Raw genomic sequence first — 113,302 nt, 5'->3', positions numbered from 1 at the left:
CATGATTGACGTGGATGTTCTGATCCTTTTGCGCGTGGACATAGATTTCTTCCTGGTCCTTTTCGTCCTCGAAACGCAGCTCGTTGAAGCCTTCGCCTTTGTGGGTCTTGCTCTTGATCGTCATCCGCGTCTTGTGACGCGGCAGTTCGTAAGGAGGAGGGTTGGTCGCCCGATAAGTCCGTCCTGTAATGATCGGTTGGTCGCAGTCGCCATCAAGGTAATCGACAATGACTTCCTGCCCGATCCGAGGAATGGCGATATGACCCCAGTCAACCCCGGCCCAGTTATGGGCCACGCGTATCCAGCAGGAACTGAATTCGTTGTGTTCGCCTTCCCGGTCCCATGGAAACTGGACCTTTACCCGACCCCATTCGTCGCAGTAGATCTCCTCACTCTCGGGGCCTACCACTGTGGCTATCTGCGGTCCTTCGATGCTGGGTTTAGGCATCGGCTCGGGACGCCACTCTGTATCTTCCGAGATGATCTCGGCGACGTAGTCGTAGCTCACCCCAACCTCCGCGGCCTCATCTTCCTGGCTAGCGTTCTGCACGCCCTTGTGGGTGATGCGAACAGGCCTCCACCAATGGTTGAAGTCGGGTCTGGGGTGCCCTGTGAGTTGGAAACCGATACCGGGTATCAGACGCGGATCGTCACCTTCGACAAGAGCAACCCGAGCATCCCGGCGATGACCGCGTAACCGGTTCTGAGTGAATGGCTTGCCAGCGCTGCTGGCTTTATAGCGGCCCGGATAGTCATAGCGCTCGTAGGTCTGTGCCTGATGCTCCAGTTCTTCGCCTGCAACGTTGTGGTGCTGGGAATAGGAAGGGCGCTTGAATGTGTAATCGCGTTGGGTTTGCTGGGCGGTACGGACATTTTCGGTGTAGCTGAACGCATAAATCACAGGCTGGGGGGCATCGCCGGCAGGTGCGTCGTTGTAGAGAACAGGATCGCCTTCGATACGAGGGTGGATATAGAGTCGGTCGCCGTGGTGCAGCGTGTGACTGTCGGCGGTAAAGGAAAAGGAGTAGTAAAACCCTTCTTCTGCAGCCAGCCGGTCCAGCAGGTAAAGATCGGAGTCTCCTGCCTGTACACAGTACTCGCGAACTAGGTTTTCATTCGTCAGGTGCTGTTCATAGTGCAGGATGCCATGTTCTCGAAGTACGTTTTTCAGAATCGCGGGAACACTTTTCTGCTGGAAAATACGCCAGTTGGAACACAAAGCAAGTCGGCAAAGTTGTGGTTCGACTACCGCGCGATAGCGTGTCCGGTGAAATCCTGTCGTACCTTGTGTGAAGGCTGATACAAGACCGTGTACGTAGCGCACGGCCTGGCTGCCATGCCAGATTGTCAGTAATGCAGGACAATCGAGTACCTGTGCAAAATCTATCGCTGTGCTGTAGCTGGAAAGCTCCAGTTCCAATCGAAAAGGCTCGGAAAGAGCTTCCTCCAATGTGAACCCTACAACGTCGAATTCTATGTGGCTGGAGAGCACTGCAAACGTGAATCTCAGATCCCTTTGTCGCATACGCCATTCCTTTGGCAACAGAGCGAACCGCTAAAGCAAGAAAAACGGTCAGGCTCAAACTATTAAAGCGGTTATCGAAAAATACGGCTTCTAACTACAGATAACAGCAAATGGAACAGCTGACTGTAATGGTGAAAGCGCTATTTCCGGTACAAGTTTTTTGAAGGCGGATGATAAAACCATGAAAGTCGAAAAAACGTGAGGGCATCGCAACAAGATGTTTCTGGCTAGTCGTGGAACGGCTTCATGTTCGCAGCACATTCCTTGTGTGGACCCGGTATGGTTTTTCAGCGTCCGCCCAACACCAGGCGTTCGCTGAGAAAGTCGACGAACACTCGCAGTTTCGGCAGCAGATGTCGACTGCCGGGCCAGAGCACCGAGAACTTGCCGCTGTCGATCTGATAGTCGTCCAGCACCGATACCAGGGAACCGTCGGCCAGGGCGTCACGCACCACGAAGTCCGGAACGAAGGCGATGCCCAGGCCCTGGGTGGCGGCGTGGATCAGCGACTCCAGGTTGTTGCTGGTCAGGGCGCTGCGCAGCAGCAGCGGTGGGGCGTCGGCGGGCAGACGCAGTTTCCATTCCTGCAGTTGCACAGTGCCGGGAAACTTGTAGCGCAGGCAGGCATGCCCCTCCAGGTCCCGCGGGCATTCGGGCACACCATGGCGGGCGAAGTAGTACGGGGCGCTGACCAGCACAAAACGGAACGGCCCCAGGGTGCGCGATTTGAGCTGTGAGTCCGCCAGCTCGCCGCTGCGGATCACCGCGTCGACGCCTTCGGCGATCACGTCGATCAGCCGGTCGTTGAAGTCCAGGTCCAGTTCGATCTCCGGGTAGCGTTCGGCGAACTCCGGCAGGATCGGCAGCAGCATGCGATAGCCGATGGCGGGCAGGCTGACCCGCAGCTTGCCGCGGGGCTTGTCGCTGATACGCGCCAGTTCGGCTTCGGCGTCTTCCACCTCGCCGACGATGCGCTGGCAGCGCTCGAAGAACAGCGTGCCTTCGTCGGTCAGGCTGATGCGCCGGGTGCTGCGATTGAGCAGGCGCACGCCGAGCCGTTCTTCCAGGCGCGCCAGGCTTTTGCCCACCGCCGAAGCGGAGATGCCCAGGCGTTGCGCCGCACCGACAAAACTGCCGGCCTGCACCGTGCGCACAAAGGCCAGCATGCCACTGAGGTTGTCCATGGGGATCTCGATTAGAGCGTTAATGTCCATAAAGAACGGACTTTAGCCCTGTTTGTGGATGATTGCGGCGAATCTACCATTGATCGCACCCTAACGTTCCCCCTGAGGTGCCGATGAATTCGCCAACCGATGTGCCTGCTGCCTTAGATCACACTGTCGCCGGCGGTTCTTCCTACGCGGTGCTGGCCGCGGTGTGCCTGGCGGCGCTGATCCTGCCGCTGACCTTCGTCGGCGTGGCCGTGGCGACCCCGGCCATCGGCCGCGAGCTGGGCGGTGGCCCCCTGGCCCTGAGCTGGATCACCAATGCCTTCATGCTGAGTTTCGGCAGCGCGCTGATGGCTGCCGGCACCCTGGCCGACGAGTACGGACGCAAGCGCGTGTTCAGCCTCGGTGTCGGCTTGTTCGCCCTGACGTCGCTGGCCCTGGCCTTCGCGCCTTCGGTGCTCTGGCTCGACCTGTTGCGGGCGCTGCAGGGGCTGGCCGGCGCAGCGGCGCTGGCGGGCGGCTCGGCTGCTTTGGCCCAGACGTTCGAGGGCCCGGCGCGGACCCGCGCCTTCAGCCTGCTGGGCACCACCTTCGGCGTCGGCCTGGCATTCGGGCCGATCCTCGCCGGGGTGTTGATCGAAGCCTACGGCTGGCGTTCGATCTTCGTCTCCGGGACCTTGATTGGCGGTCTGTCGCTGCTGTTCGGCGTGCCGCGCATGCCTGAGTCCCGCGACCCGGACGCGGCGGGTGTCGACTGGCCCGGCACCTTGAGTTTCACCGCGGCACTGGTGGCGCTGACCTGGGGCATTTTGCAGGCGCCGCAAAGTGGCTGGGGCAGCCCGCTGGTCTGGGGTCTGCTGCTGGTGGCGCTGCTGGCGTTGCTGCTGTTTATCGTGGTGGAGCTGCGGGTCAAGCGGCCGATGCTCGACCTGTCGCTGTTTCGTTACCCGCGCTTTGTCGGCGTGCAGCTGCTGCCGATCGCCACCTGCTATTGCTTCGTGGTGTTGCTGATCCTGCTGCCGATCCGCTTTATCGGCGTGGAAGGCTACAGCGAGATCGATGCCGGCTTGATGATGATCGCCCTGTCCGCGCCGATGGTGGTGGTGCCGTTGCTGGCCGCGTGGCTGACCCGTTGGTTCGGCGCCGGGACCCTGTCCAGCGTCGGCCTGGTGATTGCTGCGGGCGGGCTCTATCTGCTCAGCCGGATCGCCCCGGGGCAGGCGCCGGCGGCCAATGTCTTGCCCATGCTGTTGATCGGCTTCGGTGCCGGTTTGCCCTGGGGCTTGATGGACGGGCTGTCGGTCAGTGTGGTGCCCAAGGAACGGGCGGGGATGGCCACCGGCATCTTCAGCACCACCCGGGTGGCGGGCGAGGGCATTGCCCTGGCCCTGGTGGTGGCCCTGCTGGCCGGCTTGCTGCAACTGTCCATGGCCGCGGCGCTGCCGGAACATCCGCAACTGCCGCTGGCCGCGCAGCAACTGGCCAGCGGCAACCTGCAGGCCAGCGTGGCCTTGTTGCCCGAGCTGGGCCGGGAGCTGCTGCTCGGGCTCTATGCCAAGGCTTTCACTTGGCTGCTCTATGCGCTGATCGCCATCACCCTGGTCGCGGCGCTGGTGGTACGGCTGATGCTGCATGAGCCGCGCCGGGCTTGAGGGCGTTCAGCGAAACTCGAAGAACTCGTAGTGCAGGTTGCGCTCGGGAATCGCGTATTCGCGCATCAACGTCTTGACCCGCGCCAGCAAACCCTTGGGCCCGCAGAAACTGATCTGGATCTGTTGCGGATCGGTTTCGCTGGCCAGCCGTTGCAGGGTTTCGCCCAGGCGGTCGGCGCCGTCGGTGTGGCCGATGAAAGCCACCCCGCGCTGCTCGGCCAGGCCCTGCAAGGTTTCGAGGCTGGGGAAGGCCCGTGACGGGTTGCAGCAGTACACCAGGGTCGCCTGGTCGAAACGTCCGGCGGCGGCATCCTGCAGCCACGAGATAAAGGGTGAGATACCCACACCACCGCCGATCCAGATTTCCCGGCCGGCATCGAGCCGACGCTTGAAGCGGCCATAGGGCGCGTAGAGGTCGGCGAGCATGCCGACCTTGACCTGCTGGCGCAGCTTCTGGGTGTAGTCGCCCAGGGCGCGGATCACGAACTCGATGCGCCCGTCGCTGGCGTGGGCGCTGGCGATGGTGAAGGGGTGCGGTTCGCGCAGGCCTTTTTCACGCATGGCGAGAAAGGCGAACTGCCCGGCCTTGAAGGCGAAACCGCGGTGCAGCGGGGTCAGCTCCAGGTGCAGGGAGTTTTTCTCCAGGGTCACCGCGCTGACCCGGTATTCGCCGGCCTTGGCCAGCAACGGATAGAGCAGCAGCTTGTACAGGGCACCGAGCAGGCCCAGGCCGCAGAGCGCGGTGAGCCAGATACCCGAGGGGTTATCCAGGGCAATCGGCGACTTGAAGCTCAGCCAGTGCAGGATGACGATCGCGAACAGCGGCCCGGACAGCTTGTGCCACCAGCGCCACTGGCCGTAGGGAATGTTGCGGTTCAGCGCCAGCAGCACGATCAGGCCGAGGGCGACGTAGCTCAGTTGGCGCACCATGCGCGTCCAGTACTTGGACAGTTCGATGATCGGTACGCTTTGCCAGAGATCCAGGTTGGCCTTGAACACCAGGTGATAGCTGGCGAAGAGCAGCGCCCAGATGCCCAGCCACTTGTGGCTTTCATAGACCCGGTCGAGGCCGCCGAACAGCCGCTCGACCCAGCGCCAGCGGCTGGCCAGCAGGCAGGACAGGGCCATGTAGGCCAGCGCCGTGGCGCCGAGGACCAGGCTCAGGGTGGCGGAGGTCAGCCAGGTATCGCTGGGGATTTCCAGCAGCACGGTGAGGGTGGTGATCAGCAGGACGCCGACCACCGAGTACCAGGTTTTCAAGGGGGACACCTCCAGAAAGATGGCGCCAGTGTCGGCGCATAGGATGGGTCGCGGGCTGCGCGCGGGTCAGGGCGCAGCCGGGTGAGGGCGTATTTTACTGGCGAAGCGGCAGTCTTGAGCTGATCTGCATCAGCGCCTGCTCAGTGCGGGTGTGGCAAGGGGTTTTCCACCAGCCAGGCCTGGGCGAAATCCAGGTAGGCGCGGACGATGTTCGAGGGTGGGCGCTGGTTCGGATATAGCAGGTGCAGCTGTTGTTCCGGCATCGGCAGGCGCGGCAGCAGGGCTTGCAGGCGACCGTCGCGCACGGCTTCGGCGGCGAGAAAGGCCGGCAGCTCGGTGACCACCTTGGCGGTCAGCGCCAGCTGGCGCAGGTGCAGGTAATCGTTGGCGGCGAACAGCGGATCGGGGCTGTAGTACTGGTCGCCCAGCTGCCACTGTTCCCGGGCATCGGCCTGGCGCGACCAGACGGCACAGGGAAATCCGCGAAGGTCGGCGGGGGTTTGCGGGGTGCCGAGGCGCTCCAGCAGCAGCGGGCTGGCGACCAGCATATGCCGGTAGCTGCCGAGCAGGCGCGCCGGGCGCTCCTCGTCGAACAACGGCCCGGCGCGCAAGGCGACGTCGACCCCGTCCTGCGCCAGGTCGCTTTCCCGCTCGCTGGTATAGACCGCGACCTGGACCTCGGGATGGCGCCGCTGGAACTCGGCCAGCAGCTTCCACCAGCTCTCGAATGCCGCCGGCACCGACACACTCAGGCGGCCCTGCAAGTGCATTCGATCATTTCTGACAGCCTGTTCGCCCTCGGCCAGGGCTTCGATACCGCGGCTGGCGTGTTCATAGAGCTGGCTGCCGGCGGCGGTCAGCCGGGTGCCGCGGGTGGAGCGTTCCAGCAGTTGCACGTTGAGGCTGCGTTCCAGTTCACGAATGCCTCGGCGGATGGTGGCCAGCGGTAGTTGCAGCAGGTTGGCGGCGGACGAAATGCTGCCGCATTGGACCACGCTGACAAACATCCTGGCGGCGTTGAGATCCATGAGCGCTCCCTGTCGAATGTAGTGGAAAGCCTATCAGCTGCGGCTCTGCCCGATCAAAAATGCGCGGTCCGCGGGCGATTTTCATCGACGGTTTTTTCTCCCGCGCGGGGCGGTGCGAGGGGCCGCGCCAGGGATGGCCACGACAACTGTGTTCTCGACGCGGCGGGATGCGTCTAGCAGCGATAGCTTCGCGGCGGTGCGAGGCGGAACGTGCGAGTCTGAACATGCAAGCGTTGTTGAACGAGATCCTCGACGAGGTCCGTCCCCTGATTGGCCAGGGCAAAGTGGCCAGCTACATTCCGGCGCTGGCCGACGTGCCGGCCAACCAGCTGGGGATCGCCGTGTATGGCAACGATGGCCAGGTGTTCAGCGCCGGCGACGCCGATACGCCGTTCTCGGTGCAAAGCATCTCCAAGGTGTTCAGCCTGGTACAGGCCATCGGGCATTCCGGCGAGGCGATCTGGCAGCGCCTGGGGCATGAGCCTTCCGGGCAGCCTTTCAATTCCCTGGTGCAGCTGGAGTTCGAGCGTGGCCGTCCGCGCAACCCGTTCATCAACGCCGGGGCGCTGGTGATCTGCGATATCAACCAGTCGCGCTTCGCCGCGCCGGCGCTGTCCATGCGCGATTTCGTGCGGCGCCTGTCCGGCAATATGCAGGTGCTGGTGGACGGCCGCGTCGCCGATTCGGAATACCAGCACCGCGCGCGCAATGCGGCGATGGCCTACCTGATGCAGTCCTTCGGCAACTTCCACAACGACGTCGAGGCGGTGCTGCGCAGCTACTTCAGCCACTGCGCGCTGCGCATGAGCTGCGTCGACCTGGCGCGGGCCTTCTGCTTCCTGGCCAACGACGGCTTCTGCAAGCACAGCGGCGAGCAGATCCTCACGGCGCGCCAGACCCAGCAGGTCAACTCGATCATGGCCACCAGCGGCCTGTACGACGAAGCCGGCAATTTCGCTTACCGCGTCGGCCTGCCGGGCAAGAGCGGCGTGGGCGGCGGCATCGTCGCGGTGGTGCCGGGGCAGTTCACGGTGTGCGTGTGGTCGCCGGAATTGAACGCGGCGGGCAATTCCCTGGTGGGCATGGCGGCGCTGGAGTTGCTGAGCCAGCGCATCGGCTGGTCGGTGTTCTAGGGGCGGCGGGACAAGGGCGGCCGGTTGCGGGTGCTGCGCACCCGGTCGCAGGCTGCGCCAGCGGCTACAGGAACGCGGTGCTTGTGTAGCCGCTGCCGAGCCTGCGAGGCTGCGCTCGGTTTGGGCGGCATTGCGACGTAGCAACTGCAAAGCCTGAGTCTGCGGTCTGTCTGGATAAGCGTATTTGCGAGCGCAGCGCGTCCGCTTACCAGGTGAAGTTGGCGGTCTTGGGCAGGCTCAGCTGGCCTTTGTCGACGAAACGCATCGTGCCGAACGGGCCGCCGGCGAGCTTGCCGCGCAGCACGTAGGGCAGGTCGTCGAGGCTTTGCGTCTGGCTCAGGCCCAAGGTCTGGCGCAGCACGGCGAAGGCCGAGACGCTGACCGGCACCACCAGCACCCCCTCGGAGAAACGCCCGATGCTGCCGCTCTGGTCGCTCACCCCGGAGGCCAGCGGCTGGCCATTGACTTCCAGGTCCAGGGCCACGCCGTTGTAGTTGATCGCGGTTTCGTTGGGGTTCTGCAGGCGCAGCTTGACCGCGAAGCGCACTTCCAGGTCCTGGCTGGGCAAGGGTTCGATACCGACCACATTGATGTGCAACTGATCGCGCTGGGGAAACAGGGCGCAGGCGCTCAGGCTGAGCAACAGCAAGGAAAGGGTGAGGCCGAGGAATCTGCGCATCAGGGGTCGTCTCTGCGGGAAGGGAGGCACTGATGAATCTAGCGCGGCCAGGTCTGCACCACAAACCACGATGTCAAGAACGCCCGGTTTCTGTAGGAGCCAGGCTTGCCGGCGATTGGGCCGGCAGGGCTGGTAGTGAGCTTGAGGCCTGCCGTCTGGTGGTGTCGCCACCGACGCCATCGCGAGCAAGCTTCGCTCCTACAGATGCCAGTTTGGCGGTGCGGCCAATAACGCCATCGCGAGCAATCGAGCGTCGACCGGCTGCTCCTACAGATGCTCGGGGTCAGGCGTTGGCCTTGGCGCTCACATCCGGGTCCTGCATGACTTTGAGGGTCGCCGCTTCCGGGTCGAACTCGTCTTCTTCCAGCTCGATGAATTCTTCCGGCAGGAAGATGTTCAGCAGGATCGCGCACATCGCGCCCACGGTGATCGGCGATTCGAAGATGTTGTGCAGCGCCTTGGGCAGTTCGCGCAGGACTTCCGGCACCGCCGCCACGCCCAGGCCCATGCCCAGGGAGATCGCCACGATCAGCACGTTGCGTCGATGCAGCCCGGCTTCGGCGAGGATCTTGATCCCGGCCACGGCCACGGTGCCGAACATGATCAGGGTCGCGCCGCCCAGCACCGGCTTGGGCATCAGTTGCAGCACCGCACCGATCACCGGGAACAGCCCGAGCAGCACCAGCAGGCCGGCGATGAAGTACGCCACGTAGCGACTGGCCACGCCGGTCAGCTGAATCACCCCGTTGTTCTGGGCGAAGGTGACCATCGGCAGGCTGTTGAACACCGCCGCCACCATCGAGTTGAAACCGTCGGCCAGCAGGCCGGACTTGATGCGCTTGATGTACAGCGGGCCCTTGACCGGCTGCTGGGAAATCATCGAGTTGGCGGTCAGGTCGCCGGCCGCTTCCAGGGGCGAGATCAGGAAGATCACCGCCAGCGGAATGAAGGCGATCAGGTCGAAGGAGAAACCGTACTTGAACGGCACCGGCACGCTGACCATCGGCACGTCCGGCATCGCCGCCATATCGACCCGGCCCAGCAGCCAGGCGACCACGAAGCCCAGGGTCAGGCCGATGACGATCGAGCCCAGGCGCAGCATTGGGTGACTGAAGCGGTTGAGCACGACAATGGTCAGCAGCACCAGGGCGGCCAGGCCCAGGTTGCTGGCGGCGCCCAGGTCCGGCGCGCCGAAGCCGCCGGCCATGTCGGTGACCGCCACCTTGATCAGCGACAAGCCCATCAGGGTGATGATGGTGCCGGTCACCACCGGGGTGATCAGCTTGCGCAGCTTACCGATGAACTGGCTGAGGAACATCTCGATAAAGGCCGCGCAGAAGCAGATGCCGAAGATGGTCGAGAGAATTTCCTCGTTGCTGCCGCCACGGCCCTTGACCATCAGGCCGGCGCTGAGCAGCACGCTGATAAAGGAAAAGCTGGTGCCCTGCACGCACAGCAGCCCGGAGCCGATCGGCCCCAGGCGCCGGGCCTGGACGAAGGTGCCCAGGCCCGAGACGAACAGCGCCATGCTGATCAGGTAGGGTGTTTCGTTCTGCAGGCCCAGCACGCCGCCGAAGATCAGAGTCGGGGAGATGATGCCGACAAAACTCGCCAGCACATGTTGCAGCGCGGCGAAGATCGCCGCGCTGAAATGCGGGCGGTCCTCCAGGCCATAGATCAGGTCGGACTTGTAGCGCGGCGTGGAGCGATCAGGTGCGGTCATGGGAAAAAGCCTGCCAATGACGTGTCGATAGGGCATGAAACACGTGGAGAAAAGGGGCGCGACGCGGGCTGTCGAAGGACGTAAGGCAAAATCTGCGGACCCGGTCAGAAAAATGGAGGCGCAGGATGCCAGAAAGGTGACCGGGCCAGAAGGGCTAGCCTCACAATCATCCAGACATCGCCGGTCCCTGTAGCCGCTGCCGCAGGCTGCGATCGGCTGCGAAGCGGCCGCAATCCGGACAACGCACTCTGGCTGATGTACCGCAGGCTCAGGTTTTGCGGCCACTGCGTTGCCGATCGCAGCCTGCGGCAGCGGCTACGGGGTTCGCTACTGACAGATCCTGACAGGGTGCTCTGTTAAGCTGCGCCGATCTTTCCCTGTCGAGCCTGATGCCGTGTCGCGTACCACGCGTTTGTTGACCCTGTTGCAAGTGCTGCGCGGCAAGCGCTGCCCGGTGACCGCCGCGGTGCTGGCGGCGGAGCTTGCGGTGTCCGAGCGCACCCTGTACCGCGACATCGCCGAGCTGACGGCCCTGGGTGCGCCGATCCATGGCGAGGCCGGGATCGGCTATGTGCTGCGCAGCGGCCTGTTCCTGCCGCCGCTGATGCTCAACGCCGACGAGACCGAAGCCATCGTCCTTGGCCTGCGCTATGTCGACCAGCGTGGCGACGAAGTCCTCGGCAAGGCCGCCGCCGATGCCCTGGCAAAGATCGCCGCGGTGCTGGCGCCGGCAGCCCAGGAAGCCTTGCACAACCCAACCGTGCTGCCCGGCCCGCCGGCGTATCGCTACCCGGAAAACGTGGTGCCGCTGAATGTGTTTCGCCAGGCGATCCGCGAGCAGGCCAAGCTGCACATCGATTACGCCGACGTGAACAAGACGCCGAGCCAGCGCCTGATCTGGCCGCTGGCCCTGGGCTTCATGAACGAGGCGCGGGTGATCGTCGCCTGGTGTGAGCTGCGCGACGACTTCCGCACCTTTCGCACCGACCGCATCGCCGCCGCGAGCGAGCAGGGCCAGCGTTATCCGGGACGGCGCAGCGACCTGTTGCGCACCTGGCGCCAGCGCATGCAACTGGACGATGCCGGACGTTTCACTCCTGACAAGAACTGACGCGACGGCGTTTTAGCATGGCTCCAGCAATGACAAACAAGGAGCCGCAGCACCATGTCCAGCACAGCCATTTCTCTCGCACCGGCCATCGCCGCCTACCTCGCGGCCACCAATGGTCGTGACAGTTCGGCGGTCGCCAGTTTCTTCGCCGAAGACGCCCAGGTGTTCGATGAGGGCCAGCACCAGGCCGGCACCCGGGCCATCGCCCAATGGATGGAAGACCGCGCCCGCCGTTACCAGCCACGGCTCGAGGTGCTCAAGGTCCAGCAACGCACTGGCAAGGTGCTGGTGGACAACCTGATCTCCGGCAGCTTTCCCGGCAGCCCGCTGGAATTGCGCTACGTGTTCCGGCTCGACGAGCAGGGCAAGATCGCCCGGCTGGATATCTCGCTATAGCCATCGCGCCCGCACTCGCTGTAGCCGCTGGCGAAGCCTGCGATCGGCAACGCAGTTGCCGCAAAACCTGGGCACGCGGTGTATCAGATAGAACGCGCGGCCCGGATTACGGCAACTGCGTTGCCGATCGCAGCCTCGCGCTGCTCGGCAGCGGCTACACCGGCACCGTGTTCCTCGTAGCCGCTGTGGAGCGACAGCGAGGCTGCGATCGACCTGGGCGGCATTCCGACGCGGCGGTCGCAAGATGAGGCATGGCATACTGCGGGCCCATTTGCGGATGCGTGGACCCCATGCCTTTCGACTCCCCCCTCAGCGCCTATCAGTACGCCCTCCAGGAGCGCGGTTTCGTCGCCGACGAGGCCCAGGAGCGGGCGATGCTGGCCCTGCAGCAGTGTCATGTCGCGCTGCATGAAGGGCGACGCTCGATCACCGGGGTCTATCTGTGGGGCCCCGTGGGGCGGGGCAAGACCTGGCTGATGGACCAGTTCTATCAAAGCCTCGAGGTGCCGGCGCGGCGTCAGCACTTCCACCATTTCATGGGCTGGGTCCATCAGCGCTCGTTCCAGCTGACCGGCACCGCCGACCCGTTGCAGGCCCTGGCCCGCGAGCTGAGCGAAGAGGTGCGGGTGCTGTGTTTCGACGAACTGTTCGTCAACGACATCGGCGACGCGATCATTCTCGGACGCCTGTTCCAGGTGATGTTCGAGCAGGGCGTGGTGATGGTCTGCACCTCCAACCAGCCGCCGCAACAGCTGTATGCCGACGGTTTCAACCGCGAACGCTTCCTGCCGGCGATTGCCGCGATCGAGGCGCATATGCAGGTGGTGGCGGTGGACGGCGCCCAGGACCATCGCCTGCACCCGGGGGTGGCCACCCAGCGTTATTGGCTGACCCCGGCCAGCCAACCGAGCGCCCTGGGCCCGGCGTTCGAACAACTGGCGGCGGGGCAGGCGGTGTCCAGCGCGGTATTGTCGGTGGGCTACCGCGAGGTCCGGGTGATCAAGGCCAGCGAGCGGGTGCTCTGGTGCCGTTTCGCCGACCTGTGCGAGCAGCCGTTTGCCGCCATGGACTTCATGGCCCTGTGCGACCGCTTCAGCGCGATCCTGCTCAGCGAAGTGCCCGAGCTCAGCGCGCAACAGCGCCCGGGGCGGATTGCCCGGGGCACCGAGGATGGCGCCGAGCGAGTGGTGGCGGGCGATCGCGAGCTGCCGCAGCTATCGGTGCACGATGACAGCGTGCGGCGTTTCATCGCCCTGGTGGACGAGTGTTATGACCGCAAGGTGCCGCTCTACCTCGAAGCGCGGGTGCCGATGGAGGCGTTGTACACCGAGGGCTACCTGGAGTTTCCATTCCGCCGTACCCTCAGTCGTCTGAAGGAGATGCAGTTGCAGCGTTTCGGCTGAGCACGCCTGATCATTACAAGGGAGACCTGACTGTGAACCAGCCCCTGTCCCATCATCTGCTGACCATGGCTTACCAGAACGCCTGGGCCAATCACCGCCTGGGCAAGGCCTGGGAAATACTGGACCCGAGCGAGCTGGCGGCGCCGCGGGTGAGTTTCTTTCCCAGCCTGAAAGCCACCCTCAACCACATCCTTACCTGCGACTGGTTCTACGTCGACGCGCTGGAGCGAGAGCTGCGCGGCGAGGCGCCACGGGCCGACTGCTATGTGTTTTTCGATGACGAAGAACCTTTCGACCAGGCCGCCGACCTGCGCCGCGAGCAGGCGCTGGTGGACCGCCGGCTGATCGCCTATTGCGCGCAGCAACGGGATGTGGACCTTGCGCGTATCGTCACCATCGCCCGGGAAAAACCCCAGCGCGATACCCGGTTGCGCCTGCTCTCGCACCTGTTCGAGCACCAGCTGCATCACCGTGGCCAGGTGCACGCGATGCTCAGCGGCACCCGGGTGGCGCCGCCGCAGCTGGACGAGTTTTTCTGCGCGGGCGAGGCGGCCCTGCGCGCCGAGGACTTTGCCGAGCTGGGCTGGAGCGAAGCGCAGATCTGGGGCGCGGAGGCGGTCGAGGAAAAAGAACGGTAGCGCTTGACGCGCTAGCCGCTCGTTTGGTCATGTGCCGGTGTTTACAATCGCTCTCCCGGGGACCCGCCCGGATCAATAACTGTTGAGGACAAACATGGACGTTGCAGACGTATTGGTACTCCAGGCCAGCTACACCAACCCGGTACACGCCGAGGCGATCGCCCTGGTGCTCAACCACTATGCCCAGGACCCGATGGGCGGCGGCCAGCCGCTGGACGCCGATCTGTTGCGGCAATTGCCCGGCGAACTGGCCAAGCGGCCCCACGCGTTCAGCGTGCTGGCCTTTGTCGGTGGCGAACCCGCAGGCCTGGTGAATTGCTTCGAGGGTTTTTCCACCTTTGCCGGCCGGCCGCTGGTCAATGTGCACGATGTGTCGGTGATCGATAAATTCCGCGGCCTGGGCCTGAGCCAGAAGATGCTGCACAAGGTCGAGGAGATCGCCCGCCAGCGCGGCTGCTGCAAGATCACCCTGGAAGTGCTGGAGGGCAACGCGGTGGCCCAGGCGTCCTACCGCAAGTTCGGCTTCGACGACGCCAGGCTCGACTCGAGCCATGGCCGGATGCTGTTCTGGAACAAAACCCTGTAAGGCCCTGGAGCCCGCCGGCCGATGAACTCATCTCCCCTGGATGCCCCCGTGACCCGCCGTGACAGTGCCTGGACGGTGTTCCTGGTGTTCCTGCGGCTGGGCTTGAGTTCCTTCGGCGGGCCGGTGGCGCACCTGGGGTATTTCCGTAGCGAATTCGTCCAGCGCCGCGCCTGGCTGAGCGAGGCGGCCTATGCCGAGCTGATCGCCCTGTGCCAGTTCCTCCCGGGGCCGGCCAGCAGCCAGGTGGGCTTTGCCCTGGGCTGGTCGCGGGCGGGGCTGGCCGGCGCGCTGGGCGCCTGGCTGGGTTTCACCTTGCCTTCGGCGCTGATCCTGATTGCCCTGGCCATGGGCCTGAGCGGTAGCGGCACAGGGTTGCCCGGCGGGCTGGTGCATGGCCTGAAGATCGTCGCGGTGGCGGTGGTAGCCCAGGCCCTGTGGGGCATGGCCCGTGTCTTGTGCCGCGGGCCGTTGCGCATGCTGATCACGCTTGTCTCGGCGATCAGTGTACTGCTCTGGCCGACCACCCTCGGTCAGGTCTGCGTGATGTTGCTGGCGGGGATGATCGGCGCAGGCCTGCTCCAGCCGACCTTCGACCAGCGCGAGGACGGGCTGGCGATTGCGGTCGGCAAGCGCACGGGCTACCTGGCCCTTGTGCTCTTTGCCCTGTTGCTGGCGGGCTTGCCGCTGCTGGCCGGGCTCTGGCCCAGCCTGTCGCTGCTGCTGGCCGACAGTTTTTATCGCGCCGGCGCCCTGGTGTTCGGCGGCGGCCATGTGGTGCTGCCGCTGCTGCAGAGCGAGGTGGTCGCACCGGGCCTGCTGAGCAACGATCTGTTTCTCGCCGGTTATGCCGCTGCCCAGGCGGTGCCGGGCCCTTTGTTCTCTTTTTCGGCCTTTCTCGGCGCCGCCATCGACGGCTGGCGCGGCGCGCTGGTGTGCCTGGCGATGATTTTCCTGCCGGCCATGCTGCTGATCGTCGGCGTCCTGCCGTTCTGGCAGCACCTGCGCCACCTGGGCTGGGTCCAGGCCGCGCTGGCCGGCGTCAACGCGGCGGTGGTCGGCCTGTTGGCGGCGGCGCTGTACGACCCGCTGTGGACCAGCAGCATCCTCAAGCCGCTGGACCTGGGGTTGGCGCTGCTGGCCCTGGCCGCGCTGATGCGCTGGAAGCTGCCGCCCTGGCTGGTGGTGCTCGCCGGTGGCGGCGTCGGCCTGCTGCTGGAGGCCTGAGGCCAGCGTCGTCAGGTGCGCGGTGGGTGATTGAGCCGGGCAAACACCAGGCGGAACAGGGTGAAGCTGCCCGGCACGCTGCTGACCTCGGTCCGGCCCTGATGCAGGTTCATGATCGAGCGCACGATCGCCAAGCCCAGTCCCGTACCGCCTTCGGCGCGCGAGCGGCTGCTGTCGACCCGATAGAAGCGCTCGAACAGGTGCGTCAGGTGCTGCTCCGGGATACCGGCGCCGGGGTTGCCCACCGACAGCGACACGCTCGATTCATGCTCCTCCACCAGGATCGAAATACTCGACGCCCGCGGGCTGTGGCGGATGGCGTTGGACAGCAGGTTGGAGATCGCCCGCTGGATCATCAGGCGGTCGCCATACACCAGGCCATCGCCGGACAGGCTGATGCCCAGGTGCTTTTCCTCGGCGCTCAGGGCGAACAGTTCCATGACCCGCCGCGCTTCCTCGCCCAGGGATATTGCTTCGAACGCCACCTGGGAGGCCGGATGGCTGACCTGGGCGAGGAACAGCATGTCGCTGACGATCCGGGTCAGGCGCTCCAGCTCTTCGGTGCTCGACTCCAGCACCGCCTTGTACTCGTGGGGCGGGCGCTCCCGGGACAGGGTGACCTGGGCCTTGCCCATCAGGTTGGTGATGGGCGAGCGCAGCTCGTGGGCCAGGTCGTCGGAGAATTGCGAGAGCTGCTGCACGCCGCCGTCGAGCCGGTGCAGCATGAAATTGATGCTGTGGGCCAGCTCGGCCAGCTCCCGCGGCAGGTTGTCCGGCGACAGCCGATGGGTCAGGTCCTGGGTGGTGACCTTGGCGGCTACCCGGCTGAATTGCTGCAACGGCGCCAGGCCACGCTGCACCACCCACCAGGCGCCGATGCCGATCAGCATCAGCAGCAGAGGCAGGGCGATCACCGTGGAACGCAGGTAGGCACTGAGCAACGCCTGGTCATTGGCCCGGTCCAGGGACAGCACCACCCGTACCTGTTCGCCATTGCGCAGGGTTATCAGGCTGGAGGCGCTGAGCAACCGGTTGCCGGCGCTGTCGAGCCAGCCGAGGAACGCCGGGCTTTCCGGCTGGGTCAGGGCTTCGGGCAGCGGGCCCAGGTTGCGGTTGCCGATGTTCAGCAGCGGTTCGGCCTGGGGATCGGCGGCGAAAATGCTCAGGTGCAGGTTGTCGTGGCCCATCACCAGGTCCAGCAGCGAATGTGGGCGGGCGGCGATATCGCCGGTCTTCAGGTCGCTGGTCAGGGTGTGGCGGATCTGTTCGAGTTTGTTGTCCAGGCTTTCCCGCGCCAGGCTGCCCAGTTCGTGGCTGAGGGCCAGGTAGGCCAGGGTCGCGAGCAGCAGCACCAGGCCCGCACCCATCAGGCTGACGGTCAGGCCCAGGCGCATGGACAGGCTGCTGGCGGTGCGTTGCGCGGCTTTCATTGGCGCACTTCCAGGACATAACCGACACCGCGGATGGTGTGGATCAGCTTGATCTCGCTGGCATCGTCGATCTTCGCCCGCAGGCGGCTGATGGAGACCTCCACCACGTTGGTGTCGCAGTCGAAGTTCATGTCCCAGACCAGGGAGATGATCTGGGTCCGGGTCAGCACCTCGCCCGATTGGCGCATCAGCACCTGCAACAGGGTGAACTCCTTGGTGGTCAGGTCGATGCGCCGCGAGCCGCGATAGGCCCGGTGCCGGCGTGGGTCGAGCTCCAGGTCGGCGACCCGCAGGGTGTCGGTCGCCGGCAGGTTCTCGCTGCGCCGCAGCAGGGTGCGCACCCGCGCCAGCAGCTCGGGAAACTCGAACGGCTTGACCAGGTAGTCGTCGGCCCCCAGGTCCAGCCCCTTGACCTTGTCGGCCAGGCGCCCGCGCGCCGAGAGCATCATCACCCGGGCGTTGCTGTCCTTGCGCATGTCTTCCAGCACCTGCCAGCCGTCCTTTTCCGGCAGATTGACGTCCAGAATCACCAGTTCGTAGTTTTGCTGTTCGATCAGGTAAAGCCCGTCGACACCGGTGGCGGCGCGGTCGACTACATAACCGCTTTCGGTCAGGCCCTGATGCAGATAATCGGCAGTTTTACGCTCGTCTTCGACAACCAGAATGCGCATGGAAAAGTGACCTCTTGATCATTAATACGATTTCAATGGCGCTGGATATGAAGTTGTTGTTGGACCAGCCATAAAGCCCGCGAAGTTGCTGCTGATAAATAGCCTCAGCCGTTTGGGTCGGGGAATGCTCAAGCCTGAAGTGGCTTTAGGGTCAAGATTTAAAGTGCTTGATATCAATAGCTTGTGCCTGTTTTCGACAGCCGGTTAGCTGGCTGGTCCAATAGCAAGCCAAGTGAAGTGATTCAAACTGATCATCTGTCATTTACTGTTTCAATATATGTCGTAGTTTGGCGGAAACTTATATTAATACAGCCGGCAGTGACGCCTGCTTAGATGGCGTAATTGTCATTTTGACGTCAGAAAGTTGATAGCCCATGGTCATGTCGCTGATATCGACGGCGATAAAAAAAAGGCGCCCGTGAAAGAGCGCCGGAAGATCCTCTCTGGCAAGGGAGCATGATCGTCAGAGAGGGGTAGAGCTCGGGGCGTTTCAGGCGTCCGGTTGCGCGCTGGCGCGGGTCGGGTCCTCGGCGGGTGCCTGAGTTTTTTTCCCACTCTCGGAGGACGCCTGTTCGCTATCGGTGCGGGGTATCTGCTGGCTGATGGGGAAGTTGTCCCAGTAGTGCTTCATGCGTTCAGCGCCGCCTTCGGCGAACGCTGCACCCGAGCTGGCAATCATCAGACCGGCGAGCAGGAGTGTGGAGGCTTTCATGTGTGGTGTCCCATTGACGGTGATCGGAATTCCGTCGCGTCCCTGTAACGAAGCAGTAATAGAAGTATGGCGCGATCTTATTAACTGGGGGTTAACAGGGCGCTGAAGGCGGGATGACAATGCTGTCATCCCGGATGAGAGGCGCTGACGGCCCACTGATATGGGCCGTGTAGGAATAAGGGCGGGTTAAAGCTTCCAGTCCAGGCTCAGGGTCATAGTGCGCGGTTCGCCCCAGTAGACGCCGTTATAGAAGCCGACCCGTTCGTAGTACTTTTTGTCGAACAGGTTGGTGACGTTGAGCGAGGCCGACAGGTGCGGGTCGAACTCGTAGCGCGACATCAGCCCGGCCACGCTGTAGGCCTGCTGATGGATGCGGGTGTTTTCGGTGACGATACGCCCGTTGCCGTCGCGCCCCACCGGCCGCCGGCTGCTGCCGTAGATCTCGCTTTGCCAGTTCAGGCTGCCGCCGACGGTCAGCGCCCGCCACTGGCCCGGCAGGCGATAGGCCGTGGACAGGCGCAGCATGTTCATCGGCTCGCCGCCGTTGGCGCGCTGCTTTTCGCCGTCCAGGGCGTGGGTATAGGTGTAGCCGGCGGTGAGGTTCCAGTCCGCGAGGATTTCGCCCGAGACCTCGGCCTCGAACCCCCGCACCTTGCCGCCTTTGCCGCCCGACTTGTAGAACTCCTCGCCAGTGACCGGGTCCGGCGGCACCGAGCTGTCCAGTTCGGCGACGTTGTCCTGCTTGCTCCAGAACACCGCGGTGGCCAGGTTCAGGCGCTCCTCCAGCAGGCTGCCCTTGAGCCCCAGTTCGTAGTTGCTGCCGACCACCGGTTCCAGGTATTTGCGGCTGGCGTCGCGCTGGGTCTGGGGCTTGAAGATGTCGGTGTAGCTGACATACGCCGTGTATTCGGGAGTGAGGTCGTACAGCAGGCCGGCGTAGGGGGTCCACATGTCGTTGTGCTGCTGGCGGGTGTCTTCGAGGCTGGTCAGCTGGTTGTTGGCATCGTAGCGGCGAGAACGACTGTGGGCGCTCCAGCTACCGTAACGGCTGCCGAGCACCGCGTGCAGGTCGTCGCTCAGGCTCAGGCGGGTGGCGAGGTAGCCGGCCTTTTGCCGGGTGCTGTCGCCGGAACCGGGCAGGTTGGTCACGGTGTCGGGAAACTTGGCGATGCCGCCCATGTATTTCCAGTCGGCGATGCTGGCGTAACCCGGTGGTGTCGGGCCGCCGACGGTGTAGGGCGACGACTCGCGGCGCTCGGCCTCGCCGTAGCCCAGCATCAGCTCATGTTCGCGGCCCAGCAGGCTGTAGGGGCCGGCCAGGTTGAAGTCGTACACGCGCATTTTCTGCGTGCCGATCATATGGCTGGCCCAGGCGGTCATGCCCGAGCGGTCGGCTTCCGGGAAACCGGCACCGCCGTAATAGACCTTGCCGTCGCTGTCGCTGTCGCGGTGGGTGTAGGCGGCTTTCAGGTGCCAGTCGTGGCCCAGGCGCTGGTCGAGGGTGGCGAAGGCGGTCTTGTCCCTGAGCGGCCAGGAACTCCAGTGCGCCGCCATGTTGGTGGAGCGCGGCAGATTGGCCTTGCCGCCCGCGGCGTTCCAGTAGGGCACGGTGCCCCAGGAGGTGCCCTGGACCTGCTTGTCCTGGTAGTCGTAGCCCACGGCCAGGGTGGTGCTGTCGCTCAGGTCGGCCTCGAGAATGCCGTAGCCGACTTCCCGCTGCAGCTGGTAGTGGTCGCGAAACGACTGGCTGTCGCGATAGGCCAGCACCGTGCGCCCGCGCAGGCGACCGTCGAACCCCAGGGGACCGCCGACGTCGACGTAGCTGTAGTAGTTGTCATAGCTACCGCCGCTGACGCCGGCCTTGGCCGCCCACTCGTGGGTCGGCCGCTTGCGCACCATGTTGACCGTGGCCGAGGGGTCGCCGGCGCCGGTGGTCAGGCCGGTGGCGCCGCGGACCACCTCGATGCGGTCGTAGATGATGGTGTCTGAATCGGACTTCATGCGGTTGAAGGTGTTGAGCATGCCATCGATCTGGAAGTTGTTGATGGAGTAGCCGCGAGAGGAATAGCTCACCCGGTCGGAGTCCAGGTGCTGGACCACCACCCCGGTGGTTTGCCCCAGCACCTCGGACAAGGTATCGAGTTTGAAATCGTCCATCTGCTGGCGGGTCACCACTGACACCGATTGCGGGGTTTCCTTGATCGACAGGTTCAGGCGGGTGGCGGTGCTCATGCTGCCGGTGGTGTAGGAACCGGTGTTCTCCGTGGTCGCGCCCAGGCCCTGGGCGGTGACGCTGGTGGCATCGAGCTCCAGGGTCTTGGCGCCGCGGTCGGGGTTCCGGGCGGGTTCGCTTTCGGCCAGCAGCTCGGGGCTCAGAACCGCGCCGCACAGGCCGAATGTCAAAGTCATGGAACGGGTGAATGGCGCGAGCATCGCTGCCGTCTCCTTGTCGTCGAGGGAAAAATCCGTTTGCACTGAGACGAAAAGGAGGAAGGGTATTTAGGCTAAACGAGAATAATTATTATCTTTCAGATACAACAATGCCCCATGAAGGGGCATTGAAGGCCGGTAGTACGGGGCTGCGTGAGCCCCGTAGGAAAAGGCTTATTCTGGTATCGCTTATTTCTGTGCCACTTATTTCTGTACCACTGCGGTGGGTGGCGGCGCCTTGGGCTTCATCAGGCTGAAGTCGATCAGGGCTTTCTCGTTGCGCTCATAGGGATTGCCGATCAGCAGCGGGCGCGGCTTGAAGCTGTCGCTGACCAGGCTCTTGCTGCGGTCCAGTTCGTCGGAACTCAGCCCGGCCATGTCGGCCCAGGTATGGATCAGGTGCGAGCTGCTGTAGGGGCGGCCGAGGTCGCCGGCGAAGTTCCAGTCATGGCTCTGCTTCCATTTCGGCGAGGCCCAGGCGATGAACGGAATGGTGTACATCGGCGCGGTCGGCTTGCCTTCGTTGCGGCCCAGGGTGTTGTGGCCGGCGGAGTCGAACACGTCTTCGCCATGGTCCGACAGGTACAGCAGGAAGCCGTTGGGGTCGGCCTTGGCGTAGTCCTTGATCAGGCTCGAAACCACGAAGTCGTTGTACAGCACGGCGTTGTCGTAGCTGTTGTAGGTCGGCACCTGGTCGTCACGCACGCCGGCCGGCACGCCAGTGCGGTCGGTGAACTTGTCGTAGCTCGGCGGGTAGCGGTACTGGTAGCTCATGTGGGTGCCCAGCAGGTGGACCACGATGAACTTGCGCGGCGCGCCGTCGGCCAGGGCCTTGGAGAACGGCTCCAGCACGTCGCCGTCGTACTGGCGGGCGTTCTGGTTGCGGTTGTTGTTCAGGTAGACCTGCTCGTCCGCCTGCTCGGAGAAGGTGGTGAGCATGGTGTTGCGCTTGGTCATGGTCTGCTGGTTGGTGATCCAGTAGGTCTTGTAGCCGGCCTGCTTCATCACGCTGACCAGGGACGGGGTCTTGAGGTACAGGTCGGGGTTTTCTTCGTCGGCGAAGGTCAGCACCTGCTGCAAGGCTTCGATGGTGTAGGGGCGCGGGGTGATGACGTTGTCGAAGATCGCCAGCTGGTCCTTGAGCTTGTCCAGCTCCGGCGTGGTCTGGCGCGGGTAGCCGTAGAGGCTCATGCGCTGGCGGTTGGTCGACTCGCCGATCACCAGGACCAGGGTCGAAGGCTGGTTGGCCATGCTGTCCTTGAGGTTCTGCAGCGGTGGGATCTTGCTCACGTTGTCGAGCATGCCCTGCATGTTTTCCAGCTGCTCGCGGTAGCGCCGGTAGGCCACCACCATCTGCCACGGCACTGCGGGCTCGATGCGCGTCTCGAATTTCTCCAGGCCGCCGGCGAAGCTGCCGGTGCGCGCGGTCTGCTTGATCAGCGGGTAGCCGATGACGGCGATCAGGATGGCCATGGCCGCCACCAGCGCGCGACCGCGCGGCAGGTAGACCGGGCGCAGGCGGGTCCAGAGGAAGAGGGCGAAGGCGGTATGGGCGAGGAACGCCAGCACCATCCACCAGGCGAAGTACTGGGTCAGGTACTCACCGGCTTCGGAGGGGTTCGACTCGAACATGATGAAGATGACGCTCTGGGAGAACTCCTGCTGGTAAATGAAGAAGTAACCCAGGCTGGCCATGGAACAGGCCCAGAGCACGATGCCGATGACGGCGGCCATCGCGCGGGTGCGGGCCGGGAACAGCAGCATCGGCGCCAGCCAGATCGCGCTCATGATGAAGGCCTGGCGGAAACCGGCGAACCCGGAGGTGTCGGTCAGCTGGATCAGTAACTGGGTGATGCCGGAGAAGTACCAGAAGAACAGGAAGAGCCAGCCCAGGCCCGCCCAGTCAAACCCTTTCGCGGACGTCTTGTCGCGTTTAAACACTGCCATCGAGCGCTCCAGCTGCATTGAACATGACATTCGCCGGAAAGCTTCGACTACCTCGGCGAACGCGCGCCGCGCCCGTGGGGGCGGCAATATTGCGCCGGAGTATCCACAAGCAGGTGTGAAAACTTTGTGAGTTGGTACCTGCGTGTCAGATAATGCCGTCGCCAGGAGGCAGGCAGGGTAAAAAGCGACGGGCAAAAAGAAGCCGGCGATCCGTAAAGGACTCAGCCGGCTTCATTAACAACCTGTTGCAAGGACCGGCCACGGCGGGCGGGTTCCTCGGATTCTCAGGCGTGTAGCTGGGTGACGGCAGCCACCTGACCCTGGTTCTGCAATGCCAGGCGCAGTTGCGCCAGCTCTTGCTTCAACTGGTCGCGCTCGTTCTTCAGTTCGCGCAACTCGTCACGACGGATAGTGACGTAGAGGGTTTGTGCTGGTCGTGCCGGTAGTACTGTGCCCATTGCTCACCTCGCAAATGGCGTGCATCAACTGTGGTCCGGCCGCTCGAATTCCGGGGCCTGAAACACTATCGGCGGCAATTTTGATTTCTTTTGCCGGCAAAGGGAACTTTTTTATTTTCAGTGGTCGTTGTGCCTTCGAAGCGATTCGCGTCGTTATCCACTCACTGCTTGGGAAACTTAGTCCAGCCGCTCTGGACTAACCCTCACTGGCCTCGTTGGGCTATAACCTTTTGACACAATTTAGTAGTAAGGAGCATCAGCACATGCAACTGGGGATTATCGGACTGGGCCGCATGGGCGGAAACATTGCGCGGCGCCTGATGCTCAATGGGCATGAAACCGTGGTCTATGACCGTAACAGCGCTTTTGTCAGCACCCTGAGTGGCGAAGGCGCCAAGGGCGTCGCCGACCTGCCGGCCCTGGTCGCCGGCCTGGAGAAGCCGCGCGCGGTCTGGGTCATGCTGCCGGCTGGCGCGCCCACCGAAGACACCATCGAAACCCTCAGCCAGTTGCTCGAACCGGGCGACGTGATCATCGATGGCGGCAACACCTACTATAAGGACGACATCCGTCGTGCCCAGGCGCTGGCGGAAAAAGGCCTGAACTACATCGACGTCGGCACCTCCGGCGGCGTCTGGGGCCTGGAGCGCGGCTACTGCATGATGATCGGCGGCGACGCCGAGGTCGTCCGCCGCCTGGACCCGCTGTTCGATGCGCTGGCACCGGGCATGGGCGACATCCCGCGGACCAAGGACCGGGTGGCCGAAGACGATCGCGCCGAGCGCGGTTACATCCACGCCGGCCCCGCCGGTGCCGGGCACTTCGTCAAGATGATCCACAACGGCATCGAGTACGGCATGATGCAGGCCTTCGCCGAAGGCTTCGACATCCTCAAGACCAAAGCCTCGCCAAGCCTGCCGCAAGACCAGCGCTTCGACCTCAACGTCGCCGATATCGCCGAAGTCTGGCGCCGTGGCAGCGTGGTCTCGTCCTGGTTGCTGGACCTGACCGCCGACGCCCTGGCCACCGATCCGCAGCTCGACGGTTTCTCCGGCGAAGTGGCCGACAGCGGCGAAGGTCGCTGGACCATCGAAGCCGCCATCGAGCAGGCGGTGCCGGTTCCTGTGCTGTCGAGTTCGTTGTTCGCCCGTTTCCGTTCCCGCCAGCAGAGCACCTATGGTGACAAGATGCTGTCGGCCATGCGTTTCGGTTTCGGCGGCCACGTGGAGACTCCGAAAAAATGACCTCCTCGCGAAAGAAGTCCAAGGCTCAACCCGCTCCACCCACCACACTGTTTCTGTTCGGCGCCCATGGCGACCTGGTCAAGCGCCTGCTGATGCCGGCGCTGTACAACCTCAACCGTGACGGCTTGTTGGATGAGGGGTTGAAGATTGTCGGCGTCGATCACAACGCGATCAGCGATGTGGATTTCGCCAAGAAGCTCGAGGACTTCATTCGCACCGAGGCTGCCGGCAAGGTCGGCAGCGGCGCGCAAGCGCTGGACCCGGCGCTCTGGGCCAAGCTGGCCAATGGCATCAGCTATGTCCAGGGCGACTTCCTGGACGACAGCACCTATGATGCGCTGGCGGCGAAAATCGCCGCCAGCGGCACCGGCAATGCGGTGTTCTACCTGGCCACCGCACCGCGCTTCTTCAGTGAAGTGGTGCAGCGCCTGGGTGCGTCGGGGTTGCTGGTCGAAGGGGACAACGCGTTTCGCCGGGTGGTGGTGGAGAAGCCGTTCGGCTCCGACCTGCACACCGCGCAAGCGCTGAACGAATGCCTGCTCAAGGTGATGAGCGAGAAGCAGATCTATCGGATCGACCATTACCTGGGCAAGGAGACGGTGCAGAACATTCTGGTCAGCCGTTTCTCCAACAGCCTGTTCGAGGCTTTCTGGAACAACCATTACATCGACCACGTGCAGATCACCGCGGCGGAAACCGTCGGGGTGGAAACCCGTGGCAGCTTTTACGAAAACACCGGCGCCCTGCGCGACATGGTGCCCAATCACCTGTTCCAGCTGCTGGCGATGGTCGCCATGGAACCGCCGGCGGCCTTCGGCGCCGATGCGGTGCGCGGAGAAAAGGCCAAGGTGGTGGGGGCGATTCGTCCCTGGAGCACCGAAGAGGCCCTGGCCAATTCGGTGCGCGGCCAGTACGTGGCGGGCAAGGCGGGCGACAAGCCGGTGGCCGGCTACCGCGAAGAGGCCAACGTGGCCCCGGACAGCAACACCGAAACCTACGTCGCCCTCAAGGTAATGATCGACAACTGGCGCTGGGTCGGCGTGCCGTTCTACCTGCGTACCGGCAAGCGCATGAGCGTGCGCGACACCGAGATCGCCATCTGCTTCAAGCCTGCGCCGTACGCGCAGTTCCGCGATACCGAGGTCGACCACTTGCAGCCGACCTACCTGCGCATCCAGATCCAGCCCAATGAAGGCATGTGGTTCGACCTGCTGGCGAAAAAGCCCGGGCCGACCCTGGAGATGGCCAATATCGAGCTGGGGTTCGCCTACAAGAACTTCTTCGAGATGCAGCCTTCCACCGGCTACGAGACGCTGATCTACGATTGCCTGACCGGCGACCAGACCCTGTTCCAGCGCGCCGACAACATCGAAAACGGCTGGCGCGCGGTGCAGCCGTTCCTCGATGCCTGGAAGGAAAAGGCCAAGGTGCATATCTACCGGGCCGGTGAAGACGGACCGGCGGCCGGCGACGAGTTGCTGACCCGCGACGGCCGTGAATGGCACAGCCTCGGATGAGGGGCGAGGGGCAGCATCCCATCCAGTTCCTGCTCAGCGACATGGACGGCACCTTGCTGCTGCCCGATCACAGCTTGAGCCAGCGCACCATCGCCGCGGTGCGCGCGCTGCGCGAAGCCGGGGTGTTCTTCAGCCTCGCCACCGGGCGGCCGCCGCGGGCCATGTTGCAGCAGATCGAGACCCTGGGCGTCGACCTGCCGACCGCGGCGTTCAATGGTGGCACCCTCGTCAATCCCGATGGCAGTTTCCTGGTGCGTCACCATGTGCCGGTAGCGGTCGCCAACACTGTCCTGGCGCTGCTGTCGCCGCAGCCGGAAGTCGAAGTCTGGGTGTTCGCCGACGGTGAATGGCTGCTGCGCAATCCCCATGGGCCGATGGTGCCGCGCGAGCAGCATGGCCTGGGTTATCCGCCGGTGGTGGTGGAGAGCTTCGAGGACTACCTGCCGCGCATCGACAAGATAGTCGCCGCCAGTGCCGACATTGAACTGTTGGTGGAACTGGAGGCGCGTTTGCTGGAGCAGGTCGGCGGGCGGGCGCAGGTCTCCCGTTCGCAGCCGGTGTACCTGGATGTGACGGCGCTGCAGGCCAACAAGGGGCAGGCGCTGATCACCCTGGCGGAGTTTCTCGGGGTGCCGCTTGCGCGCACCGCGGCGCTGGGCGATGGTGGCAACGACCCGGCGATGTTCCAGCAGGCCGGGTTGTCGATTGCCATGGGCCAGGCCGAAGCGGCGGTGAAACGCCAGGCCGACCTGGTGACGGGCAGCAATGTCGTGGATGGCGCCGCCGAGGCGATCGAACGATTTATCCTGCCGCGCTAATGCAAAACCTGTAGCCGCTGCCGCAGGCTGCGATAAGGCCGAAGGCCTTCAGCGATCTGGAGACCGCCGCGACCCTGCGGGTCGATCGCAGCCTACGGCAGCGGCTACATCCTTACAGCCAGTAACTCACCGCATACCAGCCCAGCACACCCATCACCACGGTGTAGGGCAACGCCATCCACACCATGCGTCCATACGACAGGCGCACCAGCGGCGCGATCGCCGAGGTCAGCAGGAACAGGAACGCCGCCTGGCCGTTGGGCGTGGCCACGCTCGGCAGGTTGGTGCCGGTGTTGATCGCCACCGCCAGGGCTTCGAAGTGTTCGCGGCTCATCAGTCCGGAAGCGAAGGCCTGTTTCACTTCGGTGATGTAGATGGTGGCGACGAACACGTTATCGCTGATGGCCGACAACAGCCCGTTGGCGATAAACAGCATGCCCGGTTGCTGGCTCGCTGGCAGCGCCAGCACCCACTGGATCAGCGGGGTGAACAGCTGCTGGTCGTGAATCACCGCCACCACCGCGAAAAACACCACCAGCAGGGCGGTGAACGGCATCGCATCCTTGAACGCGCTGCCCAGGCGGTGCTCGTCGGTGATGCCGGTGAACGCGGTAATCAGCACGATCACCATCAGGCCGATCAGGCCGACCTCGGCGATGTGCAGGGCCAGCGCGGCAATCAGGATCAGCGCCGCCACACCCTGTACCAGCAGCGCCGCGCGTTGCCGGTCGGTGCGTTCGGCGTTGTCTTCGGCGGCGTAGTTGGCCAGCACCGCGCGCACGTTGTCCGGCAGCAGGGTGCCGTAGCCGAACCAGCGCAGTTTCTCCAGCAGCACGCAGGTCACCAGTCCGGCCACCAGCACCGGCAGGGACACCGGGGCGACCTTGAGGAAGAAGTCGGCGAAGTGCCAACCCATTTCATGGCCGATCAGCAGGTTCTGCGGCTCGCCCACCAGGGTGCAGACGCCACCCAGGGCGGTACCCACCGCGCCATGCATCAGCAGGCTGCGCAGGAAGGCGCGGAACTGCTCCAGGTCCTGGTGATGCAGTTGCGGCAAGTGCTGGTCGTCGTTGAATTCGCTGTCCTGGCGCGGGTCGTTGCCGGACGCCACCCGGTGATACACCGAATAGAAGCCCACCGCGGCGCTGATGATCACCGCAGTCACCGTCAGGGCATCGAGAAACGCCGAGAGGAAGGCCGAGAGAAAGCAGAACAGCAGACCCAGCAGCGCCTTGGAACGTACCCCCAGCAACAGCCGGGAGAACAGGAACAGCAGCAGCTCCTTCATGAAGTAGATGCCGGCCACCATGAACATCAGCAGCAGGATCACCGGGAAGTTGTGCACCAGTTCGTCGTACAGCGCCTGGGGCGTGGTCATGCCCAGCGCCACGGCTTCCAGCACCAGCAGGCCGCCGGGCATCAACGGGTAGCACTTGAGGGCCATGGCCAGGGCGAAGATGAACTCGGCCACCAGCATCCAGCCGGCCGCCACCGGGCCGACCGTGAACAGCAGCAAGGGATTGAGCAGCAGGAAGGCGAGGATGCTGGCTTTGTACCAGCGCGGTGAATGGCCGAGAAAGTTGTGGGTGAAAGCCTGGGCCAGTGAACCGGACATTGGCTGCTCCTTGTATTGAAGAAGCGCGCAACTTGCCGCAAGCACCGGTGAAGATCAAGAAACTCTGAAATCTTTTGCCACAAATACCGCCCGGGCCCGCGCAGGAGCCGATAAACCAGCTCCTGCGGGCGGTGCCGGTCAGTCTTCGCGTTTGACCACCAGGGTCAGGATGTCGTAGCTGGCCACCAGCTCGCCCAGCTGGTTGCTGACCTCCACGTCCCAGGCCACCACACCCTGGGGGATGCCTTGCGGGCTCTGCTTGCCCTGGTCGATCTTGCGTTTGCAGGTCAGGCGCGCCTGGATGGTGTCGCCGATGCCCACCGGGTTGATGAAACGCAGGGTGTCCAGGCCATAGTTGGCCAATACCGGGCCCGGCGCCGGGGACACAAACAGCCCGGCCGCCGCCGACAGCACGAAGTAACCATGGGCGATGCGCTTGCCGAACTGCGACTCCTTGGCCGCGATCTCGTCGAAGTGCATATAGAAGTGGTCGCCGGACAGGCAGCCGAAGTTCACCAGGTCGGCCTCGGTCACCGTGCGTCTGTGGGTCAGCAACGACTCGCCGATCTGCAGGTCCTGGAAGAACCGGCGGAACGGATGCACCTCGGTCTCGATGACCTTGGCGCCACGCACGTATTCGCCGGTGACCGCCGCCAGCATGGTCGGCGAGCCTTGCACCGCCGCCCGTTGCAGGTAGTGCTTCACCGCGCGCAGGCCACCGAGTTCTTCACCGCCGCCGGCGCGGCCCGGGCCGCCGTGCTTGAGCTGCGGCAGCGGCGAGCCATGGCCGGTGGATTCGGCGGCGGATTCACGGTCCAGCACCAGCAGGCGCCCGTGCCAGGCCGCGGCCACCGGGATGGCCTTGGCGGCGATGCGTGGATCGCGGGTCACCAGGCTGGCCACCAGGCTGCCTTTGCCTCGCGCGGCCAGGGCCAGGGCTTCGTCGAGGTCGTCATAGGCCATCAGCGTGCTGACCGGGCCGAAGGCCTCGATATCGTGGGCGCCGCCTTCGGCATGCGGGTCGCGGGCCTGCAGCAGGGTCGGGGCGAAGAACGCGCCCTCTCGGGTGTTTGCCCCGCGCGGCTCGAAGCCGTCGCGGGCGCCGAACAACAGGTCGCTGCTCTGCAACAAGCTCTCCAGGCGTTCGGCCACGTCCCGTTGCTGGTCGTGGGAGGCCAGCGCGCCCATGCGCACGCCTTCCACCGCCGGGTCGCCGACCACTACCTTGGCCAGCCTGTCGCGCAGGCGGCTGGCAACCGCGTCGAGGTGCCGGGCCGGCACTATGGCGCGGCGAATGGCGGTGCATTTCTGCCCGGCCTTGGTGGTCATTTCCCGGGCCACTTCCTTGATGAACAGCTCGAACTCTTCGTCGTCCGGGCTCACGTCCGGGGCGAGGATCGCGCAGTTCAGCGAGTCGGCCTCGGCATTGAACGGCACCGAGTTGCGAATCAGCTGCGGGTTGGCGCGCAGCCTGGCCGCGGTGTCGGCCGAGCCGGTGAAGGTCAGCACGTCCTGGCCTTGCAGGCGATCGAGCAGGTCGCCGGTGCCGCCAATTACCAGTTGCAGGCTGCCGGCGGGCAACAGCCCCGATTCATCCATCAGGCGCACCACGGCTTCGGTCAGGTAGCAGGTGGCGGTGGCCGGCTTGACGATGCACGGCATGCCGGCGAGGAAGCTCGGGGCGAATTTTTCCAGCATGCCCCAGATCGGGAAGTTGAAAGCGTTGATATGCACCGCCAGGCCACCGCGGGGCACCAGGATATGGGTGCCGGCGAAACTGCCGAGCTTGCTCAACGGCAGCGCCGGGCCTTCGTGGACGATATTGCCCGAGGGCAGTTCCCGCGAACCCAGGCTGGCATAGGTGAACAGGGTGCTGTTGCCGCCCTCGATGTCGATCCAGCTGTCGGCGCGGGTGGCGCCGCTGTGATGGGAGATAGCGTACAGCTGTTCCTTGCGCTCGCTCAGGTACAGCGCCAGCGCCTTGAGCCGCTGGGCGCGCTGCTGGAAGTCCAGGGCCATGAGGGAGGCGATGCCCTGGCGCCGGCCATGGTCGAGCGCCTCGGCGAAATCCAGGCGTTCTTCATGGGTGCGGGCCAGTTCGTGGCCGTCGATGGCGCTGCGCAGCACCTGGGCGCCGTGTTGGCCGATCCAGCGGCCGGCGATGAAGCTTTGCAGGGTAGGGGCGTGAGGCATCACGATTCCTCCGGATGATGAATGAGGCCGGCGCGGCCAGCGACCGCGCCGGCGGGGTTTACCAAAGAGCCAGGGTGTAGCCGAGGATCAGGCGGTTCTCGTCGAGGTCGGTGGTCAGGCCGTTGCCCGAACGAAAGGTCACGTTGCGCCAGCGGATGCTCAGGTCCTTCAGCGGTCCGCTCTGGATCACGTAGGTGATGTCGGTGTCGCGTTCGGTCTCGCGGCCGTTGTCGATGCTGCCCGCCTTGACGTGGCGGCCGTCGGTGTAGCGGGTCATGAAGGTCAGGCCGGGCAGGCCCATGGCCGCGAAGTCGTAGTCGTAGCGCAGCTGCCAGGAGTCTTCCTCGGCACGGGTGTAGGTGTTGTAGGTCACCAGGTTGACCACATAGGGATCGCCGCCGTTGAGGAACGGGAAGGCGCTGTCACCGGACAGCTGCTGCCAGGTGGCGCTGATTTTGTGCGCTCCCTTGATCAGGCTGAACATGCTGTTGAAGTTGCGGTTGTCGATCCGCCCGGCGCGCTCGGCGCCGTCGCCACGGCTGTCGAAGTAGCGCAGGTCGCTGCGCAGGCTGAAGCCGCCGCCCAGGGGCTGGGTATGCAGCAGACCGAGATAGTGCTGGCGATAGATCTGTTCGAGCTTGCCGTAGTAGTAGCTGAGGCTCAGTTGCGGGTTGAAGGCGTAGCTGCCACCGGCGAAGTCGAAATGATCGCTGCGGGCGGCGCCATAACCGATGTCGTCGTTGCTCGAGGAGTCCCGCAGGTTGGCTTCGGTCAGGCGCCCGGCATTTACCGTCAGGCCGCTGATTTCCTGGCTGGTCAGCAGGCCGCCCTGGAACGTCGAGCCGAGCAGGCGGGTGTCGTTGTAAGTGGCCACGGGCAGCAGCGGTTGCAGGGTGCCGATCTTCAAGACGCTTTTCGACAGGCGCAGCTTGCCGGTCAGGCCCAGCTCGCTGAACTCGTCCGCAGGTTCGTGGCTGTTGGGGCCGAACGGCAGCAGGCCAGTGCCGCGGCGATCCGCGCTGGAGTCGAGCTTGAGCCCGAGCTCGCCGAGGGCGTCCAGGCCGAAACCCAGGGTGCCCTCGGTGTAGCCGGACTCGAGCCGCACGGTGAAGCCCTGGGCCCATTCCTCGGCCTTGGACTGCGCGGCGTTGGCCTGGCGGAAGTCACGGTTGATGTAGTGGTTGCGCATTTCGATCCGCGCCTTGCTGTCGCCGATGAAGTCGGCTTGTACGCTGCAGGTGAACAGGCCCAGGCCCAGCGAGGCCATGGCCGGCAGCAGGTGTTTCGGTGAGGCGATGGAAACGGGGTTCATTGTTGTTATTCCCTGTCATCGATCGGAACGGGTTCAGTGTTTGCTGGCGCCGGAAGCGCCAATGCCGGTCATCGAGCGGATGAACTGCGCGAGGTAGCGGCCACGCTCCAGTTCGGCCCGCGCCGAGGTGTCGGTCACCGAGAACAGCCAGGCACTGAGGAACGCCAGGCTCATGGAAAACAGCGCCGGGTTGGAATAAGGGAACAGCGCCCGTTCGTGATGCAGCACGTTGACCCAGACCGCCGGGCTCAGCACCAGCAGCACGATTGCCGACACCAGTCCGGCCAGGCTGCCGGTCACGGCGCCGCGGGTGGTCAGGCCTTTCCAGAACATCGAAAGGAACAGCACCGGGAAATTCACCGAGGCGGCGATGGCCAGCACCAGCCCGGAGAGGAAGGCGATGTTCTGCGACTCGAACAGCAGGCCGAGGACGATCGCCAGCACGCCGATGCACAGGGTGGCGATGCGCGACACGCGCATTTCCTGCTGCTCGCTGGCCTGGCCCTTGCGCAGCACGCAGGTGTACAGGTCGTGGGACACCGCCGAGGCGCCGGACAGCGCCAGGCCGGCGACCACCGCGAGGATGGTGGCGAAGGCCACCGCCGAGATGAAGCCGAGGAACAGGTTGCCACCCACCGCCTGGGCCAGGTGCACGGCGATCATGTTGCCGCCGCCGATGATCGCGCCGCTGGCGTCGCGGAACGAAGGATCGGTGCCGACCATGACGATCGCGCCGAAGCCGACCACGATCAGCAGCAGATAGAAGTAGCCGATGAAACCGGTGGCGTAGAACACGCTCTTGCGCGCTTCCTTGGCGTCGCTGACGGTAAAGAAGCGCATCAGGATATGCGGCAGGCCGGCGGTGCCGAACATCATGCCCAGGCCCAGGGAAATGGCGTCGATAGGGTTCGACAGCAGCCCGCCCGGGGCCATGATCGCGCTGCCCTTGGCGTGCACGGCGCTGGCCCCGGCGAACATCGCCTCGGTGCTGAAGCCGAAATGCCTGAGCACCATGAACGCCATGAAGCTGGTGCCGAACAGCAGCATCACCGCCTTGATGATCTGCACCCAGGTGGTGGCGAGCATGCCGCCGAAGGTCACGTAGAACACCATCAGCACCCCGACCAGCATCACCGCATAGAGGTAGCTGATGCCGAACAGCAACTCGATCAGCTTGCCGGCGCCGACCATCTGCGCCACCAGGTACATCAGGGCCACGGTCAGGGTGCCGAAGGCCGAGGTCAGGCGCACCGGGGTCTGTTCCAGGCGGTAGGACACCACGTCGGCGAAGGTGTACTTGCCCAGGTTGCGCAGGCGTTCGGCGATCAGGAACAGGATGATCGGCCAGCCGGCGAGTACGCCCAGGGCGTACAGCAGGCCGTCGTAGCCGTTGAGGAACATCATCGCCGAGATGCCCAGGAAGGACGCTGCGGAGATCATGTCGCCGGCGATCGCCAGGCCATTCTGCAAGCCGCTCATGCCGCCGCCGGCGGTATAGAAGTCGCTGGCCGAGCGGGTGCGCAGGGCAGCCCAGCGGGTGACGCCGAGGGTGAACAGGACAAACACCAGGAACATGCCGATGGCGTTCAAGTTCAAGGGGCGCGCGCTGCCTTCGGCGGCCAGCGCCAGGTCGGTGGCGAACAGGCACGGCAGGGCGAACAACACCAGCAAGCGCTTCATTGGGCGCACTCCTGCTTGAGCTTTTCGTTCAGCGGGTCGATCACGTTATTGGCGCGATAGACATAAAAACCGGTGAGGGCGAAGGCCAGCAGCACGATCGCCACGCCCACCAGCATGCCCACCGTGGTCACCCCGCCACTGAGCGAGCGCCCCAGGGTGCTGGGGGAAAACGCCACCAGCAGCACGAAGCCGTAGTAGATCACCAGCATGGCCAGGGTCAGGGACCAGTAGAGGTTCTGTTTGCGCCGCACCAGCTGGATGAAGTCGGGGTGCCGGCGGATCTGTTCGATGTCTTGCGGGGTCATGGGAGCGCTCTCTTGATGTTGTTTTTGTTTTGGTTGAAACGCGGTGAATTTTTTCTGTAGCCGCTGCCGGAGGCTGCGATAAGGCCGAAGGCCTTCAGCGATCTCAAGACCGTGCGCCCGCTTCGTCGGAGTGCCGCCCAAGTCGATCGCAGCCTCCGGCAGCGGCCACAATCAGAGCTGGTCGAAGTCCAGCACCACCTTGTCGCTGACCGGGAACGACTGGCACGACAGCACGTACCCAGCAGCCACTTCGTAGTCCTCGAGGGCGTGGTTGCTGTCCATCTCCACTTCGCCCTCGATCACCTTGCACTTGCAGGTGGAGCACACCCCGGCGCGGCACGAATAGGGCAGTTCGGCGCCCTGGGCATTGCCGGCGTCGAGGATGCTCTGGCTATTGCGTGGCAGGTCGAAGGCCAGGGCGCGACCGTCGCTGATCACGGTGATCTGGCTGACCGCCGCATCGAGCTGCCGGGCGGCTTCGCGCGCCTCGCGCTTGTGCGGGCTGACCGCGGCGGCGAACAGCTCGAAGTGAATGCGCTCGGCGGCCATGCCATGGGCTTTCAGGCTGTCGCGCACGGTTTCGGTCATCGCCTGCGGGCCGCAGATGAAGGCGGCGTCCAGGGCCTTGACGTCGAGCCAGCGGGAGAACAGCCGGGCGCATTTGTCGGCGTCGATCCGGCCGTTGTAGAGGTCGACGTCCTGCTGTTCGCGGCTGAACACGAAGATCAGGTTCAAGCGTTGCAGGTAGCGGTTCTTCAGGTCTTCCAGCTGTTCGCGAAACAGGGCGGCGGAGCTTGCGCGGTTGCCGTACAGCAGGGTGACGCGGCTGTGGGGCTCGGTTTCCAGGGTGCTCTTGATGATCGACAGGATCGGCGTGATGCCACTGCCGGCTGCCACCGCCAGGTACTGGCCATGGCGTGCGGGGTCGAGTTCGACATGGAAGTGCCCGGCGGGCGGCATCACGTCCAGGCAGTGCCCGGGCTTGAGCCGGTCATTGGCGAACGCCGAAAAACGCCCGCCGGCCACGCGCTTCACGGCAATGCGCAGCTCGCCATCGTTGACCCCGGCGCAGATCGAATAGGAACGGCGCACTTCCTCGCCATCCAGCTGGGTGCGCATCACCAGATGCTGGCCCTGGGTGAAATGAAAGCTGTCCTGCAGGTGCTGCGGAATCTCGAAGGCGATGGACACCGCATCGCGGGTTTCGCTGCGCACATCCTTGATGGTCAGGCTGTGGAATTTGCTCATGGTTGTTCTCCCACTGACACGGCGTCAGATGCACTTGAAATAGTCGAACGGCTCCAGGCAGTCCCGGCAGCGATACAGCGCCTTGCAGGCGGTCGAGCCGAATTCGCTGAGCTGTTCGGTGTGGCTGCTGCCACATTGCGGGCAGCAGATGGCAGCGCTTTCGCCCAGCAGGCTGCGCTTGCTGCTGCCCACGGGCGGGGCGATGCCGTAGGCCCGCAGCCGTTCGCGGCCGCTGGCGGTGATCCAGTCGGTGCTCCAGGCCGGGGTCAGCCGGCGTTGCAGCCGGGGCGCGGAAAAACCGGCGAGTTCCAGGGCGGCGCGGATATCGCCCTCGATCACCTCGGTGGCCGGGCAGCCGGAGTAGGTCGGGGTGACCACCACCTGCAGGTGGCCGTCGTGCCAGTCGAGGTCGCGGACGATGCCCAGCTCCACCACGCTGACCACCGGCACCTCCGGGTCCATGACCGCGCCCAGGATGCTCCAGGCGGCTTCCAGGTCGCCCGGCTGCTGGGCACGGGCGCCGCGGTCGCTGGAAATCAGCTCACCAGGTCGCATCGGGGTACGCTCGTGGCAGCGCCTGCATTTCCGCCAGCAAAATGCCCAGGTGTTCGCTGTGCAGGCCGCGGCGGGCATCCAGGTAGAAATGGCTGGGGGCCGCTGGCAGGGGCAGGGTGGCGCTGGCGAAAATCCGCGCGACTGTCACCTGCCAGGCGCTGGCGACCTGCGCGGGGTCGGCGATGATGCCGGCGCCGTGCAGGTGGTTTTCGCTGTCGTCGCCGCCGATCAGCTCGACGGTGAAGCGCCAGAGCAGGGGAATCGCCTCCAGCATGCGCTGGTGGCTGTGCTCGGTGCCGTCGCCCAGGCGTTCGACCCATTCGCTGGAGCGGCGCAGGTGATAGGTGACTTCCTTCACCGCCTTGGCGGCGATCCCGGCGATGCGTTCGTCGCTGGACTGGGCCAGGCCCTTGAGCACTTCCAGGTGCCAGGCGTCGTAGAGAAACTGCTTGAGCAGGGTCACGGCGAAATCGCCGTTGGGCTGTTCCACCAGCAGCAGGTTGCGATAGGCCCGCTCGTCGCGGCGGAACGCCAGGTGGTCGGCATCGCGGCCGTCGTCCAGCAGTTCGGCGGCGTAGTCCAGCCAGTTGCGGGCCTGGCCCACCAGGTCGAGGCCGACGTTCATCAGCGCCAGTTCTTCTTCCAGGGCCGGCGCGCGGCCGCACCACTGGCACAGGCGCTGGCCCTGGACCAGGGCGCTGTCGCCCAGGCGCAGCAGGTATTGGATCAATTCGCTTCGCGTGTTCATGGTCGACCTCACATGTGCCCCACTTCGGCCGGCAGCTCGTAGAAGCTGGCGTGGCGATAGACCTTGTCGTCCGCCGGGTCGAACAGCGGGTCCTTTTCATCCGGGGACGAGGCGACGATCAGCGCCGAGGGCACCACCCACAGGCTCACGCCTTCGCTGCGGCGGGTGTAGAGCTCGCGGGCGTTCTCGATGGCCATGGCGCTGTCGGCGGCATGCACGCTGCCGACGTGCTTGTGGTTGAGCCCGTGCTTGCTGCGCACGAAGACTTCGAAGAGGGTCCATTCGGACATAAGGGTGACTCCACATCAGGGGCTGAATTCATGTAGCCGCGGCCGCAGGCTGCGATCGACCCCGAAGGGGGCGCGCTCTTGAGGCCCTCGAAGGTCCTTCGGGCCTTATTGCAACCTTCGGCAGCGGCTACGGTTCACGCGGCGTTTTTATTGGTTTTCTTGCGGGCGTGGGCGACCGCGGCTTCGCGCACCCAGGCGCCGTCCTCGATGGCCTTGCGCCGGGTAGCGACGCGTTCCTGGTTACAAGGGCCGTTGCCCTTGAGCACTTCGTAGAATTCGTCCCACTGGATCTCGCCGAAGTCGTAGTGGCCGCGTTCGGCGTTCCACCTAAGGTCCGGGTCCGGGCAGGTGCAGCCGAGCAGCTCCAGCTGCGGGATGGTCTGGTCGATGAAGCGCTGGCGCAGTTCGTCGTTGCTCTGGCGCTTGATCTTCCAGGCCATGGACTGCGCGCTGTTGGGCGAATGTTCGTCGCTGGGGCCGAACATCATCAGTGCCGGCCACCACAGGCGGTTGATGGCGTCCTGGACCATGTCCTTCTGCGCCTGGTTGCCCTCGCGCATCATGGTCAGGAGGATTTCGTAGCCCTGGCGCTGATGGAAGCTCTCTTCCTTGCAGATGCGCACCATGGCCCGGGAGTAGGGGCCGTAGGAGGTGCGCTGCAGCACCACCTGGTTGACGATCGCCGCGCCGTCCACCAGCCAGCCCACCGCGCCCATGTCGGCCCAGTTCAGCGTCGGGTAGTTGAAGATGCTCGAGTACTTGGCGCGGCCGCTGTGCAGCTTGGCGATTTCCTCGTCGCGGTCGGCGCCCAGGGTTTCCATCGCGCTGTACAGGTACAGGCCGTGGCCGGCTTCGTCCTGGATCTTGGCCATCAGTTGCAGCTTGCGCTTGAGGGTCGGGGCGCGGGTCACCCAGTTGCCTTCGGGCAGCATGCCGACGATTTCCGAATGGGCGTGCTGGGAAATCTGCCGGATCAGGGTTTGCCGATAGGCATCCGGCATCCAGTTCTTGGCTTCGATCTTGATTTCCGAATCGATTTTGTCCTGGAAGGCACGTTCCTGTTCGGACATCTCCGAACGCGGCTTGATGCTTTTGACTCCGGTCTCTACCAGCTGTGCGTACATGGTGCGTCTCCTGCCGTGAAGGATTGCCTGGGCATGGAGAACTTTATATGTGATACAAAAATAAATATCAAACATAAAATAGCGTGTCGTATATGGTTTTGTATCGCTTTGCTCATTGAAAGCTTTCCCTCGGGCAAAAAAAAGCCCCGCCGAAGCGGGGCTTTAAGCTGGGAATGGCTTATTTCTGCCGGTTATCCATCACGTGGCTGGCCTTGCCCTCGGAGCGCTTGAGGGAAAAGGCCGGGCGCAAAACGATACGCGAGCTGATACCGATGTAGGTCTTGATGTGCCGGCTCAGTTCGTCGCAGATGGCTTTCTGCTGCTCGTCGCCCAGCTGTTGATGCTCGTTCTTGAGTTCCACATGGACCTCGACGCTATCGAGGTTGCCGTTGCGGTACAGGTGGATCTCGTAGCATTCGCAGAGTTGCCGGACCTTGAGCACCTGCTCCTCGATCTGTGTGGGGAACACGTTGACCCCGCGAATGATCAGCATGTCGTCGCTGCGTCCGGTGATCTTGTCGATACGCCGCATGGGCCGCGCGGTGCCGGGCAGCAGGCGGGTCAGGTCGCGGGTGCGGTAGCGGATCATCGGCAGGGCTTCCTTGCTCAGCGAAGTGAACACCAGCTCGCCCATCTGGCCGTCCGGCAACACCTGGCCGGTCACCGGGTCGATGATCTCGGGGTAGAAGTGGTCCTCCCAGATGGTCGGCCCGTCCTTGGTCTCGGCGCATTCCATGGCCACGCCCGGGCCCATGATTTCCGAGAGCCCGTAGATATCCAGCGCGGTGATGCCCAGGCGCTGTTCGATGGCGCTGCGCAGTTCGGCGGTCCAGGGTTCGGCGCCGAAGATCCCCAGGCGCAGGGCGAGCTTTTGCGGATCGATGCCCTGGCGCTCGATCTCGTCGGCGATGTTGAGCATGTAGGAGGGCGTGACCATGATGATGTCCGGCTGGAAGTCCTTGATCAGCTGCACCTGTTTTTCGGTCTGGCCGCCGGACATCGGAATCACCGTGCAGCCCAGGCGCTCGGCGCCGTAGTGGGCTCCCAGACCGCCGGTGAACAGGCCATAGCCGTAGGACACATGGACCTTGTCGCCACGCCGGCCGCCGGCCGCGCGAATCGAGCGCGCGACCACCCTGGCCCAGGTGTCGATGTCGTTCTGGGTGTAGCCGACCACCGTTGGCTTGCCAGTGGTGCCGCTGGAAGCATGCAGGCGCACCACGTCCTCGATCGGCACGGCGAACATGCCGTAGGGATAGTTGTCGCGCAGGTCGGACTTGCTGGTGAACGGGAACTGCGCCAGGTCCTCCAGGCTGCGCACGTCGTCCGGGTGCACGCCCAGCGCGTCGAAGCGCTGGCGGTACAGCGGCACATTCCGGTAGGCGTGGTTCAGGCTCCAGCGCAGGCGTTCCAGTTGATGCTGGCGCAACTGGTCGACGCTGGCGGTCTCCAGCGGGTCCAGCAGGGGATCAAGCACGGCTTTGGCAATTGGCATGTTCATGGCTTCACTCGAATTATTGTTGTGTCGAGCCGCCGGCGGGCGGCTCCTGAGTGCCTGCGCCCAGGATACCCGTGGGGGCTCCGGGCGCGGGTGTATCCCGTCTTAAAGTCGTTCGATGATCAGGGCGATGCCCTGGCCCACGCCGATGCACATGGTGCACAAGGCGTAGCGACCCTGGCGTTGCTCCAGTTCGTGCAGCGCGGTGGTCACCAGGCGCGCGCCGCTCATGCCCAGGGGGTGGCCCAGGGCGATGGCGCCGCCGTTGGGGTTGACCCGCTCGTCGTCGTCCGCCAGGCCCAGCTCGCGCAGCACCGCCAGGCCCTGGGCGGCGAACGCCTCGTTAAGCTCGATCACGTCCATGTCCGCCAGGCTCAGCCGGGCCAGTTCCAGCACCTTGCGCGTGGCCGGCACCGGGCCGATGCCCATGATCCGCGGTTCGACCCCGGCGGTGGCCATGGCGACCACCCGGCCGCGGGCCTTGAGGCCGTAGCGTTGCGCGGTTACCGCGTCGGCCAGCAACAGGGCGCAGGCGCCGTCGTTGACCCCCGAGGCGTTGCCCGCGGTGACGCTGCCGCCCTGGCGGAATGGCGTGCCGAGCTTCTGCAATTGTTCGAGGGTAGTGTCTCCCCTTGGGTGCTCGTCGTGTTCGACCAGGCTCGGCGGGCCTTTGCGCTGGGGGATGGGCACCGCGACTATTTCCCTGGCCAGGCGTCCGCTGGCTTGCGCCGCCGCGGCCCGCTGCTGGCTGCGCAGGGCGAAGGCGTCCTGGTCGGCGCGGGAAATGCCGAACTGCGCGGCGACGTTTTCCGCGGTTTCCGGCATCGAGTCGATGCCGAAGCCTTGTTCCATCAACGGGTTGACGAAGCGCCAGCCAATGGTGGTGTCGAACAGCTCGGCCTGGCGCGAAAACGCGGTCTGCGCCTTGCCCATCACCAGCGGCGCGCGGGACATCGATTCGACGCCGCCGGCCAGCACCAGCCCGGCCTCGCCACAACGCAGGGCGCGGGCGGCGCTGCCAATGGCGTCCAGGCCGGAGCCGCACAAGCGGTTGAGGGTGGTGCCGGGGACCTCCACCGGCAACCCGGCCAGCAGCGCCGACATGCGTGCCACGTTGCGATTGTCTTCGCCGGCCTGGTTGGCGCAGCCGTAGATCACGTCGTCGACCCGGCTCCAGTCGACTCCGGGGTTGCGCTGCACCAGGGCGCGTAACGGCACCGCGCCCAGGTCGTCGGCGCGCACGCTGCTCAGGGCGCCGCCGTAACGGCCGATGGGGGTGCGGACTGCATCGATGATCAGGGCGTCATTCATTGGGTGCCTCCTGCGCCAGCACCGGGCCGCGCACTTTGTAGGATTTGCCGTGGAACAGGGCGATCAACACGCCATGCTGGTTTTTGATCCGTACGTCGTAGTTGCCGGTGCGGCCGTTGCGGCTTTGCTCGATGCAATCGGCGGTCAGGGTGTCGCCCAGGCGGGCCGGGGCGATGTAGTCGATGCTGCAGCCGATGGCCACCGTGGCTTCGTCATAGGTATTGCAGGCCAGGGCGAAGGCCGAGTCCGCCAGGGTGAACAGCAAGCCACCGTGGCAAGTGCCGTGGCCCTGCAGCATGTCTTCGCGCACGCTCATGCCCAGCCGGGCGGTGCCGGGCGCCACTGACAATAGGCGCATGCCCAGGGCCTGGCTGGCGTTGTCGCGTTTGAACAGGCTCTGGGCGCAGGCGCTGGCCAGGCTCATGGCGGGGTGATCAAGCATGCAGCGTCCTCCCTTCGGCAACCCGGCGGCGCAACAGCAGGGACGGTCGGTAACGTTCCTCGCCATAGGCGGCCTGCAGGTTTTGCAGGACCTCGAGTACCTGCGGCAGGCCCAGGCGGTCGGCCCAGGCCAGGGGGCCTTCGGGGTAATTGACCCCGGCGCGCATCGCCAGGTCGATGTCCACCGCCGAGGCCACGCCTTGCAGCAAGGCGTCGGCGGCTTCGTTGGCGAGCATCGCCACGGTGCGCAGGACCAGCAGCCCCGGGCTGTCGCTGAGCTGGCTGACCTTGAACCCGGCGCGTTGCAACAGTGCCGCCGCCTGGTCGCGGGCCAGTGGGTTGGTGCCGGCGCAGCAACTGATGCCCAGGCGGCCAGCGCTGGCATAGTCATGGGCCAGGTCCAGCAGGATCAGGTTGCTCAAGCCTTGGTCGCGGGCGCGCTGGCTGGCCAGGCGTCCGTCGCTGACGGCCAGTACCGCATCGCCGACTCGCACCAGGCCAGGGCCATCACGCTCGACCAGGCGCACACCGGACTCGCGCAAGCGTTGCAGCAAGCCGTGGGCAGCCCCCAGGTCGCCCTCGACCACGCAGTGCTCGATGTTTTGCTCGCTGTGCAACTCCACGGGGGCGGGGCGTTCGACGCCCTCGGCATAGGCATAGAAACCCTGGCCACTCTTGCGTCCGAAGTGCCCGGCATCCACCAGTTCCTGCTGAATCAGCGATGGCTGAAAACGCATGTCGCCGTAATAGGCCTCGAATACCGAGCGGGTCACCGCGTAGTTGACGTCATGCCCGATCAGGTCTGTCAGTTCGAAGGCACCCATGGCAAAACCACCGGCCTCGCGCAGCAGGGCGTCGAGCGTGGCGCAGTCGCCGGCGCCTTCCTGCAGCAGGCGCAGGCTTTCGGCGTAGAACGGCCGGGCCACGCGGTTGACGATAAAGCCCGGGGTGGAGCGGGTGTGCACCGGCTGCTTGCCCCAGTTCGTGGCGGTGTCGTACAGGCACTGCGCCAGTTGCCGGTCGCTGGCCAGTCCCGAGACGACCTCGACCAGCGGCATGACCGGTGCCGGGTTGAAAAAGTGCAGGCCCAGCAGGCGTTCGGGTCGTTTCAGGCCGGCGGCGATGCGGGTGATCGACAGCGAAGAGGTGTTGCTGGCGAGGATGCAGCTGTCGCGGCACAGGCTTTCCAGCTGGCGAAACAGCTCGCGCTTGGCTTCGAGGTTCTCGGCGATGGCTTCGATGATCAGCTCGCTGTCGGCCAGTGGCTCGATGGCTTCGGCCGCCTGCAGTCGGGCCATGGTCGCCCTGTGCGCCTGGGCATCGAGCTTGCCATTGGTCACGCGCCTGGCGAGTTGCCGGTCGATGCCGGCGATGGCTTGCGCCGCGGCGCCCGGGCGGTTGTCCAGCAGCCATACCGGATGGCCGGCCTGGGCCGCGACCTGGGCGATGCCGGCACCCATCGCGCCGGCGCCGATCACCGCGACGCGGGCCTGGGGTGTCAGTGGGTTCATGTTCAACGCCCCTTGAAGGTCGGTGTGCGTTTGTCCATGAAGGCGCTCACGCCTTCGCGGTAGTCCTCGCTGCGTCCGGCCAGGCGTTGCAGGTCTTTTTCCAGTTCCAGCTGTTCGTCGAAGCTGTTGTTCAGGCTGGCGTTGAGGCTGCGCTTGATCAGTGCCAGGCCATAGGTCGGTTGGGTGGCCAGGTGGCGCGCAAGCTTGAGGGCCTCATCACGCAATTCGGCATCTTCGACGCAGCGATAGATCAGGCCCCATTGCTCGGCCTGTTCGGCCGTCAGGCGATTGCCCAGCAGGGCCAGGGCCTTGGCCCGCGCCATGCCGACCAGGCGCGGCAAGGTCCAGGTGCCGCCGGAGTCGGGGATCAGGCCGATCTTGCAGAACGCCTGGATAAAGCTCGCCGAACGACCGGCCAGTACCAGGTCGCAGGCCAGGGGAATGTTGGCCCCGGCCCCGGCGGCCACGCCGTTCACCGCGCAGATCACCGGCAGCGGCAGGTCGCGCAACTGGCGGATCAGCGGGTTGTAGAAGCGCTCGATGGATTCGCCCAGGTCCGGCACCTCCGCGCCGGGGGCGACGTTGCGGTCGCTCAGGTCCTGACCGGCGCAGAAACCCCGGCCTTCGCCGGTCAACAGCAGCACCCGGGCCTCGGGATTGGCGCGCAGTTGCTTGAGCGCTTCGCGAACCTCGCCATGCATCTGCGCATTGAAGCTGTTGAGCTGCTCGGGGCGGTTCAGGCTGAGGAGGGCGACGCCTGCCTCGACGGAAAACAGGATGTGTTCGAAGTTCATGTTCTGGCGCTCTCTGACAGGTCGTGTGAGTCGTTGGCCGCTGCGGCGGCCTAGTGGCCGGTGAAGCTGGGCCGGCGTTTTTCCTGGAAGGCACGGATGCCTTCTTCGCGGTCGCGGGTGCCGGCCAGTACCGTGAATGCATGGCGCTCGAAGCGCAGGCCGCTGGCGAGGTCGGTGTCCAGCGCCTTGAGCAGCGCCTCCTTGGCCAGGCGCAGGGCCAGCGGCGCCTTGCCGGCAATCAGCCGCGCCAGCTGCAAGGCACGCTCGACCGTGAGTTCCGGTTGGGTGACTTCGCTGACCAGGCCGGCGCGCAAGGCATGGCGGGCATCGATCGACTCGCCGCCAAGGACCATCTGCATGGCCAAGGACTTGCCGACCGCCCGCAGCAGGCGCTGGGTGCCGCCGGCGCCGGGCATGATCCCGAGGTTGATTTCCGGCTGGCCAAAACGGGCGTCCTCGCCGGCGATCAGGATGTCGGCGTGCATGGCCAGCTCGCAGCCGCCGCCGAGGGCGAAACCATTGACCGCGGCGATCAGCGGTTTGCTGAAGGCGGTGATCTGCTGCCAGGAAGCCTGGCGCGGGTCATTGAGGATGCCGGTGAGATCGCGCTCGGCCATTTCATTGATGTCGGCGCCGGCGGCGAAGGCCTTGCGGCTGCCGGTCAGCACCACGACCTGGACAGTGTCATCGGCCTGGGCGACGTCCAGGGCGGCCGCCAGTTCGCCGAGCAATTCGCTGGTCAGGGCATTCAGGGCGGCGGGGCGTTGCAGGGTAATCACTCGAACGCCGCCATCGAGGCTTTCGACAGCAAGGGTTTGAGGCATGGCGGATGCCCTCACGGTGCACGCTCGGCGCAGGGCCGGGTCATTATTGGATCGGCTGGGAAGCCGGTTTTCGCCGAGTATATCGCCAATGCGATACATAAATGCAACGTAAAAATACTATTATTGTGTCTTTATGTTGAGGGTTTGAATCGATTGCGCCAGGACGAAGAGGCTCGATCAAGTCGTGATTTTCTAGATTTTACTGGGGCTATGGCCTTTGCTTAGCGGCCTTCGCTGAGCAGAGACGTGATACTGTTTTTTTGCTTTTTCGTTTAAACTTGATGTGATACAAAATAAATCCTGATCGGCATCGCTTTGCGCAATGTTTCGACTTGCTGCCCTAGCCAAGGAGTACCTCATGACCTGCTACAGCCTCGACGGCCTGACCCCGGTGGTCCATCCCAGTGCTTATGTGCATCCGTCCGCCGTGCTGATCGGCGACGTGATAGTCGGTGCCCATTGCTACATCGGCCCGCTGGCCAGCCTGCGCGGCGATTTCGGGCGGATCGTGCTGGAGGAGGGGGCCAACCTGCAGGACACCTGTGTGATGCACGGTTTTCCCGACAGCGACACGGTGGTCGAGCGCAACGGCCATATCGGCCATGGCGCGGTGCTGCATGGCTGCCGGATCGGCGCCGATGCACTGGTGGGAATGAACGCGGTGGTGATGGACAACGCCCGGATCGCGCCACGCTGCTTCGTGTCCGCGGCGGCCTTCGTCAAGGCCGGCTTCGAGTGTGCGGAGCAGTCGCTGGTCATGGGCGCCCCGGCCAGTGTCAAACGCCGCCTCAGCGACGAAGAGCTGCACTGGAAGCAGGCCGGCACCCGTGAATATCAACAGCTGGCCAGGCGCTGCCTGGAGCAGATGCAGGTCTGTGAGCCGCTCGCGGAACCCGAAGCCAATCGCCCGCGCATCACTGACAGCGGCCTGCGCCCGAAAAATACTGGTCAGTGAACAAGCAGGGCACAGTGGGTCGCGCGCTCCAGGCCACTCCAAGCCGGTGAAACCCGGTATATTTCTTCCTTTTTGTCCGGTACGCCCATGTCGTCCCTAGCACCGTTGAATCATCTTGTGACCCGTTTCCAGGAGCAGACGCCGATTCGCGCCAGCTCCCTGATCATTACCCTGTACGGCGATGCCATCGAACCCCACGGCGGTACGGTATGGCTGGGCAGCCTGATCCAGTTGCTCGAACCCATCGGCATCAACGAGCGGCTGATCCGCACCTCGATCTTTCGCCTGACCAAGGAAGGCTGGCTGAGCGCCGAGAAAGTCGGGCGCCGCAGCTATTACAGCCTGACCGGTACCGGTCGCCGGCGTTTCGACAAGGCCTTCAAGCGGGTCTATAACGCCAGCGTGCCGGCCTGGGATGGTTCCTGGTGCCTGGTCATGCTGTCGCAGCTTGGCCAGGACAAGCGCAAGCAGGTGCGCGAAGAGCTGGAATGGCAAGGTTTTGGCGCGATTTCGCCGGTGGTGCTGGCCTGTCCCCGCAGCGATCGGGCGGATATCAACGCGACCCTGGTGGACCTTGGTGCCCAGGAAGACACCATTGTGTTCGAGACCACTGCCCAGGATGTACTGGCCTCCAAGGCATTGCGCCTGCAGGTGCGCGAAAGCTGGAACATCAATGAGCTGGCGGCTCACTACAGCGAGTTCATCCAGTTGTTCCGGCCGCTGTGGCAAGCGCTGCGCGAGCAGGAGCAACTGCAACCGGCCGATTGTTTCCTGGCGCGCCTGCTGCTGATTCACGAGTACCGCAAACTGCTGCTGCGCGACCCGCAGTTGCCGGACGAATTGCTGCCTGGCGACTGGGAAGGCCGGGCGGCGCGCCAGCTCTGCCGCAACATCTATCGCCTGATCTACGCCAAGGCCGAGGAATGGCTCAACGACGCACTGGAAAACGCCGACGGTCCGCTGCCCGACGTGGGCGAAAGTTTCTATCGGCGTTTTGGCGGTTTGAAGTAAGGCGTTTCAAGATACAGCCCTCGTTCAGGAACACTCGAGTGCCGGGGGCGCCTGGCGAGGGATGTGCGGCAGATACTAAAGCGCCATGTCAGACGCGGACTAAGGCGGTAATAAAGAGGTTTTAACGAATGTCTGGAGACTCGCCTGGAAACAGGCGGGAGAGAGGCAAGTCAGGCCGCAAAAGTTGAACTTTCTGCCAACTGGCTAAAGTGCGGCTATATCAACTGCGACAAAATAACGCAGATCACCCGAAGGTGATCTGCGTTCGTGTTCTTACTCTGGCATGGCCCAGGATTGCAGTGTGTAACCTTCCTGGCTCAGTTCGGCGCGGGCCTGTTTCAGCAGGTCTTCCAGTTGCGCCGGGTCGGAGTAGGCGCTGCTTGGAATCTGTTTGCGGCCAATACGGGTATTGGTGCGGTCGATGACGGTCAGGCTCAGTTCGCCGTTACCGTCTTGTGGGGCCCAGGCGACGCATTGAAATGGCTGGAATGCGCGGTCGGCGATCAAAAGTGCTTCGTTGATACGGAGCGGGGCGTTCATGGGGTCTTCTCTCTATGTGCCCAATCAAATGATGTGCCGTCGGTTGGGCTTACCGTTCGGCTGGTTACTTGTACTGATGTCTCGAACCAGGGATCAGGTCACATAGAAAGACCAGAATTTACAACTTTTGTTCACACCCGCGATTCAGAGCCTTCTTTTGAAAGCTGAATGAAAGATTGGCGCAGGGAATTAAACCAGGCTTTTGGATCCATGTAATGGTTAGTCCAAATGGTGATTGGTGCTATAAACAATCGATACAAGACAGCGTCAAGTAATTGCTAATGTTACAGCCAGGTTTGCCAAACTACTGTTTCTAATAACTTTTCCTCTTTTTGGCGCCAAGGAACAGTCATGCTTGAAGCGACCGCCTTACGCCGTCTTTTAGTGGTTGACCCGTGCGACGATTGCCATCGTCTGCTGCCTGGATTACGCACGGTGGGCTGGGATGTCGACAGTTGTGACCTGGAATCGGCCGTTGATCGCGGCTGTGACGTCGGCCTGCTGCGTTTGCAGGCTTTTCACCTGGAGCGACCGGAAGCGGTCAAGGACCTGATCAGCCGCAGCGGTACCGAGTGGATTGCGGTGCTCAGTCCGGACGTGCTGCGCCTGCAGAAGGTCGGCGATTTCGTTTGCGAGTGGTTTTTCGATTTCCACACCCTGCCGTTCGATGTCTCGCGGGTCCAGGTGACGCTCGGACGGGCTTTCGGCATGGCCCGCCTGCGTGGCCAGGGGCATATTCATGTCGCTCAGCCCGAGCATGAGTTGCTGGGCGACAGCCGACCGATCCGCGACTTGCGCAAACTCTTGAGCAAGCTGGCGCCCACCGAGTCGCCGGTACTGATTCGCGGCGAAAGCGGTACGGGCAAGGAACTGGTGGCCAGGACCCTGCACCGCCAGTCGCAGCGCCACAGCAAACCCTTCGTGGCGATCAACTGCGGGGCGATCCCCGAGCACCTGATCCAGTCCGAACTGTTCGGCCATGAGAAGGGCGCGTTCACCGGCGCCCATCAACGCAAGGTCGGGCGTATCGAGGCGGCCCACGGCGGCACCCTGTTTCTCGACGAAATCGGCGACCTGCCGCTGGAGCTGCAGGCCAATCTGTTGCGCTTTTTGCAGGAAAAACACATTGAACGGGTGGGTGGCAGCCAGCCGATTCCGGTGGATGTACGGGTGTTGGCGGCGACTCACGTCGACCTCGAGGCGGCGATCGACAAGGGGCGCTTTCGCGAAGACCTGTATTACCGCCTGAATGTGTTGCAGGTGGTCACCGCGCCATTGCGCGAACGGCATGGCGATATCGGCATGCTGGCCAGTCACTTTTCCCACTTCTATAGCCAGGAAACCGGGCGCCGGCCGCGCAGTTTCAGCGAAGACGCGCTGGTGGCCATGGGCAAGCACGACTGGCCGGGCAATGTCCGCGAGCTGGCCAACCGGGTGCGGCGCGGCCTGGTACTGGCCGAGGGCCGGCAGATCGAAGCCCGGGACCTGGGCCTGCTCAGTCCGCAGGCCAGCATCGCGCCCATGGGCACGCTGGAGGACTACAAGCACCGGGCCGAGCGCCAGGCCCTGTGCGATGTGTTGAATCGGCACAGCGACAACCTGAGCGTCGCGGCCAGGGTGCTGGGCGTATCGCGCCCGACCTTCTACCGGTTGCTGCACAAGCATCAGATCCGCTAGGGCGGTGCGACGAAAAGGCCCGCGGCGAGATGATCGCCGCGGGCCTTTTTTGGTTGGTGTTTAGAAGTAGTAGGGGAATTTCAAGCTGAAGGTGAAGTCCGGCGCATCGTCGGTCAGGCCGATGGACAGGTTGGGCACTATGGTCAGGTTGTCGGTGGCCGCCACCGTCATGCCGACGTTGAAGTAACCGGCGTTGGCGTCGCTGGACACCACGGACTGCCAGTCCTGGCCATCTTCCTTGAGCTTGCTCTTGCGCTGGATCAGGTCCGAGAAGGAGAACGACATACTCATCTTCTCGTTCAGGGCGAAGGCGATGCCCATGCCGATCTGGAAGCTGTCGCCGAGCTTGACCTTGCCCGGGGTCTTCAAGTTGACCGTGGAGCTGATGTCGTCGAACGATTCTTCCAGGTTGTGGGTGTAGGAGAGGGTGCCGAACAACACCGCCGGGTCGAAGGTCTTGACCAGCGAGATGCCGGGGGTGATCGACCAGACGCCGTTACCGGTCGGCAGGTCATCCGGGACGAACAGGTTGGTGTTGTCCTGGACCTGGCGCAGCTTGATGCCGAACGGCTCTTCGCCGGTCGGCGCCTTGACGCGCAGGGTCAAGACCGCGTCCGGGGTATTGACCGATTCGTCGAGGAATTTGTAGGCGATGCCGAAGTTCACGTCGCCGAGGGTCGGGTCCTTGGACACGGTCTTTTCGCTGGTGACGCCCGCCGCGCCGTTTTGCGCGCCGCCGGACTGGTAGGTCGATTCGCGGTAGACCACCGGCACGTTGACGTCGAACTGCCAACGGTTGTCCAGGTTGTAGCGGGCCGTGAGGTCGAGGGTCCAGTTGTCGGCCTTGATCCGGTCCAGGTTGATGTTGCCGAGGAAGATCGAGTCCAGCGCCAGGAAGCCGTTGAGAATCAGCTGCCGGGTGTCATAACGGGAGTAGGTCAGGCCGGTCTCGACACTGAACTTGCCGCCGCCGAAGAAGCCGCTGGCTTCGTCGTACAGGTTGGACACACTCTGCGCCGGTTGTGAATCATCCTTGAGCGATTCCCCGTAGGAACTGCCGCCGGCCGGGGTCGGGCCTTGGCTCGTGGTCCCGGCCACCTGCTGGTTGCCACGCATGTCCGCTGGCGACTTGGCCAGGCGTTTCGGGGGTGGCGCCGCCGGTTGCTCCTCGACCTGGCGTACCCGTTGTTCCAATACCGCCAGTGCTTTCTGCTGCACTTCGTAACGTTGCTTAAGCTCCAGTAATTCTTGTTTCAGGGCCTCTACGTCGGCATCCGGAGCTGCCTGCAACAGTGCCGTCGGGAGGAGGGTGCTCAAACATACAACTGCGCGCAGCGAGACTGATCGATACATGAATAAGCCGTCCCTTTGAGCCTAATGATCGAGAATCAGCGTAGTTCAATATCCCAGGTTGCGAAGGCCTTTGAGCTGGGTCAGATTGCAATCCAAAGCGCCGGCGCTCGCCCCGTTATTGTTGAGCACGACGTTCAGTTGGGTCAGGTTGCTGACCAGGTTGCTGTCGCCCAGCAGGCGGGTGTTCTGCAGCAAGCCGCCCTGGGCCACTTGTTGCAGGGCTGAGCCCTGGTTGTTGCTGGCCTGGATGGCCATCTGGATGCCGCCACCGGTGGCGGACACGGCCACGCTGCCCGCGGCATTGCTGCCGCTGATGGTTTGCCCGCTCATCAACAGCTGGCCCTGCGCCGGCACCAACGCCGGGGCATGCCTGGCTTCCTTGACGTCGATGGAGACGTTGTTATAGGCGCTATTGCCGTCGCCCGCCGCGCGTACGCTCTGGGTCACCCCTTGGGTGGTGGCCAGGCCCGCGCCGCCGATCACGTTGCCCGAGCCCTGGGTCGGCGTCGAGCCGTTGCCGGTTTCGTTGATCGTGGAGACATAGAATTCCGGCTTGATCGTCGATTGCTGGATCTGCATGGAAGTCGTGGCGCCGATCAGGTCGCCCGAGGCATTGCGCCAGGTGCTGCTCATGACAATGCCGAAGCTGATGATCCGCCCTGGCATGACGTAGCGACCGCGGAGCTCGGAGAGTTCCTGGTCCTTGATTTCTATAGGCTTGAACCCTGCGTTGGCGTACGCAGGAAAACTTGTGACCAGGCAGGCAGCGGCCAGCCAGTAAGCGCTTTTCATCTGCTGCTCCCGGAGCATCCTGCCCCTTTATCCTTAGGGCGACCCTAGAAGAAGTCGCTCTGAATGAAACCGAATTCCATCAGTTCTGCGTCTTTGACCGGGTTGAAGGTATCCAGCTTGTTCTTGGCCGTCAGCGGGTTGGGCGGGGCGCGCAAGGCGTTGGCCTTGTCGTAGCCGGGGCCGACGATGGCGAAGACGATACCGTTCCAGCCTTTGACAAAGTCTTCGTGGGAGTAGCGTTTATGGCCGAGGACGGGGTCGCCGATATAGACCCAGTCTTTCTGCGCCCGCTGCATGACCACGAAGTGCTTGTAACCACGAATGTCCATCAGTACCACCACCGGAATGGAGACCGCCTGCAGTTTGTCGGGAGGTATCCGGTAGCCCCGGGCGCGCATGCCGATGCTTTCCAGGTAGCGCTTCATGTCCAGCATGGAGAAACCCTGGGTACGCACAAGGTCCTGGTCAGCGGTGGCCAGCATGCCTTTGATGACGTGCTCCTCATCGACGTCGAGCCAGTAGGCCTGGCGCAGCACCGTCGCCAGCGCGGCGGCGCCGCAACTGAAGTCGGTTTTCTGCTCGACCAGGTCGGCGAATTTGCGCTCCCGCACGCTCTGCACCTGCTTGTACACCAGGTTGCCGCCAGGCAACACGGCCACCGGCATCTGCGCGGCCTGAGCCAGGCCAGTCAGGCAAAGCAAAAGGGAGAAGGTCGCCATTCGCATGATCGCTACGCCTTGTGGGACGGTGGAAAAGCCCCGTTTCCGGGGCTTTCGTCACTCTCGTGATTACAGGCAGGCTCTGCAGCCGGCAGCGATGGACAGCGAGTTGCTTTGTTGGTTGCCGACCCCCGCCGAGACGTTGGCACCGCCGTTGCCGGAGAAGCCGTTCATCGAGCCAGACATCGACGCGTTGTTGATCACAGGGTTTTTCCAGCCGTCTTTGGTCAGCACTTGCTTGGTCCAGACGCCGGAAAGTTCGATCGTGCCTTGTTCCTTGAAGGTGAATTTCTGATCGTCGTTATCGTGGCCGCCACGACGGTCGTCGTTGTAGCCATGATGACCACCGCCATGGTGATCGTCGTCGCCCTGGATCTTGCCGTAGCCGGTGCCTTTGTAGGTGCCGGAGGCATTGAACTCGCCGGTGAGGGTGTCTTTTTTGTAGGTACGCACACCCTTGTTGTCCACGTCCAGGCCAGTGGAGGTCTGGTCGGCCGAAGCTGACGCAGTCGCTACGCGTCCGCCGGATACGGCGATTGCCAGGTTGTTTTTCTGTTGGTTGAAGTCACCGGCGGTGACGTTGATGCCGATGTTGCCGGAGCCGCCGTTGCCAGCATTGTCGAGTGTTGCGCTGTTTTGCGTGGACCAGTTTTTCACCGTGTTGTTGGTGTTGGTCTGGGTCGCGCTGGAAGTGGCTACCGCGCTGCCGAAGATGAAGCTTTCATCGGCGGTGGCCAGGGCGACGGCGTTGTCTTGCTGGTTGCCGTCGCCGGCAGCCACGTTGGCGCCCATGTTGCCGTTGGAGTTGTTCATCGAGTCGCTGGCGTCGGCGTTGTTTTCGGTGCCGCGGTTGCTGACGCTGTTGCCCGAGCTGTACTGCTCATCGGTCACGTTGGCCACAGCCCCGGCGGTGATTTGCAGCTGGGTGTTGAGGTCTTGGCCGCCGTGTCCGCCGTGTCCGCCATGGCCACCGTGACCGCCGTGGTGACCATTGTGACCGCCATGGCCACCGTGGCCGCCATGACCACCGTGACCTCCGTGGTTGTCGTCATTACCACCTGCATGTGCAGCGATTGCCATCACTGCGGCAAGTGCAAAAACCAGTGGCTTGAGAGCCATTGTAGGTTTCATGGTGTTTCTCCGTGCTTATTAGTTGGTTAAGTGTTGGTACTTTCCAATCGCACTGCTGCGGGTCAGTCAGCGACCCGTATGCTCAGGGTGTTAGCCATTCGGTTCCCCACCCCGGCACTCTGGTTCACCTGAATCACTCCCCGGCTGCCGGTGAAGGCCTGGTCGCTGGTAACGACCTGGCGGCTGCCTTTGGAAGCGTCAGTTGCTCCCGAGCCTGGTAACAGCGCCACGTTCTGTTGGGACAGGACGCTGTCGTCGATGCTTTGCGGCTGGGCACTGATGCTCACCCGCATTGCGTTGATCATCTGGTTGTTGGCGCCGGCTCCCTGGTTCACGCCCAGGACCCCGTTGCCGTTGCTGAAAGCGTTGCCGCCGATGTTGCTGCTGGCGTCGATCGCGCTGCTGGCCGGTGTGCCGAGCTTCTGCCGGACCACAGTGGTGGCCTGGGCGTCGGTGCCGATGGCAATGGCGCGTGTGTTGGTCTGTTGCTGCTGGTCGCCGGCGGCCTGGTTGACGTTGAAGTTGCCGTTGTAGCGGGCGCCGGAGTTGTGAAGGGTGGCGGTGTCCACCGCCTGGATGCCTGGGTCGGCCATCACCGAAGCGCAGCCGAACAGTGCAAGCCATACGAGGGTACGAGTCATCTCATTGGCCTCCGGCCAGTCTGCCCAAAGGAGCCAGGCCAGAATTCAGCGAGCGGTTGATGGTGCCGGAGATGGCGCCACCGCTACCGCCGCCGTGGCCGGCACTCATGCCGGTCAGGCCGTTGGGGTTGGTGACGCTGTTCAGCCCCTGCAGGTTGACGCCGTTGGGCATGACGCTGCTGCTGATCGTGGAACCGCTGCTGACCCCGGCAAAATCACCGTCGCTCAATTCGGTGTTGCTGGTCATCTGTTTGACCCGGGCCGATGGGTTGGCATTGACGGTGGTCGGGTAGGGGTCAGGATGCAGCGGAGGGCGGCCGACGCTACGAGGTTGAACGTCGCGGTCGAGAACGATCCTGCCGTCCCTGATGTCGTCGGCAGCCTGGACCGGGAGGCTGAGCAGCGAGCCGATGGCACAGCCGATCAGCAGGAGGTGGGTCAGAGCTGAATTGAGATTCTCCACGGCAGCATTCCCTTCTTCTTCGCTGGCCCTAGTCAGCGTTGCCAGGGTAGAGAGCAGAAGCCGTGCCGCTTTTCGATTGTTTCAAAAATTCAACAGGTTACGAATAACCAGGTGTGTTGCCGGGGCAGGGGTGTTTCAACGATGAGACCAGTATCGCCTTCGACAGCCCGGTATGGCCGTGGCGAGGCTCTGGGTCGGGGGGCTCGCGGCGGGTTGTATCAGCGTTTTAACAGATGGCAGAAGGGCAATGAGAAGCCCTTTGATTTGGCCGTTCTGCGCAGCGGCGGGTGTTTCAGGGATGGACGTTTTTCTCGCCAGCAGAGGAGAAAAAAAGCGGACAGGAAAGGGATTCGGCTAACCCTGAAGTAAACGCTCGACCCGCTCGAATGCCCGTTGTCGACGGGTTTCCCAGTCGCCGCGAATCACTTCGAAGGGCTGCTGGTGTTGCACCAGCCAATCACCGGTGGCCTTGAAGAAGGCCAGGCGCTCGCTCAGTTGGGGTTGGCAGCGCTGGCCGTCGTTGCTCCAGCCGACATCTTCGGGGGAGAGTAGCAGGTGAAGATCGTAGCCGCGAGCCAGCAGCTCGGGCTCCAGCCAGTCCGGGCAGGCGCCGAACAGGGTCTGGCTCCAGAGCATATTGCTCAGCAGGTGCGTGTCGAGAATCAGCAGCGGCGGCTGTTGTGCCCGGGCCTGGTCCTCCCAGGCCAACTGGCCGCGGGCGATCTCCGGGATATCCGCCAGGCAGGTATCGCGTCGCTGCTGCTCGATGAAATGGCGAACGTACTCGCCCACCTGGATGCCGCCGAAGCGTGCCTGCAAGTGGCCGCTGAGCCAGCTTTTGCCGCTGGACTCGGGGCCGGTCAACACCAGGACCTTCATGCCGGGCGCAACGCCGGGTCGGCCCGCCAGGCGCGCCAGCCCTGCACGGCCAGCAAGGTGAACAGCCCGTACAGGGCCGCCGTCAGGTACAGGTCCTTGTAGATGAACAGGCCGACAAAAATCACGTCGACGGCAATCCATAGCGGCCAGCATTGCACACGCTTCTGCGCCATCCACCACTGCGCCACCAGGCTGAAGCCGGTCAGCGCGGCGTCCAGCCAGGGTTGCGCGGCATCGGTCCAATGGGCCATGGCGGCCCCCAACAGCAGGCTGCCGATAGCCCCGAGGCTCAGGCCCAGCAGCATCGAGCGTGGCGCCAGCAGGCTGACCGGACGGCCCTGATGACTGGCGCCACCGCGGGTCCACTGCCACCAGCCATAGAGTTGCAGGGCGGCGTAGACCACTTGCAGCAGCATGTCCGAATACAGCTTCACCTCGAAGAAGATCCAGCTGTACAGCAGCACCATGACCAGGCCGATCGGCCAGCACCAGGGGTTCTGTCTGACTGTCAGCCAGACGGAGATCACGCCGAGTGCGGCGGCGAACAGTTCAAGCCCGGACATGAAAACTACCTGGAAGCGGAGAAGGGTGCGGATTGTAACCAGAAGCGGCCTTGCATGTTAGTGAAGGCCGGCAACCGTGGCGGGGCGAAAACCCCGCCACGGTCAGCTTCAGACCCGGAACTGGCGCAACAGGCCGTTGAGCTGCTCGCTCAGTTCCTTGAGGTGCAGGCTGGCGGCACTGGACTGCTCGGCCGCCAGGGCGGTGCTGTGGGACAGGCCGGCGGCCTGGGTCACGTTCTGATTGATGTCTTCGACCACATGGGCCTGTTGCAACGTGGCGCTGGCAATCGAGGCGTTCAGCCCGTTGAGGTTGCGCAGGGCCTGGCCGATGGCATTCAGGCTTTCACCGGCCAGCCCGGCCTGCTCGATGGTCTGCTGCGAAGCCCGGCTGCTGTCGCCGATGACCTTCACCGCGGCTTCCGAGTGCCCTTGCAGGCGCTCGATCATCGACTGGATCTCGGCGGTGGACTTCTGCGTCCGCTGGGCCAGCAGGCGCACCTCATCGGCCACCACGGCGAACCCACGGCCCTGTTCGCCGGCGCGGGCGGCTTCGATCGCCGCGTTGAGCGCCAGCAGGTTGGTCTGCTCGGCGATCGAGTGGATCACCTCCAGCACGCTGCCGATCTGGGTGCTTTCCTGGGCCAGGGTGCGAATCACTTCCACGGCCTGGTCGATGGTGCCCGAGAGCCGGTCGATCTGTTGCAGGCTGCCGTCGATATTGACCTGGCCCTGCTGGGCCTGGGCTTCAGCGTCGCGCATCTCGCTGGCGGCGTGTTCGGCGTTCTTTGCCACGTCCTGTACGCCGTAGGTCACTTCGTTGATGGCGGTGGCCACCAGCTCCATCTGCTGCGACTGCTGCTGGCTGCGTTCCTGGGCCTGGCTGGCATTGCTGCCCAGGTCGGTGGAGGACTGCGCCAGGGCTGCGGCCGACACCTGCAACTGGCTGACGACGAGACGCAGCTTGGCGGTGAAGCCGTTGAAGTGCCGGGCCAGTTCGGTGACTTCGTCCTGGCCGTGGGTGTCGAGGGTGCGGGTCAGGTCGCTTTCGCCGCTGGCGATATTGGCCATGGCGTGCACGGTTTCCTGCAGCGGGCGGACGATGCTGCGGGCGATCAGCAACACCAGCAGGGCCATGAGCAGGGCAATGGCGATACCGACGACCGAGGCCTTCACCACCTGGCTGCGGAACTCGGCCTGCACGTCATCGATGTACACCCCCGAACCGATGATCCAGCCCCAGGGCTGGAACAGTTGGACATAGGAGGTCTTCTGCACCGGCTCGCTGGCGCCCGGTTTCGGCCAGCGATAGTTGACCATGCCGGCGCCCTTGGCCTTGGCGATGGCCACCATTTCGTTGAACACGGCAAAGCCGTCCGGGTCGCGAATGGCCGCGAGGTTCTGGCCGTCGAGCTTGGGGTTGGTCGGGTGCATGACCATGACCGGAGTCAGGTCGTTGATCCAGAAGTAGTCGCTCTGGTCATAGCGCAGGTTGCGTATGGCGCTCAGCGCCTGCTTCTGCGCCGTCGCACGATCGAGGCTGCCGGCGCTTTCCAGGCCCTGGAAATAGGCCAGCACGCCATTGGCGGTCTGCACCACATGCTGGGTCTTCTGCGCCTTGGCCTGGTACAGGTCGTCGTGGATCTGCTTGAGCATCAACATGCCCAGGGTCATCAGCATCAGTACCGCGACAATCAGGATGAGCCACAGCCGGCGGCTGATCGACATTCTGCGTAAGCTGTTCATGAATCTGTCACTCCCGATTGTTGTTCTTGTAATAGAAACACCCCGTACATCCGTCATGCGCTCCTTGCAGTCCGGTCCCGCTGATTCTCTCAACGCGACAGCGTTTATCGAGTATGTCTGCTAGGATTTCGGCCTCATCGCGAAAAACCTGAATCCGGCTGATTTTTCACGGAATTTTCAGGGGCGATGATGATCCTATTGCGGCTGCGAAGTCGCGACGCACGTGTCAGTGAACATTGAAGAAAAACTAAGAGGCATGCCACGGCATGACCTTCGGGGGATTGATGGAGCTTTGGACTGCCGTACAGGCATTGATTTTAGGGATTGTGGAAGGGCTGACGGAGTTTCTGCCCATCAGCAGCACGGGCCACCAGATTATCGTTGCCGACTTGCTCAACTTCGGTGGCGAGCGCGCCATGGCGTTCAACATCATCATTCAGCTGGGGGCCATTCTCGCGGTGGTCTGGGAGTTTCGCCGCAAGATCCTCGACGTGGTCACCGGCCTGCCGACCCAGCGCAACGCCCAGCGTTTCACCATCAACCTGCTGATCGCCTTCCTGCCCGCCGTGGTGCTGGGGGTGATTTTCGCCGACCTGATCCATGAATACCTGTTCAACCCGATCACCGTCGCCACGGCGCTGGTGGTGGGGGGCGTGGTCATGCTCTGGGCCGAACGCCGGCAGCATGAAATACATGCCAACACGGTGGACGAGATCAGCTGGAAAGATGCCTTGAAGGTCGGTTTCGCCCAGTGCCTGGCGATGATTCCAGGCACCTCGCGCTCGGGCTCCACCATCATCGGCGGCCTGTTGTTCGGCCTGTCGCGCAAGACCGCCACCGAGTTCTCGTTCTTCCTGGCTATGCCGACCATGGTCGGTGCCGCGGTCTACTCGGGCTACAAGTACCGCAATCTGTTCCAGCCGGACGACCTGCCGGTGTTCGCCATCGGCTTCATCACCTCGTTCATCTTCGCGATGATCGCGGTCAGGGGCCTGCTCAAGTTCATTGCCAACCACAGCTACGCGGCCTTTGCCTGGTACCGCATTGCCTTCGGCCTGGTGATCCTCGCCACCTGGCAGTTCGGTTGGGTCGACTGGACCTCGGTCCATTCCTGATGAACGCACGCAATCAGAACCGCCCCGGCGAAGTCGCCGGGGCTCGGATCCAGCAGCCAAGGCTCAAGGCGGTGATCTTCCTGCTGCTCTGCGCCTTACCGCTGTGCGGTTCGCTGCTGTTGGGCGTGAAGGGGATTTCCTGGGTACCGCTGGCGGCCTACGGCGCGGTCAGCGTGCTGACGTTCTTCCTCTACTGGAGCGACAAGCGCAAGGCCCGCAGCGACAGCTGGCGGACCCCGGAAAACGTCTTGCACGCCGTGGAGCTGGCCGGTGGCTGGCCAGGCGCCTTGCTGGCGCAACAGGCGTTTCGCCACAAGACCCGCAAGCTGTCCTATCAACTGGTGTTCTGGCTGATCGTGCTGCTGCACCAGGTGTTCTGGATCGACCGGCTATTTCTCGAAGGCAGCCTGTTCTCGCTGTTCTAAAGCAACAGGCCTACCTGTACCCGCTTGGGCAGCTTGCTCACCACCAACTGGTGCGAACGCCGCAGCAAGTCCCGCAGTTCGCCGGCGCCCAGCGGGTAGGGCGTCTGCATGATGATCCAGTGCGCCCGGGCCAGGTACGGCGCCGGCGCGATGCCGGGACGGTCGACATGGCCGAGGAACAGCTCCTTGTCCACCTTGAACGCCAGTGACTCGCCCCGCAGGTTCTGCAGGGCGAACATCTTGTTGCCGGCCACGGAAAACACCCGCACGCCGCCCCATTTGTAGTCTTCGCGCGCGCCCGGCAAGTCCAGGCAGAATTGCGCCACATCCGCTTCAGTCATGGTTTTTTCCTTTTGTCGCGCTGTCACAGTGTGCGGTCCCCGCAGCCTTTGAAGGCTTCGCTGACATGCTCGATCCAGGCCCTTACCGCTGGCAATACACCGCGCCGGTGAGGGTAGACCGCCTGCAGCCAACCGCCAGGCAGCGACCACTCGGGCAGCAGTTGCACCAGTTGCCCGGTCTGCAGTTCTTCCTCGCAATACATCATCGGCAGGATGGTACAGCCAAGGCCGGCGAGGGCGCAGGAACGGCGCACCAGAAAGTCGTCGATGCCCAGGCGCGCCTCCAGGACCAGGTCGCATTTCTCGCCCTGGGCGTCGAGCAGGCGCAAATGCACCATGCGGTCGGCCTCCAGGGCTCCCAGCACCGGCACCTTGTGCAGGTCTTCGGGACTGTGGATCGGCCACTCCCGGGCGAACGCCGGGCTGGCGACCATCACAGTCTGCGCCTGGCGCAGGCGCCGGGTTACCAGCAAGGGGTCTTCGTCGCCATGCTCGCGAACCCGCAGCGCCACGTCGATGCCTTCGGCGACCACGTCGACCCGGCGGTTGAGCAACTGCATGTCCAGCTGGACCTGGGGATATTGCTCGAGGAACGAGCTGATAACGGTCGGCAACATATGATGGGCCAGGCCCACCGGGCAGGACACCCGCAGGCGCCCGCGAGGTTCGCTGGACATGCTGGCCACGGCCTCGTCGGCCATTTCCGCTTCCAGCAGCATGGCCTGGCAGTGACGCAGATAACGTTCGCCGACTGCGGTCAGCTTCAATTGGCGGGTGGTGCGTTGCAGCAATCGGGTGTGCAGGCGTTCTTCCAGTTCGGCGATACGCCGCGACAAACGGGATTTTGGCACCCCCAGTAAACGCCCGGCGGCGGCGAAACCACCGGCTTCCACCACCTTGGCAAAGTAATAAAGATCGTTGAGGTCTTGCATATCCTGACTCTACTGTCCTGCTGATGGGACAAACTATCGCATTTATGCCGACTAATCAGCTATTGGTTTCACCTGTAGGATTGTCCTCAATTGATCGCCCGGTGGCGATCCTCACTTGGAGAATCCCAGATGAAACTGTTGCATATCGATTCGAGCATCCTTGGTGACAACTCGGCTTCCCGTCAGTTGAGTGAAAGCGTGGTCAAGGCCTGGAAAAACGCCGATGCCAGCGTTGAAGTGACCTACCGCGACCTGGCCGCCGATGCCATCAGCCATTTCAGCTCCGCCACCCTGGTGGCCGCCGGTACCCCGGCCGAAGTGCGCAACGCTGCCCAGCAGCACGAAGCCGAACTGAGCGCTTCGACCCTCGCCGAATTCCAGGCCGCCGACGCTGTAGTGATCGCCGCGCCTATGTACAACTTCACCATCCCGACCCAACTCAAGGCCTGGATCGACCGCATCGCCGTCGCCGGCCAGACCTTCCGCTACACCGAAGCCGGTCCTGAAGGCCTGTGCGGTGGCAAGAAAGTCGTAGTGGTCTCCACCGCGGGCGGCCTGCACGCCGGCCAAGCCACTGGCGTGGCGCACGAGGATTACCTGAAAGTGCTGTTCGGCTTCCTCGGCATCACCGATATCGAATTCGTTCGCGCCCACGGCCTGGCTTATGGCGACGAAGTCCGCAACAAGGCCCTGAGCGACGCCCGGACGCACATCAGCGAGCAACTTTTCGCTGCCGCGTAAGGCTTGTGTAAAAGTCGCTTACGCCCCAGGCAATGCCCTTTAAACTCTGTATTCTGATGCCCTCCAGGCAGCGGAATACGGAGTTTTTCGTGTTCGTGCTATTTGTTCTGGCTCGGGTTATGCAGTGGCTTGACCAGGCCCGACAGCTCCAGGCAACAGGCCAGCGAATTCCTGGCCAGTGAAGCAATGAACCGGCGTTTTCATCAGGTAGGGAAGGTGGTGCATCCATGATGCGTCTTTGGGCAATGTCACTGATCTGCCTGCTCGGCGGCCCGATTATCGTGCACGCCGCGCCCGCGCCCCATCCGCACTGGAGCGTGGGCTTCCACGAGATGAGTTTTCTCGACCCGCTGGACCAGCAGCCGATGCGCGCCATTGCCTTCTATCCCTCCACTGGCATCGAACACAGCAGCAAGGTCGAGGGTTATCAGATCGCCGCCTCCCGGGATTCGAAGGTCGCCATCGGCCGTTTTCCGCTGTTGATGCTGTCCCATGGCAATACCGGCACGCCGCTGGCCCTGCACGACCTGGCCACCTCGCTGGCGCGCAAGGGCTTCGTGGTGGTGGCGGTGATTCATCCGGGCGACAACTACAAGGATCACAGCCGGCTGGGGACCCTGAGCAATCTCTACGGCCGGCCGATCCAGATTTCCGAAGCCATCACCGCGACCCTGGCCGACCCGATGCTGTCGCCTTTCGTCAACGCCGGGCAGGTCGGGGTCATCGGTTACTCGGCCGGCGGCGAAACGGCGCTGATCCTGTCCGGGGCGACCCCCGACCTGGACCGCCTGCGCCGCTACTGCCAGGAGCGCCCCGACGATCACGATGCCTGCAATACCCAGGGCGAACTGATCGTCGATCGCGACGACCTGCAACCGGTCGCCGACCCGCGGGTCCATGCGTTGCTGCTGATGGCGCCGCTGAGCCTGAAGTTCGGGCGCCAGACCCTGTCCGGCGTGCATGTGCCGGTGCTGCTGTACAGCGGCGACGTCGACAAGCTGGTGGCTCTGGATAAGAACGCCGCGGCGTTGGCCCGCAAGCTGCCGGTCGCGCCGGACTTCAGGCTGTTGGCCGGGGCCGGGCACTTCGTGTTCATGGCGCCGTGCACCGAGGAGCAGTTGCTGAGCATGCCGGCCTTGTGCACCGACGCCGATGGCGTCGACCGCGAGGACATCCACCGCAATCTGATCGCCGAGGCCGGCCGCTTCTTTGCCCAGGCCCTGGGCAAGCCGAGCCGGGCCGGGATGCAGACCGCTGATCAGTGACTCAGGCGTCGGCCCGGCGCTTGAGCAGCAGGGTCAGGCCCAGGGCGCTGAGCGACAACAGCGCCGCGCAGAAGAAAATCCACGAATACCCCAGGTTCAACGCCACCGCGCCCATCAAGGGCCCGGCAATCGCCAGCGCCAGGTCAAAAAACACCGCGTAGGCGCTCAAGCCGGCGCCTCGGCTGGTGCTGGGCACCTGCTTGATCGCTTCCACCCCCAGCGCCGGGTACACCAGCGACAGGCCGAAGCCGGCGAGCCCGGCGCCGATCATGGCGAACGCCGTCGATGGCGCCAGCCACAGCAGGATCAGGCCCAGGGTCTCGATGCTCATGCAGGCGATGGCCGCGCGATAACCGCCAAACCGGCTGATGCTGGAGATGAACAGCAGGCGCGAGAGAATGAAGCAGATGCCGAATACCGTCAGGCAATAGGCCGCGCCGGTCCAGCCGCGGCTGAGGTAGAACAGGGTAATAAAGGTGGTCAGGGTGCCGTAGCCGATGGACGCCAGGCTCAGGCCGGCGCCGTACGGCGCGATACGGCCGAACACCGCGCGAAACGACAGGCGCTCGCCACGGATCACCGGCACCGATGGCTTGTTGCGGATCAGCAGCAGGGCCAGGGCCGCCAGCAGCGACAGGGCCAGCCCCAGGCTTTCGAAACCGTAGTCGGCGACCATCACCACCCCCAGCGGCGCGCCGATGGCAATCGCGCCATAGGAGGCGATGCCGTTCCAGGAAATCGAGCGCGCGGTGTGCTCGGCGCCGACCTGGCCCATGCACCAGCTGATGGTGCCCACGCCGATCAGGCCCTGGGCCACCCCCAGCAGCAAACGTCCCAGCAACAGGACGCTCAGGCTGAGCAGCGGCAATGTTTGCAGGAGGCTGGACGCCAGGGTCAGCAGCCCGCTGAGGAAAATTCCCGCCAGGCCGTAGACAATTGCCCGTTTGGTGCCGATGTTGTCCGACAGGCGCCCGGCCATGGGCCGGCTGAGAAGGGTGGCCAGGTACTGCGAGCCGATGGTCAGCCCGGCCACCACCGCGCTGAAGCCCAGTTCGCCGTGGACGTAACCCGGCAGCACCGCGATCGGCAGGCCGATGCAGAGAAACGCGATAAAGGTATAGAAGACGATAGAGACGATCTGCAGGGTGATCGTCATGGAGCTGGGCACGGGCTGTTGTTGCGCAGACATGAGGGCTCGTTCGCGGGCGGGCGGTTGGAGAACTGCATCATGGCGCGGGCCGGAAATAAAAGGAAGCAGGCTAACGATTTCTTTATGGCCGGCTATTTGTGGGGGCAGGGAGGACGCCATCGCGGGCAAGCCTCGCTCCTACGGAAACGCGTACGCACGCTTGCCCGCGATGCTTTTATAGCCGTACAAAAAAAGCCCCGTCACCAGGACGGGGCTTGCAGACCGGCAACTGGTTGGCGTTCCTTAGAACACTACGCCCTGGCTGCGCAGGTAGTCGTCGTAGGTGCCGCTGAAGTCGGTCACGCCGTTCGGGCTCAGCTCGATGATGCGAGTGGCCAGGGACGACACGAACTCACGGTCGTGGCTGACGAAGATCAGCGTGCCCGGGTAGTTTTCCAGGGCCAGGTTCAGCGCCTCGATGGATTCCATGTCCAGGTGGTTGGTCGGTTCGTCCATCACCAGTACGTTGGGCTTTTGCAGGATCAGCTTGCCGAACAGCATGCGACCTTGCTCACCACCGGAGATGACCTTGACCGACTTGAGGATCTCGTCGTTGGAGAACAGCATGCGGCCCAGGGTGCCACGGATGATCTGCTCGCCCTGGGTCCACTGGCCCATCCAGTCGAACAGGCTGACGTCGTCTTCGAAGTCATGGGCGTGGTCCTGGGCGTAGTAGCCCAGCTCGGCGCTTTCGGTCCACTTCACCGAACCGGCGTCCGGGGTCAGCTCGCCCATCAGGGTGCGCAGCAGGGTGGTCTTGCCGATGCCGTTCGGGCCGATGATCGCCACGCGCTCGCCGGCTTCGACGGTGAAGCTGAAGTTCTTGAACAGGGTCTTGCCGTCGAAGCCCTTGGACATCTGCTCGATGGTCACGGCCTGGCGGTGCAGTTTCTTGGTCTGTTCGAAGCGGATGAACGGGCTGACGCGGCTCGATGGCTTGACCTCGGCCAGCTGGATCTTGTCGATCTGCTTGGCGCGGGAGGTGGCCTGCTTGGCTTTCGAGGCGTTGGCCGAGAAGCGGCTGACGAAGGTCTGCAGCTCGGCGATCTGGGCTTTCTTCTTGGCGTTGTCCGACAGCAGTTGCTCGCGGGACTGGGTCGCCGCGGTCATGTACTCGTCATAGTTGCCCGGGAACAGGCGCAGCTCGCCGTAGTCCAGGTCGGCCATGTGGGTGCAGACGCTGTTGAGGAAGTGACGGTCGTGGGAAATGATGATCATGGTGCTGTTACGCGCCGTCAGAATCGTTTCCAGCCAGCGGATGGTGTTGATGTCCAGGTGGTTGGTCGGTTCGTCGAGCAGCAGCACTTCCGGATCGGAGAACAGCGCCTGGGCCAGCAAGACCCGCAGCTTCCAGCCCGGAGCCACTTCGGTCATCGGACCGAAATGCTGTTCCAGGGGAATGCCCAGGCCCAGCAGCAGTTCACCTGCGCGGGATTCGGCGGTGTAGCCGTCCATCTCGGCGAAGTCGGTTTCCAGCTCGGCCACGGCCATGCCGTCTTCTTCGCTCATTTCCGGCAGCGAGTAGATGCGATCGCGCTCGGCCTTGACCTTCCACAGCTCTTCGTGACCCATGATCACGGTGTCGATCACGGTGAATTCTTCGTAGGCGAACTGGTCCTGGCGCAATTTACCCAGGCGAACGTTCGGCTCCAGCATGACCTGGCCGCCGGACGGCTCGAGGTCGCCACCGAGGATTTTCATGAAAGTCGACTTGCCGCAACCGTTGGCGCCGATCAGGCCATAGCGGTTGCCGCCGTTGAACTTGACCGAAACGTTCTCGAATAGCGGCTTGGCGCCGAACTGCATCGTGATGTTAGCTGTGGAGATCAATTACTTTACCTATCAAGGGGTTGCGAGCATCGTGTGGGCTCTTGGGCCATTCCCGGGGCATTCTGGAGCTTTTCCATTTCGCCCCGGTCATCGCCAGGGTCGAGCCAGCGAGCATAAGTAGGCAGCAACATCTGGACGCTATGGCCAAGTTGCTGGGCAATAAAGGTGGGAGGTCATGTTGGAATTTGGCGCGCATTGTCGCATATGTGCGCCGGCAGTTGTATGACAGTGACCCACGGATTTTTCATCCAGGCCGGTAAACGTCAGGTGTTGTAAAAATCGCCGCTGCGGATTTGTCCCGGGCAATGCGACTTAGGTCGTGGCATAGCGGACGGACACATTTTCACAAATCGGAGTTAACCTTTGGTTACAAACTGTGGCTAAAATGCCGACCAGTTGCCACATGCCATCATTGGCATGGGCTCAAGGACGTGCCTTCAGGACCTCTTATCGCTTTCGGACGCTGCATATGACCCCGGCCCAGGTGGCCCACGTGGGGGCGCAGTATGTTCTCTTCTGACATGTGACGATTTCCGTGAAACTCATCATTGCCGCTGTTTACGTTTTATCCATTGCGTATGTGCACCTGCGTGGTCGCGTGCGCCATAAACTGGGCCGCCAGCTGAGTGATCACTCGACCTTCCTGGCCCCGATCAACTGCTTCCTTTATCTGTTCTCGAAGATCCCCAACCGCCCGTACCTCGATCCGGCCGACTTTCCCGACCTGAGCCCGTTGCAGGCCCACTGGGAAGAAATCCGCGCCGAGGGCCAGAGCCTGCTCAGGGCCGGGGAGATCAAGCGTTCGGAGCAGTACAACGACGTCGGCTTCAACTCGTTCTTCAAGACCGGCTGGAAGCGTTTCTATCTGAAGTGGTACGGCGACAGCCATCCTTCGGCGATGAAGCTGTGCCCGCGGACCACCGAACTGGTGCAAAGCATCGGCTCGATCAAGGCGGCGATGTTCGCCGAACTGCCGCCGGGCTCGAAGCTGGTGCGCCACCGCGACCCTTATGCCGGTTCCTACCGTTACCACCTGGGCCTGGAAACGCCCAACAGCGCCGGTTGCTATATCAATGTCGACGGTGAGCACTATCACTGGCGCGACGGCGAAGCGGTGATGTTCGACGAGACCTACATCCACTACGCGGAAAACACCACCGAGCAGAACCGCATCATCCTGTTCTGTGACGTCGAGCGGCCGATGAAGTACCGCTGGGCCGCCGCCTTCAACCGCTGGTTCAGCCGTACCGTGATGGCCGCCGCGGGTTCGCCCAACGATGCCGGCGACCGCACCGGGGGCCTGAACCGCGCCTTCACCAAGCTGTACAAGATCCGCCTGCGCGGTAAAGAGCTGAAAAAACGCAACCGCAAGCTTTATTACCTGGAAAAGTGGGCGATCTTCGCTGCGCTGTTGCTGCTGTTCATCTTCATCTGATTCGCCGGATGGCGAATTGCCGGTCGCGGGCAAGCCTCGCTCCTACAGGGGCTCTGTAGGGGCGAGGCTGGCCCGCGATCACGTCCTCAAGGCTTGTCCACTCCCAACTGCTGCCACATCTTCGCGGTGATCCGCTGCCGATGGGCGTAGCCGTGCCACGGATCCCGGGGCAAGGCCTCCAGGCGTTGCCTCAGGTTCGCCACGTTCCACTGCTGGGCATGCCGGACATCGCCCAGTTCATCCCGCGCGATAGGCACCGAGACCGGCAGCCCGGGGCGGGCCCGTACCGAATAGGCGGCCACGGTGCTGGCGCCACGGGTGTTGCGCAGGTAATCGACGAAGATTTTGCCGACCCGGTTTTTCGGGCCCATGGTCGCGGTGATGCGCTCCGGCAACTGCTGCGCCATGAATTGCGCGATGGCCTTGGCGAAACCCTTGACCGTATCCCAGTCGGCCTTGCGCGCCAGCGGCACGATCAGGTGCATGCCTTTGCCGCCGCTGGTTTTCAGGAAGACCTGCAAACCCAGCTCATCGAGCACCGAAAGGGTCAGTTGGGTGGCCTCCAGCATGCTTTTCCAGGGCAGCGCCGGGTCCGGGTCGAGGTCGAGCACGAACAGGTCCGGGGTTTCGATCTGGTCGTGGGTCGCGCCCCAGGTGTGCAACTCGAGGGTGCCCATCTGCACCGCGCCGATCAGCGCCGCAGTACTGTCGATTTCCATCAGGCGCGCGTGGCCGGGGTCCAGCGCCGGGTCGAGGTGGCGGATATGGGGGATGGCCAGGTGCTCGGCATGTTTCTGGAAAAACTGCTCGCCTTCCACCCCTTCGGGGGCCCGCAGCAAGGACACCGGGCGGTTGCGCAGGTGCGGCAGGATCTGCTGGTCGATGCTGGCGTAGAACTGCGCCAGTTGCAGCTTGGTGGTGCCAGACTGCTGGTCGATGACCCGATCCGGGTGGGTGATCCTGACTCCGGTGACGCTGTGAGCGGCCGACTTATCCGAACGGGAGGCCGTGCCCCGGCTGCGGGTCTCGACGGCCTTGGAGGTCTGCGGCTGCTCGCGAACGATTTCCCTGGCCGGCTTATCGCTGCGCAGAGCGACGAACGCCGCCTGGCGCACCACCTGCTCGCGGGTCCACTCGGCGAACTCGACTTCGGCCACCAGTTGCGGCTCGATCCAGTGCACGCCGCGGGCCTGGGCCGCGGTCAGGGGCTTGGCCAGGGGCGATGAGTCCCGTTCAAATTCCTGCATCCGCCCATGCAGATGCTTCAAGGTCTGCTGGTCGAAACCGGTGCCGACCCGGCCGGCGTACACCAGCCCGTTCGCATCGTTGACTCCCAGCAGCAGGGCGCCAAAGCCGCTGCGCGAACCTTGCGGGCGGGTATAGCCGACCACCACGAACTCCTGGCGCAGCCGGCATTTGAGCTTGATCCAGTCGCTGCTGCGGCGCGACACATAGGGGCTGCCGGCCCGCTTGCCGATCACCCCCTCCAGGGACAGGGCACAGGCGCTTTCGAGGATGTCGTGGTGCTGGGCGGCGAAGGCTTCGGAAAAACGCAGGACCTTGCTCGATTTGCGCCCGAGTGCCTGCTTGAGCGCCTGGCGGCGTTCTTCCACCGGCGTTTCGCGCAAGTCCTCGCCCTGCAGAAAGGGCGCGTCGAACAGGTAATAAATGATGTCCACGCTGCGACCGATATCGAAGGCGTTCTGCAATGCCTGGAAGTCCGGCAGGCCTTGGTCGTTGAGCACCACCATTTCGCCGTCCAGCCAGCTGTCCTTGAGCTTCAGGGCGGCCAGGGCCTTGGCTTGCTGGGGCAGGCGGCTGGTCCAGTCGTGACCGTTGCGGGTCAGCAGGCGCACCTCGTCGTCCTGGATTCGCGCCAGGATCCGGTAGCCGTCGAACTTGATCTCGTAGCGCCAGTCGCCGCTGGGCGCCTTGTCCACCAGGGCCGCTAACTGCGGCGCCAGGCTTTGCGGCAGGACCACGGCTTTTTTCCCCGATGGTTTTTTCTCGGCTTTTTTTGCGGCCTGGGGTTTGGCGCTGGCAGCTTTGCGGTCGCCCACTGTGGCGCCACTGAGCACGCTCCTGGGCAGGGCCCGGACCACATCGTACTCGTCGCTCGGTCGCGCCTGGGCATCCTGCTCCTTGATCAGCAGCCACTGCTCCTTGTCGCCGCTGCCGCGCATATGGGTGCGCACCAGGGCCCAGTCGCCGCCGAGCTTCTCACCGATCAGGGTGAACTTGAGCTTGCCCGCCCGATAGCCGGCCTCGGGGTCGTCATGGGGTTGCCAGACGCCATGGTCCCAGACGATCACATCACCGGCGCCGTATTGCCCGGCGGGGATGCTGCCTTCGAAATTGCCATAGCTCAGCGGGTGGTCTTCGACATGCACTGCCAGGCGTTTTTGCCTGGGGTCCAGGCTCGGGCCCTTGGGCACCGCCCAGCTTTTCAGGCTGCCGCCCAGTTCCAGGCGAAAGTCGTAATGCAGGTTGCGCGCATCGTGCTTCTGGATCACGAAACGCAGGGCCGAGGTGGACTTGGCGGAGGGTCTGTCCGCCGCCGGCTCCGAGGTGATCGCGAAGTTGCGCTTGCGCTGGTACTCACTCAGGGATTTGGCCATGACCCACTACCTTGTATGGCGAGCCGCGCGGTTCAGGCACGGGATCGCTTGGTGGCTTTCTTGGCTGCCGCGGGTTTGTCCGCGGCCTTGCCGGGCTTGTCCGGGCTGGCGGGCGCCTTGCTCCTGGACTTGGCGCCCAGGCTGCGCTTGAGCATCTCGCTCAGGTCGATGATGTCGGCGCTCTGGCGTTGCTCTTCGCCGGCGACGCTTTCCACGTCCTCGATCTTGCCGGCCCGGGCCTTTTTCTCCACCAGGGCCATGATCTTGTCGGTGAAACTGTCGCGGTATTGTTCAGGCTGCCAATCGGCGCTCATGTCCGCCACCAGGCGCTTGGCCATGTCCCGTTCGCCCTTGGTCAGGTCCGGGTGAGTCACCTCCGGCCCCAGGGTCAGTTCGTCGAGGCTGCGCACCTCGGCCGGCCAGCGCAGCATTACCAGCACCAGCGCCGACTCCAGCGGCATCAGCGCCGCCAGATGCTGGCGGGTGTGCAGCACCACCAGGGCCAGGGCGACTTTCGAGGTGCTCTGCAGGGTTTCGCGCAGCAGCGCATAGACCTTGCCGCCACGCTTGTCGGGGGCCAGGAAGTAGGGAGTGTCGATGTTCTGCAACGGGATCTGCTGGCTGTCGACGAAGGCGAAGATGTCGATGGTCTGGGTCGACAGCGGGTGGGCCGAGCGGATCTCGTCCTCGCTGAGCAGCACATAGCGGCCTTTTTCGTAGGCCACGCCTTTGACGATATGTTCCTTGCTGATTTCCTTGCCGGTGACCTTGTTGACCCGCTTGTAACCCACCGGGTCCATGCTGCGCTGGTCCAGCCAGTCGAAGTCGACGCCCTGGGAGGCGGTCGCCGAGACCAGCGCCACCGGAATGTGAACCAGACCGAAACTGATCGCGCCTTTCCAGATTGCCCGTGCCATGAGCCCGTCCCCGTATTGACTGTGGAATCGCCATGCAGCGACTGGTTTTCAGGTGACCCGTGGCGCGGCGCGAAAGTTTCCCTGGGGTGCTGGCCTGCATGGGCAAGCCGATAACTCGTGTTACATGTCTGACGGATTATTTAATTAACATGGCCGAACGCGCGACGTAGCCTGGACTCGAATGCGATAACTCGTCGCCATCCAAGAGGGTCGCCATGGACAACCTGCTTCGCTGTCTTGTCGTGTTCGCACTGATGAGCGGGGCCAGCACCGCGGTATTCGCCGCGCCCCAGGCAGCGTATACGGGCAGCAGCCCGACGTCCGCCATGCTGTTGGCGCAGAACCTGCCCGGCAGCAACAACAACCCCTACAACAGCCCGATTCGTCGGGCCAACCCCAACAGCATGCAGGGCACCCAGCCCAGCGCCCCGACTGTCCGTGGGGTTAATCCGGTACCGGTGCAACGCCCTCCGACCCTGGAGAACGGCGGTATCGGCAACGGCTACCCGCGCACCATCACCCAGCCAAGGATCATCGATCCGACACCCGTGACCCCACCGCGTAACCAACAGCAGCGATAAACGCTGACCGCCCGAGGCCGATGCCGGCCCCGGGCGGAAACCTTTTTATCGACAGAAGGAATCGTGCATGTTGCCTAAAACCCTCTTGGCAGCCGTCTGTGCCAGTCTTTTTCTGAGCAGTGCGCTACCGGTCGCGGCCGCCCCCAGTCAACCGTTGCAGAGCGAGCTGGGCCCCCTCAGCGTGACCCCGCTGGTCGAAGGCCTGGATCACCCCTGGGCCCTGGCGTTCCTGCCGGACCGCCAGGGCATCCTGGTGACCGAGCGTCCAGGCAACCTGCGGCTGGTTGGCGCCGACGGCAAGCTCTCGGCGCCCCTGGGCGGCGTGCCGCAGGTCTGGGCCAAGGGCCAGGGTGGCTTGCTGGATGTGGTGCTGTCGCCGGACTTCAAGCAGGACCGCCTGGTCTACCTGTCCTACGCCGAAGGTGGCGGCGAGGGCGGCACGGCGGGGACGGCGGTGGGGCGCGGACGGCTGTCCGAGGACCTGAAGACGCTCAAGGACTTCCAGGTGATTTTCCGCCAGGCGCCCAAGCTCTCCACCGGCAACCATTTCGGTTCGCGCCTGGTGTTCGACCGCGACGGCTATCTGTTCATCACCCTGGGGGAAAACAACGATCGCCCGACCGCCCAGGACCTGGACAAGCTGCAGGGCAAGATCGTGCGCCTGTATCCGGATGGCAGGATTCCGCAGGACAACCCCTTTGTCGGCCAGCCGGGCGTGCGCCCGGAGATCTGGTCCTACGGCCACCGCAACCCCCAGGGCGCGGCGCTCAACCCCTGGAGCGGCACCCTGTGGGATAACGAGCACGGGCCCAAGGGCGGCGACGAAATCAACCTGATCGAGCGTGGCAAGAACTACGGCTGGCCCCTGGCGACCCACGGCATCAACTATTCCGGTGCGCCGATTCCCGAAGCCCAGGGCAAGACTGCCCCAGGCACCGTGGGCCCGCGGCATGTCTGGGAGAAATCCCCCGGCATCAGCGGCATGGCCTTCTACGACGGCGACCGCTTCAAGGCCTGGCAACACAACCTGTTCATCGGCGCCCTGGCGTCCCAGGAGCTGATCCGCCTGCAATTCGACGGCGACAAGGTGGGCCACGAAGAGCGCCTGCTGGGTGAACTCAAAGAGCGCATCCGCGACGTGCGCCAGGGGCCGGACGGTTATCTGTATGTGCTGACCGACGAGGACAAGGGCCGGCTGTACAAGGTTGGCCTGGAATAACCCAGGCCCTTCTTCTGTAGGAGCGAAGCTTGCTCGCGAAAAAATCTTCAACGACAACGCGTGTTGGCAGGATGAATCGCCGCTTCGCGGCTATCGCGAGCAAGCTTCGCTCCTACAGAGGCACTGCGGGCGGGTAGAGGATCACCGCCGCTTGCAGCTTGCCGCTGCCGAAACGGCACATCTTGGCGAACTCGCCGTGGCTCACCGGCAGATGCTGGCAATCCATCGGCTGGCGGTGCTGGCTGTGGTCGACATCGGGATCGTGCAGGTAGACGAACTCTTCGTCGCAGTCGGTGACCATTACCCAATGCGGGGCCTTGGAGCGGGTCAGGCGGTAGCTGCTGATCAGCACCAGGGGCTGGCCGCCATCGGCCAGCAGCTTCGGTAGGTCCAGCGGGCCGCCCAGCACCTGCAAGACGTCGCTGCTATCCAGCTGGGCGCAGAACTCCTCATGCACCAGGCGCATGACGTCTTTTTTATGCTCGTCGCGCACCCCGCCGAGAAACAGTGGCCCCCGGGTATTGACCAGCAGCCGGACCCGGAAGCCCCGGCGCCACGCGGCTAGCGCCAGCCCCTGCGGGCTGCAGCCGCCATGGCCGGAGGTCATGAACACGGTGGTCGCCTCGCGCCACAGCTGCAGTTCTTCTCGGCGCTCCAGGGCGCGCCCGGGTTGCAGCACGGCCATGGCCATCAGCAGGCAGGCCGGGCCGCAAGTGAAGTCGGTGGTCTGCTGGTAATAGGGCACGCGGATGGTGCGGGTCTCGCGATGCTGCAGGATGCGCTTTTCCAGGCGCAGGGCATCGGCGTGGTCCTCGTAGTAGTCGTGCAGCACGGCGAAGCGCCGGTAGCCGCTGCGTTCGTACAGGGCGATGGCCGTCGGGTTGTCGCTGCGCACCTCAAGCCGCAGGTAGGCGCAGTCATGCTCCCGCGCGCAGGCTTCGATCCGCTCCAGCAGGCGCTTGCCCAGGCCCGACCCGCGGGCCTCGACCGCGATGGCGATCGAGTACAGGCGGGCCAGGGAGGTCCCGCGATGGAACAGCACCAGGGCATAACCCAGCAGTTGTCCCGCCTGCTCGGCGACGATCAGGCACGCATGGGCGCGGCTGATCATCCACTGGAAGCTGCGCACCGTCAGGCGATCGGTGGTGAAACACTGCTGTTCCAGTCGCACTAAAGCAGGCAAGTCCTCAGGTGTGGCAATGCGAAAGACAAGATCCATATAACCGCCGTAAAAGTTGCGTAACGAAACGAGACTTTCGAAAAAGTTCGTGCTTAATAGAAAAGGTCTTGTTCTTAAGCGGATCAAACATTATGTCAGCGGTACAAGGTCATTGGCGTGGAGTATCCGAGCAAAGTCTGCCGGCGACAATAACTCCGGTTAATTATTTTTCAGCGATGAGTGAAACTTCCAGCCAGTTGCTGATTATTGTCGAGCGCAAGGAAGATTGGGCCTCCTACTTCCCCAGCGAAGACATCCTCAGCGCTCAGGAGTACCTGGAGCAGACCCGTGAAACCCAGCCCGGCAAGCGAGTCCAGGTGATCAACCTGTGCCGCAGCTACAAGTACCTGGGCCACGGTTACTACTGCTCGCTGCTGGCCGAGGCGCGGGGGCACAAGGTGATTCCCTCGGTGCGCACCATCAGCGAGCTGACCCGCAAATCGCTCTACGGCCTGGCCCTGGACGACCTGGATAAAACCCTGGAAAAGGCCCTGAGCAATCATCTTTATAGCGATATCGAAGGTTTTACCCTGACCCTGTACTTCGGCAAGACTCATATCGAACCGTTACAGGAGTTGGCGCGACAGTTATTCGAAGTCTTTCCCTGTCCGATACTGCTGGTGGACTTCAAACGAACTAACGGTTGGCATATCGAAGGGGTGAAGTCCGGCGCCTTACATAAGTTGCGCGAAGACCAGGAAGATCAATTCGCCCATTCCCTGGACAGTTTCAGTCGCAAGATCTGGCGCATGCCGCGCTCGAAAAGATTGGCCCGCTATGACCTGGCGATCCTCCATGACCCGCAGGAAGCCCTGCCACCTTCCAACGCCCGGGCGCTGGAGAATTTTGTCCGGGTCGGCAAGGGCCTGGGCATCGACGTCGAACTGATCGAGAAGAAGGATTACTCGCGTATCGCCGAGTACGACGCCTTGTTGATCCGTGAGACCACCAGCGTCGACAACCACACCTACCGTTTCGCCAAGAAGGCCGAAAGCGAGGGCCTGGTGGTGATGGACGACCCGGCCTCGATCCTGCGCTGCACCAACAAGGTCTACCTGACCGATCTGCTGAAAAGCCACCAGCTGGGCATGCCCGCCACCGAGATTCTCTACAAGGAACGACCGGAAGACTTCGAGCGGGTTGGCGAGCGCCTGGGCTTCCCACTGGTGCTGAAGATTCCCGACGGCTGTTTCTCCCGTGGGGTGATCAAGGTCGAGAGCCAGCAGGCGCTGCTGGAGGCCACCGCCGAGCTGTTCGAGCATTCGGTGTTGCTGCTGGCCCAGGAGTTTTTCTACACCGAGTACGACTGGCGCATCGGCGTGCTCAACCGCAAGCCGATCTTCGCCTGCCAGTACTTCATGTCCAAGGGGCATTGGCAGATCTACAACCACAAGGCCAAGGGCCAGGACATCAACGGCGAATGCCGCACCCTGGCGGTCCACGAGGCGCCGCGGGCGGTGGTGGAACTGGCGGTGAAGACCGCCAACCTGATCGGCGACGGCCTGTACGGCGTCGACCTCAAGCAGTCCGGCGACAAGGTGGCGGTGATCGAAGTCAACGACAACCCCAACCTGGACGCCGGCATCGAAGATGCCTACCTGCGCGACGACCTGTATTCCCTGGTGCTCGAGGAGTTCGTCCGCCGCCTGGAGCTCAAGCGCCGCGGGCAGGACTGGTGAACGGCCGATGATCAAGAGCTACCAGTTGAGCCAGGGCCGCCTGCTGCCGGTGGAGAACCTGGATGCCGAAGTGATGCTGTTCAGCAACCCGGACCCCGCCGAGCGCGATCTGCTGCGCACTGGCTTCAAGCTCGACGAACACGCCCTGGCCTCGGCGCTGGACCCGGACGAGGTGTCGCGCATCGAGTTTCACCCGGACAACCTGTTCCTGATCTGGAAACGCCCGGAGAACTACTCCGGCGGCGGCAGCCTGTCGTTCGAGGTGTCGTCCTGCGGCCTGCTGTTTTCCCCGCAACGCCTGCTGGTGATCGCCCACGACGACAGCCAGCTCAGCGGCCTGGGCGCGCGGCAGGCCCTGAATAGCCCCCTGGATGTGCTGCTGGACCTGCTGTCCACCAACATCCATCACTACCTGGGGCACCTCAAGGTGATCAAGATGGTCGCCCGCGAGTTGCAGCAGCAGTTCAACGACTCGATGGAAAACCGCCACCTGATCCAGATGTTCAACCTCAGCGAGAGCCTGATCTATTACATCAACGCCATTCACAGCAACGGCGCGGTGTTGACCCGGCTGCGCAACCACGCCGAGAAGGCGCACTTCAGCGCCGAGGCCGTCGGCCTGATCGACGACCTGATCATCGAGAACAACCAGTGCTACAAGCAGGCGGAGATCTATTCGACGGTGTTTTCCGGGCTGATCGACGCGCGCGGCAACCTGATGAACAACAACATGAACAGCCTGTTGCGCAAACTGACCCTGATCAACGTGGTGTTCCTGCCGCTGAACCTGATCGCCAGCATCGGCGGCATGTCCGAATTCAGCATGATGACCGCCGGCACCCCGTGGTGGATTGCCTACCCGCTGTTCCTCGTGGCGATGCTGCTGGGGGCAGGGGGGATGGTGCTCGGTCTCAGGCGCCTGGCCAGTGGCAACGGCAAGTGCGCCTGAGGTTTCAGGCCGGTTGCAGGGTCAGTACCTCAAAGCCGTCGCGGGTCACCGCCACCGTGTGTTCCCACTGCGCCGACAGGCCGTTGTCGCGGGTGACCACGGTCCAGCCGTCTTTCAGGCCGCGCACCCGGGCGCTGCCCTGGTTGATCATCGGCTCGATGGTGAACACCATGCCTTCGCGCAACTCCAGGCCGGTACCGGGGCGACCGAAATGCAGGACCTGCGGCTCTTCGTGCATCTGCCGGCCGATGCCATGGCCGCAGTACTCGCGCACCACGCTGTAGCCCCGGGTTTCGGCGTGTTTCTGGATGGCATGGCCGATATCGCCCAGGCGCGCGCCGGGGCGGACCACCTTGATGCCTTCCCACATCGCCTCGAAGGTGGTGCTCACCAGGCGCTGGGCCTTGGGGCTGACGTTGCCGATCAGGTACATCTTGCTGGAGTCGGCGATAAAGCCGTTCTTTTCCAGGGTAATGTCGATATTGATGATGTCGCCGTCCTTGAGGATGGCCTTCTCATGGGGCATGCCATGGCACACCACCTCGTTGATCGAGGTGTTGATCGAGTAGGGGTAGTTGTACTGGCCCTTGCTGGCCGGACGGGCGCCCAGGTCGTGGCGGATAAAGCGCTCCACGGCCGTGTCCAGTTCCATGGTCGAAAGGCCGGGCGCGACCAAGTCATCGAGAAAGCTGAACACCGTCGCCAGCAGGCGCCCGGATTCACGCATCAGCGCCAGTTGTTGCGGGGTCTTGATCAGGGCCTGGGTCATGCGCTGCGCCCCCGGATCAGGTCGCTCTTGTTCAGCAGCAGTTTGTTGATCAGGTCGTTGTAGGCCAGGTGCGGATTGAGCTCGGCCAGCAGGCCAATCTTGATCCAGAACTCGGCCTGGGCGTTGATGGAGCGATCCATGGCGTCGCTGGCGACGCGGATCTGTTCATGCAGTTGATCTGAAATCTTGACGATGCCCACGGGGTTTCTGTCCTGGTAAATATACGAAGCATATACGTTTCGTATATTTTTCGGCAAATGGCAGATAGCTCGACCTGTCATTGGCCATTGACTCACCAGCGACCCGCCGGTTAATTTCCTGGCCATGACTTTTTCCGCATTGCGTTCCCAGCCAAGCATTATTACCGCCATTCCTGATTGGCGGGTCTGACACTGCACCCAACCCGCCCTAGAGGCGGGTTTTTTCTTTCTGTCTCCGGGGCTTTCAACACAGCCAGGAGAGCCGTATGAACCATCCCGCCGAGCCCGACACGCAACTGGACCTGCTTGAGCACTACGTGAAGAAGATTCTCGCGGCTCCGGTCTACGACCTGGCGGTGCGTACGCCATTGCAGCTGGCTCCGGCCCTGTCGGCGGCGCTGAGCAACCAGGTGCTGCTCAAGCGCGAGGACCTGCAACCGACCTTTTCCTTCAAGATCCGCGGCGCCTACAACAAGCTGGTGCAACTCAGCGACGAGCAAAAGCGCCGTGGGGTAATCACCGCCTCCGCCGGCAATCACGCCCAGGGCGTGGCGCTAGCGGCGCGGGAGCTGAGGATCAAGGCGACCATCGTCATGCCTTCCACCACGCCGCAGCTGAAAGTGCAGGGCGTCAGCAGCCGTGGCGCCGAGGCGGTGCTGCAGGGCGATAGTTTTCCCTTTGCCCTGGCCCATGCCCTGCAACTGGCCGAGCGCAGCGGGCAGACCTTCGTCTCGCCCTTCGACGACCCGGACGTGATCGCCGGGCAGGGCACGGTGGGCATGGAAATCCTGCGCCAGCATCCAGGGCGCCTGGACGCGATCTTCGTCCCGGTGGGCGGTGGCGGATTGATCGCCGGCATCGCGGCCTATGTGAAATACCTGCGGCCCGAGGTGCGTATCGTCGGCGTCGAGTCCGAGCACTCCAACTGTCTGCAGCAGGCGTTGCAGGCCGGGGAAAGGGTGGTGCTGCCCAGCGTCGGCACCTTCGCCGACGGCGTTGCCGTGGCGCAGGTCGGCGCCCATTGTTTCGAGTTGTGCCGAGCGCTGGTCGATGAAGTGATCACGGTCAGCAACGACGAACTCTGCTGCGCGATGAAGGACATCTACGACGACACCCGCTCCATCACCGAGCCGTCGGGAGCGCTGGCGGTGGCCGGGATCAAGCAGTACGTGGCCCGCAGCGGGGCACAGGGCGAAACCCTGGTGGCCATCGATTCCGGGGCCAACATCAACTTCGATCGCCTGGGGCAGGTGGCCGAGCGCGCGGCCTTGGGCGCGGTCGCGCTGGTGTAAGAAGGGAGCAGGGCCTCTGCAGCCGCTGGCGAAGCCTGCGCACGAGGCGCTCGCCAGCCGGACCACTGATGCACTGCGTTGCCTGGCTTGGCGGCTACTGCGTCGGAGTGCGGCCCAAACCGATCACAGCCTGCTGCAGCGGCTCCATCACCCGCGATGTAGCCGCTGCGCAGGTTATTCCGCGCGGGCCTTCTCGACCTTGTCCGCGGCGGACCACAGGCGGTAGCGCACTTCGACGTCCTTGGGGGCGTAGATCACGATTGGCAGCTTGCTGTTGTAGCGCAGCACGAAGCCTTCGCCGACCACCGGCACGAACGCCTGCTTGCTGGTGTCCTCGGGGCAGGCCATCAAGGTGCTCATCGGCCCGCTGACCTTGTCCAGGCGGTAGTAGGGGTAACCCCAGCCTTCCAGGTTCTTCTCTTCCAGGGTGCCGCCCAGGCGCTGACGGTTGCAGTCGACGGTCAGGGTCTTGCCGGCCAGGACCTCGACCTTGAAGTCCTCTTCCTTGGCCTGCTTGGGCAGGTGGATCACCTGACGCACAAAACCTTCTTCAGCCTTGGGGTAGGGCGCCACGTCTTCGAGTTTGGCCGCATGGCTCAGGGTGGACAGACCGCTCAACAGCACAGCGATGGCGGTGGATACAGGAAAAAAGCGCATAAGGCCTCCTTGCAGGTTGATCGACGGCTCTCCATGGAGGGAACCGTTTGTTTGAAACGCCGGGCAGTTTGACTGGGGAACGCCCGGTCATGCAAACCGTGGCCCACTTCGCCGCGGCAGTTAACATGACGTTTTCCTTCAATACCCAGGGATAAGTCGATGATTTATAACGCATGAAAACGAGCGGGAGGACGGCATGCCTGTGTTCCATCCCCTATCGGCGAGAGGCCAGCATCGGGCTCGCAGGAAGCTCCTCCAGCGGACGAAAATCCCAGGACCGAGGGTGAAAAAAAGCCTCACTGCTCAGAGCAAAATAGAATTTAGTGGATGCGCCAATACGGCCTAGTCTAATGAATGGCTTTCTCTTCCAGGGAGGTTTAGTCATGCCGTACGCCGTATTTCGGGGGTGGAATCCCGAGACGATATTCTTGCCATCATTGAATGGCCACTGCACCAACGGAGAGATCTGCCATGTTCTTATCTGCCTTGGAACTGCGCAATATCATTGAATGCAGCTTCCTGCCCAAACGCTGCGAGTGCACCCTGAGCCCCGACCTGCACATGACCGTGAAAGTCTATGGCGACCATGAAACCGACCGCGTGGACCTGGTGGTCACCGGTATCGATGCGGCGAGCCTCAACGGCTGCCGGGAAATCAACGATTTGATCGCCGAGTTACGCTACGACCTGGCGAATCATCCGGGAAGCCAGCCCATCGCCCTGAAATCCAGGGCTCATTGATCGGCGGCTTTGCCAATGCCTGTGTTGCTTGCCTGGCCTGGATAACCTCCGGGCCAGGCGCAACCTCGACCTTCACCGCGAATAAAATCCCTGCCTGAATCTCGCCGAGCTGCCTGCAACCTTGCACGCGGTAGAGCAGGGCAGCCCTCAGTTCTGATAATTGCAAGCATCCGACAGCTTGCGGTAACTGATGGCTTCCAGCTTGCCCGCCTTGTCGATAAAGGTCATGTCCGCGGTGACCACCTTGCACTCCGGCGTCGCGGGCTCGGTCATCGACACCACCTTGGCCACGTTCAGCGGCATGCCATAGTGATAAGGCACCGGCTGCACCTGGGCTGTGTCCGCCTGAGCCACACCCACGACCCCGGCAAACGCCAGGGCCCCGACCAGCAAAATACGCATATTCATGAGCGTTCTCCGATAAGCCCGACAAAATCGCATCGAGCGCACCGCGGAGGGCGACAGGGGATTCTGCGCTGCGCGGTCTCGTACAGTTTTGGGCGGCGGGATTAATCGGAGATTAAGTAGGGGGCTAATGATTTTGGAAGGGAAACTGCCCGACGAAATGTGCTTTGCGCAGAAACGCCTATTCGATGTCAGCGGGGGCTTGAAGGCAGGGGGACACAAGCCCCTGCCTTGCAGGTCGTCAACGCCTGGCCCGATTCCGGGCAGGCATTGAATGCACTTATTTCTTGTCTTTCTCCTTCTCTTCCTCTTCTTTCTCCAGCAGATCGATCCCGCGGATATCGAAGTAGCATTGTCCGCTCACCGACTTGGCTGAGCGCTGAGCGAGGGACTGGACCAACTGGTCATGAATGAAGTGGCCGAACAACAGGCTCACTTCCTCCGGCAATGGCGACAGTTGTTCCTTGAACCATTCCTCCTCCAACAGCACCTGCCACACCAGCATCTGCTGCGGTGTGCCGGCGGCCCTGTAGCCATCCCGCGTCCGCCCGCTGCGCATGCTGCGGGCTTCACTGTCGACATCTTCCAGCCAGCCCAGCTCTGCCCTGAGCGCCTCGCGTTCGGTTTGCAGTTCCTGGGTGCGCTTGAGGCGGGCCTGTCTCTTTTCCGGGGTTTCCACCGGGCGGCCGAACATCCCGGCGCTGTTCCCCGAGGTATACTGGCTGGCGTTCAGGCGATCTTCCTCTTCGCCGATCTCCCGCAGGCGCTGCACATAAGAGCGCGAGATCGACGCCAGCCAGCGGATATACAGGCGCATATGGCCGAGGAAGGGCGCTTTGTCACCCAGGTTGAGGTTTTTCAGCTGGGCAATGCTGGCCTTGGCGGCCGACTGATAATGCTTGACCAGTCCAAAGGCAGTCTTGCCGTTGATATGGTCGTTGAAGGTGAACAGCTCAGCAGTATCGGCATCCTTTTCGTATAAGTCTTCGAGATGAAGGAAAGGTACTCCTGCCTGGAATGCTGCGCGGTACATGCGGTGCAAGCTGACCAGCGCCAGCTCGGCACTGGGTTTCTGCTCGCCGGGCAGCAGGCTGCCACCGATATCCTCGCTGACCCCGGGCATCAGTTCTTCGCGCCACTTGGCGTTGCCTTTGCCGAGCAGGCTGGCCCGCCGGTAAAAGCGCCGCTCGTGGGCGGCGACCAGATGCAGCGCCTGCCTGACCTGCTTGGGCAGGACATTGGCGTCCCCCAGCACGTTACTGGTGGGCACGGGTATATAGTCGTCGATCAGCGGTATATCGCTACGGCTGCGGTCCACCGCGTCGAACAGGCCGGCGAACAACACGACCACCTGGGCGCCCTGGTACTCCACTTTCTCGCCATCGATCAGGCAGCGGTCCAGCAGGCGATACAGAAAGCCCCGGGCCAGGGTGGCGCCGTAGTCGAAGCCGTACACGGACAGTTCGATACGCTTAAGGGGCGGGCCGCTCAAGGCCTTGACCTTGCTCACTTCGTCGTTCAGGTAGTCGATGGCGCCATCGATGCGAATATTGGCTCCAGTCTTGGCTATCTCAGCCATGATGGGGTTGTCGCGCAGGGGCGGAATGACTTCAGACGCCGCGTCGACCACTACGCTCTTCAGTATTTTAAGGCCCTTAAGGGGGGCGCTGACCAGGTCCTTCAGGTCGCGTTTCCAGCGATCCCACCAGTTACGACCTTTCAGTACATCCTTGAGGATCTTTTTCCCTTCGTCCTTTGCCACATCCTTGGGCACATCGGCTGCCTTGCTGCCTGCGGTATCCACGCCGGCATTGGCGGTGGTGGTCAGGTCTGCGATGTACTCCGTGCCCATTCCTGAAAGGTATAGCCTTCGATAATTGTAAGAGGCTTCATCCTTTCCAGTAGTGGGGTGCGCCATATACATCTTGCCGACGTTACTAACCCGACCTGACTGCAAGTCTTTCAGTAGGTGACGTCCAAAGCCGTCGAAAAAGAATCCGATCCGCAAAGTTCGTTCACAAGTAGTGATATGCGAGTTTTTGGTTGGTCCCGCACAACGGGCGCCGGCAGCCGCAGCCAAATCAGCATTACGGGTACTCATTGGGATTTGGTTTCCTGATCCTTGGAGTTAGAGACTGGTGGCGCCTCCTTGAGGTTTTCATAAGGAGTGTCCAGGTTGGCACTCCAGGCTAGGCGAACTTGGTCTCCGGGGAAGAAATGCACGTGTAGATATCGATCAGTGCGTTGACGAGGTGGGTTAGCGATCTCGACTGATAAGGTTTCTTTTTGAACTCCTTGGCGAACTTGCTCACCTGTACGACCTTTTATCCAATCTACTTTCAGTGTTTTGCCTTCAATGCGCCAACAGCAGGTTGCTCCGCCCCCTCCGTTTGCCGTGGCATTGCCCCCCCAGTTGTCATTAACGAAGTAGCTGAAGATAGGGCGATCCGTTTGGTTGTGAACGTAGAGCATTGCACCCGGCATTTGGCTGTACTGCCATATGAAATAGGCAGCAATTAGTCCCCCCCAGACCAACAGATTGATGAGGGTTTTCTGCAAACCGGACAAAGACTTCCAGCGATTTCTAAGTGATTGAATCGATGTCACAACAAACTCCTTGTTAGTGCGAACCTGTTTCTGCGCACGGTCATGTTCTTTCGCCTGGGGGGCATTTCTGTTGTCCAGCTCGCGCTGCTTGCAAGTTTTTCAATAGTGGGCGGCGAAAACCCGTGACTCATTGGGGTTGGGCTTCCTGGTCCTTGGCATCAGGCACTGCGGGTGCTTCCTTGAGATTTTCATAGGGGGTGTCGAGATTGGCGCTCCAGGCCAGGCGAACCTGGTCGCCGGGGAAGAAGTGCACATGCAAATAGCGGTCACTGCGTTGTCGGGGAGGGTTAGAGATCTCGACTGATAGGGTTTCTTCCCGAGCCCCCTGCTCATACTGTGTTCGGGTCATGCTCTTGATCCAATCCACCTTCAGTGTCTTGCCTTCGATGCGCCAGCAGCAGGTCATGCCCCCATTTCCACCCCAATTGTCATTGACGAAATAACTGAAGATGGGTCGATCCGTATGGTTATGTCCATAAAGCGCCGCGCCCGGCATGCGGCTGTACTGCCAGATGAAATAACCGGCGACCAGCGCGCCCAGAGCCAACCACTGGATCAGGGTTTTCTGGCGGCCGGGCAGGCGCTTCCAGCGCTTTGCGAGTGACGGCAACGGCAACGGCATCGCCTCAGGCGCCTTCTTGTGCGGCCAGGGCGTTTTCCAGGGTGTCCCGGTCATCGGTGACCTGACGCAGGATTCCCGCCCATTCGGGGCGCTGGTGCAGTGGGCTGCGGGTGATCAGGCTGTGCAACACGAAGGTCGACTGATCTTCCTGCTGGTCCAGGCCCTGGTCTCTGGCGATCTGCAGCAGGTCTTGCACCTGTTGCAGGCGTTCGCCGTGGCAGTCGCTGGCAAAGGCCTCGGGGGCGACGTTTTCGGTCTGCACCAGCAGCTGCTCGGCGTGGGCGTCATGCTGCAGGCTGTGCATCATCGGCTCATCCAGGCGGATCGGGTGGTACTCGGGCACTTCGCTGTGCGCCGGACCGGCAAGACGCTGCCAGTCTTTTTCGGCCTTGATCCACCAGGTGTCGAGGGGGCCGAACAGCCACTGGTGCCATGGCTGGCCGACTTGCTGGTGGAGCAGGGGCAGTACCTCGGCGCTGTAGCTGCGGATCAGCAGCACCGAATCGTTGGCGTCCTGGCAGACCAGGGCGTCGCCAAGGTGGGTGGCCAACCGATTGGCTGGCAGGGTGCTGCTCAACCAGCCGGCCAGGTTCGAGCCGAACAGTTCGTGGATCGCCACCAGCCGCTCGAACGGTTGACCGGTCATGTCCAGCAGTAGCGGCCCGTCATTGCGCAGCTGGGCCAGCTCGGCCTGATACATCAGGGGCCAGCGGGCGCCTTCCAGTTCACCCAGGGCGTTGCGCTGCGGCGCGCTGAGCAGGGCCTGCTCGACGATGGCCGTGAGGCTCAAGCCCTTGGCCGCGGCGTCGACCCAATCCTGCTGGCCTTGCTGCAAATCGCTCATGGCTGTGCTCCGGACAGAATCGCCTGGCGTTGGCGGATGGCCTTGAGCAGGCACTCGACGCAGATACCCTTGGGCGGCGTCAGGCGCGGTATGGGCGAGTTCAAACGGCCCAGCAGCAGGCCGCCGGCCTTGTCGGCGTCAGCGAGCTTCAGCAGGCCCGGCAACAGCGGCGCCGCCGGCGTCCCAACCCCCGGCGCTCCCCCGGTATTGATCTTCACGTCGGCCCCACTGATGGTCACGCCACCAGCATCGAGCTTCACAAAGCTGCCGCCGGCCTTGGCGGTCAGTTCCGCGCCTGCCTCGACCACGGCCTTCCCACCGGCCTTGTAATGAATCTCCTGGCCGGCTTCGACGAATTGCGCAGTGCCGATGTTGGCGTGCTGGGTGACGGCCACGGTGAGGTGGTCGTTGGCGCGGATTTCGCTCTTGCGGTCGAGGTGGGTGATGCGGTGTTCTTCGGCCTTGAGTTCGGTGAGGGTGTTGGCCTCGACCGTGTCGTGGCGTTGGTTGCCGACGCGGATCCGCTGGTCGTGCTCGACGTTCTCGTCCCAGTCGCGCTGGGCGTGCAGGTAGATCTGCTCGGCGCCTTTCTTGTCTTCGATGCGCAGTTCGTTGTAGCCCTTGCCGCCCGGCGAGCTGAGGGTCTTGAAGGTGCTGCGGGTCTTGTTCGCCGGCAGGTCGTAGGGGACCAGGTTTTCCTTGTGGTACAGGCAGCCGGTGACCAGGGGCTGGTCGGGGTCGCCTTCGAGGAAGGTCACCAGTACTTCCATGCCGATCCGCGGGATGGCGATGCCGCCGTAGGCCTTGCCGGCCCAGCCGCTGGCGACGCGGACCCAGCAGGAGGTGTTGTCGTCGGCCTGGCCGTCGCGGTCCCAGTGGAACTGCACCTTGATCCGGCCGTATTGGTCGCAATGGATTTCTTCGCCCTTGGGCCCGGTGACCACCGCGGTCTGGCTGCCCAGGGACTTGGGTTTCGGGTGTTCCAGCGGCGGGCGGTAGTGGGCGTCCCAGGGCGTGGCGAGGAAGCGGTTGCGATAGCCCTGGTGGAAGTCGTCCTTGTTGCGGGTGACGTCGCTGGTGATGTTCTCGCCCAGCACCTGGGGCTGCTTGCCTTCGTGGATCACCTCCAGCAGCAGCCACAGGTCGTTCCATTCGCTGCGCGGGTGGGCGGCCAGGGTCAGGAAGTGGCCGCTGACCAGGCTCGGCTCGTCGCCTTTGCCTTCGGCCAGCCGGTAGTCGCTGCGATGGCGCTCCAGGGCGCGGGTCGCCAGTTGCTTGCCGCGGGCCTGCTGGGTGAACAGGCCGGGGTAGTCGTAGTCTTCCAGGTCCGGCATGAATTCGGACTTGGCCGCGCCCTCGGGCAGCAGGCGCGGCTTCTCGAAATCGTAGTCGCGGCGGCTGACGCGGCTGGTGCGGGTTTCCAGGCGCAGGTTGAAGCGCTTGATCACCGGCTGTTCGGCGGCCATGCCCGAGTCCTGCTGGTAGTTCACCGCCGCCAGTTTGCGGAACACCGTCTGGTCGTCGCCGAACACCAGCTTGTGGCCGCTGGCCGAGTGCTGAAAGTGGAAATGGATGCCTTCTTCTTCACACAGGCGCTGGATGAAGTGCAGATCGGATTCGTCGTACTGGGTGCAGTAGACCCGCTCCGGGTAGGTGGCGCCAAGCTGGAAACTGTAGGCGTCGGCCAGGATGCCGCGGGCCTCGAGGACCTGGGCGATGATCTTCGGCACGCTGAGGTGCTGGTAGATCTTCTGGTTGAAGTTGTGGCGCAGGTAGTTGAGCTGCGGAGTCAGGCTGATGCTGTAGCGGGTCAGCTTGCGCCCGGAATCGCCCTGGGCGATGCGGTACACCAGGCCGTGGATCAGGCCTTTACCGGTCGCGCCAAAGGTCAGGCAGGCCGGCTTGTGCAGGAGTTCTTCGAGCTTGAGGTCGGGACGCGCGCTGACCAGTTCGATATCGAAGCAGAAGGGTTGATTGAGGGCTTCGCGGCCAACGAAACTGAGGACCTGAAGGTCGACCGAGGCGCCTTCGATCGTCAGGGAAATATGGGTAGCGTTAGCATCCAGCATGCCGTGAAATCCATCCATTGAATAAGCAGGGGGCGGATGGTGCAGGAATAAGCCGGTCGATTCAAGCCGAGGCGGCCGCGGCTTTCCGCCCGCCAGAACATTCAGAAATGTCCGCGATAACCATTACTTATGCCTGACAACCCATCCGGCTGACGCCCTACGGGCATCAGCGGAGTTGGCTGTAGGGGATACGCCGATGGTCGCTCAGGGATTCCCGTGGCGACGCGGGCCGGCGACGGGCCTTCGAGCAGCGAGCCAGCGCCGCAATTGCCGTCGGCCAGTTGGCCCGCAAGGGCGACACAGGCTGTCGCCGGGGCAGGTCGTTGTCGCGTCAGGAACGCGGGGGCAACGGCGGCCGGTAGTAGCTCTGGAACCAATCGACAAAGCGTCCCAGGCCCTCGGCCAGGGGGACCTGAGGGCCGAAGCCGGTGACGTTCTCCAGGGCGCTGGCATCGGCGCAGGTGTTCAGCACGGTGCCGGGCTGCAACGGCAGGTACTCGACCTTTGCCTTGCGTCCGAGCAGTTGCTCCAGGGTGGCGACGTAGTCCTTGAGTTCCACCGAACGTTGCCCGCCGATATTGAACAGACGCCAGGGCGCCATGCTGGTGGCGGGGTCGGGTTGTTCGCGGTTCCACAAGGGGTTGCGCACCGGTGGCTTGCCCAGCAGGCGAACCAGGGATTCGACCAGGTCGTCGATATAGGTGAAGTCGCGCTGGTGCATGCCGTAGTTGAACAGCTTCAGCGGACGGCCTTCGCAGATGGCCCGGGCGAACAGCACCGGCGACATGTCCGGGCGTCCCCAGGGGCCATATACGGTAAAGAAGCGCAGGCCGGTGGCCGGCATGTCGAACAGATGGCTGTAGCTATGGGCCATCAGCTCATTGGCCCTTTTGCTCGCGGCGTACAGCGACAGCGGATGGTCCACGGTGTCGCTGGCCTTGTGCGGCAGTTGATGGTTGGCGCCGTACACCGAACTGGACGACGCGTAAATCAGGTGTTCGGGCGGATAGCGCCGGCACATTTCCAGCAGGTTGAGAAAGCCGCCGAGGTTGTTGTGCAGGTAAGCCTTGGGGTTTTCCAGGGAATAACGTCCCCCGGCCTGGGCCGCCAGATTGATCACCACCTGCGGGCGAACCTGGGCGAACAGCCGGTCGAGGGCTTCGGTATCGCCGAGGTCGAGGCGGTACAGCGGGAACTGTCCCACCTGCTGCTCCACCCAGCGCACCCGGTCGTGCTTGAGTTGCGGGTCGTAGTAGTCGTTGAAATTATCCAGCCCGGTGACCTGATGCCCATCCTTGAGCAAACGCAGTGCGGTATGGGCGCCGATGAAGCCGGCGGCCCCGGTGATCAGGATATTCATGCGCAGAGCGCCCCCGGTACGCACCAGGGCAAGCCACTGCCCGGGCGACACAGGCGAGCGATGTCCCGCGCGATGGCGAGGGCGACTGCTTGTACCAGGCCGACATGGCCGGTACCAAAAACGCTGACATCCAAGGGAGGAACCTCATCCGTGATGGGTAATGCGTGAGTTTCATGGCCCACTTTTTAAAGAACTGAATAGGTGCAAGTCCTTTTCGCGTTCTTTTTTTGACACTACCACAGCATGGAGACGGTTAATTGGCGTTTTGCCGTGTTATATAAATGACGAAGACGTTTTGTATAACCCTATTTAAGAAATAATACTGTTTAAAATCAATTAGATAATATGAATGAAAGGCTCATGAAAGCCTTGGGGAAATTCCTGGGTAACAAACCCGGCAGGGCAAATTAATCCGACGAGCGGTAGAGATTTTTAACGAAAAACTCATTTTTATCCTGGGGGCAGGCTTACTTGGATCCAAAACCTCTCGAAGCGCCCAATGAATAGCGCCTGGCCAAGAGCCTGGAGAAAGGCAAAGAGTGTTGGAAATGATCGCTTTATCCCAGGCGAAGGCAGTGCGTTGAAGGAGGGTGTTCAGGGGCAAAGGCTGTAGCCGCTTCAGACTAAAGTCGGGTGTAGCCCGTCAAAGCCATCTGCCATCATTTGCGATCAACATTGATTTGATCAATTCACCTGGCCAGAAATGATTCGCCAGATGGATTGCTATTGCCTTCTTTCATCTGCTTTACCGATGCACTGCTGGAGCTTTTCATGCCTTTCCCTTTGCTGCACTCATTCCGACCGCTGCGTTATCCAACGGTGGGCCTCGGCGCCCTGTGCCTGTGCGCGGGTTTTACCGCCCGGGCCGAGGCCGCGGGTTTCTTCGAAGACAGCAGCGCCAAGCTCGAGTCGCGCACCATCTACTTCAACCGTGACTTCCGCGACGGCCATACCGGCAACGATCAGGGAGCCTCCAAGCGCGAAGAGTCGGCGCAAGGGTTCATTCTCAACCTGCAATCGGGCTACACCGAAGGCACCGTCGGCTTTGGTATCGACGCGCTGGGCATGCTCGGTTTCAAGCTCGATTCCAGCCCCGACCGCAGCAACAGCGGCCTGCTGCCGTCCAGCGGCCAGGACCCGCGGGGTTCCAAGGACCAGTACGCCAAGCTCGGCCTGACGGCCAAGGTGCGCCTGTCGCAGAGCGTGCTCAAGTACGGCGCGCTGTTGCCGGACCTGCCGCTGCTCAAGTACAACGACGGGCGCCTGCTGCCGACCATGTTCAACGGCGCCATGCTCACGTCCAAGGAGATCAAGGACCTGACGTTCACGGCCGCGCGGCTGGACAAATACACCGCCCGGGACTCCACGGACACCCAGGACATCCGCGTGCACTGCAAGAACAAGCGGTATGCCTGCAACGTCACCGCCGACCATTTCGACATGTACGGCATCGACTACAGGTTCAGCGATCGCCTGACCGGCCAGTATCACTACGCCGAGCTGGAAGACATCTACCGCCAGCACTTCATCGGCCTGCTGGCCAACCAGCCGCTGGGCCAGGGCGTGCTCAAGGCTGACCTGCGCCTGCTCAAGAGCGCCGACAGCGGCGCCGAGCGCGCCGGTTCCATCGATAACCGCGCCCTGAGCGGCATGCTCGGCTACGCCATCGACGGCCATACCTTCAGCGCTGGCTGGCAGCGCATGAACGGCGACAACTCGATGCCGTACCTTGATGGCAGCAACCCGTACCTGGTCAACTATGTGCAGGTCAACGACTTCGCCGCCGCCCAGGAGCGTTCCTGGCAGTTGCGTTACGACTACGACTTCAAGGCCATCGGCATCAACGGCCTGAGCTTCCTGACCCGCTATGTCAGCGGCGACCATATCAAGGTCCCGGGCAGCGACCAGGAAGGCCGCGAGTGGGAACGCGACAGCGAACTCAAGTACGTGGTGCAGAGCGGCACCTTCAAGGACGTCAGCCTGCGCCTGCGTAACGCCACCTACCGCAGCAACTACGAAAAATACGCGCGGGACGTGGACGAGACGCGGCTGATCGTCAGCTACAACTTCTCGATTCTCTGACGGCGCTGCCGGAAGCTGAATCCGCGATCTGTCTGGATGAACGCATTGGCTGGTTTGCGACTGCTTCGCAGCCGATCGCAGGCTGCGCCAGCGGCTATAGGGATTGCGGTGCTTGTGTAGCCGCTGCCGAGCCTGCGAGGCTGCGATCGACTACGCAGTAGTCGCGATCTGCACGCGGCCACTTCAGATAGATCGCGTTGCTGGGTTTTGCGGCTGCCCTTGCAGCCGGTCGCAGCCTCGCGGGGCTCGGCAGCGGCTACAGAGCGTGCGCAGGCGGGGGAGATGTGCGCAAGCGCCGTTCGGGCCGTTACAGCCAATGCCAGAAGCGGCTCCAGAAGCCGCGGTTCAACTCTTCCCGGCAGCCGGCGTATTGCTGGCCGTACAGGCTGGAACGGCTTTGCACCTTCATCGCCACGGTCTGCAGCCAGGGCTTGGCCGTATAGGTCTGCCGGCGGTAGCCGCCCCAGCCTTCGTGGTAGTTCAGGTACTGGCGGTAGGCGTCCTGCTTGGTCACGCCGTTGACCCGTGTGGTCTGGTCCATGTACCAGCCGATAAAGTCGGTGGCGTCGGCGAAGTTGGTGCGGCTGGCCCAGTAGTTGTCGCCCTTGCGCTGGTAGTCGCCCCAGACTTCGTCCTTGGCCTGCGGGTAGCCGGCCGCCGTGCTCACCCGGCCCCAGGGAATCACCCACAACAGGTATTTGCGTGGCGGCAAGGCATCCTGCTTGAAGCTCGATTCCTGGTAGATGATCGACAGCGGCACCTGGATCGGCACCCCCCATTTCTCTTCAGTGGCCTTGGCGGCTTTGTACCAGTCGCTTTTTTCGCGAAAGATCTCGCAGATGTCGTTGGGGTTGGCCGGCGGCGAGGTCGCGCAGCCGGTCAGGATGAGGGGGAAGACTACGGCGGCACAGGCAAAACGGGTCAAAGGCAAGGCTCTATTCGGGTCGGTGGGAGTGCCGTGTGGCGCTCCTGCGATCAGTTCAGTTGATGGCGATAGGGCAGGTCCGGTCCGGTCTTGCCACAGGTCAGCGCCGCGGCGCGGATGGCGAACCTGAGCATTTGGTCGATCTGGTCGCGGCTCAAGCCCGCCACACCTTCCAACGAATCCAGCTGCCGTTCGGTCAACCAGGCAATCAAGGCGGCCTGGAAGGTGTCGCCGGCGCCCACGGTGTCGGCCATCTTAATCGGCATGGCCGGCGCCGACCAGCGGCCATGCACCCGACTGAACACCGTCGCGCCCTCTGCGCCGCGGGTCAGGAACACCAGCTGGCAGTGATGCTGCAGCCAGCCTTCGATCACGTGCTGCGGATCCTGGCCGGGGTAGAGCAGGTGCAAGTCCTCGTCGCTGACCTTGATCAGGTCGGCCAGCCGGACCAGGGTGTCGATGCGTTGGCGCCACAGCTGGATGTCCGGGGCCGGGTTGAGGCGCACGTTGGGGTCGAGGCTGATCAGGCGCTGGCCGCGCTCGCGACGCACCAGCGCCAGCAGGGTGTCGCCGATCGGCTGCACCACCAGGGAAAACGAACCGACGTGCAGGCCGCGCACCCGGCTGTCGAGCGGTGGCAGGTCGCTGAGCTGCAACTGGCGGTCGGCGCAGCCTTCGCCGCGGAAGCTGTATTGCGGCGAGCCGTCGGCGCCCACCGCGACCATCGCCAGGGTGGTCGGCGCCTCGACGTGCAGCAGGTAGTCCTCGCCCACGCCTTCCTCGCGCAGCACCTGCAACAGGCGCCGGCCGAGGTAGTCGGTGGACAGCCCGGCGAACAGCGCCGCGTCCACGCCCAGGCGGCGCAGACCGACCGCGACGTTAAAGGGCGAACCGCCGGCGATGGCCTGGAAGTTGACCCGCGATGCCCGACCGCTGGCATCGTCTTCGCTGAAAAAATCGAACAGTGCTTCACCACAGACCAGATACATAGTCATTCGCTCTTCAAAAGGGTTGCCACATGCTGTTGGTAACGTTCATAGGCCTGCTGATAGGCCGAGACATTGGCCGCTATCGGCAAGGTTTCGCTGCTTGCATCGAGCCTCACGCAGCGCTGGCACAATTGCGCCAGGCTCTGCGGCTGGCCGCTGCTGCGGGAATAGCACCAGGCCGCCTGGATCGCCGCGCCCAGGGCCGCGGCCTCGCTCTGCTCGGTGCAGACCACCGGGGTGTGCATGATATCGGCGACCATCTGCCGCCACAGCGGGCTTTTCGAACCGCCGCCGATCAGGCGGATGCCCTGGCTTTGCAGGCCGTTTTGGCGTAGCAGGTCGAGGCCGTAGCGCAGGCCGAAGGTGGTGCCCTCGATCACCGTGCGGCACAGGTTGGCCCGGGTCAGGTTGTCGGCGGTCAGGCCCAGCAGGCTGCCGCTGGCATGGGGCAGGGCGGGGACCCGCTCGCCGTTGAGGAACGGCAGCATGCACACGCCCTCGGCACCGATCGGCGCCTGCGCCACCAACTGGTTGAAGGCGTCGATATCCAGCTCGAACAGTTCGCGCACCGCGCCGGTGGCATTGGTCAGGTTCATGGTGCAGATCAGCGGCAGCCAGCCGCCGCTGGAGGAGCAGAAGGTCGCCACCGCGGCGTCCGCGCTGACCCGCGGTTGCTCGGCATAGGCGTACAGGGTGCCGGAGGAACCCAGGCTCATGGTGATCGCCCCGGGCTGGATATTGCCGGTGCCGATGGCCCCGAGCATGTTGTCGCCGCCACCGCTGGACACCAGCGCCCGCGGGTTGAGGCCCAGGCGCCGGGCGAGCTCCGGCAGCAGCGTGCCCACTGGCTGGTCGGCTTCGAGCAGTTCCGGCAAGGCGGCTTCCAGGCGGCCGTCGGGGTCGATGTGCCGGAGCAGTTCCAGGTCCCACTGGCGGCTGCGCACGTTGAAATAGCCGGTGCCCGAGGCATCGCCGTATTCGCTGCAGCAGCGGCCGGTCAGCCAGTAATTCAGGTAGTCGTGGGGCAGCAGCACATGGGCGATGCGCTGGAAGATCTGCGGATGCTGTTCCCGGGTCCACAGCAGTTTCGACACGGTGTAGCCGGGGGCAATCGCCACGCCGAGGCGCTCCAGGGAGCCCTGTTCGCCGCCCAGGTAATCCAGCAGGCGCTGGTTCTGCGGGGTGGATTCGGTGTCGCACCAGAGCTTGGCCGGGCGCAGCACCTGGCCCTGCTGGTCGAGCAGGACCAGGCCGTGCTGCTGGCCGGAGACGCCGAGGCCGAGGATGTCCAGGCCGCTGACCCCCGCCGCCAATAACGCACGGCGGGTGGCCAGGGTGAACGCCTCGCGCCATTGCTCGACGTCCTGTTCACGGCGGCCGTTGGCGCCGCTGATCAGGCTGTGGGGCGCCGCGCCCAGGCCCAGTACTTCACCGCTGGCGGCGTCGAGGACGATGGCCTTGGTGCCCTGGGTGCCGCAGTCGATGCCGAGGAAAAGCTGTCTGTGGTTCATTCGAGATGCTCGTCGATAGGTTGTGAGCGCGTTGCGCTCTATCGCGAGCAAGCTCGCTCCTACAGGGGATCATGCTCATCTGTAGGAGCGAGCTTGCTCGCGAAAAATCTCCCGGGTCACGCTGTCGGTTTGTCCAACACCCGCTCCAGGGTGCGGGTCACGCCGTTGTCGCGCAGGCTGTTGTAGCAGCGCTCGAAGGCTTCGACAAAGGCCGGAGAGTTGGGGATGGCGCTGCCGAAGATCTCCTCGACCGCCAGCAATCGCTGGCTGATCAGTGCGTCGTCCGCCACCAGCGCCTGGCAGAACGCGGCGCGCGGGTCGGGAATGCGGTAGGTGTCGCCGTTTTCGTCCACGCCCTTGAGGTACCGGGCCCAGGCGGCGACCACCAGGGCGGCGCGCTCGGTGTCGCGGCCTTCGGCGATCAGGCGGTTGAGGGTCGGCACGCTGAACTTGGGCAGCTTCGACGAGCCGTCGGAGCAGACCCGTTCAAGCTGGTCGGCAATCGCCCGGTTGGAGAAACGCGCCACCAGGGTGTCCTTGTAGGCGCAGAGGTCGATGCCCGGCACCGGCGCCAGTTGCGGGGTCACGTCCAGGTCCATGTAGGCGCGCATGTACGCCACGAACAGCGGGTCGGCCATGGTCTCGTGGACAAAGCGATAACCCTTGAGGAACCCCAGGTAGGTCAGGGCCAGGTGGCTGCCGTTGAGCAGCTTGATCTTCATCTCCTCATAGGGCGTGACGTCGTCGGTGAATTGCACGCCGACCTTTTCCCAGGCCGGCCGGCCGCTGACGAACTTGTCTTCCAGCACCCATTGCGCAAAGGGCTCGCAGACCACCGGCCAGGCGTCGTCGATGCCGTGCTGGTCGTGCAGCTGCAGGCGGTGAGCGGTGCTGGTCATCGGCGTGATGCGGTCGACCATGGCATTGGGGAAGCTGACGTGGGTGGCGATCCAGTCGCGCAGGTCGGCGTCGCGCTGCCCGGCGAAGGCCAGCAGCGCCTTGCGGGTCACCGCGCCGTTGTGCGGCAGGTTATCGCAGGACATCAGGGTAAAGGCCGGGACCCCGGCCGCCCGGCGCTGGTCCAGGGCCGCGCAGAGAAAACCGAACACGGTCTGCGGCTGCTGCGGGTGGGCCAGGTCGTGCTGGATCTGCGGCAGGTGGGCCATGAACTCGCCGCTGCTGTCGTCGATGCAGTAGCCACCCTCGGTAATGGTCAGCGAGACGATGCGGATCTGCGGGTCGGCCAGTTTGTCGATCAGCGCCTGGGCGCCGTCTTCGGCCAGCAGCATGTCGCTAATGGCGCCGATCACCCGCACTTCGGCGGCATCGCTGTCGCCCAGCTCGAACAGGGTGAACAGGTAGTCCTGGCCGGCCAGGTCGTCGCGGGCGCGGCGGTCCTCGGTGCGCAGGCCGACCCCGCAGATGCTCCAGTCCAGGCCTTCGCCGGTGTTCATCAGGGCATCGGTGTAATAGGCCTGGTGGGCCCGGTGGAAACCACCCACGCCGATATGCACCATGCCCTGCCGGAGCTCGGCCAGGTCGTAGGCGGGCAGGCGGACTTCAGGGGCCAGGTGGTGGAGGTTGTGTCGGTTCAGTTTCATCGTTCGGTTCTCGTTCAGGCGGCGGCGCGCAGCGGCCTGGCCACGGCCACGCCGTCGGCATCGAAGAGGTGGCAGTGCTCGGCGTCCAGGTTCAGGCTCAGCTGCTGGCCATAGGCGCTGGCCAGGTCGCCGCGGATGCGCAGGGTCAGGGCCTCGCCGGAAGCGGTGACGACGTGGCAGAAGGTGTCGCTGCCCAGGCGTTCGCTGACGTCGGCGGTGACCGGCAGGGTGCAGTCGCCGGGCCGGGCCAGCTCCAGGTGCTCGGGACGAATGCCCAGGGTCACCGGGCTGCCGACGCTCAAGTGGGCGCCGCTCTGCGGCAGCTGGATGCGGGTGCCGGCCTCCAGCAGCACCTCGCAGCCCTGGCCATCGACCCGGCTCAGCCGGCCCTTGAGAAAGCCCATCTTCGGCGTGCCGAGGAAGCCGGCGACAAACAGGTTGGCCGGGCTGTGGTACAGCTCCAGCGGCGAGCCCACCTGTTCCACGCGCCCGCCATTGAGCACCACCACCTTGTCGGCCAGGGTCATGGCTTCGACCTGGTCGTGGGTCACGTAGATCATGGTCGCCTGCAGCTCTTTATGCAGGCGCGCCAGCTCCAGGCGCATCTGCACCCGCAGCGCCGCGTCGAGGTTGGACAGCGGCTCGTCGAACAGGAAGATCTTCGGGTTGCGCACGATGGCCCGGCCGATGGCCACGCGCTGGCGCTGGCCGCCGGACAGCTGCTTGGGCTTGCGCTCGAGCATCGGTCCCAGTTCGAGGATGCGCGCCGCTTCGTCGACCTTCTGTTGCACCTCGGCTCTCGGCACGCCGGCCAGGTCCAGGGCGAAGGACATGTTCTTGCGCACGCTCATGTGCGGGTACAGGGCGTAGGTCTGGAACACCATGGCCAGGTCGCGCTTGGCCGGGCTGACTTCGGTGATGTCGCGGCCATCGAGCTCGATGGTGCCGCCGCTGACTTCCTCCAGCCCGGCGATCAGCCGCAGCAGGGTGGATTTGCCGCAGCCCGAGGGGCCGACGAAGACCACGAACTCCTTGTCGCGCACCTCCAGGTCGATGCCTTTGATGATGGAAAAACCTTCGAAGCCTTTTTGCAGATTGTTGATTTTCAGGTTGGCCATGACGGGCCTCCATGTTTCTGAATGTCGGTGTAGCCGCTGCCGCAGGCTGCGACAGGCACCGAAGGGGCCTCGGCGTCTGTGCGATCGCTGGCGAGCCTGCGGCTCGATCGCAGCCTTCGGCAGCGGCTACAGGTAGTGAGTCGTCTGGTTATTTCACGGCGCCGAAGGACAGGCCGCGCACCAGTTGTTTCTGGCTGATCCAGCCGAAGATCAGGATCGGCGCGCAGGCCAGGGTCGAGACCGCCGAGAGCTTGGCCCAGAACAGCCCTTCGGGGCTGGAGTAGGAGGCGATCAGCGCGGTCAGCGGCGCGGCGTTGGACGAGGTCAGGTTCAGCGACCAGAACGCCTCGTTCCAGCACAGGATCAGCGACAGCAACACGGTGGAGGCCAGCCCGCCCTTGGCGATCGGCAGCAGCACCCGGAGCATTTCCTGGCCCAGGGTCGCGCCGTCCAGCCGCGCGGCCTCGAGGATGTCCCGGGGGATGTCCTTGAAGTAGGTGTAAATCATCCAGACCACGATCGGCAGGTTGATCAGGGTGTAGATCGCGATCAGCGCGATGCGCGTGTCCAGCAGGCCAAAGCTCTTGGCCAGCAGGTAGATCGGCATCAGCACGCCCACCGGCGGCAGCATCTTGGTCGACAGCATCCACAGCAGGGTGCGCTTGGTGTTGCGGGTTTCAAAGAAGGCCATGGAGTAGGCCGCCGGTACCGCGATCAGCAGGCACAGGGCGGTGGCGCTGAAGGAGATCACCACCGAGTTCCAGGCGAAGGCGAAGTAGTTGCTGCGCTCGTTGATGTGCAGGTAGTTCTCCAGCGTCGGCGTGAAGATGAACTGCGGCGGCGTGGCAAAGGCGTCGATTTCGCTCTTGAAGCTGGTCAGCAGCATCCAGAAGATCGGGAAGAAGATCAGGATCGCGATGGCCCAGGCCAGGGTGCCGAGCAGCAGGCTTTGCAGGCGGCGGGATTGTTGCAGGGTCATGGCGCGCACCTCAGGGCTTGTCAGTCAGGTTTTTGCCGAGCATCCGTACCAGGATGATCGCGGCGATATTGGCGATGACCACGGCGATCAGGCCGCCGGCCGAGGCCATGCCCACGTCGAACTGCACCAGCGCCTGGTTGTAGATCAGGTAGGCGAGGTTGGTCGAGGCGTAGCCCGGGCCACCGTTGGTGGTGGTGAAGATTTCGGCGAACACCGAGAGCAGGAAGATGGTCTCGATCATCACCACCACCGCGATCGGCCGCGCCAGGTGCGGCAGGGTCAGGTGCCAGAAGATCGCGATGGCCCCGGCGCCATCCAGGCGCGCGGCTTCCTTCTGTTCCTGGTCCAGCGACTGCATGGCGGTCATCAGGATCAGGATCGCGAACGGCAGCCACTGCCACGAGACAATGATGATGATCGACAGCAGCGGATAGTGGGCCAGCCAGTCCACCGGCTGGGCGCCGAACAGCTTCCACACGGCGGCGAGAATCCCCGACACCGGGTGGAAGATCAGGTTCTTCCAGATCAGCGCGCCCACCGTGGGCATGATGAAGAACGGCGAGATCAGCAGCACCCGGACAATGCCGCGGCCGAGGAATTCGCTGGCCTCCAGCAGGGCGCTGATCAGCACCCCGAACACCACGCTGATCAGCAGCACGCTGCCGACCAGCAACAGAGTGTTGGCGGCCCCGGGCAGGAAGCCCGAGTCGGTGAGGAAGTAGCTGAAGTTCTCCAGGCCGACGAACTGGTTCTCGCCGGGGTACAGCAGGTTGTAGCGGATCAGCGAGAAGTACAGGGTCATGCCCAGCGGCACGATCATCCACAGCAGCAACAGCGCCACCGAGGGGCTGACCAGGAACCAGCCGGGGTTGAGCAGGCGGCGCTTGCGCGCGGCCTGGGGGATTTGCAGATGAGCGTTGGCAGTCGAGGTATTCATGGCGATCACAACCGTTCCGGTACAGATGCGTTCCCTCCCGTAGGAGCGAGCTTGCTCGCGATCACGCCGAAGGCGTGGAAAGCATCGCGAGCAAGCTCGCTCCTACAGGTACAGGGATGGGGGATTACTTGGGGTAGCCGGCGCGTTTCATTTCGCGTTCGGTGGTCTGCTGCGCGGCGGCCAGGGCCTGGTCGACCGTGGTCTGGCCGATCAGCGCGGCGGAGAACAGCTTGCCGACCTGGGTGCCGATGGCCTGGAACTCGGGGATGGTCACCAGCTGGATACCGATGTAGGGCACCGGCTTGAGGGTCGGCCTGGTCGGGTCGGCGACTTTCAGCGATTCCAGGGTCACCCTGGCGAACGGCGCGGCTTGCATATAGGCCTCGCTGTAGGTGGAGGCGCGGGTGCCCGGCGGTACGTTGGCGATGCCGTCTTTCTCGGCGACCAGGGCCCCGTATTCCTTGGACGTGGCCCAGGTGGCGAAGGTTTGCGCGGCGTCCTTGGCCTTGGAACTGGTGGGGATCGCCAGCGCCCAGGAGTACATCCAGGCGCTGCCCTTGTCAGTCACCTGCTGCGGCGCGTAGGTAAAGCCGACGTGTTCACTGACCTTGCTCTGCGCCTTGTCGGTGACGAAGGAGCCGGCGACGCTGGCGTCGACCCAGATCGCGCACTTGCCGCTGTTGAACAGCGCCAGGTTCTCGTTGAAACCGTTGCTGGAGGCGCCGGGCGGGCCGGCCTTTTTCATGGTGTCGACGTAGAAGGCCAGGGCGTTTTTCCATTCCGGCCCGGTGAATTCCGGCTGCCACTGCTCATTGAACCAGCGCGCGCCGAAACCGTTGGCCAGGGTGGTGATCAGGGCCATGTTTTCGCCCCAGCCGGCCTTGCCGCGCAGGCAGATGCCGTACTGTTCCTGCTCGGGTTTGTTGAGCTTGCCGGCGAATTCGCCGATCTGTTCCCAGGTCGGGTGTTCGGGCATGACCAGGCCGGCGTCCTTGAACAGGTCGGTGCGGTAGTAGGTCATCGAGCTTTCGGCGTAGAACGGCAGGGCGTACAGCGTGCCCTTGGCCGACAGGCCTTCGCGGACCGCAGGGAAGATGTCCTGCAGGTCATAGGCGGCGGGCAGGTCCTGCATCGGTTGCAGCCAGCCCTTGGCGCCCCAGAGTGCGGCTTCGTACATGCCGATGGTCAGCACGTCGAATTGCCCGCCCTGGGTGGCGATGTCGGTGGTCAGGCGCTGGCGCAGCACGTTCTCTTCGAGCACCACCCAGTTCAGCTTGATGTCCGGGTGCTCGCTCTCGAAGGCCTTCGAGAGTTTCTGCATGCGGATCATGTCGCTGTTGTTGACGGTGGCGATAGTCACGGTCTGGGCGCCGAGGCTGACGCCGCTTAAGGTCATGCAGGTGGTGACGAGCAGGGCTTTGATGCAGGGTTTCATCGTGCACTCCTCTTCCGGGCCCGGTGGGCGGCAGAAGGACGGTTATTGTTGTTGTGTCTTCCGGATGCTGGGAAGAATGTGGGCTGATTACAGCCCTCAACGACCGCGCCTGACAAATCATCCCTGACACTTGAATTGATACTTTTTTGCACTGCGATGAAAGCCTTCGCCCGGCGCAAGCCGCCATGGGCCAAGGATTCGCCCGTTCGGGCCGGGTAAAACAGGGGAGATTGCGTATTGGTTTTTTTACCGTGGCGGCCTGGACCGGAGAACGGCGAGAAGGTGCCGATGACAGTGGCGAAGCCCCGGTCGACCGGGGCTTCGCACTGAGGGGAGGGGTCAGAAGCTATAGGTGGCCGACATGATCGCCGCGCGCGCGTCGCCGTACTCGATGGCCGAGGAGCGTGTCGTCGAGCCGCTCTGCTGGCGCACCCGTTCCACGTAGTCCTTGTCGAACAGGTTGTTGACGTTCAGCTGCAGGTCGAGGTTGTGGTTGACCTTGTAGCCGAGCATGGCGTTGTGCACCCAGTAGGCGTCCAGCTTGGCGCGGGTACTGGAGCTGACGTTGCGCTCGCTGACATAACGAGTGCCGTAACCCAGGGTCCAGCCGGCCGGCAGTTCATAGGTGGTCCACAGGTTGAGCGAGCGCGGCGGGGTGTTGCCCAGGGCCTGGCCCTTGCGCGCGATGCCCGAGGCGGTGTTCGCCGCGTTGAGGATCTCACTGTCGAGGAAGGTGTAGTTGGCGAACACATCCCACTGCTCGCTGACATGCCCGGTGACGCCGATTTCCACACCTTGCACCCGCTGCTTGCCGGCCAGTTGGGTCGAACCGTCGGCCATGGTTTCCCGGGCGTTGCTCTTCTCTACGCGAAACAGCGCTCCGTCCAGTTCCAGGCGCTTGTCCAGCAGCTCCCACTTGGTGCCCAGTTCCCAGGTCTCGTTCTTCTCCGGCGCCAGGTCCTGGTTGCCCTTGCTCAAGCCGCCGCCGGTGGAGGCCAGGTTCTCGGCGGAAGGGTTGAAGGAATTACCCCACGCGGCATAGATGCGCCCGTTCTCGGTCGGCTTGAACACCAGCCCGGTGCGCGCGCTGGCCTTGTTCGTGTCCGAGGCCAGGCTGTCGCTCTTCACATGGCTGGCCGAGTACTTGTCGACATCGCCCTTGATCTTGTCGTAGCGCAGGCCGAGGTTGAGGTCCCAGCGCTCGCTCAGGGCGATGTTATCGAACAGGTAGTACGCCTGGCCCTTGAGGGTGGTCTCGGTATAGCCGCTGGTGGCCTTGTTGACCGGGCCGTTCCAGCGCCCGGGCGGGCTGCCCAGGGCGTAGCCGTTGCGCGGATACAGGGCCGTGCTCAGGCCATGGTTGTAGGTCTTCAGGTCGAGGGTTTCCCGCGACAGTTCCAGGCCCGCCACCAGGTCGTGGCGCATGCCGGCGAATTCGAAGTCGCCGATCAGGTTGCTCTGGTTGATCCACATCTCGGTGGTGGCGTCGCGCCCGTAGGCCTGGGGCCCGGCCGGGCGGTAGCGACCCGCCGGCAGGCCGCTGGTATTGACATGGGACGCCGAGACGACGGTGTCGCGCGCGGTGCGGCTGTAGCGCGTGAGGTTCTGCAGGCGCAGGTGGTCGTTGAAGTCATGCTCGAAGTCGGCGGTGAAGGCGTTCTGTTCGATCTCTTCCTTGTCGAGGTTCTTCCAGCCGAAATAGGCATCGCGCTTGACCCCGGCCAGCTTCTTGCCGTCGAGCGCCGGCACGCCATAGTCCGGCAGGTTGTCGTCGCTCTGGTGGAAGGCGCTGAGGGTCAGCCGGGTGGCGTCGCTGAAGCCCAGGCGCAACGAGGGCGCGATGCCCCAGCGCTCGCGGTCGATTTTCTCGCGGCCGGGCACATCGTTCTGATGGCCCATCAGGTTGATCCGCACCGCGCTGTCCTGGCCGACGCCTTCCAGCGGCTGGTTGCTGTCCAGTGTCAGGCGGTAGTAGTTATCGCTGCCGAGGCTGCCGCCCAGACGGGTGAAGGCCTGGTTCTTCGGTTGCTTGCTGACCACGTTGATGCTGCCGCCGGTGGTGCCGGCGCCGCCGAACACCGAGTTGGGGCCCTTGATGACCTCCACCTGCTCGACGTTGAAGGTGTCGGAACGGTTGGTCTGCGCGCTGTCGCGCAGGCCGTCGATCTGCATGTTGCTGTTGGCCGAGAAGCCACGGATGTTGATGCTGTCCCCCGAGCCGCCACCGCCTTCGCCGGCATTGAAGGTGATGCCGGACACGTTCGACAGCACCTGGCGCAGGCTCAGCGCCTGCTGTTCCTGGATCAGCTTGGGTGGCACCACGGTGATGGTCTGCGGGGTGTCCAGCAGCGGCGCCACGTACTTGGCGGAGGCCGAGCGTTCGGTGCGGGAACCGGGTTGCTCGGCTTCGACCTTGATGTTGTCCAGTTGCAGGGATTTCTGCCGTTCGCCGGCTTCGGCCGCGCCGGCGCAGGAGGCGAGGGCAAGGCCCAGGGTAGAGGCCAGCAGGCGATGTGGTGGCAGTGTCGATGGGGCTTTCGTTTGCATAAGAAACGCTCTCTTTTTGGTGAGAGTTAATCCTATTTGAGATTGATTGCTAAGAACGGCTGCGAGGGGGCTACTTGCGGCTATCCCGCGAAATTTAGGACGTTTCTAAAGGGAGCCCAGTAAAAGTCACTACTGGGTGTCGGACGTATGCTGCACTTTAGATAAAAGCGCTCTGGCTTTTTACCGGTCACTGCCTAAGATGACCGGCCATCTCTTTATGCAGGAAGCCGTTCAGCGCGATGTCGGAAAAAGACACCATCTCCATGCAACTGGTGCGCGAAGCGCTGCTGCAAAGCTGCGCCCCGGGTGCCGCCAGCGATGAAGTGCTGCTCAAGGCCGGTATCGACCCGGCCCGGCTGGATGTCAGTGCCGCCCGCGTGCCCGCGCTGGCCTATGCCCGGCTGTGGCGCCTGCTGGCCCGGCGCACGGACGACGAGTTTTTCGGCATGGACCCGCGCAAGCTGAAATCCGGCAGCCTGGCGTTTCTCTGTCGCACCGCCATGGCCCGGCAGAATCTGGCCGCGGGCCTGGAGTCCGGGCTGGCGTTCCTGTCGCTGATGCTCGAACGGCTGCCGGCCCAACTGGTGCGCCAGCAGAGCCTGGCGGAGATCGTCCTGCTGGAGGATGAGCAGGCGCCGCGCCGCGCCTTCACCTATTTCACCTACTGGATGATCGTCCACGGCGTGGCCTGCTGGCTGGCCGGGCGGCGCATCCCGATCCTGGCCATCGAGCTGCGCTGCCCGGAGCCGGACTTCTGCGACGACTACCAGGTGATGTTCTCGCAGAACCTGCGCTTCGACCGGCCGCGCACGCGGATGATCATTGCCGCCGACTGCCTGGATTTGCCGATCAAGCGCAGTGACGAGGAGCTCAAGCGCTTCCTGGCCCAGGCGCCGGCCAACATCCTGGTCAAATACCGCGACCCAGAGAGCCTGGCCAGCCGCATCAAGCACGACCTGCGCCAGCTGCCCGCGGCCCAGTGGCCGGAGACCGAGAGCCTGGCCCACAGCTTGTGCATGTCGGCCTCGACCCTGCGCCGCCGCCTGGCGGAAGAAGGGCAGACCTACCAGGGCCTCAAGGACGGGGTGCGCAAGGAGCTGGCGATCGCCTGGCTGGCCGAGCCGCAGATCAGCTTCACGGAAATCGCCAGCCGCCTGGGCTTCGCCGACGCCAGCTCGTTCTACAAGGCCTTTCGCAAATGGTCCGGCTCCAACCCCGGGCACTATCGCAGCCTGATCCTCAACGACCCGACCTGAGCGCCTCCCTGCAGCCGCTGTCGCAGGCTGCGATCAACCGGAACGGTCGCAAAGGCGTGCAGCGCGGTGTCTCTGATGCACCGCGTCAAGACTGACAGCGAGTCCTGCGGCCTCGATCGCAGCCTGCGGCAGCGGCTACGGGGAACCTGGGTAGCCGCTGCCGAGCAGCGCGAGGCTGCGATCGGCAACGCAGTTGCCGCAAAACCTGAGCTTGCCGTGCGTCAGGCCGAACGCGCCGCCCGGCTTGCGACCGCTGCGCGGTCGGTCGCAGCCTCGCAGCCTCGGCAGCGGCTACAGGGGCTTGATCGCCATGGGATTCTTGGCCAAACCAGTCACGCAACTTGAAAGCTTTGACCATTGTCCCGCCCGGGCCGTGGCGCCAGTATTTGCCTGATGTCTTTGTGGTTCCCATTGGTTCCCATCCTAATAAGAACAGCGAGGGATTCTGGCAATGCGCGATTACCTGTCTGCCACGGCACACTTCAATTATCAGCACACCGTCGACGCGGCCTTGCACGGCTCCTTGTCGGCCCTCAATGCCTGCGTCGAATGCTGTGACCGGCACGCCTTGCCGGGGCGCATCGCGCTGTTCTGGGAGGGCCGCGACGGCAGCAGCGCGACCTACACCTTCAGCGAGTTGCAGGACCAGGCCGCGCGTTTCGCCAACTTCCTGCTGGCCCAGGGCGTGGGCCAGGGCGACAAGGTCGCCGGCCTGCTGCCGCGCAACGTCGAACTGTTGATCGCGGTACTCGCCACCTGGCGCATCGGCGCGGTCTACCAGCCGCTGTTCACCGCCTTCGGCCCCAAGGCCATCGAACACCGCCTGGGCAGTTCCGGGGCCAAGGTGGTGGTGACCGACGCGGTCAACCGGCCAAAGCTCGCTGAAGTGGCGGACTGCCCGACCATCGTCACGGTCGCGGGCGCCAAGGGCCAGGGCATCGTCCGCGGCGACTTCAGTTTCTGGGCCGAGCTGGGCAATTACCCGGCGCAGTGCGAGCCCGTGCTGCTGACCGGCGAAGACCCGTTCCTGCTGATGTTCACCTCCGGCACCACCGGCCCGTCCAAAGCCCTGTACGTGCCGCTCAAGGCCATCGTCGCGTTCCAGAGCTACACCCGCGACGCCGTCGACCTGCGCCCCGAAGACGCGTTCTGGAACGTCGCCGACCCGGGCTGGGCCTATGGCATCTACTTCGGCGTCACCGGCCCGCTGGGCCTGGGCCACCCGATCACCTTCTACGATGGGCCCTTCACCCTGGAAAGCACTTGCCGGGTGATCAACAAATACGGGATCAGCAACCTCACCGGTTCACCAACCGCGTATCGCCTGCTGATCGCCGGCGGCGACGAGTTCGCCCGTTCGATCAAGGGCAAGCTGCGCATCGTCAGCAGCGCCGGCGAGCCGCTGAACCCGGAGGTGATTCGCTGGTTCGCCGACAACCTCGGCGTGGTGATCCACGACCATTACGGCCAGACCGAGCTGGGCATGGTCCTGTGCAACCACCACGGCCTGGAGCACCCGGTGCATGTCGGCGCGGCCGGTTTCGCCTCGCCCGGCCACCGCATCGTGGTGCTCGACGAGCAGTACCAGGAACTGTCGGTCGGCCAGCCGGGGATCCTCGCCATCGACCGCAGCCAGTCGCCGATGTGCTGGTTCAACGGCTACCACGGCGTGGTGACCAAGGCCTTCGTCGGCAACTACTACCTCAGCGGCGACACCGTGGAGCTGAACCCGGACGGCAGCATCAGCTTCGTCGGGCGCAGCGACGACGTGATCACCACCTCCGGTTACCGGGTCGGCCCGTTCGACGTCGAGAGCGCGCTGATCGAGCACCCGGCGGTGGTCGAGGCGGCGGTGATCGGCAAGCCCGATCCGGAGCGCACCGAGCTGGTCAAGGCCTTCGTCGTGCTCAGCCCGCAGTACCGCGCCGCGCCGGAGCTGGCCGAAGAGCTGCGCCAGCATGTGCGCAAGCGCCTGGCCGCGCACTCGTACCCCCGTGAAATCGAATTTGTCAGCGAATTGCCGAAAACCCCAAGCGGCAAGTTGCAGCGCTTCATCCTGCGCAACCAGGAAATCGCCAAGGCTCAAGAGGCCGCGGCGCACAAGGCTTCGGCCTGAATTACCCAGGAACTCATGATGCACATCGAAAACAAGGTTTTTCTCGTCAGCGGCGGCGCTTCCGGTCTCGGTGCGGCCACCGCGCAGATGCTGGTCAAGGCCGGCGCCCAGGTGATGCTGGTGGATCTCAACGCCGAGGCCGTCGCGGCCCAGGCGCGCCAGCTCGGCTGCCAGAGCACGGTCGCCGATATCACTGACGAAGCGGCCGCCGAAGCGGCGGTGCAGGCCACGCTCAAGGCATTCGGCGGCTTGCACGGGCTGGTCAACTGCGCCGGCATCGTGCGCGGCGAGAAGATACTCGGCAAGCACGGTCCCCATGCCCTGGCCAGCTTCAGCCAGGTGATCAACGTCAACCTGATCGGCAGCTTCAACCTGATGCGCCTGGCCGCGGCGGCGATTGCCGAAGGCGAGCCGAACGCCGACGGCGAGCGCGGGGTGATCATCAACACCGCCTCGGCGGCGGCCTTCGACGGACAGATCGGCCAGGCCGCCTATGCCGCGTCCAAGGGCGCCATCGCCAGCCTGACCCTGCCGGCCGCTCGCGAACTGGCGCGCTTCGGCATCCGGGTGATGACCATCGCCCCGGGCATTTTCGAAACCCCGATGATGGCCGGCATGAGCGACGAAGTCCGCGCGTCGCTGGCCGCCGGCGTGCCGTTCCCGCCACGCCTGGGCAAGCCGGACGAGTACGCCGCGCTGGTCGGGCATATCATTAGCAACAGCATGCTCAATGGCGAGGTGATCCGTCTCGACGGCGCCTTGCGCATGGCAGCCAAGTAAAGAGGATTGATCATGAACCAGGATCCGATCGTTATCGTCAGCGCCGTCCGCACCCCCATGGGCGGCTTCCAGGGCGAGCTGAAAAGCCTGACCGCGCCGCAGCTTGGCGCCGCCGCTATCCGTGCCGCCGTCGAGCGTGCCGGGGTGGCCAGCGACAGCGTCGATGAAGTGCTGTTCGGCTGCGTGCTGCCGGCCGGTCTCGGCCAGGCGCCGGCCCGTCAGGCGGCGCTGGGCGCCGGGCTGGACAAGGCCACCCGCTGTACCACCCTGAACAAGATGTGCGGCTCCGGCATGGCCGCGACCATCGCCGCCCACGACATGCTGCTGGCCGGCAGCGCCGAGGTAGTGATCGCCGGCGGCATGGAAAGCATGTCCAACGCGCCTTACCTGCTGGACCGCGCCCGCAGCGGCTACCGCATGGGCCACGGGCGGGTGCTCGACCACATGTTCCTCGACGGCCTCGAAGACGCCTACGACAAGGGCCGGCTGATGGGCACCTTCGCCGAAGACTGCGCCCAGGATAACGGCTTCAGCCGCGAAGCCCAGGACGCCTTCGCCGTGGCCTCGCTGACCCGCGCCCAGCAGGCGATCAAGGACGGCAGCTTCAAGGCGGAAATCGTGCCGCTGCAGGTCACCGTCGGCAAGGAACAGCAGACCATCAGCGACGACGAACAGCCACCCAAGGCCAGGCTGGACAAGATCGCCGCGCTGAAACCGGCGTTCCGCGACGGCGGCACCGTCACCGCGGCCAACTCCAGCTCGATCTCCGACGGCGCCGCGGCCCTGGTGCTGATGCGCCGTTCCGAGGCGGAGAAACGTGGCCTCAAGCCGCTGGCGGTGATCCACGGTCACGCGGCGTTCGCCGACACCCCGGGGCTGTTCCCGGTGGCCCCGGTCGGGGCGATCAAGACGCTGCTGAAGAAAACCGGCTGGTCCATCGACCAGGTCGAGCTGTTCGAAATCAACGAAGCCTTTGCCGTGGTCAGCCTGGTCACCATGCAGAAGCTGGAAATCCCCCACGACAAGGTCAACGTCCACGGCGGCGCTTGTGCCCTGGGCCACCCGATCGGCGCGTCCGGCGCGCGGATCCTGGTGACCCTGCTCTCGGCCCTGCGCCAGCAAGGCCTGAAGCGCGGCGTCGCGGCCATCTGCATCGGCGGCGGCGAAGCCACGGCCATGGCCGTCGAATGCCTGTATTAAGGAATCAGCATGCTGCCTAATGACGAACAACAGCAGATCAGCGACGCGGCCCGACAGTTCGCCCAGGAACGCCTGAAGCCGTTCGCCGCCGAATGGGACCGCGAGCATCGCTTCCCCCGCGAGGCCATCGGCGAGATGGCCGGGCTGGGCTTCTTCGGCATGCTGGTGCCGGAGCAGTGGGGCGGTTGCGACACCGGTTACCTGGCCTACGCCATGGCCCTGGAAGAGATCGCCGCCGGCGACGGCGCCTGCTCGACCATCATGAGCGTGCACAACTCGGTGGGGTGCGTGCCGATCCTCAAGTTCGGCAACGACGAGCAGAAGGAGCGTTTCCTCAAGCCCCTGGCCAGCGGCGCCATGCTCGGCGCCTTCGCCCTGACCGAACCCCAGGCCGGCTCCGACGCCAGCAGCCTGAAAACCCGCGCGCGGCGGGAGGGCGAGCATTACGTGCTCAACGGCTGCAAGCAGTTCATTACCTCCGGGCAGAACGCCGGGGTGGTGATCGTGTTCGCGGTGACCGACCCGGCGGCAGGCAAGCGCGGCATCAGCGCCTTTATCGTGCCCACCGACTCGCCGGGCTACAGCGTCGCGCGGGTGGAAGACAAGCTCGGACAGCACGCCTCCGACACTTGCCAGATTCTCTTCGAGGACGTGAAGGTGCCGCTGGCCAACCGCCTGGGCGAGGAGGGCGAGGGCTACAAGATCGCCCTGGCCAACCTCGAAGGCGGTCGCGTGGGCATCGCCTCGCAATCGGTGGGCATGGCCCGCGCGGCCTTCGAAGCCGCCCGTGACTACGCCCGCGAGCGGCAGAGCTTCGGCAAGCCGATCATCGAGCATCAGGCGGTGGCCTTCCGCCTGGCGGACATGGCCACCCAGATCGCCGTGGCGCGGCAGATGGTGCACTACGCCGCGGCCTTGCGCGACAGCGGCAAGCCGGCGCTGGTGGAGGCGTCGATGGCCAAGCTGTTCGCCTCGGAAATGGCCGAGAAGGTCTGTTCCGCCGCCTTGCAAACCCTGGGCGGCTATGGCTACTTGAACGACTTTCCGCTGGAGCGCATCTACCGCGACGTGCGGGTCTGCCAGATCTACGAAGGCACCAGCGACATTCAGCGCATGGTCATTTCGCGCAACCTCTGACTTTTAGCAGGAGCTGATCCATGAGTTACGAAACCATTCTGTTGGAGATCAAGGACCGCGTCGGCCTGATCACCCTTAACCGTCCGCAGGCACTGAACGCCCTCAACGCGCAGATCGTCAGCGAAGTGAACCAGGCCCTGGACAGCCTGGAAGCCGATCCGCGGATCGGCTGCATCGTCCTCACCGGCTCGAAGAAGGCCTTCGCCGCCGGCGCCGACATCAAGGAAATGGCCGAGCTGACCTACCCGCGGATCTACATGGACGACCTGTTCAGCGACAGCGACCGGGTGGCCAACCGGCGCAAGCCGATCATCGCCGCGGTCAACGGTTTTGCCCTGGGCGGCGGCTGTGAACTGGCGTTGATGTGCGACTTCATCCTGGCCGGCGACAACGCCAAGTTCGGTCAGCCGGAAATCAACCTCGGGGTGCTGCCGGGCATGGGCGGCACCCAGCGCCTGACCCGCGCCGTGGGCAAGGCCAAGGCCATGGAAATGTGCCTGACCGGGCGTTTTATCGATGCGGTGGAAGCCGAGCGTTGTGGCATCGTCGCGCGCATCGTGCCGGCCGATGAGCTGTTGGACGAGGCGTTGAAAGTCGCGGCGCTGATCGCCGGCAAATCGCTGCCGGTGAGCATGATGATCAAGGAAAGCGTGAACCGCGCCTTCGAAGTCAGCCTCTCGGAAGGCGTGCGTTTCGAGCGCCGGGTGTTCCATGCGGCCTTCGCCACCGAGGACCAGAAGGAAGGCATGGCGGCGTTCATCGCCAAGCGCGAGGCGCAGTTCAAGGACAAATAGTCCGGGTTGTCGCTCGCCATGAAAAATCGCAGCCTTGGCTGCGATTTTTTTGTGTGGTGACGGAAGCTATCGCGGGTAGCGCGTGTGCCTGTAGCCGCTGGCGCAGCCTGCGATCGAGGCCGAAGGACTCGCTGCCGGCCTTGACGCGGTTCATCTACCGAACCGCGTTGCCCGCCTTGCGACCGTCCCGGTCGATCGCAGGCTGCGCCAGCGGCTACATCGGTTGGCGGGGGTTGAAATGCTTTCGCGGGCAAGCCTCGCTCCTACGGGGTTGTGTTGTTTGCGTCATAGCAATCAACACGCGCGCCTGTAGGAGCGAGGCTTGCCCGCGAAGCTTTTGGGGTCACAACAGATAGTGCTTCAACTCCCGGGCGATCAGCATGCGCTGGATCTCGCTGGAGCCTTCGTAGATCTGGGTGATCCGCGCGTCCCGGTAGTAGCGCTCCACCGGGTAGTCCTCGAGGTAGCCGTAGCCGCCGTGGATCTGGATCGCCGAGGAGCAGACCTTCTCGGCCATTTCCGAGGCGAACAGCTTGGCCTGGGAGGCTTCCGACAGGCACGGCTGGCCAGCGCTGCGCAGGCGCGCGGCATGCAGGATCAGCAGGCGCGCGGCGTTGAGGCGGGTGTGCATGTCGGCCAGCAGGTTGGCGATGCTCTGGTGCTCGATGATCGGCTTGTCGAACTGCACCCGCTCGCGGGCGTAGGCCAGCGCCGCCTCGAACGCGGCACGGGCGATACCCAGGGCCTGGGCGGCGATGCCGATGCGGCCGCCTTCGAGGTTGGACAGGGCGATGGCCAGGCCCTTGCCGCGCTCGCCCAGCAGGTTGGCTTCAGGGATGGTGCACTGGTTGAAGGTCACCGCGCAGGTGTCCGAGGCGCGGATGCCCATCTTGTGTTCGCTGCGGTCAACCACGAATCCCGGGGTGTCGGTGGGCACCAGGAACGCCGACAGGCCTTTCTTGCCCAGCTCGGGATCGGTCACCGCGAAGACGATGGCCAGCTTGGCGCGCCGGCCGTTGCTGACGAACTGCTTGGCGCCGTTGATCACCCACTGGCCGTCCTTGAGTTCGGCGCGGGTGCGCAGGTTGTGGGCTTCGGAGCCGGCCTGGGGTTCGGTCAGGCAGAAGCAGCCGATTGCCTGGCCGCTGGCCAGGTCCGCCAGCCAGGTCTGTTTCTGTTGCTCGCTGCCGTAGTTGAGGATCGGCCCGCAGCCCACCGAGTTGTGGATGCTCATCAGCGCACCGGTGGCGCCGTCGCCAGCGGAGATTTCTTCCACCGCCAGGGCGTAGGCCACGTAGTCGACGTAGGTGCCGCCCCATTCCTCGGGCACCACCATGCCCAGCAGGCCCAGTTCGCCCATCTTCGCCACCAGGGTGTCGTCGATCCAGCCGGCCTTTTCCCAGGCCTGGGCATGGGGGGCGATTTCACCGCGGGCGAAGTCCCGGGCCATGTCGCGGATCATCACCTGCTCTTCGCTCAATTCAATGTCGTGCATGGCTCAGCTCCGGCTGGGGTCGAAAGCGCTGAAGAAACTCGCCACGTGCGCGGCGTCCAGCGCCTGCAGGGTCGGTGGGTTCCAGCGTGGGTTCTTGTCTTTGTCGATCAGCAGGGCGCGCACGCCCTCGATCAGGTCGCCGCGCTCGAACCACTGGCGGTCCAGGTGCAGCTCCAGGGCGAAACACTGTTCCAGGCTCAACTGGCGGCCGCGTCGGAGCATTTCCAGGGTCACAGCCATGGCCAGGGGTGAGCGGGTCGACAGCAGGTCGGCAGTGCTGACAGCCCATTCATGAGTATCGCCCAGGGTCACTTCGCGCAGTTGCTGCACGATGCTCGGTACATCGGCCTGGGCAAAGAAGTGGTCGATGGCCGGGCGCAGCGCCGCCAGTGGCGCATCCGGCAATTGCTGCACACCGAGCTTGGCCAGCAGGCCTTGCAGATCCTTGAGCGGGGTGTCGTGCCATTGCAGGCTGTCGAGGCGCTGGTCCAGCAGGCTCAGATGGTCGCTCTCCAGGTACCAGTCCGCCAGCCCGCAGTACAGGGCGTCGGCGGCGCGGATCTGCACGCCGCTGACCCCCAGGTAGATGCCCAGCTCGCCGGGGATGCGCGACAGGAAATAACTGCCGCCGACATCCGGGAAATAACCGATGCCGACTTCCGGCATCGCCAGGCGGCTGCGCTCGGTGACCAGCCGCAGGTCGGCGCCCTGGACCAGGCCCATGCCGCCGCCGAGGACAAAACCGTCCATCAGCGCCAGCACCGGCTTGCGGTAACGGTGGATCGCCAGGTCCAGCGCGTATTCCTCGACGAAGAATTCCTCGTGCAGGGTCTGGCCGTTCTGGTAGCTGTCGTACAGGGTGCGGATATCGCCGCCGGCGCAGAAGGCCTTTTCGCCGGCGCCGCGCAGGACCACCGCGTGCACCTGCGGGTCCTGGGCCCAGGCATCGAGCTGGCGCTGCAGGGTGCGCACCATGCCGAGGGTGATGGCATTGAGGCCGGCGGGGCGGTTGAGGGTCAGGTGACCGATATGGTTGCGGACTTCGGCCAGCACGTCCTGTGGCGAGGCCTCGACCGACGTGGCGCCGGTGTCTCGCGTGGCCTGGGATGGAACCTGAGCAGTCATCACTAACTCCCTGCTTTTATTGTTCTTTATAGGTGTGTTCGCGCGCGAACGATGAGGGATCGTAACAGTGCAAATTTGCCATGTACAACCGGGATAACTGCAGGTTGGCTGTGCATTTTTGCATGGGCGCGCGGGACTCGCGACAGCGCCGCCCATGGCCTGCCTTCAACGCCCGGAACACTTGAACAGCACGCTCTGGCTGGCCCGCAGCCGCTCCTCGCAGCCCAGGGGTTGCAGCTGCGCGCGGTCCCGGTCCAAGTCCTTGGCCCGGCGCGCCAGGTAGAAGGCGCCGCTGGCGGGCAACTCCGCGAGGTCCTTGACCCGCCGCGCCTGCCCCGCGCTGTAGAACTCCCCTGAATAGGAGCGCCGCCCCCAGTAGTACAGCGGCGCGGCCTCGGTCGCTTGCAGGTCGCTCCAGGCCCGGGCCAGGGCTTGCTGGTTCTGTGGGCGCTGGAAGGTTCCGCCCTCGACCACCGCGACCGTCATCCCCAGGGGCAGGGCCAGCGCCAGGCCGGCCACCAGTTTGCCGGGGGCGTTCAAGCGCGTGCGCAGGGCCAGCGCCAGCAGCAGGCACCAGGCGGGCAGGGCGGGCAGCACATAGGTCCAGAGGATGTTGCCGGAGAAGGTGAAGAACAGCGGGGTGGTGAGCGCCCACAGGCTGATGAAGCTCAGGCTGGGACGCATGCCCGCCTGCTGCCGATAGACCCCGTACAGCAGGGGCAGGAACAGGCTCCAGGGGAACAGCGCCAGCAGCAGGTCCAGCCAGATGCTGCCGGTCGGGCGGGCATGGGCGCTGCCATACAGGTCGCCGGCCCAGTCGCTGATCACATAGCGTTTCCAGTGTTCGCCCACCAGGAAGTAATCGAGAAACCCGGGGCTGCGCAGTTCGGTCCATACATACCAGGGCAGCGCCACCAGCAGCATCAGCGCCAGGCCGCTGAACCAGGGCAGGGCCCGGAGGGCGCGCCATTGTTTGTTCAGCAAGGTCCAGAGCCCCGCCTGGACGCCCATCAGCACCAGCGCCAGCGGTCCCTTGGCCAGCAGCCCCAGGCCGAGGCCGAAGTAGCCGGCCAGGGCCCAGGCCCGGTCGCCATGCACGGTGCCGCGCCAGAAGCCATAACCGGCCAGCAGCACGGCGAAGCCCAGGGCCGGATCGGTCAGCACCACACCCGCCGAGACCAGGCCCAGGCTGGAGCTGGAAAACAGGATGGCCGCCACCAGCCCTGTGCGTTCGTCGTATTCCTCGCGGGCGAAGCGGATGACGATCAGGCAACTGCCGACATGCAGCAGCCAGGCGGGCAAGCGCGCGGCGAACTCGTTGATGCCCAGTAACTGCATGCCCAGGGCCTGGGTCCAGAAGGCCAGCGGCGGCTTGCCCCAGAAAGGCACGCCGTAGTCGAACATTGGGGTTACCCAGTCGTCGAGTTCGAGCATCTTGCGCGCCATTTCGGCGTAGCGCGCTTCCGAGGTGTCCATCAGGGGGTAAAGGCCGAGGGTCATCAGGCGCAGGCCCAGGATGCCGAGCAGCAGCCACCACAGGTGGCGGGTTGAAAGGTTGTTCATCGGATCTCGTCTTGTTCGTTGGACTGCACGCTGGGTGGTGCTTCCAGCCGCCGGGGAAAACCGCCAAAGGTGCTGCGCAGGAAATACAGGGGGCGGCGCTTGACCTCGACCAGCGTGGCGCCGATGTACTCGCCGACCATGGCGATTCCCACCAGGGCCAGGGCCAATGCGCCGAGGATCAGGTGATGCACGTCGAAGGCCTCGATCAGCCACTGGCGCAGCAGGTAGCCGCCGGTCAGCAGCAGGGCCGCCAGGCTGAGCACGCTGAACCAGCGCAGGGGTTTGCGGGAGAACGCCAGCACGCCTTCCATGGCCAGGTCCACCAGTGCCATGGGGCTCCATTTGGACTCACCGGCGCCGCGGCGCGCCCGTTCGTAGGGGATTTCCACGCTCTTGAAGCCCAGCCAGTTGACCAGGCCTTTCATCAGGGTGGCGCGCTCGGGCATGGCGCGCAGCGCGTGCAGGGGTGCGGCGCCGATCAGGCGAAAGTCGCTGACGTCCGGCGGCACCGGGTACTTGTCCACCAGCAGGTTCATCAGCTTGTAGTAGAGCCGGGCGCTCAGGCGCTTGCCCGCGGTGTCGCTGCGCCGGTCGCTGCGCTGCATGTTGACGATGTCGTTGCCGGCCAGCCATTGGCGGACCATCAGCGGAATCAGTTCCGGCGGGTCCTGCAAGTCGGCATCGATAAACAGCAGCGCATCGCCGGTGGCATGATCGAGCCCGGCGGACATCGCCGACTCCTTGCCGAAGTTGCGACTCAAGTTGAGGCAACGTACAGCGGGCATGTGGCAGAACGCTTCCAATAAGTCGCAACTGCCATCCTGGCTCCCGTCATTCACATACAATACTTCGTAAGTTACCGGAAGTGTCTGCATCACCAACATCAGGCGGCGATGAAACTCGGGCAGGACATGAGCTTCGTTATAACAGCAGATAATAACGCTGAGCATGTCGTGCGTGTCTGGTTGAACGCAACTAGGCAACTTCATTTTTAAAAGTCCAGGTTCGGTTTATCCAGTAA

At 63.9% G+C, this 113,302-nt stretch carries 100 protein-coding genes and 1 pseudogene (2 of these 101 only partly in view); 32 read left to right on the top strand and 69 right to left on the bottom strand.

All coding sequences use genetic code 11. The annotated features are described in order from the left end of the window. Nucleotides 1-1,525: the 5' portion of a type VI secretion system Vgr family protein gene (locus PMI20_RS16220; protein ID WP_007928548.1), read on the bottom strand. Its footprint begins 596 nt before the window's first position; only the first 1,525 of its 2,121 coding nucleotides appear in the window; the start codon lies at nt 1,523-1,525; its stop codon lies off the left edge, out of view. A 287-nt stretch (nt 1,526-1,812) separates the two neighbouring features. Then, complete coding sequence (locus PMI20_RS16215) at nt 1,813-2,709, bottom strand: LysR family transcriptional regulator (protein ID WP_007928546.1); 897 nt, start codon at nt 2,707-2,709, stop codon at nt 1,813-1,815. Nucleotides 2,710-2,822: 113 nt separating this feature from the next. Here PMI20_RS16215 and PMI20_RS16210 point away from each other — a divergent pair, with 113 nt between their 5' ends. After that, nucleotides 2,823-4,346 carry an MFS transporter gene (locus PMI20_RS16210; protein WP_007928544.1) on the top strand — a complete coding sequence of 508 codons (1,524 nt, stop codon included), beginning with the start codon at nt 2,823-2,825 and terminating at the stop codon, nt 4,344-4,346. A gap of 6 nt (nt 4,347-4,352) precedes the next feature. Here the strand turns inward: PMI20_RS16210 and PMI20_RS16205 are convergent, their stop codons facing one another. Together PMI20_RS16205 and PMI20_RS16200 are read right to left on the bottom strand one after the other, a co-directional pair. Beyond that, nucleotides 4,353-5,606 carry a ferredoxin reductase family protein gene (locus PMI20_RS16205; RefSeq protein ID WP_007928540.1) on the bottom strand — a complete coding sequence of 418 codons (1,254 nt, stop codon included), beginning with the start codon at nt 5,604-5,606 and terminating at the stop codon, nt 4,353-4,355. A 140-nt stretch (nt 5,607-5,746) separates the two neighbouring features. After that, nucleotides 5,747-6,634, bottom strand: coding sequence for a LysR family transcriptional regulator (locus PMI20_RS16200; protein WP_007928539.1), 888 nt, complete (start codon nt 6,632-6,634; stop codon nt 5,747-5,749). A gap of 224 nt (nt 6,635-6,858) precedes the next feature. On the opposite strand from PMI20_RS16200, the gene glsB reads away from it, so the two are divergent. Further along, complete coding sequence (gene glsB / locus PMI20_RS16195; RefSeq protein ID WP_007928538.1) at nt 6,859-7,767, top strand: glutaminase B; 909 nt, start codon at nt 6,859-6,861, stop codon at nt 7,765-7,767. A 205-nt stretch (nt 7,768-7,972) separates the two neighbouring features. On the opposite strand, the gene PMI20_RS16190 is transcribed toward glsB, so the two are convergent. Then, nucleotides 7,973-8,446 (bottom strand): LEA/WHy family protein, encoded by a 474-nt coding sequence (locus PMI20_RS16190; protein WP_007928537.1) that lies wholly within the window; start codon nt 8,444-8,446, stop codon nt 7,973-7,975. Between the two features lie 283 nt (nt 8,447-8,729). Next, the gene (locus PMI20_RS16185; RefSeq protein WP_007928536.1) at nt 8,730-10,169 is read right to left on the bottom strand and encodes a nucleobase:cation symporter-2 family protein; all 1,440 of its coding nucleotides are present in this window, start codon (nt 10,167-10,169) and stop codon (nt 8,730-8,732) included. Between the two features lie 394 nt (nt 10,170-10,563). Here PMI20_RS16185 and PMI20_RS16180 point away from each other — a divergent pair, with 394 nt between their 5' ends. The 6 genes from PMI20_RS16180 to chrA all read left to right on the top strand — a co-directional run bounded on the left by PMI20_RS16180 (nt 10,564) and on the right by chrA (nt 15,527). Then, a complete protein-coding gene (locus PMI20_RS16180) occupies nt 10,564-11,280 on the top strand; it encodes a helix-turn-helix transcriptional regulator (RefSeq protein WP_007920496.1) in 717 nt (238 codons plus the stop codon). Between the two features lie 54 nt (nt 11,281-11,334). Next, the gene (locus PMI20_RS16175) at nt 11,335-11,676 is read left to right on the top strand and encodes a nuclear transport factor 2 family protein (RefSeq protein ID WP_007920497.1); all 342 of its coding nucleotides are present in this window, start codon (nt 11,335-11,337) and stop codon (nt 11,674-11,676) included. A 290-nt stretch (nt 11,677-11,966) separates the two neighbouring features. Then, a complete protein-coding gene (zapE, locus tag PMI20_RS16170) occupies nt 11,967-13,079 on the top strand; it encodes a cell division protein ZapE (protein WP_284168148.1) in 1,113 nt (370 codons plus the stop codon). A gap of 32 nt (nt 13,080-13,111) precedes the next feature. Then, entirely contained in the window at nt 13,112-13,717 is a 606-nt protein-coding gene (locus PMI20_RS16165; RefSeq protein WP_007922709.1) for a DinB family protein, read from the top strand. A 94-nt stretch (nt 13,718-13,811) separates the two neighbouring features. Next, a complete protein-coding gene (locus tag PMI20_RS16160; protein WP_007922710.1) occupies nt 13,812-14,303 on the top strand; it encodes a GNAT family N-acetyltransferase in 492 nt (163 codons plus the stop codon). Nucleotides 14,304-14,324: 21 nt separating this feature from the next. Next, nucleotides 14,325-15,527, top strand: coding sequence for a chromate efflux transporter (gene chrA, locus PMI20_RS16155; protein ID WP_007922713.1), 1,203 nt, complete (start codon nt 14,325-14,327; stop codon nt 15,525-15,527). A gap of 11 nt (nt 15,528-15,538) precedes the next feature. Here chrA and PMI20_RS16150 read toward each other — a convergent pair whose 3' ends face one another. From PMI20_RS16150 to PMI20_RS16125, 6 genes are all read right to left on the bottom strand, one after another. Then, nucleotides 15,539-16,957, bottom strand: a complete 1,419-nt coding sequence (locus PMI20_RS16150; RefSeq protein WP_007922714.1) for a heavy metal sensor histidine kinase — start codon at nt 16,955-16,957, stop codon at nt 15,539-15,541. After that, nucleotides 16,954-17,628 carry a heavy metal response regulator transcription factor gene (locus tag PMI20_RS16145; RefSeq protein ID WP_007922715.1) on the bottom strand — a complete coding sequence of 225 codons (675 nt, stop codon included), beginning with the start codon at nt 17,626-17,628 and terminating at the stop codon, nt 16,954-16,956. The genes PMI20_RS16150 and PMI20_RS16145 overlap by 4 nt, the downstream gene beginning before the upstream one ends. A gap of 490 nt (nt 17,629-18,118) precedes the next feature. Next, entirely contained in the window at nt 18,119-18,340 is a 222-nt protein-coding gene (locus tag PMI20_RS16140; protein WP_007922716.1) for a hypothetical protein, read from the bottom strand. A gap of 186 nt (nt 18,341-18,526) precedes the next feature. Beyond that, on the bottom strand, nt 18,527-20,773 hold the full coding sequence (locus tag PMI20_RS16135; RefSeq protein WP_007922717.1) for a TonB-dependent siderophore receptor: 2,247 nt from the start codon (nt 20,771-20,773) through the stop codon (nt 18,527-18,529). Between the two features lie 201 nt (nt 20,774-20,974). After that, nucleotides 20,975-22,717, bottom strand: coding sequence for a phosphoethanolamine transferase CptA (locus PMI20_RS16130; protein ID WP_007922718.1), 1,743 nt, complete (start codon nt 22,715-22,717; stop codon nt 20,975-20,977). 284 nt (nt 22,718-23,001) lie between these two features. Next, nucleotides 23,002-23,175 carry a DUF6026 family protein gene (locus PMI20_RS16125; protein ID WP_007922719.1) on the bottom strand — a complete coding sequence of 58 codons (174 nt, stop codon included), beginning with the start codon at nt 23,173-23,175 and terminating at the stop codon, nt 23,002-23,004. Nucleotides 23,176-23,405: 230 nt separating this feature from the next. Here PMI20_RS16125 and gnd point away from each other — a divergent pair, with 230 nt between their 5' ends. Genes gnd through PMI20_RS16110 form a run of 3 tightly spaced genes read left to right on the top strand, consistent with a single transcriptional unit; the run spans nt 23,406 to nt 26,754 of the window. Continuing rightward, nucleotides 23,406-24,419, top strand: coding sequence for a phosphogluconate dehydrogenase (NAD(+)-dependent, decarboxylating) (gene gnd / locus PMI20_RS16120; RefSeq protein WP_225970778.1), 1,014 nt, complete (start codon nt 23,406-23,408; stop codon nt 24,417-24,419). Then, nucleotides 24,416-25,936 carry a glucose-6-phosphate dehydrogenase gene (gene zwf, locus PMI20_RS16115; RefSeq protein ID WP_053261060.1) on the top strand — a complete coding sequence of 507 codons (1,521 nt, stop codon included), beginning with the start codon at nt 24,416-24,418 and terminating at the stop codon, nt 25,934-25,936. The genes gnd and zwf overlap by 4 nt, the downstream gene beginning before the upstream one ends. Then, complete coding sequence (locus PMI20_RS16110) at nt 25,933-26,754, top strand: Cof-type HAD-IIB family hydrolase (protein WP_007929180.1); 822 nt, start codon at nt 25,933-25,935, stop codon at nt 26,752-26,754. The genes zwf and PMI20_RS16110 overlap by 4 nt, the downstream gene beginning before the upstream one ends. Nucleotides 26,755-26,866: 112 nt before the next feature. Here the strand turns inward: PMI20_RS16110 and nhaB are convergent, their stop codons facing one another. From nhaB to paaF, 16 genes are all read right to left on the bottom strand, one after another. Continuing rightward, on the bottom strand, nt 26,867-28,369 hold the full coding sequence (gene nhaB / locus PMI20_RS16105) for a sodium/proton antiporter NhaB (RefSeq protein ID WP_007926524.1): 1,503 nt from the start codon (nt 28,367-28,369) through the stop codon (nt 26,867-26,869). A gap of 138 nt (nt 28,370-28,507) precedes the next feature. Beyond that, nucleotides 28,508-30,562, bottom strand: coding sequence for a phenylacetic acid degradation bifunctional protein PaaZ (paaZ, locus tag PMI20_RS16100; RefSeq protein ID WP_007926522.1), 2,055 nt, complete (start codon nt 30,560-30,562; stop codon nt 28,508-28,510). Nucleotides 30,563-30,620: 58 nt separating this feature from the next. Then, nucleotides 30,621-31,874: an OprD family porin gene (locus PMI20_RS16095; protein ID WP_007926519.1), complete on the bottom strand. Its 1,254-nt coding sequence runs from the start codon at nt 31,872-31,874 to the stop codon at nt 30,621-30,623. Between the two features lie 33 nt (nt 31,875-31,907). After that, nucleotides 31,908-33,554, bottom strand: coding sequence for a cation acetate symporter (locus tag PMI20_RS16090; RefSeq protein WP_007926514.1), 1,647 nt, complete (start codon nt 33,552-33,554; stop codon nt 31,908-31,910). Then, complete coding sequence (locus PMI20_RS16085) at nt 33,551-33,859, bottom strand: DUF485 domain-containing protein (protein WP_007926513.1); 309 nt, start codon at nt 33,857-33,859, stop codon at nt 33,551-33,553. The genes PMI20_RS16090 and PMI20_RS16085 overlap by 4 nt, the downstream gene beginning before the upstream one ends. 171 nt (nt 33,860-34,030) lie before the next feature. Then, nucleotides 34,031-35,107 carry a 1,2-phenylacetyl-CoA epoxidase subunit PaaE gene (paaE, locus tag PMI20_RS16080; RefSeq protein WP_007926511.1) on the bottom strand — a complete coding sequence of 359 codons (1,077 nt, stop codon included), beginning with the start codon at nt 35,105-35,107 and terminating at the stop codon, nt 34,031-34,033. Nucleotides 35,108-35,131: 24 nt separating this feature from the next. Next, entirely contained in the window at nt 35,132-35,662 is a 531-nt protein-coding gene (gene paaD, locus PMI20_RS16075; protein WP_007926509.1) for a 1,2-phenylacetyl-CoA epoxidase subunit PaaD, read from the bottom strand. Then, the gene (gene paaC / locus PMI20_RS16070) at nt 35,649-36,410 is read right to left on the bottom strand and encodes a 1,2-phenylacetyl-CoA epoxidase subunit PaaC (protein WP_007926507.1); all 762 of its coding nucleotides are present in this window, start codon (nt 36,408-36,410) and stop codon (nt 35,649-35,651) included. The genes paaD and paaC overlap by 14 nt, the downstream gene beginning before the upstream one ends. Nucleotides 36,411-36,418: 8 nt before the next feature. Beyond that, nucleotides 36,419-36,700 carry a 1,2-phenylacetyl-CoA epoxidase subunit PaaB gene (paaB, locus tag PMI20_RS16065; protein ID WP_007926505.1) on the bottom strand — a complete coding sequence of 94 codons (282 nt, stop codon included), beginning with the start codon at nt 36,698-36,700 and terminating at the stop codon, nt 36,419-36,421. Between the two features lie 134 nt (nt 36,701-36,834). Next, nucleotides 36,835-37,824, bottom strand: coding sequence for a 1,2-phenylacetyl-CoA epoxidase subunit PaaA (gene paaA / locus PMI20_RS16060; protein WP_007926503.1), 990 nt, complete (start codon nt 37,822-37,824; stop codon nt 36,835-36,837). A gap of 178 nt (nt 37,825-38,002) precedes the next feature. Continuing rightward, nucleotides 38,003-39,325: a phenylacetate--CoA ligase PaaK gene (paaK, locus tag PMI20_RS16055; RefSeq protein WP_007926501.1), complete on the bottom strand. Its 1,323-nt coding sequence runs from the start codon at nt 39,323-39,325 to the stop codon at nt 38,003-38,005. A gap of 102 nt (nt 39,326-39,427) precedes the next feature. Beyond that, entirely contained in the window at nt 39,428-40,633 is a 1,206-nt protein-coding gene (gene pcaF / locus PMI20_RS16050; RefSeq protein ID WP_007926499.1) for a 3-oxoadipyl-CoA thiolase, read from the bottom strand. Then, the gene (paaI, locus tag PMI20_RS16045) at nt 40,626-41,075 is read right to left on the bottom strand and encodes a hydroxyphenylacetyl-CoA thioesterase PaaI (protein WP_007926497.1); all 450 of its coding nucleotides are present in this window, start codon (nt 41,073-41,075) and stop codon (nt 40,626-40,628) included. The genes pcaF and paaI overlap by 8 nt, the downstream gene beginning before the upstream one ends. After that, a complete protein-coding gene (gene paaH, locus PMI20_RS16040) occupies nt 41,068-42,585 on the bottom strand; it encodes a 3-hydroxyacyl-CoA dehydrogenase PaaH (protein ID WP_007926495.1) in 1,518 nt (505 codons plus the stop codon). The genes paaI and paaH overlap by 8 nt, the downstream gene beginning before the upstream one ends. Nucleotides 42,586-42,587: 2 nt before the next feature. After that, nucleotides 42,588-43,379: a 2-(1,2-epoxy-1,2-dihydrophenyl)acetyl-CoA isomerase PaaG gene (gene paaG, locus PMI20_RS16035; RefSeq protein ID WP_007926486.1), complete on the bottom strand. Its 792-nt coding sequence runs from the start codon at nt 43,377-43,379 to the stop codon at nt 42,588-42,590. Nucleotides 43,380-43,429: 50 nt separating this feature from the next. Continuing rightward, nucleotides 43,430-44,203, bottom strand: coding sequence for a 2,3-dehydroadipyl-CoA hydratase PaaF (paaF, locus tag PMI20_RS16030; RefSeq protein ID WP_007926484.1), 774 nt, complete (start codon nt 44,201-44,203; stop codon nt 43,430-43,432). Nucleotides 44,204-44,561: 358 nt separating this feature from the next. Here paaF and paaY point away from each other — a divergent pair, with 358 nt between their 5' ends. Then, entirely contained in the window at nt 44,562-45,158 is a 597-nt protein-coding gene (gene paaY, locus PMI20_RS16025; RefSeq protein WP_007926481.1) for a phenylacetic acid degradation protein PaaY, read from the top strand. A gap of 87 nt (nt 45,159-45,245) precedes the next feature. Further along, on the top strand, nt 45,246-46,169 hold the full coding sequence (gene paaX, locus PMI20_RS16020) for a phenylacetic acid degradation operon negative regulatory protein PaaX (protein ID WP_007926480.1): 924 nt from the start codon (nt 45,246-45,248) through the stop codon (nt 46,167-46,169). Nucleotides 46,170-46,442: 273 nt separating this feature from the next. Here paaX and PMI20_RS16015 read toward each other — a convergent pair whose 3' ends face one another. Continuing rightward, nucleotides 46,443-46,709 carry a hypothetical protein gene (locus PMI20_RS16015; RefSeq protein ID WP_007926479.1) on the bottom strand — a complete coding sequence of 89 codons (267 nt, stop codon included), beginning with the start codon at nt 46,707-46,709 and terminating at the stop codon, nt 46,443-46,445. A 351-nt stretch (nt 46,710-47,060) separates the two neighbouring features. Here PMI20_RS16015 and PMI20_RS16010 point away from each other — a divergent pair, with 351 nt between their 5' ends. After that, the gene (locus tag PMI20_RS16010) at nt 47,061-48,386 is read left to right on the top strand and encodes a sigma-54 dependent transcriptional regulator (protein ID WP_007926478.1); all 1,326 of its coding nucleotides are present in this window, start codon (nt 47,061-47,063) and stop codon (nt 48,384-48,386) included. Nucleotides 48,387-48,446: 60 nt separating this feature from the next. On the opposite strand, the gene fapF is transcribed toward PMI20_RS16010, so the two are convergent. The 9 genes from fapF to PMI20_RS15965 form a co-directional block, all read right to left on the bottom strand. Beyond that, complete coding sequence (gene fapF, locus PMI20_RS16005) at nt 48,447-49,739, bottom strand: fibril amyloid transporter FapF (protein WP_007926477.1); 1,293 nt, start codon at nt 49,737-49,739, stop codon at nt 48,447-48,449. Nucleotides 49,740-49,784: 45 nt separating this feature from the next. Continuing rightward, nucleotides 49,785-50,531: a fibril amyloid subunit FapE gene (gene fapE / locus PMI20_RS16000; protein WP_037034809.1), complete on the bottom strand. Its 747-nt coding sequence runs from the start codon at nt 50,529-50,531 to the stop codon at nt 49,785-49,787. Nucleotides 50,532-50,575: 44 nt separating this feature from the next. Continuing rightward, on the bottom strand, nt 50,576-51,256 hold the full coding sequence (gene fapD, locus PMI20_RS15995) for a fibril amyloid maturation endopeptidase FapD (protein ID WP_007926471.1): 681 nt from the start codon (nt 51,254-51,256) through the stop codon (nt 50,576-50,578). 63 nt (nt 51,257-51,319) lie between these two features. Then, entirely contained in the window at nt 51,320-52,381 is a 1,062-nt protein-coding gene (gene fapC / locus PMI20_RS15990; protein ID WP_007926470.1) for an amyloid-like fimbrin subunit FapC, read from the bottom strand. 62 nt (nt 52,382-52,443) lie between these two features. Next, nucleotides 52,444-53,022 carry a fibril amyloid subunit FapB gene (gene fapB, locus PMI20_RS15985; RefSeq protein WP_007926468.1) on the bottom strand — a complete coding sequence of 193 codons (579 nt, stop codon included), beginning with the start codon at nt 53,020-53,022 and terminating at the stop codon, nt 52,444-52,446. 1 nt (nt 53,023) lies between these two features. Further along, a complete protein-coding gene (fapA, locus tag PMI20_RS15980; RefSeq protein ID WP_007926466.1) occupies nt 53,024-53,485 on the bottom strand; it encodes a functional amyloid chaperone FapA in 462 nt (153 codons plus the stop codon). Between the two features lie 354 nt (nt 53,486-53,839). Next, nucleotides 53,840-54,364 carry an AAA family ATPase gene (locus tag PMI20_RS15975; RefSeq protein WP_007926455.1) on the bottom strand — a complete coding sequence of 175 codons (525 nt, stop codon included), beginning with the start codon at nt 54,362-54,364 and terminating at the stop codon, nt 53,840-53,842. Next, on the bottom strand, nt 54,361-54,927 hold the full coding sequence (gene pnuC, locus PMI20_RS15970; RefSeq protein WP_007926454.1) for a nicotinamide riboside transporter PnuC: 567 nt from the start codon (nt 54,925-54,927) through the stop codon (nt 54,361-54,363). Before pnuC ends, PMI20_RS15975 begins: the two co-directional genes overlap by 4 nt. Before the next feature lie 108 nt (nt 54,928-55,035). Then, entirely contained in the window at nt 55,036-56,670 is a 1,635-nt protein-coding gene (locus tag PMI20_RS15965; protein WP_007926446.1) for a methyl-accepting chemotaxis protein, read from the bottom strand. A 284-nt stretch (nt 56,671-56,954) separates the two neighbouring features. On the opposite strand from PMI20_RS15965, the gene PMI20_RS15960 reads away from it, so the two are divergent. Then, nucleotides 56,955-57,785, top strand: a complete 831-nt coding sequence (locus PMI20_RS15960) for an undecaprenyl-diphosphate phosphatase (protein ID WP_037034808.1) — start codon at nt 56,955-56,957, stop codon at nt 57,783-57,785. Then, entirely contained in the window at nt 57,785-58,210 is a 426-nt protein-coding gene (locus tag PMI20_RS15955) for a DUF1294 domain-containing protein (RefSeq protein ID WP_007926442.1), read from the top strand. The genes PMI20_RS15960 and PMI20_RS15955 overlap by 1 nt, the downstream gene beginning before the upstream one ends. On the opposite strand, the gene PMI20_RS15950 is transcribed toward PMI20_RS15955, so the two are convergent. Then, entirely contained in the window at nt 58,207-58,551 is a 345-nt protein-coding gene (locus tag PMI20_RS15950) for an MmcQ/YjbR family DNA-binding protein (RefSeq protein WP_007926440.1), read from the bottom strand. The two genes, PMI20_RS15955 and PMI20_RS15950, sit on opposite strands and share 4 nt — an antisense overlap. A 23-nt stretch (nt 58,552-58,574) precedes the next feature. Further along, nucleotides 58,575-59,483: a LysR substrate-binding domain-containing protein gene (locus PMI20_RS15945; RefSeq protein WP_007926438.1), complete on the bottom strand. Its 909-nt coding sequence runs from the start codon at nt 59,481-59,483 to the stop codon at nt 58,575-58,577. A 129-nt stretch (nt 59,484-59,612) separates the two neighbouring features. On the opposite strand from PMI20_RS15945, the gene PMI20_RS15940 reads away from it, so the two are divergent. Together PMI20_RS15940 and PMI20_RS15935 are read left to right on the top strand one after the other, a co-directional pair. Then, complete coding sequence (locus tag PMI20_RS15940; RefSeq protein WP_007926437.1) at nt 59,613-60,224, top strand: FMN-dependent NADH-azoreductase; 612 nt, start codon at nt 59,613-59,615, stop codon at nt 60,222-60,224. Nucleotides 60,225-60,451: 227 nt separating this feature from the next. Next, entirely contained in the window at nt 60,452-61,489 is a 1,038-nt protein-coding gene (locus tag PMI20_RS15935; RefSeq protein WP_007926435.1) for an alpha/beta hydrolase family protein, read from the top strand. 1 nt (nt 61,490) lies between these two features. On the opposite strand, the gene PMI20_RS15930 is transcribed toward PMI20_RS15935, so the two are convergent. After that, on the bottom strand, nt 61,491-62,678 hold the full coding sequence (locus tag PMI20_RS15930) for an MFS transporter (protein ID WP_037034795.1): 1,188 nt from the start codon (nt 62,676-62,678) through the stop codon (nt 61,491-61,493). Nucleotides 62,679-62,921: 243 nt separating this feature from the next. Beyond that, nucleotides 62,922-64,508: an ABC-F family ATPase gene (locus tag PMI20_RS15925; protein ID WP_009043780.1), complete on the bottom strand. Its 1,587-nt coding sequence runs from the start codon at nt 64,506-64,508 to the stop codon at nt 62,922-62,924. A gap of 535 nt (nt 64,509-65,043) precedes the next feature. On the opposite strand from PMI20_RS15925, the gene lpxO reads away from it, so the two are divergent. After that, nucleotides 65,044-65,943 (top strand): lipid A hydroxylase LpxO, encoded by a 900-nt coding sequence (gene lpxO, locus PMI20_RS15920; protein WP_007926431.1) that lies wholly within the window; start codon nt 65,044-65,046, stop codon nt 65,941-65,943. Nucleotides 65,944-66,029: 86 nt separating this feature from the next. Here lpxO and ligD read toward each other — a convergent pair whose 3' ends face one another. Both ligD and ku read right to left on the bottom strand, forming a co-directional pair. Continuing rightward, nucleotides 66,030-68,561, bottom strand: a complete 2,532-nt coding sequence (gene ligD / locus PMI20_RS15915) for a DNA ligase D (RefSeq protein ID WP_007926428.1) — start codon at nt 68,559-68,561, stop codon at nt 66,030-66,032. A 32-nt stretch (nt 68,562-68,593) separates the two neighbouring features. Beyond that, a complete protein-coding gene (ku, locus tag PMI20_RS15910) occupies nt 68,594-69,478 on the bottom strand; it encodes a non-homologous end joining protein Ku (RefSeq protein ID WP_007926426.1) in 885 nt (294 codons plus the stop codon). Between the two features lie 215 nt (nt 69,479-69,693). On the opposite strand from ku, the gene PMI20_RS15905 reads away from it, so the two are divergent. Then, nucleotides 69,694-70,059: a hypothetical protein gene (locus PMI20_RS15905; protein ID WP_007926424.1), complete on the top strand. Its 366-nt coding sequence runs from the start codon at nt 69,694-69,696 to the stop codon at nt 70,057-70,059. A gap of 67 nt (nt 70,060-70,126) precedes the next feature. Then, complete coding sequence (locus PMI20_RS15900) at nt 70,127-71,278, top strand: PQQ-dependent sugar dehydrogenase (protein WP_007926422.1); 1,152 nt, start codon at nt 70,127-70,129, stop codon at nt 71,276-71,278. Between the two features lie 112 nt (nt 71,279-71,390). Here PMI20_RS15900 and rimI read toward each other — a convergent pair whose 3' ends face one another. Continuing rightward, nucleotides 71,391-72,497 carry a ribosomal protein S18-alanine N-acetyltransferase gene (rimI, locus tag PMI20_RS15895; RefSeq protein WP_007926420.1) on the bottom strand — a complete coding sequence of 369 codons (1,107 nt, stop codon included), beginning with the start codon at nt 72,495-72,497 and terminating at the stop codon, nt 71,391-71,393. A gap of 176 nt (nt 72,498-72,673) precedes the next feature. On the opposite strand from rimI, the gene PMI20_RS15890 reads away from it, so the two are divergent. Continuing rightward, nucleotides 72,674-74,176, top strand: a complete 1,503-nt coding sequence (locus tag PMI20_RS15890) for a RimK family ATP-grasp domain-containing protein (RefSeq protein WP_177323793.1) — start codon at nt 72,674-72,676, stop codon at nt 74,174-74,176. 7 nt (nt 74,177-74,183) lie between these two features. Beyond that, on the top strand, nt 74,184-75,125 hold the full coding sequence (locus PMI20_RS15885) for a magnesium transporter CorA family protein (RefSeq protein WP_007926412.1): 942 nt from the start codon (nt 74,184-74,186) through the stop codon (nt 75,123-75,125). A 4-nt stretch (nt 75,126-75,129) separates the two neighbouring features. Here the strand turns inward: PMI20_RS15885 and map are convergent, their stop codons facing one another. Together map and PMI20_RS15875 are read right to left on the bottom strand one after the other, a co-directional pair. Continuing rightward, on the bottom strand, nt 75,130-75,894 hold the full coding sequence (map, locus tag PMI20_RS15880) for a type I methionyl aminopeptidase (RefSeq protein ID WP_007926404.1): 765 nt from the start codon (nt 75,892-75,894) through the stop codon (nt 75,130-75,132). After that, on the bottom strand, nt 75,891-76,094 hold the full coding sequence (locus tag PMI20_RS15875; RefSeq protein ID WP_007926402.1) for a ParD-like family protein: 204 nt from the start codon (nt 76,092-76,094) through the stop codon (nt 75,891-75,893). The genes map and PMI20_RS15875 overlap by 4 nt, the downstream gene beginning before the upstream one ends. A 266-nt stretch (nt 76,095-76,360) precedes the next feature. Between PMI20_RS15875 and ilvA the strand changes: the two are divergent. After that, nucleotides 76,361-77,368, top strand: a pseudogene (gene ilvA / locus PMI20_RS15870) (threonine ammonia-lyase, biosynthetic); the annotation flags it as partial. A 192-nt stretch (nt 77,369-77,560) separates the two neighbouring features. Here ilvA and eco read toward each other — a convergent pair. After that, complete coding sequence (gene eco, locus PMI20_RS15865; protein WP_007926399.1) at nt 77,561-78,043, bottom strand: serine protease inhibitor ecotin; 483 nt, start codon at nt 78,041-78,043, stop codon at nt 77,561-77,563. A gap of 471 nt (nt 78,044-78,514) precedes the next feature. Between eco and PMI20_RS15860 the strand changes: the two genes are divergently transcribed. Then, a complete protein-coding gene (locus tag PMI20_RS15860; protein ID WP_007926398.1) occupies nt 78,515-78,784 on the top strand; it encodes a DUF1652 domain-containing protein in 270 nt (89 codons plus the stop codon). Nucleotides 78,785-78,931: 147 nt separating this feature from the next. Here the strand turns inward: PMI20_RS15860 and PMI20_RS15855 are convergent, their stop codons facing one another. The 7 genes from PMI20_RS15855 to PMI20_RS15825 form a co-directional block, all read right to left on the bottom strand. Continuing rightward, nucleotides 78,932-79,192: a DUF2790 domain-containing protein gene (locus PMI20_RS15855; protein ID WP_007926396.1), complete on the bottom strand. Its 261-nt coding sequence runs from the start codon at nt 79,190-79,192 to the stop codon at nt 78,932-78,934. A gap of 277 nt (nt 79,193-79,469) precedes the next feature. After that, nucleotides 79,470-81,290, bottom strand: a complete 1,821-nt coding sequence (locus PMI20_RS15850) for a T6SS phospholipase effector Tle1-like catalytic domain-containing protein (protein ID WP_081502443.1) — start codon at nt 81,288-81,290, stop codon at nt 79,470-79,472. Next, the gene (locus PMI20_RS15845) at nt 81,287-81,796 is read right to left on the bottom strand and encodes a DUF3304 domain-containing protein (RefSeq protein WP_081502442.1); all 510 of its coding nucleotides are present in this window, start codon (nt 81,794-81,796) and stop codon (nt 81,287-81,289) included. The genes PMI20_RS15850 and PMI20_RS15845 overlap by 4 nt, the downstream gene beginning before the upstream one ends. Before the next feature lie 127 nt (nt 81,797-81,923). After that, nucleotides 81,924-82,418: a DUF3304 domain-containing protein gene (locus tag PMI20_RS15840; protein ID WP_007926393.1), complete on the bottom strand. Its 495-nt coding sequence runs from the start codon at nt 82,416-82,418 to the stop codon at nt 81,924-81,926. A gap of 4 nt (nt 82,419-82,422) precedes the next feature. Continuing rightward, entirely contained in the window at nt 82,423-83,262 is an 840-nt protein-coding gene (locus PMI20_RS15835; RefSeq protein ID WP_007926391.1) for a DUF4123 domain-containing protein, read from the bottom strand. Next, complete coding sequence (locus PMI20_RS15830; RefSeq protein ID WP_007926390.1) at nt 83,259-85,331, bottom strand: type VI secretion system Vgr family protein; 2,073 nt, start codon at nt 85,329-85,331, stop codon at nt 83,259-83,261. Before PMI20_RS15830 ends, PMI20_RS15835 begins: the two co-directional genes overlap by 4 nt. Nucleotides 85,332-85,662: 331 nt before the next feature. After that, nucleotides 85,663-86,691, bottom strand: coding sequence for an NAD-dependent epimerase (locus PMI20_RS15825; RefSeq protein ID WP_037034791.1), 1,029 nt, complete (start codon nt 86,689-86,691; stop codon nt 85,663-85,665). A 771-nt stretch (nt 86,692-87,462) separates the two neighbouring features. Here PMI20_RS15825 and PMI20_RS15820 point away from each other — a divergent pair. After that, the gene (locus PMI20_RS15820) at nt 87,463-88,773 is read left to right on the top strand and encodes an OprD family porin (RefSeq protein WP_007926388.1); all 1,311 of its coding nucleotides are present in this window, start codon (nt 87,463-87,465) and stop codon (nt 88,771-88,773) included. A 307-nt stretch (nt 88,774-89,080) separates the two neighbouring features. Here the strand turns inward: PMI20_RS15820 and PMI20_RS15815 are convergent, their stop codons facing one another. The 9 genes from PMI20_RS15815 to PMI20_RS15775 all read right to left on the bottom strand — a co-directional run bounded on the left by PMI20_RS15815 (nt 89,081) and on the right by PMI20_RS15775 (nt 100,815). Further along, nucleotides 89,081-89,698 carry a transglycosylase SLT domain-containing protein gene (locus PMI20_RS15815; RefSeq protein WP_007932904.1) on the bottom strand — a complete coding sequence of 206 codons (618 nt, stop codon included), beginning with the start codon at nt 89,696-89,698 and terminating at the stop codon, nt 89,081-89,083. Between the two features lie 50 nt (nt 89,699-89,748). Next, on the bottom strand, nt 89,749-90,687 hold the full coding sequence (locus PMI20_RS15810) for a carbohydrate kinase family protein (RefSeq protein WP_007932896.1): 939 nt from the start codon (nt 90,685-90,687) through the stop codon (nt 89,749-89,751). 2 nt (nt 90,688-90,689) lie between these two features. Continuing rightward, the gene (gene xylB / locus PMI20_RS15805; RefSeq protein WP_007932894.1) at nt 90,690-92,198 is read right to left on the bottom strand and encodes a xylulokinase; all 1,509 of its coding nucleotides are present in this window, start codon (nt 92,196-92,198) and stop codon (nt 90,690-90,692) included. A 116-nt stretch (nt 92,199-92,314) separates the two neighbouring features. Next, nucleotides 92,315-93,799, bottom strand: a complete 1,485-nt coding sequence (locus tag PMI20_RS15800; RefSeq protein WP_007932892.1) for a mannitol dehydrogenase family protein — start codon at nt 93,797-93,799, stop codon at nt 92,315-92,317. 14 nt (nt 93,800-93,813) lie between these two features. Next, on the bottom strand, nt 93,814-94,917 hold the full coding sequence (locus tag PMI20_RS15795; protein ID WP_007932890.1) for an ABC transporter ATP-binding protein: 1,104 nt from the start codon (nt 94,915-94,917) through the stop codon (nt 93,814-93,816). A gap of 148 nt (nt 94,918-95,065) precedes the next feature. Beyond that, a complete protein-coding gene (locus PMI20_RS15790; protein ID WP_007930872.1) occupies nt 95,066-95,896 on the bottom strand; it encodes a carbohydrate ABC transporter permease in 831 nt (276 codons plus the stop codon). A gap of 10 nt (nt 95,897-95,906) precedes the next feature. After that, nucleotides 95,907-96,833 carry a carbohydrate ABC transporter permease gene (locus tag PMI20_RS15785; RefSeq protein WP_007930873.1) on the bottom strand — a complete coding sequence of 309 codons (927 nt, stop codon included), beginning with the start codon at nt 96,831-96,833 and terminating at the stop codon, nt 95,907-95,909. Nucleotides 96,834-96,957: 124 nt separating this feature from the next. Then, nucleotides 96,958-98,268 carry an ABC transporter substrate-binding protein gene (locus PMI20_RS15780; protein ID WP_007930874.1) on the bottom strand — a complete coding sequence of 437 codons (1,311 nt, stop codon included), beginning with the start codon at nt 98,266-98,268 and terminating at the stop codon, nt 96,958-96,960. A 339-nt stretch (nt 98,269-98,607) separates the two neighbouring features. Continuing rightward, the gene (locus PMI20_RS15775; RefSeq protein WP_007930875.1) at nt 98,608-100,815 is read right to left on the bottom strand and encodes a TonB-dependent receptor; all 2,208 of its coding nucleotides are present in this window, start codon (nt 100,813-100,815) and stop codon (nt 98,608-98,610) included. Nucleotides 100,816-101,054: 239 nt separating this feature from the next. On the opposite strand from PMI20_RS15775, the gene PMI20_RS15770 reads away from it, so the two are divergent. The 6 genes from PMI20_RS15770 to PMI20_RS15745 all read left to right on the top strand — a co-directional run bounded on the left by PMI20_RS15770 (nt 101,055) and on the right by PMI20_RS15745 (nt 108,098). Next, nucleotides 101,055-102,071 (top strand): AraC family transcriptional regulator, encoded by a 1,017-nt coding sequence (locus PMI20_RS15770; protein ID WP_007930877.1) that lies wholly within the window; start codon nt 101,055-101,057, stop codon nt 102,069-102,071. Between the two features lie 451 nt (nt 102,072-102,522). Beyond that, nucleotides 102,523-104,187, top strand: coding sequence for an AMP-binding protein (locus PMI20_RS15765; protein WP_007925740.1), 1,665 nt, complete (start codon nt 102,523-102,525; stop codon nt 104,185-104,187). 18 nt (nt 104,188-104,205) lie between these two features. Beyond that, entirely contained in the window at nt 104,206-104,967 is a 762-nt protein-coding gene (locus PMI20_RS15760; protein ID WP_007925739.1) for an SDR family NAD(P)-dependent oxidoreductase, read from the top strand. Nucleotides 104,968-104,979: 12 nt separating this feature from the next. After that, nucleotides 104,980-106,167 (top strand): acetyl-CoA C-acyltransferase, encoded by a 1,188-nt coding sequence (locus PMI20_RS15755; protein ID WP_007925735.1) that lies wholly within the window; start codon nt 104,980-104,982, stop codon nt 106,165-106,167. Nucleotides 106,168-106,176: 9 nt separating this feature from the next. Then, the gene (locus PMI20_RS15750) at nt 106,177-107,304 is read left to right on the top strand and encodes an acyl-CoA dehydrogenase (RefSeq protein WP_007925734.1); all 1,128 of its coding nucleotides are present in this window, start codon (nt 106,177-106,179) and stop codon (nt 107,302-107,304) included. Nucleotides 107,305-107,324: 20 nt separating this feature from the next. Further along, complete coding sequence (locus tag PMI20_RS15745; protein ID WP_007925732.1) at nt 107,325-108,098, top strand: enoyl-CoA hydratase; 774 nt, start codon at nt 107,325-107,327, stop codon at nt 108,096-108,098. Nucleotides 108,099-108,441: 343 nt separating this feature from the next. On the opposite strand, the gene PMI20_RS15740 is transcribed toward PMI20_RS15745, so the two are convergent. The 5 genes from PMI20_RS15740 to PMI20_RS15720 all read right to left on the bottom strand — a co-directional run. After that, nucleotides 108,442-109,593 (bottom strand): acyl-CoA dehydrogenase family protein, encoded by a 1,152-nt coding sequence (locus PMI20_RS15740; RefSeq protein WP_007925727.1) that lies wholly within the window; start codon nt 109,591-109,593, stop codon nt 108,442-108,444. A 3-nt stretch (nt 109,594-109,596) separates the two neighbouring features. After that, a complete protein-coding gene (locus PMI20_RS15735; protein WP_007925723.1) occupies nt 109,597-110,718 on the bottom strand; it encodes an enoyl-CoA hydratase/isomerase family protein in 1,122 nt (373 codons plus the stop codon). Between the two features lie 165 nt (nt 110,719-110,883). Continuing rightward, on the bottom strand, nt 110,884-112,281 hold the full coding sequence (locus tag PMI20_RS15730; RefSeq protein WP_007925722.1) for an ArnT family glycosyltransferase: 1,398 nt from the start codon (nt 112,279-112,281) through the stop codon (nt 110,884-110,886). Beyond that, on the bottom strand, nt 112,278-113,231 hold the full coding sequence (locus PMI20_RS15725) for a glycosyltransferase family 2 protein (protein WP_052034482.1): 954 nt from the start codon (nt 113,229-113,231) through the stop codon (nt 112,278-112,280). The genes PMI20_RS15730 and PMI20_RS15725 overlap by 4 nt, the downstream gene beginning before the upstream one ends. Before the next feature lie 25 nt (nt 113,232-113,256). Then, a protein-coding gene (locus PMI20_RS15720; RefSeq protein WP_007925720.1) for a GtrA family protein crosses the window boundary here: on the bottom strand, nt 113,257-113,302 show its 3' portion. Its footprint extends 368 nt past the window's final position; 46 of the gene's 414 nt are visible here — the last part of the coding sequence; the start codon falls outside the window, past its right edge; the stop codon is at nt 113,257-113,259.

Source organism: Pseudomonas sp. GM17 (assembly GCF_000282175.2).
GTDB classification, from domain to species: domain Bacteria; phylum Pseudomonadota; class Gammaproteobacteria; order Pseudomonadales; family Pseudomonadaceae; genus Aquipseudomonas; species Aquipseudomonas chlororaphis.
The sequence above is the reverse complement of the archived record's forward strand: the minus strand, read 5'-3'. Positions and strand labels throughout refer to the sequence as shown.

What these genes read in the sequence shown, in the direction of transcription:
- PMI20_RS16215 (WP_007928546.1), bottom strand. Translation starts at nt 2,709, where the DNA reads ATGGACAACCTCAGTGGCATGCTGGCCTTTGTGCGCACGGTGCAGGCC.
- PMI20_RS16210 (WP_007928544.1), top strand. Translation starts at nt 2,823, where the DNA reads ATGAATTCGCCAACCGATGTGCCTGCTGCCTTAGATCACACTGTCGCC.
- PMI20_RS16200 (WP_007928539.1), bottom strand. Translation starts at nt 6,634, where the DNA reads ATGGATCTCAACGCCGCCAGGATGTTTGTCAGCGTGGTCCAATGCGGC.
- glsB (WP_007928538.1), top strand. Translation starts at nt 6,859, where the DNA reads ATGCAAGCGTTGTTGAACGAGATCCTCGACGAGGTCCGTCCCCTGATT.
- PMI20_RS16190 (WP_007928537.1), bottom strand. Translation starts at nt 8,446, where the DNA reads ATGCGCAGATTCCTCGGCCTCACCCTTTCCTTGCTGTTGCTCAGCCTG.
- PMI20_RS16185 (WP_007928536.1), bottom strand. Translation starts at nt 10,169, where the DNA reads ATGACCGCACCTGATCGCTCCACGCCGCGCTACAAGTCCGACCTGATC.
- PMI20_RS16175 (WP_007920497.1), top strand. Translation starts at nt 11,335, where the DNA reads ATGTCCAGCACAGCCATTTCTCTCGCACCGGCCATCGCCGCCTACCTC.
- zapE (WP_284168148.1), top strand. Translation starts at nt 11,967, where the DNA reads ATGCCTTTCGACTCCCCCCTCAGCGCCTATCAGTACGCCCTCCAGGAG.
- PMI20_RS16160 (WP_007922710.1), top strand. Translation starts at nt 13,812, where the DNA reads ATGGACGTTGCAGACGTATTGGTACTCCAGGCCAGCTACACCAACCCG.
- chrA (WP_007922713.1), top strand. Translation starts at nt 14,325, where the DNA reads ATGAACTCATCTCCCCTGGATGCCCCCGTGACCCGCCGTGACAGTGCC.
- PMI20_RS16150 (WP_007922714.1), bottom strand. Translation starts at nt 16,957, where the DNA reads ATGAAAGCCGCGCAACGCACCGCCAGCAGCCTGTCCATGCGCCTGGGC.
- PMI20_RS16145 (WP_007922715.1), bottom strand. Translation starts at nt 17,628, where the DNA reads ATGCGCATTCTGGTTGTCGAAGACGAGCGTAAAACTGCCGATTATCTG.
- PMI20_RS16140 (WP_007922716.1), bottom strand. Translation starts at nt 18,340, where the DNA reads ATGAAAGCCTCCACACTCCTGCTCGCCGGTCTGATGATTGCCAGCTCG.
- PMI20_RS16135 (WP_007922717.1), bottom strand. Translation starts at nt 20,773, where the DNA reads ATGCTCGCGCCATTCACCCGTTCCATGACTTTGACATTCGGCCTGTGC.
- PMI20_RS16130 (WP_007922718.1), bottom strand. Translation starts at nt 22,717, where the DNA reads ATGGCAGTGTTTAAACGCGACAAGACGTCCGCGAAAGGGTTTGACTGG.
- PMI20_RS16125 (WP_007922719.1), bottom strand. Translation starts at nt 23,175, where the DNA reads ATGGGCACAGTACTACCGGCACGACCAGCACAAACCCTCTACGTCACT.
- zwf (WP_053261060.1), top strand. Translation starts at nt 24,416, where the DNA reads ATGACCTCCTCGCGAAAGAAGTCCAAGGCTCAACCCGCTCCACCCACC.
- PMI20_RS16110 (WP_007929180.1), top strand. Translation starts at nt 25,933, where the DNA reads ATGAGGGGCGAGGGGCAGCATCCCATCCAGTTCCTGCTCAGCGACATG.
- nhaB (WP_007926524.1), bottom strand. Translation starts at nt 28,369, where the DNA reads ATGTCCGGTTCACTGGCCCAGGCTTTCACCCACAACTTTCTCGGCCAT.
- paaZ (WP_007926522.1), bottom strand. Translation starts at nt 30,562, where the DNA reads ATGCCTCACGCCCCTACCCTGCAAAGCTTCATCGCCGGCCGCTGGATC.
- PMI20_RS16095 (WP_007926519.1), bottom strand. Translation starts at nt 31,874, where the DNA reads ATGAACCCCGTTTCCATCGCCTCACCGAAACACCTGCTGCCGGCCATG.
- PMI20_RS16090 (WP_007926514.1), bottom strand. Translation starts at nt 33,554, where the DNA reads ATGAAGCGCTTGCTGGTGTTGTTCGCCCTGCCGTGCCTGTTCGCCACC.
- PMI20_RS16085 (WP_007926513.1), bottom strand. Translation starts at nt 33,859, where the DNA reads ATGACCCCGCAAGACATCGAACAGATCCGCCGGCACCCCGACTTCATC.
- paaE (WP_007926511.1), bottom strand. Translation starts at nt 35,107, where the DNA reads ATGAGCAAATTCCACAGCCTGACCATCAAGGATGTGCGCAGCGAAACC.
- paaD (WP_007926509.1), bottom strand. Translation starts at nt 35,662, where the DNA reads ATGCGACCTGGTGAGCTGATTTCCAGCGACCGCGGCGCCCGTGCCCAG.
- paaC (WP_007926507.1), bottom strand. Translation starts at nt 36,410, where the DNA reads ATGAACACGCGAAGCGAATTGATCCAATACCTGCTGCGCCTGGGCGAC.
- paaB (WP_007926505.1), bottom strand. Translation starts at nt 36,700, where the DNA reads ATGTCCGAATGGACCCTCTTCGAAGTCTTCGTGCGCAGCAAGCACGGG.
- paaA (WP_007926503.1), bottom strand. Translation starts at nt 37,824, where the DNA reads ATGTACGCACAGCTGGTAGAGACCGGAGTCAAAAGCATCAAGCCGCGT.
- paaK (WP_007926501.1), bottom strand. Translation starts at nt 39,325, where the DNA reads ATGAACATGCCAATTGCCAAAGCCGTGCTTGATCCCCTGCTGGACCCG.
- pcaF (WP_007926499.1), bottom strand. Translation starts at nt 40,633, where the DNA reads ATGAATGACGCCCTGATCATCGATGCAGTCCGCACCCCCATCGGCCGT.
- paaI (WP_007926497.1), bottom strand. Translation starts at nt 41,075, where the DNA reads ATGCTTGATCACCCCGCCATGAGCCTGGCCAGCGCCTGCGCCCAGAGC.
- paaH (WP_007926495.1), bottom strand. Translation starts at nt 42,585, where the DNA reads ATGAACCCACTGACACCCCAGGCCCGCGTCGCGGTGATCGGCGCCGGC.
- paaG (WP_007926486.1), bottom strand. Translation starts at nt 43,379, where the DNA reads ATGAACTTCGAACACATCCTGTTTTCCGTCGAGGCAGGCGTCGCCCTC.
- paaF (WP_007926484.1), bottom strand. Translation starts at nt 44,203, where the DNA reads ATGCCTCAAACCCTTGCTGTCGAAAGCCTCGATGGCGGCGTTCGAGTG.
- paaY (WP_007926481.1), top strand. Translation starts at nt 44,562, where the DNA reads ATGACCTGCTACAGCCTCGACGGCCTGACCCCGGTGGTCCATCCCAGT.
- paaX (WP_007926480.1), top strand. Translation starts at nt 45,246, where the DNA reads ATGTCGTCCCTAGCACCGTTGAATCATCTTGTGACCCGTTTCCAGGAG.
- PMI20_RS16015 (WP_007926479.1), bottom strand. Translation starts at nt 46,709, where the DNA reads ATGAACGCCCCGCTCCGTATCAACGAAGCACTTTTGATCGCCGACCGC.
- PMI20_RS16010 (WP_007926478.1), top strand. Translation starts at nt 47,061, where the DNA reads ATGCTTGAAGCGACCGCCTTACGCCGTCTTTTAGTGGTTGACCCGTGC.
- fapF (WP_007926477.1), bottom strand. Translation starts at nt 49,739, where the DNA reads ATGTATCGATCAGTCTCGCTGCGCGCAGTTGTATGTTTGAGCACCCTC.
- fapE (WP_037034809.1), bottom strand. Translation starts at nt 50,531, where the DNA reads ATGAAAAGCGCTTACTGGCTGGCCGCTGCCTGCCTGGTCACAAGTTTT.
- fapD (WP_007926471.1), bottom strand. Translation starts at nt 51,256, where the DNA reads ATGCGAATGGCGACCTTCTCCCTTTTGCTTTGCCTGACTGGCCTGGCT.
- fapC (WP_007926470.1), bottom strand. Translation starts at nt 52,381, where the DNA reads ATGAAACCTACAATGGCTCTCAAGCCACTGGTTTTTGCACTTGCCGCA.
- fapB (WP_007926468.1), bottom strand. Translation starts at nt 53,022, where the DNA reads ATGACTCGTACCCTCGTATGGCTTGCACTGTTCGGCTGCGCTTCGGTG.
- PMI20_RS15975 (WP_007926455.1), bottom strand. Translation starts at nt 54,364, where the DNA reads ATGAAGGTCCTGGTGTTGACCGGCCCCGAGTCCAGCGGCAAAAGCTGG.
- pnuC (WP_007926454.1), bottom strand. Translation starts at nt 54,927, where the DNA reads ATGTCCGGGCTTGAACTGTTCGCCGCCGCACTCGGCGTGATCTCCGTC.
- PMI20_RS15965 (WP_007926446.1), bottom strand. Translation starts at nt 56,670, where the DNA reads ATGAACAGCTTACGCAGAATGTCGATCAGCCGCCGGCTGTGGCTCATC.
- PMI20_RS15960 (WP_037034808.1), top strand. Translation starts at nt 56,955, where the DNA reads ATGGAGCTTTGGACTGCCGTACAGGCATTGATTTTAGGGATTGTGGAA.
- PMI20_RS15955 (WP_007926442.1), top strand. Translation starts at nt 57,785, where the DNA reads ATGAACGCACGCAATCAGAACCGCCCCGGCGAAGTCGCCGGGGCTCGG.
- PMI20_RS15950 (WP_007926440.1), bottom strand. Translation starts at nt 58,551, where the DNA reads ATGACTGAAGCGGATGTGGCGCAATTCTGCCTGGACTTGCCGGGCGCG.
- PMI20_RS15945 (WP_007926438.1), bottom strand. Translation starts at nt 59,483, where the DNA reads ATGCAAGACCTCAACGATCTTTATTACTTTGCCAAGGTGGTGGAAGCC.
- PMI20_RS15940 (WP_007926437.1), top strand. Translation starts at nt 59,613, where the DNA reads ATGAAACTGTTGCATATCGATTCGAGCATCCTTGGTGACAACTCGGCT.
- PMI20_RS15935 (WP_007926435.1), top strand. Translation starts at nt 60,452, where the DNA reads ATGATGCGTCTTTGGGCAATGTCACTGATCTGCCTGCTCGGCGGCCCG.
- PMI20_RS15930 (WP_037034795.1), bottom strand. Translation starts at nt 62,678, where the DNA reads ATGTCTGCGCAACAACAGCCCGTGCCCAGCTCCATGACGATCACCCTG.
- ligD (WP_007926428.1), bottom strand. Translation starts at nt 68,561, where the DNA reads ATGGCCAAATCCCTGAGTGAGTACCAGCGCAAGCGCAACTTCGCGATC.
- ku (WP_007926426.1), bottom strand. Translation starts at nt 69,478, where the DNA reads ATGGCACGGGCAATCTGGAAAGGCGCGATCAGTTTCGGTCTGGTTCAC.
- PMI20_RS15905 (WP_007926424.1), top strand. Translation starts at nt 69,694, where the DNA reads ATGGACAACCTGCTTCGCTGTCTTGTCGTGTTCGCACTGATGAGCGGG.
- PMI20_RS15900 (WP_007926422.1), top strand. Translation starts at nt 70,127, where the DNA reads ATGTTGCCTAAAACCCTCTTGGCAGCCGTCTGTGCCAGTCTTTTTCTG.
- rimI (WP_007926420.1), bottom strand. Translation starts at nt 72,497, where the DNA reads ATGGATCTTGTCTTTCGCATTGCCACACCTGAGGACTTGCCTGCTTTA.
- PMI20_RS15890 (WP_177323793.1), top strand. Translation starts at nt 72,674, where the DNA reads ATGAGTGAAACTTCCAGCCAGTTGCTGATTATTGTCGAGCGCAAGGAA.
- PMI20_RS15885 (WP_007926412.1), top strand. Translation starts at nt 74,184, where the DNA reads ATGATCAAGAGCTACCAGTTGAGCCAGGGCCGCCTGCTGCCGGTGGAG.
- map (WP_007926404.1), bottom strand. Translation starts at nt 75,894, where the DNA reads ATGACCCAGGCCCTGATCAAGACCCCGCAACAACTGGCGCTGATGCGT.
- eco (WP_007926399.1), bottom strand. Translation starts at nt 78,043, where the DNA reads ATGCGCTTTTTTCCTGTATCCACCGCCATCGCTGTGCTGTTGAGCGGT.
- PMI20_RS15860 (WP_007926398.1), top strand. Translation starts at nt 78,515, where the DNA reads ATGTTCTTATCTGCCTTGGAACTGCGCAATATCATTGAATGCAGCTTC.
- PMI20_RS15855 (WP_007926396.1), bottom strand. Translation starts at nt 79,192, where the DNA reads ATGAATATGCGTATTTTGCTGGTCGGGGCCCTGGCGTTTGCCGGGGTC.
- PMI20_RS15850 (WP_081502443.1), bottom strand. Translation starts at nt 81,290, where the DNA reads ATGAGTACCCGTAATGCTGATTTGGCTGCGGCTGCCGGCGCCCGTTGT.
- PMI20_RS15840 (WP_007926393.1), bottom strand. Translation starts at nt 82,418, where the DNA reads ATGCCGTTGCCGTTGCCGTCACTCGCAAAGCGCTGGAAGCGCCTGCCC.
- PMI20_RS15835 (WP_007926391.1), bottom strand. Translation starts at nt 83,262, where the DNA reads ATGAGCGATTTGCAGCAAGGCCAGCAGGATTGGGTCGACGCCGCGGCC.
- PMI20_RS15830 (WP_007926390.1), bottom strand. Translation starts at nt 85,331, where the DNA reads ATGCTGGATGCTAACGCTACCCATATTTCCCTGACGATCGAAGGCGCC.
- PMI20_RS15825 (WP_037034791.1), bottom strand. Translation starts at nt 86,691, where the DNA reads ATGAATATCCTGATCACCGGGGCCGCCGGCTTCATCGGCGCCCATACC.
- PMI20_RS15820 (WP_007926388.1), top strand. Translation starts at nt 87,463, where the DNA reads ATGCCTTTCCCTTTGCTGCACTCATTCCGACCGCTGCGTTATCCAACG.
- PMI20_RS15810 (WP_007932896.1), bottom strand. Translation starts at nt 90,687, where the DNA reads ATGTATCTGGTCTGTGGTGAAGCACTGTTCGATTTTTTCAGCGAAGAC.
- xylB (WP_007932894.1), bottom strand. Translation starts at nt 92,198, where the DNA reads ATGAACCACAGACAGCTTTTCCTCGGCATCGACTGCGGCACCCAGGGC.
- PMI20_RS15800 (WP_007932892.1), bottom strand. Translation starts at nt 93,799, where the DNA reads ATGAAACTGAACCGACACAACCTCCACCACCTGGCCCCTGAAGTCCGC.
- PMI20_RS15795 (WP_007932890.1), bottom strand. Translation starts at nt 94,917, where the DNA reads ATGGCCAACCTGAAAATCAACAATCTGCAAAAAGGCTTCGAAGGTTTT.
- PMI20_RS15790 (WP_007930872.1), bottom strand. Translation starts at nt 95,896, where the DNA reads ATGACCCTGCAACAATCCCGCCGCCTGCAAAGCCTGCTGCTCGGCACC.
- PMI20_RS15785 (WP_007930873.1), bottom strand. Translation starts at nt 96,833, where the DNA reads ATGAATACCTCGACTGCCAACGCTCATCTGCAAATCCCCCAGGCCGCG.
- PMI20_RS15780 (WP_007930874.1), bottom strand. Translation starts at nt 98,268, where the DNA reads ATGAAACCCTGCATCAAAGCCCTGCTCGTCACCACCTGCATGACCTTA.
- PMI20_RS15775 (WP_007930875.1), bottom strand. Translation starts at nt 100,815, where the DNA reads ATGCAAACGAAAGCCCCATCGACACTGCCACCACATCGCCTGCTGGCC.
- PMI20_RS15770 (WP_007930877.1), top strand. Translation starts at nt 101,055, where the DNA reads ATGTCGGAAAAAGACACCATCTCCATGCAACTGGTGCGCGAAGCGCTG.
- PMI20_RS15765 (WP_007925740.1), top strand. Translation starts at nt 102,523, where the DNA reads ATGCGCGATTACCTGTCTGCCACGGCACACTTCAATTATCAGCACACC.
- PMI20_RS15760 (WP_007925739.1), top strand. Translation starts at nt 104,206, where the DNA reads ATGCACATCGAAAACAAGGTTTTTCTCGTCAGCGGCGGCGCTTCCGGT.
- PMI20_RS15755 (WP_007925735.1), top strand. Translation starts at nt 104,980, where the DNA reads ATGAACCAGGATCCGATCGTTATCGTCAGCGCCGTCCGCACCCCCATG.
- PMI20_RS15750 (WP_007925734.1), top strand. Translation starts at nt 106,177, where the DNA reads ATGCTGCCTAATGACGAACAACAGCAGATCAGCGACGCGGCCCGACAG.
- PMI20_RS15745 (WP_007925732.1), top strand. Translation starts at nt 107,325, where the DNA reads ATGAGTTACGAAACCATTCTGTTGGAGATCAAGGACCGCGTCGGCCTG.
- PMI20_RS15740 (WP_007925727.1), bottom strand. Translation starts at nt 109,593, where the DNA reads ATGCACGACATTGAATTGAGCGAAGAGCAGGTGATGATCCGCGACATG.
- PMI20_RS15735 (WP_007925723.1), bottom strand. Translation starts at nt 110,718, where the DNA reads ATGACTGCTCAGGTTCCATCCCAGGCCACGCGAGACACCGGCGCCACG.
- PMI20_RS15730 (WP_007925722.1), bottom strand. Translation starts at nt 112,281, where the DNA reads ATGAACAACCTTTCAACCCGCCACCTGTGGTGGCTGCTGCTCGGCATC.
- PMI20_RS15725 (WP_052034482.1), bottom strand. Translation starts at nt 113,231, where the DNA reads ATGCTCAGCGTTATTATCTGCTGTTATAACGAAGCTCATGTCCTGCCC.